General features: G+C 71.6%; 85 protein-coding genes and 7 pseudogenes (1 of these 92 running past the window's edge). 35 read left to right on the top strand and 57 right to left on the bottom strand.

Annotated features, from left to right (window positions below; genetic code table 11):
* Positions 1-1,083 (bottom strand): IS630 family transposase gene (locus ACZ79I_RS00530; RefSeq protein ID WP_471493049.1). Its coding sequence is split into 2 segments (ribosomal slippage), with 1,084 coding nucleotides annotated over them: positions 1-558 and positions 558-1,083; the frame shifts between segments, so codons are not numbered across the junction. This gene is flagged as partial in the annotation.
* Between the two features lie 872 nt (positions 1,084-1,955).
* Positions 1,956-3,331 (bottom strand): annotated as a pseudogene (locus ACZ79I_RS00535) (IS1380 family transposase).
* A gap of 392 nt (positions 3,332-3,723) precedes the next feature.
* On the opposite strand from ACZ79I_RS00535, the gene ACZ79I_RS00540 reads away from it, so the two are divergent.
* Positions 3,724-5,130 carry an IS1380 family transposase gene (locus tag ACZ79I_RS00540; RefSeq protein ID WP_471493051.1) on the top strand — a complete coding sequence of 469 codons (1,407 nt, stop codon included), beginning with the start codon at positions 3,724-3,726 and terminating at the stop codon, positions 5,128-5,130.
* 2,488 nt (positions 5,131-7,618) lie between these two features.
* Here ACZ79I_RS00540 and ACZ79I_RS00545 read toward each other — a convergent pair.
* The 3 pseudogenes from ACZ79I_RS00545 to ACZ79I_RS00555 form a co-directional block, all read right to left on the bottom strand.
* Positions 7,619-8,374 (bottom strand): annotated as a pseudogene (locus ACZ79I_RS00545) (IS701 family transposase); the annotation flags it as partial.
* A 106-nt stretch (positions 8,375-8,480) separates the two neighbouring features.
* Positions 8,481-9,587, bottom strand: a pseudogene (gene ltrA / locus ACZ79I_RS00550) (group II intron reverse transcriptase/maturase); the annotation flags it as partial.
* Positions 9,588-10,336: 749 nt separating this feature from the next.
* Positions 10,337-10,492: pseudogene (locus ACZ79I_RS00555) on the bottom strand (transposase); the annotation flags it as partial.
* Positions 10,493-10,591: 99 nt separating this feature from the next.
* Here ACZ79I_RS00555 and ACZ79I_RS00560 point away from each other — a divergent pair.
* The 5 genes and pseudogenes from ACZ79I_RS00560 to ACZ79I_RS00580 all read left to right on the top strand — a co-directional run bounded on the left by ACZ79I_RS00560 (position 10,592) and on the right by ACZ79I_RS00580 (position 14,571).
* Positions 10,592-10,885, top strand: coding sequence for a transposase family protein (locus ACZ79I_RS00560; protein WP_471493053.1), 294 nt, complete (start codon positions 10,592-10,594; stop codon positions 10,883-10,885).
* A gap of 2 nt (positions 10,886-10,887) precedes the next feature.
* Positions 10,888-11,478, top strand: a complete 591-nt coding sequence (locus ACZ79I_RS00565; RefSeq protein ID WP_471504667.1) for an ISL3 family transposase — start codon at positions 10,888-10,890, stop codon at positions 11,476-11,478.
* A 355-nt stretch (positions 11,479-11,833) separates the two neighbouring features.
* Entirely contained in the window at positions 11,834-13,618 is a 1,785-nt protein-coding gene (locus ACZ79I_RS00570; RefSeq protein ID WP_471493055.1) for a reverse transcriptase/maturase family protein, read from the top strand.
* A gap of 229 nt (positions 13,619-13,847) precedes the next feature.
* Positions 13,848-14,057, top strand: a pseudogene (locus ACZ79I_RS00575) (transposase); the annotation flags it as partial.
* A 97-nt stretch (positions 14,058-14,154) separates the two neighbouring features.
* Positions 14,155-14,571: a hypothetical protein gene (locus tag ACZ79I_RS00580; RefSeq protein WP_471493056.1), complete on the top strand. Its 417-nt coding sequence runs from the start codon at positions 14,155-14,157 to the stop codon at positions 14,569-14,571.
* A 440-nt stretch (positions 14,572-15,011) separates the two neighbouring features.
* On the opposite strand, the gene ACZ79I_RS00585 is transcribed toward ACZ79I_RS00580, so the two are convergent.
* Positions 15,012-16,031 carry a DUF4331 family protein gene (locus ACZ79I_RS00585; protein ID WP_471493058.1) on the bottom strand — a complete coding sequence of 340 codons (1,020 nt, stop codon included), beginning with the start codon at positions 16,029-16,031 and terminating at the stop codon, positions 15,012-15,014.
* Between the two features lie 434 nt (positions 16,032-16,465).
* Between ACZ79I_RS00585 and ACZ79I_RS00590 the strand changes: the two genes are divergently transcribed.
* Both ACZ79I_RS00590 and ACZ79I_RS00595 read left to right on the top strand, forming a co-directional pair.
* The gene (locus ACZ79I_RS00590; protein WP_471493060.1) at positions 16,466-17,047 is read left to right on the top strand and encodes a hypothetical protein; all 582 of its coding nucleotides are present in this window, start codon (positions 16,466-16,468) and stop codon (positions 17,045-17,047) included.
* Positions 17,048-17,404: 357 nt separating this feature from the next.
* The gene (locus ACZ79I_RS00595) at positions 17,405-18,805 is read left to right on the top strand and encodes an FAD-binding oxidoreductase (protein ID WP_471493062.1); all 1,401 of its coding nucleotides are present in this window, start codon (positions 17,405-17,407) and stop codon (positions 18,803-18,805) included.
* Positions 18,806-18,956: 151 nt separating this feature from the next.
* Here ACZ79I_RS00595 and ACZ79I_RS00600 read toward each other — a convergent pair whose 3' ends face one another.
* The gene (locus ACZ79I_RS00600; RefSeq protein WP_471493064.1) at positions 18,957-19,112 is read right to left on the bottom strand and encodes a hypothetical protein; all 156 of its coding nucleotides are present in this window, start codon (positions 19,110-19,112) and stop codon (positions 18,957-18,959) included.
* A 131-nt stretch (positions 19,113-19,243) separates the two neighbouring features.
* Positions 19,244-19,855: a TetR/AcrR family transcriptional regulator gene (locus tag ACZ79I_RS00605; RefSeq protein ID WP_471493066.1), complete on the bottom strand. Its 612-nt coding sequence runs from the start codon at positions 19,853-19,855 to the stop codon at positions 19,244-19,246.
* A gap of 181 nt (positions 19,856-20,036) precedes the next feature.
* On the opposite strand from ACZ79I_RS00605, the gene ACZ79I_RS00610 reads away from it, so the two are divergent.
* On the top strand, positions 20,037-21,692 hold the full coding sequence (locus ACZ79I_RS00610; RefSeq protein ID WP_471493068.1) for an amidohydrolase: 1,656 nt from the start codon (positions 20,037-20,039) through the stop codon (positions 21,690-21,692).
* A gap of 101 nt (positions 21,693-21,793) precedes the next feature.
* Positions 21,794-23,281, top strand: coding sequence for an APC family permease (locus ACZ79I_RS00615; RefSeq protein ID WP_471493070.1), 1,488 nt, complete (start codon positions 21,794-21,796; stop codon positions 23,279-23,281).
* A 454-nt stretch (positions 23,282-23,735) separates the two neighbouring features.
* Here ACZ79I_RS00615 and ACZ79I_RS00620 read toward each other — a convergent pair whose 3' ends face one another.
* The 3 genes from ACZ79I_RS00620 to ACZ79I_RS00630 all read right to left on the bottom strand — a co-directional run bounded on the left by ACZ79I_RS00620 (position 23,736) and on the right by ACZ79I_RS00630 (position 27,409).
* Positions 23,736-24,599 (bottom strand): LLM class flavin-dependent oxidoreductase, encoded by an 864-nt coding sequence (locus ACZ79I_RS00620; RefSeq protein ID WP_471493072.1) that lies wholly within the window; start codon positions 24,597-24,599, stop codon positions 23,736-23,738.
* Positions 24,600-24,662: 63 nt separating this feature from the next.
* A complete protein-coding gene (locus ACZ79I_RS00625; RefSeq protein WP_471504669.1) occupies positions 24,663-25,736 on the bottom strand; it encodes a protein kinase family protein in 1,074 nt (357 codons plus the stop codon).
* 338 nt (positions 25,737-26,074) lie between these two features.
* Complete coding sequence (locus tag ACZ79I_RS00630) at positions 26,075-27,409, bottom strand: D-arabinono-1,4-lactone oxidase (protein ID WP_471493074.1); 1,335 nt, start codon at positions 27,407-27,409, stop codon at positions 26,075-26,077.
* Positions 27,410-27,523: 114 nt separating this feature from the next.
* Between ACZ79I_RS00630 and ACZ79I_RS00635 the strand changes: the two genes are divergently transcribed.
* Entirely contained in the window at positions 27,524-28,465 is a 942-nt protein-coding gene (locus ACZ79I_RS00635) for a LysR family transcriptional regulator (protein WP_471493076.1), read from the top strand.
* A gap of 22 nt (positions 28,466-28,487) precedes the next feature.
* Here the strand turns inward: ACZ79I_RS00635 and ACZ79I_RS00640 are convergent, their stop codons facing one another.
* Genes ACZ79I_RS00640 through ACZ79I_RS00655 form a run of 4 tightly spaced genes read right to left on the bottom strand, consistent with a single transcriptional unit; the run spans position 28,488 to position 31,959 of the window.
* Positions 28,488-29,576: a class I SAM-dependent methyltransferase gene (locus tag ACZ79I_RS00640; RefSeq protein ID WP_471493078.1), complete on the bottom strand. Its 1,089-nt coding sequence runs from the start codon at positions 29,574-29,576 to the stop codon at positions 28,488-28,490.
* Complete coding sequence (locus ACZ79I_RS00645; protein WP_471493080.1) at positions 29,573-30,796, bottom strand: glycosyltransferase; 1,224 nt, start codon at positions 30,794-30,796, stop codon at positions 29,573-29,575. Before ACZ79I_RS00645 ends, ACZ79I_RS00640 begins: the two co-directional genes overlap by 4 nt.
* A complete protein-coding gene (locus tag ACZ79I_RS00650) occupies positions 30,793-31,632 on the bottom strand; it encodes an alpha/beta fold hydrolase (protein WP_471493081.1) in 840 nt (279 codons plus the stop codon). Before ACZ79I_RS00650 ends, ACZ79I_RS00645 begins: the two co-directional genes overlap by 4 nt.
* Positions 31,633-31,635: 3 nt before the next feature.
* A complete protein-coding gene (locus ACZ79I_RS00655) occupies positions 31,636-31,959 on the bottom strand; it encodes an acyl carrier protein (protein WP_471493083.1) in 324 nt (107 codons plus the stop codon).
* 182 nt (positions 31,960-32,141) lie between these two features.
* Here ACZ79I_RS00655 and ACZ79I_RS00660 point away from each other — a divergent pair, with 182 nt between their 5' ends.
* Positions 32,142-33,215: an RNA-guided endonuclease TnpB family protein gene (locus tag ACZ79I_RS00660; RefSeq protein ID WP_471493085.1), complete on the top strand. Its 1,074-nt coding sequence runs from the start codon at positions 32,142-32,144 to the stop codon at positions 33,213-33,215.
* A gap of 13 nt (positions 33,216-33,228) precedes the next feature.
* Here ACZ79I_RS00660 and ACZ79I_RS00665 read toward each other — a convergent pair whose 3' ends face one another.
* The 5 genes from ACZ79I_RS00665 to ACZ79I_RS00685 all read right to left on the bottom strand — a co-directional run bounded on the left by ACZ79I_RS00665 (position 33,229) and on the right by ACZ79I_RS00685 (position 47,846).
* On the bottom strand, positions 33,229-37,794 hold the full coding sequence (locus tag ACZ79I_RS00665) for a beta-ketoacyl synthase N-terminal-like domain-containing protein (protein ID WP_471493087.1): 4,566 nt from the start codon (positions 37,792-37,794) through the stop codon (positions 33,229-33,231).
* A gap of 13 nt (positions 37,795-37,807) precedes the next feature.
* The gene (locus tag ACZ79I_RS00670; RefSeq protein ID WP_471493089.1) at positions 37,808-45,082 is read right to left on the bottom strand and encodes an SDR family oxidoreductase; all 7,275 of its coding nucleotides are present in this window, start codon (positions 45,080-45,082) and stop codon (positions 37,808-37,810) included.
* Positions 45,083-45,598: 516 nt separating this feature from the next.
* Complete coding sequence (locus ACZ79I_RS00675; protein ID WP_471493091.1) at positions 45,599-46,300, bottom strand: SDR family NAD(P)-dependent oxidoreductase; 702 nt, start codon at positions 46,298-46,300, stop codon at positions 45,599-45,601.
* Positions 46,297-46,944: a flavoprotein gene (locus tag ACZ79I_RS00680; protein WP_471493093.1), complete on the bottom strand. Its 648-nt coding sequence runs from the start codon at positions 46,942-46,944 to the stop codon at positions 46,297-46,299. The genes ACZ79I_RS00675 and ACZ79I_RS00680 overlap by 4 nt, the downstream gene beginning before the upstream one ends.
* The gene (locus tag ACZ79I_RS00685; protein ID WP_471493095.1) at positions 46,941-47,846 is read right to left on the bottom strand and encodes a phosphotransferase; all 906 of its coding nucleotides are present in this window, start codon (positions 47,844-47,846) and stop codon (positions 46,941-46,943) included. Before ACZ79I_RS00685 ends, ACZ79I_RS00680 begins: the two co-directional genes overlap by 4 nt.
* A gap of 99 nt (positions 47,847-47,945) precedes the next feature.
* Here ACZ79I_RS00685 and ACZ79I_RS00690 point away from each other — a divergent pair, with 99 nt between their 5' ends.
* Both ACZ79I_RS00690 and ACZ79I_RS00695 read left to right on the top strand, forming a co-directional pair.
* Positions 47,946-49,028: an ArsR/SmtB family transcription factor gene (locus ACZ79I_RS00690; protein WP_471493097.1), complete on the top strand. Its 1,083-nt coding sequence runs from the start codon at positions 47,946-47,948 to the stop codon at positions 49,026-49,028.
* Positions 49,025-50,830 carry an MFS transporter gene (locus tag ACZ79I_RS00695; RefSeq protein ID WP_471493099.1) on the top strand — a complete coding sequence of 602 codons (1,806 nt, stop codon included), beginning with the start codon at positions 49,025-49,027 and terminating at the stop codon, positions 50,828-50,830. The genes ACZ79I_RS00690 and ACZ79I_RS00695 overlap by 4 nt, the downstream gene beginning before the upstream one ends.
* A gap of 470 nt (positions 50,831-51,300) precedes the next feature.
* On the opposite strand, the gene ACZ79I_RS00700 is transcribed toward ACZ79I_RS00695, so the two are convergent.
* From ACZ79I_RS00700 to ACZ79I_RS00765, 14 genes are all read right to left on the bottom strand, one after another.
* Positions 51,301-52,395: an ATP-grasp domain-containing protein gene (locus ACZ79I_RS00700; RefSeq protein ID WP_471493101.1), complete on the bottom strand. Its 1,095-nt coding sequence runs from the start codon at positions 52,393-52,395 to the stop codon at positions 51,301-51,303.
* A 95-nt stretch (positions 52,396-52,490) separates the two neighbouring features.
* A complete protein-coding gene (locus ACZ79I_RS00705; RefSeq protein ID WP_471493103.1) occupies positions 52,491-53,690 on the bottom strand; it encodes an FAD-dependent monooxygenase in 1,200 nt (399 codons plus the stop codon).
* The gene (locus ACZ79I_RS00710) at positions 53,687-54,373 is read right to left on the bottom strand and encodes a VOC family protein (RefSeq protein WP_471493105.1); all 687 of its coding nucleotides are present in this window, start codon (positions 54,371-54,373) and stop codon (positions 53,687-53,689) included. Before ACZ79I_RS00710 ends, ACZ79I_RS00705 begins: the two co-directional genes overlap by 4 nt.
* Positions 54,374-54,380: 7 nt before the next feature.
* Positions 54,381-55,493 carry an NAD(P)/FAD-dependent oxidoreductase gene (locus tag ACZ79I_RS00715; protein ID WP_471493106.1) on the bottom strand — a complete coding sequence of 371 codons (1,113 nt, stop codon included), beginning with the start codon at positions 55,491-55,493 and terminating at the stop codon, positions 54,381-54,383.
* Positions 55,471-56,568, bottom strand: a complete 1,098-nt coding sequence (locus ACZ79I_RS00720) for a hypothetical protein (RefSeq protein WP_471493107.1) — start codon at positions 56,566-56,568, stop codon at positions 55,471-55,473. The genes ACZ79I_RS00715 and ACZ79I_RS00720 overlap by 23 nt, the downstream gene beginning before the upstream one ends.
* On the bottom strand, positions 56,543-57,817 hold the full coding sequence (locus ACZ79I_RS00725) for a metallopeptidase TldD-related protein (RefSeq protein ID WP_471493109.1): 1,275 nt from the start codon (positions 57,815-57,817) through the stop codon (positions 56,543-56,545). Before ACZ79I_RS00725 ends, ACZ79I_RS00720 begins: the two co-directional genes overlap by 26 nt.
* Positions 57,814-59,994: a hypothetical protein gene (locus tag ACZ79I_RS00730; RefSeq protein ID WP_471493111.1), complete on the bottom strand. Its 2,181-nt coding sequence runs from the start codon at positions 59,992-59,994 to the stop codon at positions 57,814-57,816. Before ACZ79I_RS00730 ends, ACZ79I_RS00725 begins: the two co-directional genes overlap by 4 nt.
* Positions 59,991-62,267 carry a lantibiotic dehydratase gene (locus tag ACZ79I_RS00735; protein ID WP_471493113.1) on the bottom strand — a complete coding sequence of 759 codons (2,277 nt, stop codon included), beginning with the start codon at positions 62,265-62,267 and terminating at the stop codon, positions 59,991-59,993. Before ACZ79I_RS00735 ends, ACZ79I_RS00730 begins: the two co-directional genes overlap by 4 nt.
* Positions 62,264-63,646, bottom strand: a complete 1,383-nt coding sequence (locus ACZ79I_RS00740; protein WP_471493115.1) for a hypothetical protein — start codon at positions 63,644-63,646, stop codon at positions 62,264-62,266. Before ACZ79I_RS00740 ends, ACZ79I_RS00735 begins: the two co-directional genes overlap by 4 nt.
* Positions 63,643-65,904, bottom strand: coding sequence for a hypothetical protein (locus ACZ79I_RS00745; protein ID WP_471493116.1), 2,262 nt, complete (start codon positions 65,902-65,904; stop codon positions 63,643-63,645). Before ACZ79I_RS00745 ends, ACZ79I_RS00740 begins: the two co-directional genes overlap by 4 nt.
* A complete protein-coding gene (locus tag ACZ79I_RS00750) occupies positions 65,901-68,318 on the bottom strand; it encodes a hypothetical protein (RefSeq protein ID WP_471493118.1) in 2,418 nt (805 codons plus the stop codon). The genes ACZ79I_RS00745 and ACZ79I_RS00750 overlap by 4 nt, the downstream gene beginning before the upstream one ends.
* Positions 68,318-70,126: a hypothetical protein gene (locus tag ACZ79I_RS00755; protein ID WP_471493120.1), complete on the bottom strand. Its 1,809-nt coding sequence runs from the start codon at positions 70,124-70,126 to the stop codon at positions 68,318-68,320. Before ACZ79I_RS00755 ends, ACZ79I_RS00750 begins: the two co-directional genes overlap by 1 nt.
* 147 nt (positions 70,127-70,273) lie before the next feature.
* Entirely contained in the window at positions 70,274-70,447 is a 174-nt protein-coding gene (locus ACZ79I_RS00760; protein ID WP_471493122.1) for an ammosamide/lymphostin RiPP family protein, read from the bottom strand.
* Positions 70,448-71,139: 692 nt separating this feature from the next.
* Entirely contained in the window at positions 71,140-71,370 is a 231-nt protein-coding gene (locus ACZ79I_RS00765; RefSeq protein WP_471505509.1) for a hypothetical protein, read from the bottom strand.
* Position 71,371: 1 nt separating this feature from the next.
* Between ACZ79I_RS00765 and ACZ79I_RS00770 the strand changes: the two genes are divergently transcribed.
* The 12 genes from ACZ79I_RS00770 (at position 71,372) to ACZ79I_RS00825 (ending at position 82,119) form a co-directional block, all read left to right on the top strand.
* On the top strand, positions 71,372-71,623 hold the full coding sequence (locus ACZ79I_RS00770) for a helix-turn-helix domain-containing protein (protein ID WP_471504671.1): 252 nt from the start codon (positions 71,372-71,374) through the stop codon (positions 71,621-71,623).
* Positions 71,523-73,025, top strand: coding sequence for a helix-turn-helix domain-containing protein (locus ACZ79I_RS00775; RefSeq protein WP_471493124.1), 1,503 nt, complete (start codon positions 71,523-71,525; stop codon positions 73,023-73,025). The genes ACZ79I_RS00770 and ACZ79I_RS00775 overlap by 101 nt, the downstream gene beginning before the upstream one ends.
* 221 nt (positions 73,026-73,246) lie before the next feature.
* A complete protein-coding gene (locus tag ACZ79I_RS00780; protein WP_471493126.1) occupies positions 73,247-74,767 on the top strand; it encodes a purine-cytosine permease family protein in 1,521 nt (506 codons plus the stop codon).
* A 13-nt stretch (positions 74,768-74,780) separates the two neighbouring features.
* Positions 74,781-75,743 (top strand): carboxyltransferase domain-containing protein, encoded by a 963-nt coding sequence (locus ACZ79I_RS00785; RefSeq protein ID WP_471493128.1) that lies wholly within the window; start codon positions 74,781-74,783, stop codon positions 75,741-75,743.
* Positions 75,744-76,730: a 5-oxoprolinase/urea amidolyase family protein gene (locus ACZ79I_RS00790; RefSeq protein ID WP_471493130.1), complete on the top strand. Its 987-nt coding sequence runs from the start codon at positions 75,744-75,746 to the stop codon at positions 76,728-76,730. It begins immediately after the preceding gene.
* Complete coding sequence (locus ACZ79I_RS00795) at positions 76,730-77,497, top strand: LamB/YcsF family protein (RefSeq protein WP_471493132.1); 768 nt, start codon at positions 76,730-76,732, stop codon at positions 77,495-77,497. The genes ACZ79I_RS00790 and ACZ79I_RS00795 overlap by 1 nt, the downstream gene beginning before the upstream one ends.
* Positions 77,494-78,858, top strand: coding sequence for an acetyl-CoA carboxylase biotin carboxylase subunit (locus tag ACZ79I_RS00800; RefSeq protein ID WP_471493133.1), 1,365 nt, complete (start codon positions 77,494-77,496; stop codon positions 78,856-78,858). Before ACZ79I_RS00795 ends, ACZ79I_RS00800 begins: the two co-directional genes overlap by 4 nt.
* A gap of 9 nt (positions 78,859-78,867) precedes the next feature.
* Positions 78,868-79,083 (top strand): biotin/lipoyl-binding carrier protein, encoded by a 216-nt coding sequence (locus ACZ79I_RS00805; RefSeq protein ID WP_471493135.1) that lies wholly within the window; start codon positions 78,868-78,870, stop codon positions 79,081-79,083.
* Positions 79,084-79,123: 40 nt separating this feature from the next.
* A complete protein-coding gene (locus ACZ79I_RS00810) occupies positions 79,124-79,717 on the top strand; it encodes a biotin transporter BioY (protein WP_471493136.1) in 594 nt (197 codons plus the stop codon).
* 1,149 nt (positions 79,718-80,866) lie between these two features.
* A complete protein-coding gene (locus tag ACZ79I_RS00815; RefSeq protein WP_471493138.1) occupies positions 80,867-81,106 on the top strand; it encodes a winged helix-turn-helix domain-containing protein in 240 nt (79 codons plus the stop codon).
* Between the two features lie 147 nt (positions 81,107-81,253).
* A complete protein-coding gene (locus ACZ79I_RS00820; protein WP_471493140.1) occupies positions 81,254-81,628 on the top strand; it encodes a hypothetical protein in 375 nt (124 codons plus the stop codon).
* 101 nt (positions 81,629-81,729) lie between these two features.
* Positions 81,730-82,119, top strand: coding sequence for a peptidase inhibitor family I36 protein (locus ACZ79I_RS00825; RefSeq protein WP_471493141.1), 390 nt, complete (start codon positions 81,730-81,732; stop codon positions 82,117-82,119).
* 35 nt (positions 82,120-82,154) lie between these two features.
* Here the strand turns inward: ACZ79I_RS00825 and ACZ79I_RS00830 are convergent, their stop codons facing one another.
* The 4 genes from ACZ79I_RS00830 to ACZ79I_RS00845 form a co-directional block, all read right to left on the bottom strand.
* A complete protein-coding gene (locus ACZ79I_RS00830) occupies positions 82,155-82,793 on the bottom strand; it encodes a TetR/AcrR family transcriptional regulator (protein WP_471493143.1) in 639 nt (212 codons plus the stop codon).
* A complete protein-coding gene (locus tag ACZ79I_RS00835; protein WP_471493144.1) occupies positions 82,790-83,107 on the bottom strand; it encodes a hypothetical protein in 318 nt (105 codons plus the stop codon). The genes ACZ79I_RS00830 and ACZ79I_RS00835 overlap by 4 nt, the downstream gene beginning before the upstream one ends.
* A gap of 22 nt (positions 83,108-83,129) precedes the next feature.
* Positions 83,130-86,408 (bottom strand): carboxyl transferase domain-containing protein, encoded by a 3,279-nt coding sequence (locus ACZ79I_RS00840; RefSeq protein WP_471493146.1) that lies wholly within the window; start codon positions 86,406-86,408, stop codon positions 83,130-83,132.
* A 225-nt stretch (positions 86,409-86,633) separates the two neighbouring features.
* Positions 86,634-87,350, bottom strand: coding sequence for a TetR/AcrR family transcriptional regulator C-terminal domain-containing protein (locus ACZ79I_RS00845; RefSeq protein WP_471493147.1), 717 nt, complete (start codon positions 87,348-87,350; stop codon positions 86,634-86,636).
* Positions 87,351-87,446: 96 nt separating this feature from the next.
* On the opposite strand from ACZ79I_RS00845, the gene ACZ79I_RS00850 reads away from it, so the two are divergent.
* Entirely contained in the window at positions 87,447-89,153 is a 1,707-nt protein-coding gene (locus ACZ79I_RS00850; RefSeq protein WP_471493149.1) for a CocE/NonD family hydrolase, read from the top strand.
* A gap of 111 nt (positions 89,154-89,264) precedes the next feature.
* On the opposite strand, the gene ACZ79I_RS00855 is transcribed toward ACZ79I_RS00850, so the two are convergent.
* The 5 genes from ACZ79I_RS00855 to ACZ79I_RS00875 all read right to left on the bottom strand — a co-directional run bounded on the left by ACZ79I_RS00855 (position 89,265) and on the right by ACZ79I_RS00875 (position 93,635).
* Entirely contained in the window at positions 89,265-89,405 is a 141-nt protein-coding gene (locus ACZ79I_RS00855; RefSeq protein ID WP_471493151.1) for a hypothetical protein, read from the bottom strand.
* Positions 89,406-89,738: 333 nt separating this feature from the next.
* A complete protein-coding gene (locus ACZ79I_RS00860; protein ID WP_471493152.1) occupies positions 89,739-90,194 on the bottom strand; it encodes a MaoC family dehydratase in 456 nt (151 codons plus the stop codon).
* 56 nt (positions 90,195-90,250) lie between these two features.
* Positions 90,251-91,753, bottom strand: coding sequence for an acyl-CoA synthetase (locus ACZ79I_RS00865; RefSeq protein WP_471493154.1), 1,503 nt, complete (start codon positions 91,751-91,753; stop codon positions 90,251-90,253).
* 62 nt (positions 91,754-91,815) lie between these two features.
* Positions 91,816-92,703 (bottom strand): amidohydrolase family protein, encoded by an 888-nt coding sequence (locus tag ACZ79I_RS00870; RefSeq protein WP_471504673.1) that lies wholly within the window; start codon positions 92,701-92,703, stop codon positions 91,816-91,818.
* Between the two features lie 5 nt (positions 92,704-92,708).
* A complete protein-coding gene (locus ACZ79I_RS00875; RefSeq protein ID WP_471493156.1) occupies positions 92,709-93,635 on the bottom strand; it encodes an SDR family NAD(P)-dependent oxidoreductase in 927 nt (308 codons plus the stop codon).
* A 173-nt stretch (positions 93,636-93,808) separates the two neighbouring features.
* Here ACZ79I_RS00875 and ACZ79I_RS00880 point away from each other — a divergent pair, with 173 nt between their 5' ends.
* Positions 93,809-94,306, top strand: coding sequence for a MarR family winged helix-turn-helix transcriptional regulator (locus tag ACZ79I_RS00880; protein WP_471493158.1), 498 nt, complete (start codon positions 93,809-93,811; stop codon positions 94,304-94,306).
* Between the two features lie 27 nt (positions 94,307-94,333).
* Positions 94,334-95,116: an IclR family transcriptional regulator gene (locus tag ACZ79I_RS00885; protein ID WP_471504675.1), complete on the top strand. Its 783-nt coding sequence runs from the start codon at positions 94,334-94,336 to the stop codon at positions 95,114-95,116.
* A 25-nt stretch (positions 95,117-95,141) separates the two neighbouring features.
* On the opposite strand, the gene ACZ79I_RS00890 is transcribed toward ACZ79I_RS00885, so the two are convergent.
* A complete protein-coding gene (locus ACZ79I_RS00890; RefSeq protein WP_471493159.1) occupies positions 95,142-96,248 on the bottom strand; it encodes an NAD(P)-dependent alcohol dehydrogenase in 1,107 nt (368 codons plus the stop codon).
* Positions 96,249-96,482: 234 nt separating this feature from the next.
* Entirely contained in the window at positions 96,483-97,961 is a 1,479-nt protein-coding gene (locus ACZ79I_RS00895) for an aldehyde dehydrogenase family protein (protein WP_471493161.1), read from the bottom strand.
* Positions 97,962-98,234: 273 nt separating this feature from the next.
* Here ACZ79I_RS00895 and ACZ79I_RS00900 point away from each other — a divergent pair, with 273 nt between their 5' ends.
* Complete coding sequence (locus ACZ79I_RS00900; RefSeq protein ID WP_471504677.1) at positions 98,235-98,606, top strand: MarR family winged helix-turn-helix transcriptional regulator; 372 nt, start codon at positions 98,235-98,237, stop codon at positions 98,604-98,606.
* 258 nt (positions 98,607-98,864) lie between these two features.
* On the opposite strand, the gene ACZ79I_RS00905 is transcribed toward ACZ79I_RS00900, so the two are convergent.
* From ACZ79I_RS00905 to ACZ79I_RS00945, 9 genes are all read right to left on the bottom strand, one after another.
* Positions 98,865-99,758: an alpha/beta hydrolase gene (locus tag ACZ79I_RS00905; RefSeq protein ID WP_471493163.1), complete on the bottom strand. Its 894-nt coding sequence runs from the start codon at positions 99,756-99,758 to the stop codon at positions 98,865-98,867.
* Positions 99,759-100,402: 644 nt separating this feature from the next.
* Positions 100,403-101,431 carry an aldo/keto reductase gene (locus tag ACZ79I_RS00910; RefSeq protein ID WP_471493165.1) on the bottom strand — a complete coding sequence of 343 codons (1,029 nt, stop codon included), beginning with the start codon at positions 101,429-101,431 and terminating at the stop codon, positions 100,403-100,405.
* Entirely contained in the window at positions 101,428-102,402 is a 975-nt protein-coding gene (locus ACZ79I_RS00915; protein WP_471493166.1) for a Gfo/Idh/MocA family oxidoreductase, read from the bottom strand. Before ACZ79I_RS00915 ends, ACZ79I_RS00910 begins: the two co-directional genes overlap by 4 nt.
* Positions 102,395-103,711 (bottom strand): protocatechuate 4,5-dioxygenase subunit alpha, encoded by a 1,317-nt coding sequence (ligA, locus tag ACZ79I_RS00920; RefSeq protein ID WP_471493168.1) that lies wholly within the window; start codon positions 103,709-103,711, stop codon positions 102,395-102,397. The genes ACZ79I_RS00915 and ligA overlap by 8 nt, the downstream gene beginning before the upstream one ends.
* Before the next feature lie 25 nt (positions 103,712-103,736).
* Positions 103,737-104,657, bottom strand: a complete 921-nt coding sequence (locus ACZ79I_RS00925) for an amidohydrolase family protein (protein ID WP_471493170.1) — start codon at positions 104,655-104,657, stop codon at positions 103,737-103,739.
* 2 nt (positions 104,658-104,659) lie between these two features.
* Entirely contained in the window at positions 104,660-105,349 is a 690-nt protein-coding gene (gene ligK, locus ACZ79I_RS00930; RefSeq protein ID WP_471493171.1) for a 4-carboxy-4-hydroxy-2-oxoadipate aldolase/oxaloacetate decarboxylase, read from the bottom strand.
* 17 nt (positions 105,350-105,366) lie between these two features.
* Positions 105,367-106,392: an amidohydrolase family protein gene (locus ACZ79I_RS00935; RefSeq protein WP_471493173.1), complete on the bottom strand. Its 1,026-nt coding sequence runs from the start codon at positions 106,390-106,392 to the stop codon at positions 105,367-105,369.
* Between the two features lie 26 nt (positions 106,393-106,418).
* Entirely contained in the window at positions 106,419-107,630 is a 1,212-nt protein-coding gene (locus ACZ79I_RS00940; RefSeq protein ID WP_471493175.1) for a 4-hydroxybenzoate 3-monooxygenase, read from the bottom strand.
* Between the two features lie 98 nt (positions 107,631-107,728).
* Complete coding sequence (locus ACZ79I_RS00945; RefSeq protein WP_471493177.1) at positions 107,729-108,496, bottom strand: IclR family transcriptional regulator; 768 nt, start codon at positions 108,494-108,496, stop codon at positions 107,729-107,731.
* Positions 108,497-108,571: 75 nt separating this feature from the next.
* Between ACZ79I_RS00945 and ACZ79I_RS00950 the strand changes: the two genes are divergently transcribed.
* Positions 108,572-109,273, top strand: a complete 702-nt coding sequence (locus ACZ79I_RS00950; RefSeq protein WP_471493178.1) for a substrate-binding domain-containing protein — start codon at positions 108,572-108,574, stop codon at positions 109,271-109,273.
* Positions 109,274-109,897: 624 nt separating this feature from the next.
* Positions 109,898-110,011: pseudogene (locus ACZ79I_RS00955) on the top strand (transposase); the annotation flags it as partial.
* 21 nt (positions 110,012-110,032) lie between these two features.
* On the opposite strand, the gene ACZ79I_RS00960 reads toward ACZ79I_RS00955, so the two are convergent.
* Complete coding sequence (locus tag ACZ79I_RS00960; RefSeq protein WP_471493180.1) at positions 110,033-111,181, bottom strand: acyl-CoA dehydrogenase family protein; 1,149 nt, start codon at positions 111,179-111,181, stop codon at positions 110,033-110,035.
* Between the two features lie 165 nt (positions 111,182-111,346).
* On the opposite strand from ACZ79I_RS00960, the gene ACZ79I_RS00965 reads away from it, so the two are divergent.
* Complete coding sequence (locus ACZ79I_RS00965) at positions 111,347-112,195, top strand: PaaX family transcriptional regulator (protein WP_471493182.1); 849 nt, start codon at positions 111,347-111,349, stop codon at positions 112,193-112,195.
* 229 nt (positions 112,196-112,424) lie between these two features.
* On the opposite strand, the gene ACZ79I_RS00970 is transcribed toward ACZ79I_RS00965, so the two are convergent.
* Positions 112,425-113,246 carry a GntR family transcriptional regulator gene (locus tag ACZ79I_RS00970; protein WP_471493184.1) on the bottom strand — a complete coding sequence of 274 codons (822 nt, stop codon included), beginning with the start codon at positions 113,244-113,246 and terminating at the stop codon, positions 112,425-112,427.
* 62 nt (positions 113,247-113,308) lie between these two features.
* Positions 113,309-113,803, bottom strand: a pseudogene (locus tag ACZ79I_RS00975) (aldehyde dehydrogenase family protein); the annotation flags it as partial.
* 260 nt (positions 113,804-114,063) lie between these two features.
* Between ACZ79I_RS00975 and ACZ79I_RS00980 the strand changes: the two are divergent.
* Positions 114,064-114,495, top strand: coding sequence for a MarR family winged helix-turn-helix transcriptional regulator (locus ACZ79I_RS00980; protein ID WP_471504679.1), 432 nt, complete (start codon positions 114,064-114,066; stop codon positions 114,493-114,495).
* Between the two features lie 661 nt (positions 114,496-115,156).
* A protein-coding gene (locus ACZ79I_RS00985; protein WP_471493186.1) for a Rieske 2Fe-2S domain-containing protein crosses the window boundary here: on the top strand, positions 115,157-115,343 show its 5' end (the start). The gene runs 911 nt beyond the window's last position; the window shows 187 of its 1,098 coding nt (coding positions 1-187); the start codon lies at positions 115,157-115,159; its stop codon lies beyond the right edge, outside the window.

The following is a 115,343-nucleotide window of genomic DNA, read 5'->3' on the forward strand; positions in this document are numbered from 1 at the left end:
ACTGACATTGTTGCCGTGATGTCGTCAAGGTGAGGCCGGTTTCGGCGAGACATCCGTCGATGAGGTTGCTGCGGTACTGGATCTGGCGGAGACCGTGGCGAAGCGCGCTCATGAGGTGGTCCGGGTTGGTGAATGCGGTGTTGGCCTGGCTGCTGCGTCGCAGCAGTGACCAGATGCCCTCGACGGGGTTGAGGTCGGGTGCATAGGACGGCAGGAAGTAGCAGGTGATCCAATCGTGAGTGTCAATGAACTCCCGCAGCCGATGGTCTTTGTGGACGTTCAGGTTGTCCCACACCAGCACGATCGGTGCGCCAAGCTGCTGGTGGGCGGCGATGAGCAGGTCGCGGTAGTCGGTCCAGGTGAAACTGCGTCTGCCGCCCCGCTTGTGATCGACGTGGCGTTTGGGCCGGTAGACCAGGCGTGAGCGTTCACCCTGCTTGTAGCAGGCCAGGGCGGCGATGGAGAAGCGGCGCTGGGAACGTCCCCGCACCCGGATGACGGGTGTGTGGCCGCGCCGGGCCCAGGTGCGGGCGGTGGGCGGCGTCATCGAGAAGCCGGCCTCGTCTTCGAAGCACAGCCAGGCCCCGAGCGCCGCCACGGACCTTCCACCTGCGGCCAGGTTCCCTTCACCCAGCCGGTGACGGCGTCCTCGTCCCGCTCTACCGCGCGGCGGGCGGGGACCTGATGGCTGAAACCGTGGCGGTGCAGCATCTGCGCGATGGCCGACAGCGTCATGCTCTTGTGGAACCGGCGCCCGATCAGCGTCTTGATCCGCGCGAGCGTCCACGTCTGGTCCGGCCAGCCGTGCGCTACCGGCCCCCTGGCCAGCTCCTGCTCGAGCGCCGCAAACAGTGCCTCACTCAGCTTGGGCTGGGACGCCTGCCCCTTCGACTCCAGGGCCGGTGTTCCGCCGTGCTCCCATGCCTGGTGCCACCGCTGTATCGACCGCACGCTGACACGTAACTGCCTGGCGATAGCTGCATTGTCGTGTTCCAGGGCGAACAACTCGGCCGCCTGCATCCGGATGTGCTCGCGAAACGCCCGTCGCTCCGCGGTCAGCCCGCCCCCTTGCGGATACCTCATGTGACCGGCCTACTGCGACAAGCACAGCTTGTCGACCCCCACGACATCACGCCAGCAAGGTCAGTAACTCACACCACCCGAGTTACACCGTTGGCTGGACAGACCCCTCCCTGGGGCGCCTTTCGGGTCATTGACGGAGGCCAGCCGAGGGCGCGCCGCGACCGTCTCCATGTACTCACTGAAGGGGGCGGTCTACGGTGATCCAATGGATGTTGGGTCGGTGCTGATCGCGGTGACTGGTGTAGCGGGGACGCTCGGGGGCGCGTTGCTCACCCAGCGAGGTGCCGACCGGGCCAAGAGACGCGAGTTGGAGATGACCCAAGCTATCCAAGAGGCCCGCGAGAACCGTGAGCTGCGACGGAGCTGCTACTCGGAACTGCACCGGGATGCACGGCAGTTCGCCACGGCCCTCAGTCGTCACCTGTACGTCATGCGAGACCGTGCGCCCTCGGACGAGGACATTCGGGCGCTGGAAGAAACCAAGGACACCTACCGTAACCGCTGGTCCGAGGCCCTCATGATCGCCCCCGACGCCGTGATTGCTCCGGCTCACGAGGTGAACGAGACGCTGACTCGGGTTCACGGACAGGTCAAACGCCTGGAACAGGGGAATCCGCGGCCAGACGAAACCCTGCGATCAGCCGCTGAAGCGCAACATTCCCTCTGGCTCCTGATAGACGCTATGAGAGAGGCGATGCGTCGTGATCTAGCCTCGATCTTTCTTGATGGGCCGCCGACGGAGTCGGTGGCCCATCTTGTTGCCGATGGCGGCGGCCGGGCAGGCTCGGAGCCCGAGTGTCGTCTCGGGTGGACGCCGGGTTCCACTGCTCCGGGCTGGAGGGTTCTCTCGCGGGGACAGGTGAATCCGCTGGTCAGCCGGGGTGCGGCAGGAGTGCGAGCGGTCGAGGGCTGCGGTGATGTGACCTGCCCAGGGCCAGTGCCGGGCCAGGCGGAGGATCCGGCGACGGCCGGTGGTCACGAGCTGCCCGGCCGTGGTGAACAGGCGGAGCCGCAGACGGCGGGGTTCCCAGAGCCTGGCCTTGCCGGTCAGTGCGAGCATCGGCATCCAGGCCAGCAGGTCGAGAGCGATCTGTACGATCTCCAGCCAGATCCGGTTCTGGGCCGTGCGGTGCAGGGGCAGGTTCCGCAGCCCGGTGGCCCGGGCAGCGCGGATGCGGTCCTCGGCCCGGGCCCGCAACCGGTGACGGAGCTCGAGCTCGGCGATCGGCCGACCGTCGGTGTTGGTGGCGAAACAGGTCAGCCGCATGCCGTCCGCATCCGTCAGCCGCAGCTGGGCTCCGGGGTGGGGGCGTTCCTTCCTGACGATCAACCGCATGCCCTTGGGCCAGCCGGCCAGGACGTCGCCGGTGAGTTCGGCGACCCAGGCCCCGTCACGGATCTCGCCGTCCGCCTCGACGGCCGCCGTCCAGGCCGATGCCGGAACCTTCAGCACATGCTGGTGGATCGCCTCGGTGATCACCATGCCGACCGAGTAGGACAGCCACCGTCCCCGCCGGGCGAGCCAGGCGACGAAGTCGTGGGTGCCGCCCGCGGAGTCGGTGCGGATCAGGGTCCGGCGCCCGCGCCGGTACTCCTTCGGCAGCTGCGCCAGGGCCAGACGGGCGGCGGTGATGTGGTCGGCCGCCGTGTTCGATCCCGCGTTGCCCGGCCTGAGCAGGGCCGCGACGGGTTCCCCGGTGCCGCCCGGTCCGTGGTCGACGAACCCCATCAGCGGATGATGTCCGTAGGTCCGCTTCCACGTCGGGGCCGCGTCCTCCTTGTCCGAGTGCGCGATCACCAGCACCCCGTCCAGATCGACGGTCACCGACATGCCCGCATCAGGCGCGTCCCGGCCGGCCAACCGCCAGACCTGTCGGCGGACTTCGGCCCGCGCGGCACGGATCGCTGCCAGTGCCTTCTCCCCGGAGGCGGCGAGGGTGTCGATGAGGCGGGAGACCGTCGGGTCGGAGGCCACCGGTCCGAACACGGCCGGCTCGGACCGCAGCATGCCGACATCCGCGAGGCAGTCCCCGCCCAGCGCGACCGCCAGGGCCACGTCCAGCAGGATCTTGCCCGGATCGTGCACCGCCCGAGCCTTCCGCCACGGCATCAGCGCCGCCGATATCGCGGTGTCCAAGCCGACCCTGCGGACGGTCTCGACCAGCAGAACGCCCCCGGCCTGCGAGACCACCGCCCGGCCGCCGCCCTCGATGCGGACACGCGGATACGACCCGATACGCTTCTTCACCTGGAGAGTGCTTCTTCCCGTGCAGCCAACAGGACCCTAGACAAGTCCCATCGTTGCAGGTCAGGAGCACTCTCTGCTTATTTGATCAAGCCTCGGACACCCCACCTCGTGAAAGCGTGAGGCTAGGTGTCACTGCGGAGACTTCCGACTTGCCTCAGTTCACCTCCTCCAGCGACCCCACCGCCTTGATCCGGGACTTCAGGGGACGGAGCGATGGCCCCAGCTCATGAGGGGCGTCCCGCATCTTGATCACAACTCCGAACAGGCCCTAGCCTGGCCGTTTCGCTTGAGCGGCGTCCGAATCTTGGGCGGAAACACGAAAGTGCCTTCTGACCTGGGACGATAGGGCTTGTCTAAGGCTTCTGTCGTTCCAGCAGGAAGGCACTTTCTGCGTGCACACTACCGCCTCACGCCCCAAGCTCGTCGTCTCGGCCGACGGCCACGGGGTGATCAGCCACGCAGGATCTCGGCTGCTGGCCGATCTCGCCGACGCCACCGGCCTGACCGCCGCCTTCACCAACGCGCTGCGCCATCTGCGACCACGTGGCACCGGGCACGCCCCCGGACGGATCGCCGTGGACATGGCCGTGATGCTCGCCGACGGCGGCGAAGCAATCCGTGACCTCTCCGTCCTGCGCGACCAGCCTGCGGTGTTCGGCCCGGTCGCCTCCACACCGACCGCATGGCGGCTGCTGGCCGGCATCGATCCCACGACGCTGTCCGCACTGCGCGCAGCCAGAGCCACAGCCCGGGAAGTCGCATGGCTGCAAGCTGCCGAGACCCGGGCGGGGATACCGTCTGCCCGCGCCGCCGGCCGCGACCTCGCGGGTCTGGTCCTGGACATCGACGCCACCCTGGTCACCTGCCATTCCGAGAAGGAGCAGGCGGCAGCCACCTACAAGCACGGCTTCGGATTCCACCCGCTGCTGTGCTTCCTGGACAACACCGGCGAAGCCCTCGCCGGACTACTACGGCCCGGCAACGCCGGAGCCAACAGCGCAGCCGACCACATCACCATCCTGGACCAGGCCCTCGCCCAGATCCCCGATGCCCATCGCCACGGCACCGACATCCTCGTCCGCACCGACACCGCCGGAGGCGCCAAAGCCTTCCTGCACCACATCCGCTCCAAGCGCGCACGCGGCATCCGCACGTTCTTCTCGGTCGGACACCCCATCACCAAACCGGTCCGCCGCGCGATCCGGGCCCTGCCCGGCCAGGTCTGGCACCCCGCACTCGAGCAGGACGGGAGCTTGCGGACCGGAGCCGAAGTCGCCGAACTGACCGGCATGATCGACCTGGCCGGCTACCCGGACGGCACCCGGATCATCGTCCGCCGCGAGCGCCCGCACCCCGGCGCCCAACTGTCCCTGTTCGACCTCGACGAAGGCATGCGCCACCAGGTCTACCTCACCGACACCCCCCACTCCCGCGGCGGAACAGCCCAGTACCTGGAAGCCCGCCACCGCGCGCACGCCCGCGTCGAAGACCGCATCCGCAACGGCAAGAACACCGGCTTCGGCCGCTTCCCGTCCCGCCACTTCACCATCAACGCCACCTGGCTCGAACTCGCACTCGCCGCCACCGACCTGCTCGCCTGGACTCGCACCCTGCTACTGGAAGGTGAACTGGCCACCGCCGAGCCGAAGAAGCTCCGTTACCGGATCCTGCACGCAGCTGCCCGTATCACCCGCGGCGGACGGCGCCTGCGTCTGCGGATCGCCACCACCTGGCCCTGGCGACATGAGCTGACCCGCGCTTTCGACTGCTTGGCCGCCCTGCCCCGACCAGCCACCTGACCACCGTCACCGTCCCTGACCACCCACGACCCCAGGAACCCGGAGAACCCGGCCGAGCGCCGGGCCATCGCCATGTCCACCGCAGACCAGTAGCCAAAATTGCCGGTCACGCCGGGATCGACCCATCGCAGCCACCCAAAGCGAAACAGGGAGGCTAGGCACAAGCGGAACCGGGTCCCCACCAACCTGTTCCAGCACACACCCAAGAACATCGCCAATCCACTCCCCGACTACCAGCAGCAAAATCGCTCCAGCCAGCACCACACACACGGTGAGAACGAACACGACAGCCAGGCAGTGACACCCCCCACATCGATCACGCGGAGTCCAGCACCTCGACCACCCACTCCAGCAGGCCCGGGAACACCCCTCGCCCGACCCGCGGATCCTCACACAGCTAGTCAAAGGCAGACAGGACCAGAGATGACACGCCGGCAGACACAGTCCTCCACTTGGGTCACGGGGCGTAGAGAACTCCATGATCTTGGAAGCCGTGCCTGTCACGTTCCGAGAGCACTGCCGCTGAGCTGGCAGTGCGCCACGAACCGGGCGTCATGCGACTACGCCGAAGCCCTGCACGGTAGGCGCGATGCGTTCTCGTGTCGTGAGAAGGCGGTGGCGGATGGCTGATCAGGGATCCGCCCTGCAGCGTTTGCGAGCGGTAGGCGCCTGGATTACGGTACATGAGTCGATAGTCAAGCGCGGCCCTGAGGGCATAGTGAGCAGCCTGCGTGCACGCCAGCGGGACCTCTCGTTATCGATACCACTTCTCGGACCATGTCAGTTGCAACGCTTACCGCGCGACTATCTCGACTCCTTCACCGGAAGGCAGGAATGGTCTGTGCGGCCTCCACCGCAGCCCCGGAGTGGAGCGGGCACCCACCCAGTCGCATCTCGTTCGTGCAGACGTGGAAACCCCGTCGAGTTCCGACCTCTGCGGATGGCTGGTAAGCCAACCACGAGGAAAGCCCAACTCCTCGGCGAGAACGGCAAGAGCCGAGAAGTCAATGCCGGCGAGTCGCTTGCACGGTTCCAAGGGAGCAGGGGCGTAGTAACGCGTCCCCGCTACCCGACCGGAGGGTGCGTTCCCTACCGCCACACCCGACCGGGCGACCCGACTACCGCCGCTTCCGTCCTGACCCACGGGCTCAACGGTCCCCAGCCATGCGGGATCAGACCGGACGCCAGGAGCTCTCACGAGAGTTCCGGAGCCCGCTGTTCCAAGGAGGCAAGCATGCCCCGTTTCGCGGAAGGTACTACACCCATATTCCTGCCCTCAAAACACACCGGATTGCCCAGGGAAATCATGCGATCCGAATTGGACTCTGGATTCACTGGGGTCTACACCGAATTGCACGGCCTTCACTACACCATTCATCTGACCAAAGATGCGGTCAGCTGGATTTCAACCATGGAGGCTTTCTTCAAGCAAGTGCTCCAGTATTCCATGGAGGTAATCGAGGAGCTCGCGCCACTCTTCGAGGCGGTCTCCGCATATATTCAAGCGGAAGCGGAGTCGATTAAAGCGGTATCGCGCGACGTTTCAGACGGCCAGGTCAAGCTGGACGGGTACATTCCCGCGCCATCCGTGGTTCCATCACCTGACCCGGGCTTCTCACCCCCAGGGTCATGGAACCCTCCCGACCCTGTGAATGAACTGAGGTTCTGGAACGTAAACTCAATCATAGAATACCGGAATCACTGGAGCTTCACCGCCAACAACTCCAATCCCAACGTCAGTCCACCCGTTCAGTCGATATTCTTTTCCACGAAATACGAGGGAAACAGTTTCATCACAACTCCGGTTGACTTCAGGTCTCAAAATGGATTTCCCGCCCTCCAGAGCCTTACGCAGTTTAACGGCGGAGTGGACACGACTGCCTGGAACGCTGCCGTCGCCATGTGGTTCCTATTCAAAGGCCAAAATACTGTGGCAACGAACGAGGCCGGAACCAGTATTACGTGGGGGCCGACTACAATCGATTCCTTCCCGGGTCTCGCAAAAGTGCGCAGTGGGGCCTACAGTCAAGCGGACAAGGAAACCTGGGCCAATGGAATCGATTGCGCCACCATCGACCACGACGGTTATTACTACTTCACTGCAGGGAACCGGTTCGTGCAACTGGATCCATCTGGCAATATCTATCAAGGCCCCTGGGATCTCGACTATTGCTGGCCGGGACTCAGTGCAGAGGACCTTGCCAGTATCGGCCTTGAGGACACGAACCTGAAGGCATTCGCCTGGTCCAGGTGCGGCAATAGGCTTAAGCATTTCTTTCTCTATGAGAAGACCCTCCTCACCTGGTATCAAGACGATCCCAACCACCTGTGGTACGGGTACGTTGCGTGCCAATCCGACACCACGCACTGGGATTACAGCTGGAACGCCATGCACAACTACCTGAACGGCCCATGGCCCTGGCCTAGCTGCGACTGATCCAGAAGTTCCGGAATGGCATCGGCGAGCGCGTTGGTGACGGCTAGTACTCCACCAGCCGACGTAGCGGCGGACCTCGTACTCGTCGAGGCCGCACTCGTTCTTCGCAGCCTGGAAGCACTCCTCGATGGCCCGGCGTGAGCCGGCAACACGGGCCAATTCGTCGATCTCAACCCCGACCGGTGCGTAGGCCAGGTAGTAGGCGAGTTCGTTGGGATCGGACAGGCTGCGGCGGGCCATCACCCAGCGGTGATGGGTCGGCGGATCGGGGTCGAAGACGATGTTGGCGGGCAGCTTGGCCGCCGCCCGGTCGTAGACGCGCGGCCCCTTGGCGCCATCGCCGCAGGAGAGGGTCTGCCAGGCGTCACCGGGGGCGTCGTTGATGAGCTGGTCGATGCGCCAGAAGCCGGCCAGGGACTTGATCTGCTGGGACTTCGGCACGGCCACGACATAGCCGATGTCGTGCTGTTCGAGCAGGTAGCGGAAGGACCAGTCCTGCCCGTAAGCCTCGTCGGCGGTGACCCAGGAGGCCGGAAGAGCACCTGCCAGGCAGCGACGCACCAGTGCCTTGGCCGGCTCGCCTTTGGTGGCGAACGCCCGGTCGTCGGGGATCTTCGCCGCCCGGCACCGCTCGCGGTCCTTCGTCCAGCACTTGGGCAGGTAGAGCTCACGGTCGACCAGGGCTCGGCCGCGGGCGGTGGCGTAAGCGGCGAACACCCCGATCTGGCAGTTGTCGATCTTTCCCGAGGTGCCGGTGTACTGCCTGGACACCCCGGCCGAGGTGGTGCCCTTCTTGATGAGTTGGGTCGGGGACGGGACGCCGTGCACCGTTTCGGGTGTCGGTTTTCCCGTCCCCGCCCGCCGAACCGGACGTGCCGTTGGCCGAGCATCCGGCTCTCCACATGATCCAGAGGATCATCCTCCACCACGCGTAGTGGCCGAGATAGGAGAACGTCCTCTTCAATGCGCCGTAGCGGAAGTAGGCCGCCCAGCCCCGCAGGACCGGGTTGACCGTCCGCAGCACCGCCTCCAACGAGAGCAGGGTCGTGCCCCGCTCCGTCAGCTTCTTGATCTTGTGCATCACCGATGCCAACGCCTGCTTGGACGGGATGGTGAGCACGACATGGCGACCGTCGCCCCGGGTCTTCGCCTGGATGTGGAAGCCGAGGAAGACGAAGCCGTCGTCTATGTGGGTGATGTGGGTCTTCTCCTCCGAGAGGGTCATCTTCAGCCTGTCGGCCAGCAACATGCCGATCTCCGTCTTGATCGCTTCCGCGTCCTCCCTCGTGCCGTGCACGAGCACGACGAAGTCATCCGCGTAACGGACCAGCCGGAAGTTCGACAGTCCTCGTCGGCGTCGGTGTTGCCGACGCCAGGCCGGGGACATCTCCTCGTCCCAGGTCCGGGCGAAGTGCCGGTCCAGGACGGAGAGGTAGATGTTGGCCAGCAGCGGGGAGGCGACCCCGCCCTGCGGAGTCCCGGTGAGGGTCTCCGCGAGTCCACCGTGCAGTTCGACAACCCCGGCCCGCAGAAACGTGCTGACCAGCCGCAGGACCTTGCGGTCCTTGACGCGTTCGGCCACCAGGTCCATCAGGACGTGGTGATCGACGTTGTCGAAGCAGGCCTTGATGTCGCCCTCGACGACCCATTCGTAGTTCGACGGCCTGCTGGTGAGGTGGTGGATCTCGGCGATGGCATCCTGGGCCCGACGGCCGGGCCGATACCCGTAACTGGACGGGTAGAAGTCGGCCTCGAAGATCGGTTCCAGGACCAGCTTGAGCGCCATCTGCGCGACCCGGTCCCGCAGAGTCGGGATTCCCAGGTAACGGACCTTGCCGTTCTTCTTGGGGATCACCGCCTGCTTGACCGGCAGTGCTTGGAACGTCCCGTCCTTGAGTGAGGAGCGGAGCTCCTCCAGGAACGGGATCACCCCCAGGCGTTCCTCGACGTGGTAGCGGGTGACCGCGTCCACGCCCGCTGTCCTGGCACCCCGGTTGCCGGACACCCGCTCCCAGGCCACCAACAGCGTGGCCCGGTCGCAGATCAAGTTGAATACGTCAGCGAACCGGCGGTTCGGATCGCTCCTTGCCCATCGGTGCAGCTTGAGCTGATGATCGAGTACCCGCCGCTCGGCCGCGAAGATGCTCGGCCACGTCTGCGGCGGCGCGTCGTTGTTCAACAACGTCCCTCCCCGACAGCATCTCTGCTGCCATCATGCTGTCGCCCTTCCCCATGCGGACGGCTTTCCCGTCCTCGGAGTACTACGGCGACTCCGCCACGACCCGGCCCCATCGGCGAGCGTCGCGCCTGCCCGCCGCCCGGTCGGCTGCCGGGCGGGGAGGGCGATGCCAGGTCGCTTCCCACGTTCACTGAGGATCTCTGCGACGGCTTCGGTGCCCAGCTTTACCCCGACGGCATCGCCACGGACCGCACATCGCAGTCTTGGTCCGGGCCTCCCGCCGCCCACAGGCTCAAGGCGACGAGAGAGGAGAGGCCACCGGATAGAGCACTCTCCAGCGCCGCAGCGCGGCCCATCCACCAGGTTCGGCAGGCCGCTGACGACTCACGGGGCTTCAAACGCTGGTTCAGTTTCCTTACACCCATTCCGTCTTCGCTTGCGGGCACGGACCGTCTGGTGGTCTCGGTCCGCCCCTACGTTGTCGAGACTGCTTCCGGCCTCGCCCCCGACCTGGGGTCTAGCCTGTCTCCAGCTTCAACCGGTCACTGCGATGACCAGCGATGGGCTCCCCCTCCCACTCGACCCTCAGCGCCTCGTGGCACACAGCCGGTGTCATCCACGATCAGTACCCCGCCCGGGCCGAGCCGTTCAGCGACGTGATCGCGCACGTCGTCCCGCACTGCATCCGCGTCCCAGCGGGCACCGTTCAGCAGGTGCTGCAGACCCGCCGGATCCCGGTGGCCTGCATAGGGACTGTACGGTCACTGGGTCTTCCAAGATTTTCGTAGCCGTTGATCGGGTCAACTGGCCTGTGATGTCGGCTGGTTGGCGGCGTCATCCTGGTGGTGTGTGCGATACGGCTGGAAGACCTGTTACCGCAGCTGGCCGCGGCACGGGTCGATCGTGTGGAGGCCAGCGGTGATCTGCTGCGAATCGCGGCCCGGACCCGGGACGATGCCGCAGCTGTCTTTCCGGGGTGCGGGACGGAGTCGGACTGGGCGCACTCCCGGTACGTGCGGCATGTCGCGGACGAGGCGGTGGGTGGTCGGGCCGTCGTCATCGACCTGTCGGTGCGCCGCCTGTACTGCGAGAACTCCGATTGTCCCAAGACCACCTTCGCCGAGCAGGTACCGGGTTGACGGTGCGTTACCAGCGGCGCACCCCGGCCCTGCAGCACGTGGTGAACGCTGTGGCCGTGGCGCTGGCGGGATCGGCCGGGGCCCGACTGCTGGCCGTGCTGCACTGCGCGCTGTCCTGGGCAACCGTCCTGAACTGCCTGATGCGCATCCCCGTGCCGTCGGCGGCAGTCCCGCGCGTGCTGGGCATCGACGAGTTCGCCCTGCGCCGGGGACACCGTTACGCCTTGATCATCATCGACGCCGCCACGGGCGCACGTGTCGACGTGCTCGCGGACCGCGCGAAGCAGCCGGTCGCCACCTGGCTGCGCAAGCATTCGGGATTCGAGGTGGTGTGCCGGGACGGGGCGGGCAGCTTCGCCCAGGCCATCACCGACGCGGCACCCCATGTCGTACAGGTCGCGGACCGCTGGCAGTGCGCCATGCGGCGCCTTGTCGTATCCCCGGTTCAGCCGGGAGGAATTTGGAGGGAGGTTCTTGGGTCTGATGGCTTACCCAATCCGGAAACGGTGATGGGGACCAGAGCATGCCAGGAAATCGATGACCGGACTCAGGTATCGGAGACGGGGCATCGAGGGACCCGCGTGACACGGTGAAAGCTGAACTGCCTGAACCCAAATTCCCAGAAGACTGAAGGTCGAGTCCGTCGGAAAGATACCTGAAACCGACGCCGCGCCCTGCGATGGCTTTATGCCATGGCCGACGCAACCTCCGGAGTGTGGAGCGATGCCCAGCGAGGGCATTCAAGGGAATGAGTTGGGCACCTACATCACGCTAGGACGTACGACAAGGACGAACATGGGATCGCCTACGGGAGGAGATCTTCCTATGGTGACGGAGGCCCCGTAGTAGTCGCCGGAGTCACGACCGGCCAAGGAGGACGGGAAAGCCGTCCGCATCGGGCGAAGGGGGCCAGGTGATCGGACACTCTAGAGCTGAGAGGTATGCGAAATGCAGAGCGCCAAAACGGTGCTGGGTGTCCTCCGTGAACGCGGCAGGCGTGGCCTGCCGTGCAATGAACTGTATCGACAGCTCTTCAATCCGCAGTTGTATCTGCTGGCTTACGGGCGTTTATACTCCAACAAGGGAGCGATGACGCCCGGGGTCACCGGGGAGACCGCGGACGGCATGTCGCTGGGCAAGATCGGGCACGTCATCGACGTACTGCGCCACGAGCGGTACCGGTGGAGCCCAGCTCGCAGGGTCTACATCCCGAAGGCGCGGTCCAGCACGAAGTTGCGGCCGCTCGGCCTGCCGCCCTGGAGTGACAAGCTCGTCGGCGAGGTGATCCGTCTGCTCCTTGAGGCGTATTTCGAGCCGACGTTCTCCGGCTCCTCTCACGGTTTCCGTCCCCGCCGGGGCTGCCACACGGCCTTACGCGACGTGGCCAACACCTGGACGGGGACAGTCTGGTTCGTCGAGGGAGACATCGCCCAGTGTTTCGACCAGCTAGACCACTCGGTCATGCTCCGGATCCTGGGCGAGAAAATCCACGACAACCGATTTCTTCGGCTCGTGCGCAACATGCTCAAGGCCGGATACATGGAGGACTGGGTCTGGAACGCCACGCACAGCGGGAGCCCGCAAGGCGGCATTGTTTCACCGATCTTGTCCAATATCTACCTGCATAAGTTGGACGAGTACGTCGAGACAGTTCTGATCCCGAAATACACCCGGGGCAGGATCAGGAAGCCGAACCGCGCCTTCTTCAGGGTGTGGGCGGCGATGCAACGCGCCCGCAAGCGCGGCGACCGCACTCAGTTTCGGGAGCTGCGCAAGCAACTCCGCAGCATTCCCAGCATGGATACTCAGGATCCCGGCTACCGAAGGCTGCGGTATGTGCGCTATTGCGATGACACCCTGCTCGGGTTCGCCGGGCCGAAGGCAGAGGCCGAGGAAATCAAGAGGCGTCTGGCACGATTCCTACGTGACGAACTCAGGTTGGAACTATCGCCGGAGAAAACCCTCATCACACACGCCCGCACCGAGGCGGCGAGGTTTCTTGGCTACGACATCACCGTGCATCACAACGACCGCAAGATCACCGGCGGAAAACGTTCCGTCAATGGGGTCATCAGATTGCGTGTCCCTCGTTCGGTGGTAACTGCCAAGCAGGCCCAGTACATGCAGCGCGGCAAACCCGCGCGACGGCCCGAACTGCTGAACCAGGACGACCACGTCATCATCAGCACCTACGGGTCCGAGTACCGCGGCATCGTCCAGTACTACCTGCTGGCCGGCGACGTCTTCCGACTCGCCCGGCTGCAATGGGTCATGGAGACCTCGATGCTGATGACGCTCGCCAACAAGCACCGCTCGACGGTGTCGATGATGGCCCGCACCTACGCGGCCACCATCGAGACACCGCACGGGCAACGCAAGTGCTTCGAGGCCCGCGTCGAACGCACCGGCAGGAAGCCACTGGTCGGACGGTTCGGCGGGATCCCGCTGCGACGAGACAAGAAGACGGTCATCAACGACCGTCGGCTGGCCCCGGTCAACACCAAACGCAAGGAGCTGGTCACCCGACTCCTCGCCGGACGGTGTGAGGCATGCGGGCGGATCGACGAGATGGAAGTCCACCACGTTGCCAAGCTCGCCGACCTCGGACGACCAGGAAACCGGCCGCCGTGGGCAGACCTCATGGCCGCACGACACCGCAAAACCCTTGTGGTCTGCGAAAGCTGTCACGCGGACATCCACGGCAGCAAACCCGTCCCAGCACTCACGGAGTAGTCACTGGAGAGCGACGTGCGGTGACAAGTCGCATGCGTCGTTCGGGCTGGGGGCCGTGGGAAAAGGACCTACTCAGCAGGCACCTCGCCGACGGCCCACCAGTACCCTGTGGCACCTGCTCGGCGAGGCGGCACACAGGGAAGTCCTGGCGCACAGCGCCTGCTGGCCGCCCCTGGGACCACCGATCCGCGAGGGCAGACGCGCGCAGAGCACCCGCGAGCGCTGGCAGCAGGTCCTCTCCCCCGCACCAGGCGATCCCGGGAGGCTGAACGCCTGGATCGCCCGGACCCGCGCGGCCGACCTGCCTTTCCTGCACTCCTTCGCCATCGGCCTGGAACGCGACCGGGCCGCCGTCGACGCCGCCCTCACCCTGCCCTGGCACAACGGACGCACCGAGGGCGTCAACCACAAGATCAAACTGCTCAAGCGCCAGACCTAGTCAGGGGTCTCAGCCGCGCCGACCCCCACATGCGCTGCGCCACGGCTACACGGTAACTTCGTGCCATGGGGATACGCAGACGGGGGAAGGGGTCTCCTTGATCGACGGAACTGATGAGAGCGGCCGACGAGACCCCGAGCCGCGACCGGACCTGGTGCGGCGCGCGGCGCCGTTTCTGCCCGCTGGCAGCGAGATCCGGCAGGTGTTCATCTGCCAGAGTGCGCCACACTTCTTGCACTTCGTCGTCACCTATCTCACCGGACTGACGATGTTCGTGAACAAGTACCGTTGCGTGGCGGTCACCCAAGACGCCATCTACGTGCTGGACAGCAGCAAGCTGTCAGGCGGCGCCAGCCCACGGCGCCTCGCGGGCACGATGCCACGGCAGACCCGGCTCGGTCCGGTCTCCGGCCGGTGGGCGCAGGTGAGCATCCTTGGCGAGCGTCACTGGGTCCATAAGCGCTTCCACGACCAGATCGCTGCTGCGGACCGGGAGACCGGCCTTGCTCAATGACCGTCAGGGCCACGGCGAAGAGCTGCGGGTACGGGACGCCACCGGCCGCGGTCCACGGGATCGGCGTCAAGGGCTACTTCATCCTCGGCTACCCGGGCGAGGAGCGCGAAGACCTCGACGCCACGGTGCAGCACATCCGGAACCTGTGGGAGATCGCCGACCGCAGCGCCGCCGGCTCGTGGCCCCGGCCATCCAGTCGTCGATGTACTCCTGGGCGAGGTCGGCAAGGCCAGTCCGCGTTGTCCGTCCATGCCAGGAAGTCCGGGGCGACGTTGACGCGGACGCCGCAGGTCGCGGTCAGCGGAGGCGGAGTGGCGGCGCTGGGCGGCCCGTTGACGGGCTCGTCGCAGTCGCAACCAGTGCAGGGAAGGGGGCGGGCGAAGGTGGCATGCGCGGCCCGCTTGTCCGCGAGTTCGTGCTCCAGCCGGCCGGGGGGCCTGTCAGGAGGCGGTTGCCGGGTGCGGGTCGCCGAGGTACGGGAACCGGTCCAGGATGTCGGTGTGCGGGGTCAGGTTGGTGGGAGGCGCCTCGTTCTTGGTGAGGAACGCGACGCGGATGTCGATGACGTCCTCCGTGAACATCCGGCCGTTGGGATAGACGGCCGGCTTGGAGGGGTCGAAATGGAGCACGTCCGGCAGGATGCCGTGCTCGTCGAGTGCGGTGAGCGCCTCCTCGCGCGTGTAGCCGCCGGTGTGGCCCAGTAGGTGGACGAACTGGTCTGTCCACCTGGCCCGGTCATTGACCGGCTCACCGGCGTTGTACTCCTCCTTGGTGTCGTCGGTGTTGAAGAAACTGCTGACCGAGGGGTGCCCGGCCCGGTCTGCGTGGACGAGTTCGCCGTCGCGTAGGACGCTGCACCGGCCCCAGATGTGCAGCTCGGGATTGGGGGCCAGCTCCGCGGTGGGCAGTTCGATGGCCATGGAGAAGACGTTTGCTGTGGTGTTGGAGTCGACGCCGGTCCACGGTGACCGGCCGCCCAGATGCGGCGCGGTGAAATTTCGCTTGCCGCTGGTGTCGAACAGATTCTTGATGCCGTCGAAGTCGAAGAAGAAGGCGTCACTGCGGCTGCCGGCGGCCACCTTGTAGTCGCCGCTGCCGACCACGTTGGACTGGGGGCCGAAGGAGACGGCGGCGTCCGACACGATCTTGGTACCGACCGCTTCGGGCTTGCGGGACTCCGTACCGGTCGCCATGAAGACGCTGTAGGTCTGCGAGCCGTCGGCTGCCGCCGGGCTGAAGACCCAGCTGAAGGCGATGTCGGTCAGGTAGTCGCGGTCGTTGTCGATGTTCAGCCGGTATACGGCGTCGGGGTGGAGCGCGTCAGCGTTGGGATTGGCGTTGAGGATGAGAACGGTCCTGCTCGAATCGCCGGGTGCTTGGAAGGCGTACAGGTCACACAGATCGAGCCGCTGGTCGCCGAGTGGTGGCCCGAGGCTGAGGCCGGTGAAGTGGTTGGACATGTCAGGCCCTTCCTCTCTCACACCATGAAACCGCCAGAGCACACGAACGGCCGTTCCGCAACTCGTGAAGTCCTTGCGCCCTGGCAGTGCCGCCACGCTAGCCCGCCGCACCGGCTCGGCCCTGGATAGAGAAAGCGCCGCTGCCCAACATCCCCCCGATGGATCAGCGGCACGAGCAACGAGGTTGCGCCCTTGGAAATTCCGCGCGGGGCACAGGGCCGCCGCCATCCCCTTGCCTTCGTCCTCGCGCTGGCGGCCTGCGCGGTCCTGGCCGGCGCGAGACGTCTGGCCGCGATCTCGCGGCCCCACTGCCCCGGCGCCCTAGGGGACGTGGCCAGTCCGGGACCGGCGATCGGGGCCTTGCCTCCCCACACCAGTACAAGGCGCCGGCTCTGTGACGGTCCCCAGGGGCCGTGCTGAGACCCTCATGGCCGATGACCGCGGTCACGCCGTCACGCCGTCACGCCGTCACGCCGTCACGCGGGGCATTCCCGCCGAACACCAAGACCAGGCGTGCCCATCTCACCGACGACAACTCCCGCAGCTCGCCGAGCTCGTGCTGCCCCCATGGATACATTCGCCCTGAAGACGGCTACTCTTCCGGTGTGGTCGATGGGGAGGACAGCGAAAGCGGCCTGATCCGGCGCCGGCCGTGGGAGCTGGTGGCGTCCACCATCAGGTCGGAGCTCTTCGGGCTCGCCGTCTGCGGGGTCGTCGCCCTGGTGTCCTGGCCGTTCGGATGGCTGCCCGACTCCACTCTTTTCCCCACCATCTCGGCCATGTTCGCGGCAGGGCCCGTGAGCGAGCTGTACCGCACAAGGCCGCCTCGGCGGCTCGCCGGTGTGGCCGCCCTCGCTGCGACGATGACGGTGACCATGCTCTTCGGCGCAGCAGCGGACTCGGCCTTTCCGGCGCTGGCCGACCACGACATCGGTCTCCTTGCGGGCCTCCTCGTCGGTGCACCTGCCGGCGCGGGTGCGGTTGCCTGGCTCTCCAACAGGGCGCACGTTGCCTGATGTGGGCATTCCTCCACGGGAACTTCGCGACCTGCAAGTCCGCGTCCGCGCCGAGCAGCAGACGTCCGACTGGCAGGCCCGGTAGGCGGTCCGCTCCAAAGTGGAGGGTGGGTGCTGATCGCGTTGGCGAGGGCGAAGGGCGGGCCGGTTTGCTGACGGCGAGCAGCGACAGCAGACTGAAATAGACGGGGCCGCATACCGCCAGCGGAGTTGACGGATGCGCACGGCATCGGCCCCGCCACACAAGTGGTTGCCGTGCGGTTCCAGCCGTGCGGTTCCGAGCGTGCCCGGTCTGCGCACCGCACCCCGCGTGTCCGGCGTCACGCACTGCTGCCCCTCCGTGTGGGGTGTTGTGCCATGAGCAAACTCCAGGAGACGGCTCTGCCGCGTCTGCGCGAGGCGCTGCGCGGGACGGTTGTGCGACCCGGGGATCCCGGTTACGACGAGTGCCGCACCGTCTACAACGCGATGATCGACCGGCGTCCCGCCGCGATCGCGCGGTGTGTCGATGTCGCGGACGTGCGCACGACGATCTACTTCGCCAAGGACGCGGGCTTGGAACTGTCGGTGCGCGGCGGCGGCCACAGCGGGCCGGGCCTGTGTCTGGTGGAGGACGCCGTCATGCTCGACCTCTCACCGATGCGCTGGGTGGATGTGGATCCTGCGGCGAGGACCGCCCGGGTGGGAGGAGGCAGCCTGCTCGGTGACCTGGACCACGCGGCGCACACATTCGGCCTCGCCGTGCCCGCGGGGATCGTGTCCACCACGGGAGTGAGTGGTCTGACGCTGGGCGGCGGGCACGGCCACCTGACCCGCAAGTACGGGCTCACGGTCGACAGCCTGCTCGCCGCGGACGTGGTCCTGGCCGACGGCAGCTTCGTCACCGCCTCCGAGGACGACCACCCGGACCTGTTCTGGGCGCTGCGGGGCGGAGGCGGGAACTTCGGCGTGGTCACCTCCTTCACCTTCGCCCTGCACCCGGTGCATACGGTCGGCGTCGCTCTGACGATGTGGCCGGTCGACCGCACCCCTGAGGTACTCCGCTGGTACCGGGAATTCCTGCCGGCGGCACCGGACGACCTCAGCGGCTTCTTCGCCGTACTGGTCGTGCCGCCGGGACCGCCCTTCCCCGAGCCGATACACGGCCGGAAGATGTGCGCGGTGGTGTGGACCTATACCGGTGACCTGGAGGCAAACGGCCTCGAGAACAGTGTGGCCGCGGTGAACGATCCCGCGCCGCCCGCGTTCCACTTGACCACGCCCATGCCCTACCCGGCGCTGCAGTCCATGTTCGACGCGCTGCTCCCCAAGGGGTTGCAGTGGTACTGGCGCGGAGACTTCTTCGATGAGATTCCCGACGCCGCTGTCGACGTGCATCACAGGTACGGGGAGGGCATTCCCACCGACTTGTCCCAGATGCATCTCTACCCGGTCGATGGGGCCGCCCACCGGGTCGGAGCCGACGATACGGCCTGGGCCTACCGGGAGGCGGTCTGGTCCGGCGTGATCGCCGGGATCGATCCCGAGCCTGCCAACGCCGACCTGGTCAGGCAGTGGTGCGTCGACTACTGGACCGATCTGCACCCGCATTCCATGGGCGGTTCCTACATCAACTTCTTGGGCGAGCACGAGACCGCGGAACGCGTCCGCACCACCTACCGCGGGCACTACGGCCGACTGGCGACCGTCAAGCGGACATACGACCCGGAGAACTTCTTCCACGCCAACCAGAACATCCCGCCGTCCCCGGGCACCTGACCACGGTCGCACAGCACACCAGGGCCCGATGGATCCGGTCTGCGCTCGCCGGGCACTCGCTGGCCTCCCGGTCCCCCCGGATGTCGTCGCGGTGGACGGCCATGTGGTCGTGGAAGCGGGCTTCGGGGAAGAGAGCGGAAGAGGGCGGCGTTCAGGGCGGGTCCGGGTGGTGATGGCCGAAGACCACCTCGGTCACCTTCTGCGGCTCGATGCCGGGTTCGGCGAGCGGCCCCAGGATGAGCCGGCGGTCGGCGGCCATGCCGGGGCGGACGACGGCAACCGTGTCGCCCTCGGTGAGCAGGGCCACGGTGCCGGCGACGCGGTCGCCTGCGTAGCCGGTGGTCAGGGCGCGAAACCGCAGCCGGCATGAGCGGCTCCCGGGGGCCGGGCCGTCCGGAGGGAGGCGGGCGCGCGGCCGAGCCGGTGTTCTGGCCGCACTCAGTGGTCGAGCAGGTCGCGGAAGCCGGTGAGCAGGGCTCGCAGGCCGATGTCGAAGGCGCGGGCGGCCCGGCTCTGGTCGCCGGGTGTGTGGTCGAGCGCGGTGCTGAGATACGGCGCGCTGTCGCGGACGACGTCGGAGAGCATCACGGAAGGCGCCACCAGGTCGAGGGCGGAACCGAGGACGAAACTCTCCACTGCGGTGATCACAGGCATGACCTGGTCCGCGGCGAAACCGCCCCTGATGAGGAGTTCGGCGACCTTCTCGTATATCGCATGCATGAAGGGTTCCGCGAGTGGTGCCGTGGCCAGCAGGGGGACCGCTCCGGGATGGGCGGCGAAGGCGGAGAGGTAGGTGCGCGCCCACTCCTCCAGCCCGCTCTCCCAGGGCTGTGACCAGTCCTTGTCGCCGCCGGTGGTCAGCACGAGTTCCTCGCGCATGAGGGAGATGATCTCGTCCCGCCCGGACACGTGGTGGTACAGCGCGGAGGGTGCGACGCCGAGGGCCTTGGCGAGGGCGGGGATCGTCAGGGTGCCCTTCTCGTCGGCCAGTCGCAGTGCCGCGGCACCGATACGCCGGCGGTCGAGCAGGGGGGTGCGGGGCCGTCCCACGGTCGCTCCTCGTTGTGTGGCGGGTCCGAGCCTGTCGGAGCACGCAGAGCTCGCCGTGACCCAGACTTTACCGAATGACTTTCAATAAAACTCTTCCCGATGTCGCGGGCGGCGCCTACATTACCCGAAACCGAACACCTTTCAGTTAGGTGGTCGGCGAGAGAAGGGCACCGTCATCCCCATGCATGCCGACATCGTCTTCACCGGTGGAACCGTCCGGACCGGAGCTGTGGGCGCTCCCCTCCACGAGGCCCTCGCCGTCGCCGGCGGCCGGATCAGCGCCCTGGGCGCGGCGGCGCTGGCCGCCCGCGGTCCTCGCACCACCGTCGTCGACCTGGCCGGCGGCGTACTGCTCCCGGCGTTCGGTGACAGCCATGTGCATCCGGTGATGGGCGGGCTGGGGCTGCACGGCGCTCCGGTCCGCGACTGCGAGAGCGCCGAGGGCATCGTCCAGGCCGTGCGGCACTGGGCCGACGAGCACCCCGACGCCCCGTGGATCACCGGCGACGGCTTCGACCCGTGGCTGGCGCCCGACGGCCGGTTCGACGCCCGGTGGCTGGATGCGGCCGTGCCCGACCGCCCGGTGGTGCTGCGCACCATGGACCACCACACGGCCTGGGTCAACAGCGAGGCGCTGCGCCGCGCCGGGTACACGGCGGCCACCCCCGATCCCGCCGGCGGCCGGATCCTGCGCCGGGAGGGATCCACGGAACCGCTGGGGACCCTCCGTGAGTTCGGCGCCCTGAGCCCCGTACTCGCCCTGATCCCTCCGGCGTCCCATGGGGCTCAGGTGGCCGCGCTGCGGGAAGCGGCCGCCCGGTTCGCCGCCGCGGGGGTGACCTGGGTGCAGGACGCCTGGGTCGAGCCGCACCAGGCCGACGTCTGGATCACGGCCGCGACCACAGAGCCCGCGCTGCCCGTGCGCGCCGACCTCGCGTTCATCCTGGAACCGGACGGCTGGCGGGAGCGGATCGCCCGGTTCGTCGCCGACCGGGACCGCGTGGAGAGCGCGGCACCCGGGCTGCTCACCGCCCGGACCGTGAAACTCTTCGCCGACGGCGTCATCGAGTCGGGCACCGCCGCCCTGCTGGAGCCGTACACCGACTGCCCGCACACGCACGGCATCGCCAACTGGTCCGCCGTCGAACTCGCCGAGGCCGTCACCGCGGCGGACGCGCTCGGGTTCCGGCCGCACATCCACGCCATCGGCGACGGCGGCGTACGGACCGCCCTCGACGCCATCGAGGCCGCGTCCCGGGCCAACGGCCCCCGCGACCGCCGCCCCGTCATCGCCCACGCCCAGCTGATCCACCCCGCGGACCTGCCACGCTTCGCCGAACTCGGGGTGACCGCCTGCCTCCAGCCCCTGTGGGCGCAGCCGGACCCTGTGATGACCGAGCTCACGCTGCCCAGGATCGGCCCCGAGCGCGGAGGACGGCAGTACCAGACCGCCACCCTGCTGGCCTCCGGCGCACGGATCGCCTTCGGCAGTGACTGGCCGGTCACCGCCTACGAACCACTGCGCGGCATCGCCACCGCAGTCACCCGCCAGACGCCCCACGGGACCCCTGAGGGCGGCTGGCTCCCCCAGGAGCGGATCGCCGTCGAAGCCGCCCTGACCGCCTACTCCGCGGGCTGCGCCCACCAGGCGTTCGAGGAGAAGGAATGGGGCCTCCTGCGCCCCGGCATGCGCGCCGACCTGGTGCACCTGGCCGCCGACCCGGTCGGGACCACACCCGCCGCGCTCGCGGACCTGCCCGTCCTCGGTACCTGGCTCGCCGGCCGGCGCACCCACGAAGCCCCCGCATCCGGACACGCTCCCGCCGGGAGACGATAGACGTCGGTCGAGACGACGGACGTCCGTCGCCGTCACGACCGGCCCGCGTGTCCGGGACACCACCCTCACCCCCTCGACCCACGCATCACGCGGAGACCTCCATGACCGAGCCCCACCTCCCCACCGCAGTCCGGCAGCCCTCGCCCCGCCGGCAGGAAGGCCCCGGGACAAGCCCTCATCTCCAGCGCGGCACCCTCGGCGTCGCCGACATCGTCTTCTTCGTCGCCGCCGCGGCCGCCCCGCTCACCGTGATGGCCGGCGTCGCCCCCCTCGCCATCCTCTTCGGAGGCATCGGCGCCCCGGCCGCCTACGTGGGCGTGGGCGTCCTGCTGTGCCTGTTCGCGGTCGGCTTCACCGCGATGACGCCGTACATCCGCAACGCGGGAGCGTTCTACTCCTACATCGCCCGCGGCCTCGGGCGTCCGGCCGGGCTCGGCGCGGCGCTGCTCGCGCTGTTCTCCTACAACGCCCTGCAGATCGGCGTGTACGGCGCCTTCGGCTTCTTCTCCGCCGCCACCGTGAACGACCTCCTGGGCATCGACCTGCCCTGGCCCGTGTACGCCTTCGCGGGGATCGCCGTCGTCTGGTTCCTCGGCTTCCGCTCCATCACCTTCGGCGCCAAGGTACTGGCCGTCCTCCTCGTGGCCGAGACCGCGATCCTGCTGCTGCTCGCCGGCGCGATCCTGGTCAAGGGCGGGGCGAACGGGCTGGCCCTGGACTCCTTCGCTCCCTCCCACGTCTTCGTCTCGAGGATGAGCGGTCCGCTGGGCCTCGCCGTCGCGGCCTTCATCGGCTTCGAGGCCACCGCCATCTACCGGGAGGAGGCCCGCGACCCCGACCGCACGGTCCCTCGCGCCACCTACCTGGCCGTCGGTTTCCTCGGGCTCTTCTACGCCTTCATCGTCTGGGTCATCGTCCAGGCCTTCGGCAGCGGCCAGGCGGTCGGGGCAGCCGCGCAGAACCCGGCCGAGATGTTCTTCACCGCCATGACCCGCTACGTCGGCGGCTGGGCCACCGGCCTCCAGCGCATCCTGATCGTCACCAGCCTGCTGGCGGCGCTGCTCTCCTTCCACAACGCCATCACGCGCTACGCCTACGCGCTGTCCGCCGAGAAGGTCGCTCCCGCCGCCCTGGGCCGGGTCCACCCGCGCCACGGTTCGCCCTGGGTCGCCGGCATCCTCCAGAGCGCCCTGGCCCTCGTGGTCGTCGCGGTCTTCGCCGCGATCGGCGTCCACCCCTACAACGAGTTCTTCCTGTGGGTGAACACCCCCGGTGTGGTCGGCATCCTGGTGCTGCAGGCCCTGGCCGCCTTCGCCGTGGTGGTCTTCTTCCGCCGCACCCCCGCCACCCGGGGCGAGGGACCTCTGCGCACCCTGGTCGCACCGGCCGCCGCCGGTGTCCTGCTCACCCTGACCACGGGGCTGGTCTGCAAACGCCTCGACCTGTTCACCGGCGCCGGACCCGCCGTCAACTGGGCGCTCGTCGCCCTCACCCCGGGCCTCTTCCTCACCGGCGTGTTCTTCGCCCTGCGCGTCCGCCGGACCAGGCCCGACGTCTACGCCGAGCTGGCCACCACCGACATCGGCTGATCGGCACCACCCACCCCGATCCGCACGGGCGTCGGCCCAGGGGCCCCTGGGCCGACGCCCGTCTGTGCCTGCTGCGGCAGCAGCACCCACCCCGCACCAAGATCTTCTCCGTGTGGCGGGCAGCTGTCGCGCACGAGCCATGTACGTACGGCTCCTTGCAACCCCGCCAAGACGGCTCCCACGCCCAGTACATGGAACTCGCGGGCCGGATACCGACCGCGGCCCCGCGACGGTCCCGGCAGTCGGCCTCCCGCGTTCCGAACCGGGCCCGGGGCGGAGTGGATCTCGGGAGGGCTGAGGCATGAGGCACGCCGCGGCCCTCGCCGAACTCAGCTTCCCGGCGTACGCCTCACCGCCCAGTTCCCCAGCGTTCCCCAACCCCGTCGCCGCCGAGTCGCTGCTGGACCGACTGATCGACGCCGGCCACCAGGTCATCACACCCTCGAACGGCTCATCAGAGCACCGGCGGCCCTGCCTCGACGCGGTGCAGTACCGGAGGCAGGCGGTCCAGGTCGGGACCGGCCTGGACCTGTCGCTCGTCCCACCAGGTGGCGCCGGCGTCGTGCAGCGGACCGATCACGTCCTTGGCCTTGGCCGCGTCCGGGGGCGTGGCACCGCCGAGCACGAACTCGAAGGGGCGCTCTGCCCCAGCCGCACGGTGTTCACGGACATAGCCGACCAGATCCCGCACCTCCGCCACATCCGGCACATGACCATGCCGGGCCGTCTCGAAGAGCGGCACCGCGCCGTCCCACCGCGCCGCCCGCCGCATGGGCGGGCGACGCGGCCAGAACCCGCCGATCCACACCGGCGGACGGGGCCGCTGCACGGCGGCGGGCAGCAGTGTCACGTCCCGGACCTCATAGTGTCGGCCGTGGTGGTTCACCGGCTCGCCGGACCAGAAGCGCCTCAACAGCTCCAGTCCCTCGTCCAGCCGCTCGGCGAGGAGACGTGGCTCGGCGGCGTCGCCGAAGCTGCGGTATTCGTCCTCGATCGGACCGCCCAGACCTGCTCCAAAGATCACCCGGCCACCGCTGAGGTGGTCCAGGGTGGCCACCTGGCGGGCGAGTTGCTGCGGACGGTAACGGGGGACCGGCGTCAGCAGGGTGCCCAGCCGGATCCGGGAGGTCGCCAGGGCGGCAGCGGTCAGCAGCATCCAGGGGTCTCCGAAGGGGCGTCCCCGGTGTTGTCGATGCAGTACGTGGTCCCAGACGAAGAGCCCGTCCCAGCCCGCCTGTTCGGCCGCAGCCGCCACGGTCGCCACGTTACGAGGGTCCGCGAAGTCACCGAAGTTGGGGATGTTGATGGAGAAGCGCATCCCAGCAGGATGCCCAGCCGGCGACGAAGGAGCAATCCACGTCAGTGGTGACCGCAACTACCCCTACGCCGTAGCACCGGCGAGGGCCTGCCGGACCTCGACTGCCGGGAAGGGGGTGCGCTTGCTCTGTGTGAGGAACCGGTGGTGGAAGTCGTCCAGGACGATGGCGTGCTGGGCGTGCCGGTCGATGATCGCGCCGATTTCAGGCGGAACGCCGTCGGGTCGCCGACCGTCCACCCATTCCCGCAGGAAGGTCCCGTGTTCGGCGCCACCGCGCACGCCGTCGGGCAGGTGATGGCGCAGCAGGTGGCTCGGCGCATAGCTGCGGTCGTACACGAGATGGTCGGCAAGGAAGGCATCCTCCTCCGCTGAGAGGTCGAAATCGCGGCTCAGTGCGAGCCCGAAGTCTGCGAAGTACACCCGCCGGCCCTCGGTGAGCAGGTTGGCGAAGTGCGCGTCGAAGTGGACCAGTCCGCGGGCGCTCATGAATTCCGTGCCGCGCATCAGTGCTTCCTCGACCCACCGATAGGACGATTCGCCCTTCGGCTGCAGCGGGGCCGTATCACGCCTGTCACCGAGCCACGCGGCGAGTGTCTGAGGCACGTGCTCCAGGAAGAGCACCAAGCTGAAGGAGGATCTGCCGACAGCTTCCAGCCGACGGCGTACAGCCGGTGCCCCATCCCAGTGCGCGACGGCCCCCTCAACGCCCCCGAAGGCGTCAGCGAAGCCAGGCGGGGGGCTGTCAGGCAGGACCCGCCAGTGATACAGCAGTGGGAAACCCGCGTACTCGTTCTTCAGCGCCCAGCCTGTGGTCAAGTGGTGTGCGGCCAGTTCACGCCAGGCACCGAACCCCGCCGACCCCGCACCGTACTGGTAGAAGAGGGGAAGTTCGAACAGGTTGGCGGTCGACCGCAGGTGCTCCGGCTGCAACTCGATGTCCGTCAGCGGGACCCGCTTGACGAAGACGCGTATCCCCTCGACCTCCATCTCCGCCGATCTGCCCCCGATACCGGAACCCAGACTCGGCGCGGCGGCCACGGCATCCCGGAGTCGCCGATCACTGAACAGGGACAGCCGCGCTCCCACAGTCGCATGAGCGGACACTCGCGCCGCATGCGCTGACGCGGTCTCATCCATTGGCGGCTCCAGCTGGGCGTCAAGGCTCACGCTGCGGATCATGCCAGGCGACCGACCGCGACTCCCGACGAACTGACACGCCGGCGCAAGGGAGTACCGAGTGGGAGAACATCAGGGAGTCGACTGGACCATGCTGCTGCTCCTCTGCCGGTGCTCGCGGTCGTCGTCCTGGCCCGCAGCCGCGGTTTCCCCGCGAGGTGTGCCGCCGCTCAGGGCGCCGTACGGCCTTCGAACGCCCGCCGTCACCGGCGCAGTTGGAAGGCCGGTAGTTGGAGGGCCGTAGTTCGAGGCCGTCCCCGTGACGGCCCGCCGGCCCTCCTGGAACGAGCCCCGCGTGCTCAGCCCCTCCCGTCCGCGGCGGGCGGGGCGCCCAGGACGGTGTCCAGGTAGTCGTTGGTGAACCGTCCGGCCGGGTCGAGCCGGTCGCGCAGTGCCGTGAAGTCGTCGAAGCGCGGGTAACGGGCGCGCAGCCGGGGCGCGTCGAGCGTGTGCATCTTGCCCCAGTGCGGGCGGCCGCCGACCGTGCCGAGGATCGCCTCCATCGCGTCGAAGTACCGTCGGTGGGGCATGCGGTGGTACTGGTGGAAGGCGACGTAGGCGCTGGCGCGCCGGTACGCGGGGGACAGCGGGATGTCGTCGGCGGCGGTGAAGCGGACCTCCAGCGGGAACGAGATGCGCTCGTCGTGGGTGCCGACCCAGCGCGCGATCTCCCGGATCACCTCGGCGGCCTCCTGGCGCGCGAAGGCGTACTCGCCTTCCCTGAAGCGGACGTCTCGCCGGGAGGCGAAGACGCGATAGGACACGTCGGTGTACTCCCGCGCGGACAGCGCGCCGGTGACCAGCCGGGTGATCGCCGGAACGGTGCGGGGCAAGGCGGTGCCGACCCGCAGCAGGCCCTCGAAGGCGGTGTTGGTGACGAACTCGTCGTCGAACCAGTGCCGCAGCCGGCCGACGGGTCGCAGCGCGCTGCCGCCGGGCAGCCGGCGCTTGCGCAGCGTGAGGGCGGTACGGGTGTGGGGGAACCAGAAGAACTCGAAGTGGTCGTTGCCCTCGACCAGGTCGTCCAGTTCGTCGAGCACCCGGTCGAGCGGCATCGGTTCCTCCACCGCGTGCAGGGCATAGGCCGGCACGCACTGCAGGGTCACGCTGGTGATGATGCCGAGGGCGCCCAGGCCCACCCGGGCGGCGGCGAACACCTCGGGGTGCTCGTCGGCGGAGCAGCGCACGACCGAGCCGTCCGCCAGAACCAGTTCCATCGCCCTGACCTGGGTGGGCAGGCCGCCGAAGGCCGCACCGGTGCCGTGCGTCCCGGTGGAGACCGCCCCGGTGATGGTCTGCCGGTCGATGTCGCCCAGGTTCTCCATGGCCAGGCCGTGCTCGGCGAGGGCCGGGTTCAGCCGGTGCAGCGGTATCCCGCCCTGCACGGTGACCAGGCCGGTCTCGCGGTCCGCCGACAGCACCCGGTCGAGTCGGTCCATCCGGACCAGGACGCCGTCGGCCGCGGCGATCCCGCTGAACGAGTGGCCGGCGCCGACGGCCTTCACCCGCAGGCCGTCGCGTGCCGCGGCCTGTACGGCCGCGGCCACCTCGGCGCCGTCCGCGGGCACGACCACCCGCTCGGGCCGGGACCGTACCGTGCCGGCCCAGTTGCGCCAGGTGGTGGTGGTGCTCATGCGCCGCCCCCTCTCGCGTCCACTCGGTCTCGGAGAACCGTAGGGCGGGCCGATCGGCGAAGGGAAACAGCCTGATCGCGTCGATTGACAACGAACGGTTTACCATCGGCGTCCGTGGATGTGTCCAGCAGACGGCTGCGGTACTTCGTCGCGGTGGCGGAAGAACTGCACTTCGGCCGCGCCGCCGCCCGGCTGTTCGTGACCCAGCAGGCGCTCAGCAAGCAGATCCGGGAGCTGGAGCGCGAGATCGGCACACAACTGCTGCGCCGCACGACCCGCAGGGTGGAGTTGACCCCGGCGGGCGAGGCGCTGCTCGGCCCCGCCCGCGAGGCACTCACGGCGATCGGCACCGGTGTCGAGGCGGCCCGGCGCGCCGGGCGCGGGGAGGCCGGCGCGCTGCGACTGGGCTTCGTGATCGCGGGCGCGCTGGAGCTCACCACCCCGATCCTGGCCGAGTTCACCCGGCGGAACCCCGGAGTCCTCCTGCAGATACGCGAGTTCGGTTTCCCGGACCCGTCGGCCGGCCTGGCCGCCGGGGATTCGGACGTCGCCCTGGTGCGCCTGCCCCTCGCCGCACCGGATCTTGAGTCGTACCCCCTGTTCCACGAGCCGCTGGTCGCCGCCGTGCCGCGAACGCACCGGCTGGCCGGCCGCCCGTCCGTGACCGTGCGTGATCTCCTCGACGAGCCGCTCGCGGTGGGACGGACCGCGGATACGGAATGGCGGAGGTTCTGGGCGCTGGACGCCTACCGGCCCTCCGGTGCCGAACGGAAGATCATCGAAACCAGTACGCAGAGCGAGGAGGCCGAGATGGTGGCGGCAGGGCTGGCCTGCGCCGTCACCGCCGCCGGAGCCGAGCGCTACGCGCCGCACCGCGGCATCCGGTACATCCCGATCGGGGGCGTGGGCGCCTCCACTCTCGCCGCGGCCTGGCGCAAGGGGCACCGCACCGCGCTGGTGGACCGCTTCCTTGCCGCGGCCCGGGCCGTACTGGACCACGAGGCGGACCTCCTCGCCGCCATCGAGCACCCTTGGTCACCCCACGCGCCCCGTTGAGCCCGCCTGATCGCCACGAGGCTCAGTCCCGGCGGGCCACCAGCCGGTAGGCGTTGGACAGGCCCAGCGGGTGGGCCAGGGGTTTGACGAGGAAGCGGTCCAGCAGGGTGCCCAGGAGGAGCGCCGGGATGCCGGCGATCAGTGTCGTGGCGCGCAGCGTGCGGCGCAGCGCGGTCGGCCGGGCCGGCAGCCAGGGCAGGTCGTCGCGCGGGGCGGCCGCGTCCAGGGCCAGCCAGGTGGCGGCCAGGAGATCGACGGGGTCGTGGGGTTCGGCATGCTGCTCCGCCACCACCGTGAACCCGAGGTCGCCCAGTGTGCGGCGCAGGTTCTCGACGGGGATGAAGTGCAGGTGCTGCGGCTGCAGCCACGGCAGCCACCAGCGGCCGAGGAGGCGGGCACAGCGGCTGTCGGGGTCCGGGACCTCGATCAGCAGATGGCCGCCGGGGCGGACGGCTCGGTGCGACGCCTGGAGTTCGCGCAACGGGTCGGTGCTGTGTTCCAGGTAGTGGAACATGCTGACGACGTCGTAGCGGCCGTCGAGCCCCTCCGCCAGGTCGGGGAAGCTGCCGCGGTAGCCGCGCCGCACGCGGCCGGCGCGCTCGGCGAGTTCGGCGCCGTCGGTGAAGTCGAGGCCGTCGAAACGTGTGCCGGGGTGGACGGTGCGGGCCGCCTCGCAGAAGTGACCGTGTCCGGTGCCGACGTCCAGCCAGTTCTCGGGCGCGGGGGCGAAGGGGAGCAGGGACTCGGCGCGCCGTACGTACATCGTCGTCCGGCCCGCGAAGGTGTTGCCCAACTGCTTCTCGCCGAGTCCGTCGTAGAAGTCGCGGTAGTAGAACTCCAGGCCGGCCGCGCTGAGTCGCGGGTTCTGGAAGGTGTGCCGGCACTCCTCGCACCGGTCGAGGATGAAGCGGCCGGGCTTGTGCTGGAGCAGGTCCGTGGTGCGCAGGCGTGTCGCCAGCCGGGCCGAGCCGCACCAGGGGCAGGTGGTGCGCCTCGGTTCGAAGAAGCGGTCGACGCCGTCGGCGAGTTCGGCCCGGTAGACGGGGCGCAGCGCGGCGACCCGCTCGACGCGGCTCGGTGACTCGTGCTCGTGGTCGTGGTTGTCGTTCACAGGCCCTCCTCGGGGCGTATGCCGTCGGCCAGTCGCTCCAGGTGGGTTGCGGCCGCCCCGCTGCCGCCGGCCGCGCGCAGCGCCGTACGGATCCGGTCGGCCGCCGCGCGATGGGCGGGATCGTGCAGGACGGCGTCCAGCGCTGCGCCCAGCCGCCCGGCGGTGACCCGGCCGAACCGGACCCTGACGCCCGCCCCCGCATCGGTCACCTGGGCGGCCACGACCGGCTGGTCGTCGCGGATCGGTGCCACGACGAGGGGGACGCCGTACCAGAGGGCCTCGCACACGGTGTTGTGGCCGGCGTGGCAGATGACCGCGTTGGCCCTTTCCAGGAGCGGCAGTTGGGGCACCGAAGGCAGGATGAGCACGTCCTTGTCGCGGGGGCCGGGGGTGTCGGGGCCGGGGGTGCCGGGGGTGCCGATGTGGCGGCCCGGGTCGACGATCACCGCCTGCAGCCGGTCGGTCCGTTCCCGGATCGCGGCCAGGCACACGCCGAGGAAGCGGGCCCCGGCATCGGTGTTCGCGGTGCCGAGCGTCACGAGGACCAGAGGACGGGAGGCGTCGAGCCGGTCCCACGGGAAGGCGGACGCCGTGGGGCGTCGGGTGAGGGAGGGGCCCACCCAGCGGATCCGGTCGCCCGCCAGGGCCCCGCGGCCGACCAGTTCCGGGGTGCTGAACGCGAGCGTCAGATGCGGGGAGAACCGCGGATCGGCGGTGCCCGAAGGATCACCGATGCGGCCCCGCAGATCCCGCAGGAGCGCGACCATCCAGGCCGTGATCCCCGGCAGTCCGTCCAGTGCGCCGGTCAGCTCGGCCGAGGTGGTGGCGGAGGTGGCCCAGGTCACGCGCAGCCGCTCGGCGACCAGCCCGCCGGCGAAAGCCTGCTGGTCGGCGACGACCACATCGGGGCCGAAGTCCTCGACGGCCGCCGCCACGCCGGGGGCCATCGCCTCGGCGAGCGGCACCAGGAACCCTTCCCACAGGAACTTCAGCGCCTCCGGGCCACGGAGGTCGGCCGGCCGCTCCGCGCCGCCCGCCCCCAGCGTCGGCCCGGCGCACCGGAACACGACGGCCCCGTCTCCCGCGAGCCGCCGGACGAGCCCGGGATCGGCGGCCGCCCAGGCCACCCGGTGTCCCCGCGTGGTCAGCTCCGCCGCGACGCCCGCCGCGGGGTTGATGTGTCCGACCAGGGGCGGCACGACGAACAGGAATCTGCTCACCGGGACCCCGACCCCGCAGCCGTCGTCGTGCCCTGCGCCCCGGCTTCGGCCGACTCCTGGATGAGGGAGAGCACGTGGCCGCCGACCGTCCTCGACGCCTCGACCAGCACGGAGTGCTCGTGCCCCGGCACCACGACGGTCCGGCAGCCGGGCAGCAGCGACTCCAGCCACGGTGCCTGCGCCGCGAGGGCCGACTCGCCGCCGTAGAGCGCGAGCACCGGGCAGCGCACGGACCGGATCTGGTCCTCGCTCAGCACCCGGCTGGCGGGAATGTCGCGGGCCAGGCTGGTGGACCGCACGAGGCGGGCCGCGCTCTTCGCCAGGCGCGCGGTGTTGCGGCTGCGGTTGACGGCGATCCAGGCCAGCGCGGCGGCCTCGTTGCCCGCCAGGTCGGCCACCACCTGCCGCAGGATTCCGCCCATCGTCGCCGCCCATGCCCTGGTCGCCGGCTGGGACTCGATGAGGGAGACGGAGGCCGCCCGCTCCGGGTGGCGGACGGCGTAGCCGAAGGCGACGGTGCCGCCGTAGGAGTTGCCGACGAGGTGGACCGGACCGGTCACCTCCAGCCGGTCGAGCAGCGTCTGAAGGTCGTCGATGCCGTCGTCGAGGGTGTAGCCGCTCGCCGGTCGTGCGCTGCGGCCGTGGCCCCGAAGGTCGTACATGACGACGTCGAGGCCGGCCGCGGCGAACGGCGGGGCCACGGTGAAGTAGTAGCTGGCCAGGCTGTCGGTGAGCAGCCCGTGGACGAGGACGACCGTGCCGGTGGCCGGGCGGCCGTCCCGGGGCCCCATCCGCTGCGTGTGCAACCGGAGTTCACCGGCGTCGACCATCGCCATGGCTCAGCCCGCCTCCGCGGCCTTCAGGCTCTGCACGACGTACTCGACGAGCCGCCCGACGGTGAGTTCGATGATCTCGTCGAACTCCATCCCGGCCAGGAACTCGGCGAAGTTGACCTGCTTGCCGTACCGCTGCTCCAGCAGGCCGGCCAGGGTCACCAGGTCGATGCTCTCCAGTTCGAGGTCGCGGTTGAAGGTGGTCGCCATGCCGATCTCGACGTCGTCCAGGCCGTACTCGTCCTCCAGGAGTGCGGTGAGCATGTGCGTGATGTCGGCGAGCACCGACGTCTCGTCCGCGTGGGCGAGTGGGGGCCGGCTGGTGGTCATCGGGACTCCTTCGTGGATACCCCGGCCTTCAGGCCGGGGTGGGGGTACCTCCCGCTTGCGGGGGAGAAACGAAGCTCCTGCGGAGCAGGACAGGGAACGGCGAATCACCTCCAAGGCGATCCGGCGTCTGCGACCACCGGCCGACACCCGCTGCTCACACGGGAATCGATACGGTGTGAGGCATGACGCGGCAGGTCAAGCGGGCTTTCAAGTACCGCTTCTGCCCCACGGCCGAGCAGGCGGCTGAGCTGTCCCGCACGTTCGGCTGTGTCCGCCTCGTGTACAACAAGGCGCTGCAGGAGCGCACGCGGGCCTGGTACGGCCAGCAGCGCCGCGTCTCCTACGTGCAGTCCTCCGCCGCGCCCACGCAGTGGAAGAAGACCAAGGAGCTGGCCTTCCTGACGGAGGTGTCCTCGGTTCCGCTCCAGCAGGCGCTGCGCCATCTCCAGACGGCGTTCGGGAACTTCTTCGCCAAGCGCGCCAAGTACCCCCGGTACAAGAGCCGGAAGAAGTCCCGCGCGTCGGCCGAGAACACCCGCAGCACCTTCTCCCTGCTGTGCGAGGACACCATCGCCCCGGCCCCCGACACCGACGCGGCCGTCGGCCTGGATGCCGGGATCACCTCTTTCGTGACCCTGTCCACCGGAGAGAAGATCACCAACCCGAAGCACGAGCGGCGTGACCGTGCCAGCCTGGCCCGTGCGCAGCGGGAGCTGTCGCGGAAGGCGAAGGGCTCGGCGAACCGGGAGAAGGCCCGGCGTCGTGTCGCCCGCGTGCATGCGCGGGTCGCCGACCGGCGCCGCGACTTCCTGCACAAGCTGTCGACTCGGCTCGTCCGTGAGAACCAAACGGTCGTGATCGAGGACCTCACCGTCCGCAACCTGCTGAAGAACGGCAAGCTCGCACGCGCCATCTCGGATGTGGCATGGACGGAACTCCGCTCGATGCTGGAGTACAAGTGCGCCTGGTACGGGCGCGAACTCGTCGTGATCGACCGCTGGTTCCCCGGCTCCAAGCTGTGCGGGGCCTGCGGCACGGTCGTGGCGAAGATGCCGCTGAACGTCCGGGAGTGGACGTGTGAGTGCGGCACGGTGCACGACCGCGACGTGAACGCGGCACGCAACATCCTGGCCGCCGGGCCGGCGGCGTCTGCTTGTGGAGACGGTGTAAGACCTCAACGGGAGTCCTCCCGGACGGGGCGGTCGTCGGTGAAGCAGGAACCCCAGCGGGCGACCGCTGGACTCCCCCGCCGCTAGGCGGGGGAGGAAGTCAACGGTCGTACTCCTCCTCGTGGGTCGGCCCTGTCGTCCAGGCCACGACGTAGTCCCGCTGCGGCAGCCGTGCGGGGTTGCTCGTCCGCTCGCAGTGGACGGTGTACGCGGGTTCCAGGCGCCCGGAGACCACCAGCCGGTCGGCGGCGGCTTCGCGGACCGTGAAGTCCCGTGGACGCCCGCCGAATCCGGTGCCCTCCGCCTTGGCGACCGCCTCCTTGGCGGCCCAGAACCGGGTGAACCACAGCGCCAGAGGCTCTGCGGTGGCGGCGGACACCTCGTGCAGCAGCCGGAGTTCGTCGTCCCCGAGCGCGGTCGCGTGGGTGACCGGGTCGCGTTCGGCGATCTCCTCGATGTCGATGCCGGGCCCGGGGCCGGGCCGGTGCGGCCGGACGATCGCGACCCCGGCCTCGGCCCGGTGGGCCAGCGACACGTCCAGCGGGGGCAGGGTGCGGCCGTGCAGGCCGGTGACGTGCGGGCGGCCCGAGGCGTCGCTGTGCACCCGGATCTCCGCCGGGAAGACGGGCCCCTCGCCGTGGTCCCACAGCCACTGCCGTACCGCGTCCTTGACCGCGATCCGGCCGAGCAGCCACTGCCGGCGGCCGCGTGGGCCGTGCGCGGCGTACTCCGAACGTTCCGCGCCGCTCAGTGAGTTGCGCATGATCAGTTCGCGTGAGGCGAGGTCGGGCCACCGCTCGTGCAGCAGCGACCAGCCGCCCGGGCGGGCCTCGGAGTAGGTGTTGCGCTCCGGGAAGCGCTCGACGGGCCGGGTCTGCGGATCGTTGTCGAAGCGGCGGTCCTGCCAGCCGGTGAGCTCCGCCCACAGCTCGCCGTCGACGGTCAGCCGCACGTCGGCTTCCAGAGCGGTGTCGGTGAGGGAGGCGATGCGGACTGCGCACTCCAGCGTCGTGCCGGGGCATGGATGGGGACCGTAGAACCGCATCGTGCGGATCTGCACCGGGAAGACCACGGTGCGCTCGGTGCGGGTCGCCATGATCCAGTAGCCGAGGATCTGGCCGACGTTGTCCAGGAGGGCACCGGGGGCGGGGGGTGTGGTGATCACGCCCCGTACGTGGGTGTCGCCGATCGCGGTGAGCGCGGTGACGCCCTGGAAGGCCGGGCCGTGGAACATCCAGCGCTCGGCGTAGAGCTGGGCGGCGGTGTGGTCGGGAGCGCGTTCGGCGGCGGGGTCCCCCTGCCGGGGGGCGGGGGGTGCGGCGGGGTGGCGGTCGGCGACGTCGACCACGGCACGGGCCCAGGTGCCGAAGGAGACCGCGAGGCGGTCCGGGCCCTCGGCGGTGACCGTGACGGGGACGTCGACCGGCGGGGTGGCCGTCAGCCACTGGTCGAACCGGGCCCCGTGGACGGCGACGGCCCGCTTGCCGGGGGCCGCCTGCTCCGCCGCCGCCATCATGTGGTGGACGATCGTCGTCGCCGGCACGACCGGCCAGCGGTCGGCGACGTCCGGCCAGCCGGGACGCTGCGGGAAGAAGCAGTGGTCGAGGAGGTACGGCATGGTGCGGGGGGACACGTGGACGGTGGTGCGGCGCCGCGCGGGGGAAGCCGGCGGAGCGGAGGGCGCGGGGCGCGCGGGGGAAGCGGGGACGGGGGTGCGGATCGGGGGCCGGGGCCGGGCGGAGACGTCGGCGCGGGACGGAGCGGGGGCGGCCGGGCGTGGGCCCCAGGCGGGCGGGCGTGGGCCCCGCGCGGCGATCAGTGCCGCGGCCGTGTCCGCGGTCTCCCGCAGCAGGGCCGACAGCTCCGCGGCGGCCGGGGAGCGGTCGGCGAGCGCGTCCAGCGGTGAGGGGACCGGGCTGCTCGCCGGGACGCGGCCGAGAGGCAGTGCGCGGCGCAAGTCCGCGAGCGCCGGACCGGGCAGGGACACCAGCGCCCCACCCAGATCGAGCCGGACCGGCGACCGGTCCCGCCGTGCAGAGCGTGTCTCGCGCGGCAGAGCGGGAACGACCGCGGCGCCGACGGTCCACAGGGCGGTCGCCACCCGGCGGAGCTGGGCGAGGCCGTCGCGGTGGGGGGAGTTGGCGGCCACGACCAGGTGGTCGCGGCCGCGGAGGGTGTCGCCGATGAGCGAACCGAGCTGCCCGGTGCCTACCTGGACGAAGACGCGGTGCCCGGCCTCGTACAGCGCCTCGACGAGCGGCCGGAAGCGGACCGGTTCCAGCAGGTGCCGGACGAACAGTTCCCGTACGCCCGCCTCGTCCCGGGGGTAGGGCGACGCTGTCGTCCCCGACCAGAGGGGGACCGTCGGCGGGTGCAGGCGAAAGCGGCGTGCCGCGTCCTCGATGGGGCCGAGGTAGGGCTTCAGCATCGGGGTGTGGAAGCCGGACCGGAACGGCAGCACCTGGCCGATCACGCCCTGCGCCCGGAAGGACCGGACGAACCCTTGCACGCCGTCGTCGGGACCGCACACCATCGACTGGTTCGGGGCGTTGTCGTGGGAGAGCAGGACTCCGGCCGCCGCCCACCCCTCCTCCTCCAGGGCGGTGAGCACGCGCGCGGCGGACGCTCCGACCGCGCCGAACGCCAGGCCCGGGACCGCCACGCTGTCCGGGTCGAACGACGCCATGAAGTCGCTGATCTCGTCCGCCGCGTACACCCCCGCCGCGGCCATCGCCGTCCACTCGCCGACGCTGTGCCCGGCGACCGCGTCCGGCACGACGCCCATGCGGCGCAGCGCGGTGTCGAGGAGCCGGCCGACCGCGACGACCTGGAAGCCGTGCCGGCCCACGTCTCCCACCCGCGCGTCGGAGCGGATGCCGGGAAGGCCGAAGTGGGCGGCGACGTCGTCCACTTGGGGATCGAACTCGGCCTCGAGGCCGGGGAAGACGAACGCCAGCCGCCCGCCCGGACGGCTCGGCGCGAACCACACGTCGCTCCGGCCCTGCCAGGCGCGCCCCTGGGCGACCGCCCTGCGCGCCAGCGCCAGCTTCCTGGCGGTCGGGCCGACGACGCCGAGCCGTGAGCCGCCCGCGGACGCATGCCTGCGGCCGCTGTCGAGACCGGCGGCCAGGACGGCGGAGTCGTCGCCGTCCAGCAGCCCGGCCAGGGACCCGGGGCTGTCGGCGGCGAGCAGAAGCACCCGCTCGGGCTCGGACACGACCGTCTGCGCGCGCCGGGGTGTCCGCGCGCCCGGCGGCTCCTCCAGCACCACGTGCGCGTTGATGCCGCCGAACCCGAACGCGTTGACCCCCGCCCGCCGCACCGGCCGCTCGGGCGTGGTCTCCCACGGCGCCGCCTTGTCCAGTGGACGGAACCGGGTGGCGGCGAGCGCGGGGTGCGGGTCGTCGCAGTGCAGCGTCGGCAGGAGCACGCCGTGGTACACGGCGAGGGCGGCCTTGATCAGTCCCGCCGCTCCGGCGGCCGGCATCGTGTGCCCGATCATCGACTTCACGGAGCCGATCACGGCCCGGTCCTGGGCCGTCTCCGGTCCGAACACCTCGGCGAGCGTGGCCAGTTCGGCCGTGTCCCCGGCCGGGGTCCCGGTGCCGTGCGCCTCCAGGAGGCCGATCGACCCGGGCCGGGCCGGGTCGAGGCCCGCCGCGCGCCATGCCTGCCGTACGGCGTGCGTCTGGCCGGCCGGGTCCGGGTTGACCAGGCTCGCCGCGCGTCCGTCGCTGGCCACGCCGGTGCCGCGGATGACGGCGTAGATCCGGTCGCCGTCGCGTTCGGCGTCGGCCAGCCGTTTCAGGACCACCACTCCCGTGCCCTCGCCGATGAGGATGCCGTCGGCCTCCCGGTGGAAGGGGCGGATGCGCTGGCTCGGGGAGAGTGCGCGCAGCTGGGAGAAGACGCTCCACAAGGTGATGTCGTGGCAGTGGTGCACTCCCCCGGCGAGCATCAGGTCGCAGCGGCCGGCGGCCAGTTCGGCCGCCGCCTGGTCGACGGCGACCAGCGAGGACGCGCAGGCGGCGTCCACGGTGTAGGCGGGGCCGCGCAGGTCGAGGCGGTTGGCGACCCGGGAGGCCGCGAGGTTGGGCACCAGGCCGATGGCCGACTCGGGGTTCTCGGGCCCCAGCCGCTCGGTGAACGCCTCCCGCAGCCGGGCGAGTTGTCCGGGCGTCAGCTCGGGCAGCAGTTCGCCCAGGGTGCGGACGAGCTGTCCCGCCGTACGGACGCGCTGGTCGAGCCGGGCCAGTCCCGGGGTGAGGTAGCCGCCCCGGCCGAGCACCACCCCGACACGGTGCCGGTCGGGCAGGCGGTCCTCGCCACCTGCGTCGGCGACGGCCTCGGCGGCCACGCGCAGGGCGATGAGCTGGTCCGGTTCGGTGCCGGCCACCGAGTTCGGCATGATCCCGAACCGGGTGACCTCCACCTCGGCCAGAGCGTCGACGAATCCGCCGCGCCGGCAGTACACCCGGTCGGCGGCGGCCTGCCCGGTCCCGGCCCCTTCCCGGTAGTAGGCGTCGGTGTCCCAGCGCCCCTCCGGTACGTCCGTGACGGCGTCCCGGCCGTGCAGCAGGTTCTGCCAGTACGCGTCCAGACCGGCGGCGCCCGGCAGCAGCACCGACATCCCCACGATGGCCACCGGTGCCTGATGGCCCGTCATCCGCTGGGGCATCTCACCAGCCCGAGGCGGTGTAGACGACGGCTGAGGCCGACTCGTCGCCCCAGGCGAGCTCGCGCAGCAGCGCGGCGGTGCCCTCCTCCGGGTCGATCAGCTTGATGCCGCGCCGGGCGTACTCGCGCCCGAGCTGCGGGGTCACCATGCCCGCGTGGCCTCCGGTGGGCGCCCATGGACCCCAGTGCACGGTCAGCGCCCGGCGGCCGGTGCGGGCTGTCCACGCGGTGCCGAGGCGTTCGAGGGCGTCGTTGGCGGCCGCGTAGTCGGCCTGGCCGCGGTTGCCGAGGACGGCGGAGATGCTGCCGAACAGGACGGCGAACGCGGGCCCGTTCGGCAGTTCCTCCAGCGCCGTCAGCAGGGTCTCGGCGCCGCTCGCCTTCGTGCCGTACACCCGCTGGAAGGACTCCGGGGTCTTCTCTGCGATCAGCCGGTCCTCGATCACCCCGGCCGCGTAGACGACGCCGTCGAGGCGGCCGTGCTCCGCGTGTATCTCCTTCACCGCCTGGAGGGCGGCGTCCGGTTGCCGGACGTCCACGCTGTGGTAGCGGGCCGGACTGCCGAGGGCCGCCAGCTCCTCCAGGGTGGCCGTGATCTCGCGCCGGGCCAGGACGAGTCCGGTGGCCCGGTTGATCTCGGCGGGGCTCAGGTCTCCCCGGGCGGCGAGCGCGGCGCGCAGCTCGGCCGGGGTGCGGGCGGCGGCGGTCTCCGGCTCCTCGGGGCCGACCGGCGCGGGCGTACGGCCGAGCAGTTCGATGCGGCACCGGGAGGCCGAGGCGAGCGCGGCGGCGAACGTCGCGGTGATGCCGCGTGCCCCGCCCACCAGCAGTACCACGGAGTCCCGGTCCAGTCCCAGCGCGGCGGCTTCCGCGGCTCCGGCGCCCGCCGGTCCGGCCCCGTTGACGGCCGGCGCGCCGAGCGGGCTCTCGACCAGCTCCAGCCCCTGCCGGCCGGCCGCCGCGCGCAGGACGACGGGAGCATCGGCCCCGGGTATCAGCAACTCGGCGAGCAGGGCGTCCGCGACGGCCGCCGGCGAGGTGTCGTCGAGGTCGACGATCCGCGCGAGGGTCTCCGGGTACTCGCGCGCGATGGTACGGAACAGGCCGTGCAGCCCCGCCGAGCGCAGGTCGTCGATCGGTCGTACGGCGAGGAGCCGGCGCGGCGCACGGCGGAGCGCCGCCTGGAACACGGGGAAGGCGGCGGGCAGGACGGGAGGACCGGCGGCGGTGAGGGAGTCGAGGTGGAGGACGCCGTCCACCGGACCGTCGTCCTGTGTGAGCAGGTCGTCCTGTGCGAGCAGGTCGTCCGGGGTGAGGTGCGCCGCGTGGGCACCGTGCGCGGTGAGCCGGGCCAGGACCTCGCGGTACGCCTCACGGCTGTGGCTGCCGCCGACGAGGACGAACCGCCGGCCGGCCAGGGCGGAGGACGGGTCCTCGGGACCGCTTGCGTCCTGCTGCTCCAAGAGCACCGGCCGGAGCAGGAAGCGCTTCGGCGCCTCGCCGGTCACCGCCGGGGACGTCTGCGGCTCCTGCCGCTGGGACCGCGTCGCCCGCGCCCCGCCCTCGCCGGGCTCCGCCAGCCGGGCCGCGAGCCACCCGGTCACCGCGGCCGCCGTACGGGCCTTCGTCAGGTCCTCCAGTTCCGCGTCGTCCAGGCCGGTGACCTCGGCACCGCCGCCGACGCCCAGGCGCTTGGCCAGTTCACCGGCGATCTCGGCCCGTTTGATCGAGTCGATGCTGAGGTCCGCCTCCAGGTCGAGGTCGGGTTCGATCATGTCGACGGGGTAGCCGGTGCGTTCGCCGATGATCTCCAGCACGGTCCGGAGCACGTCCGCCTCCGTGACGGTCCCGGGCGCGGGCGCCGGCTCCGCTGCGGGCACCGGCTGCCGGGGCGGCGGAGGCTCGGCGGCCGGTGCGGCCTGCTCCCGGGGGAGGGCGGGTAAGGCGGCGCCGGCCGCCGCGGGGGCGGGCACGGGCGCCGCCGGAGCCGGCCGCTCCCCCGGCGCGGCACCGAGATAGGTCAGCATCACGTCGCGCTGCGCGGCCACCATCTCCCGGCTGGTGCGCAGGAAGTCGGCGATCAGCGCGTCCGGGCCGGCCGCGGCGTGGGCACCTTCCGGGTGGTTCGTCGTCACAGTCGTCTCCGCAACGCGTCGGGCCGGTGCGAGGGCACCGGGGAGGAGTTCTCCGGCGGCGGTACGGACGAGCTGTCCGTCGACCGTCCAGCCGGGCGGCCTGGGCGTGGGGGTGCGGATCGCGTCGATGGCGTCGCGTCCCCGGAAGAGCCGCCCGGTGCGCACCGGCAGCCCGGCGACGGCCAGTTGGGCCAGAGCGTCCAGCCAGGCGCGCAGACCGCCGCCGGGGCGTGGTTCGCATGCCACGGTGCGGTGCGGGCGGTCGCCGAGGATCTGGCCCACCAGCCGGGTCAGAACGCTGCCGGGGCCCGCCTCGACGAAGATCCTCGCCCCCGCCGCGTACATGGCCTCGATCTGGGCGATGAAGCGGACCGGCGCGCCGATCTGGGCGGCGAGTTCGGCGCGGACCTCGTCCGCGGTGCCGCCGTAGGGGGCGCCGGTGCGGTTGGACCACACCGGGAACTCGGGAGGACGTACGGTGCGCGCCGCGAGCGCCTCGGCGAACCGCTCCCCGGCGCCGGCCACCAGGGGGCTGTGGAAGGCACAGGCCACGGGGATGCGCTGGGCACCGAGACCGGCTTCGCGCAGCAGCCGTACCGCGGCGGCGACGGCCTCGGTCGGGCCGGAGACGACGGTCTGCCGGGGCGAGTTGTGGTTGGCGACGACGACCGAGGCGGGGGCGCCGCCCTCGCGCAGGGCGCGCTCGACGTCGTCGGCTTCGGCCGCGACGGCGGCCATGGTCCCCGGGTCGTCGGATCCGGTGGCCGAGAGGATCGCCGCCGCGCGCTCGGCGCTCAGTTCCAGCAGGGTCTCCGGCTCGATCGCGCCGGCCGCGCACAGGGCGACCAGCTCGCCGTAGCTGTGCCCGGCCGCCATGTCCGGCCGCACACCGACGGAGGTGAGCAGGGCGTGAGCAGCGAGCCCGGTGATGCCCAGCGCGGGCTGGGCGACCCGGGTGTCGGTGAGGGCGGCCCGGCGGCGGTCCCGGGCGGCGTCGCCGAAGGCGGTGGGCGGGTACAGCGCGTCGGCGTGGTCGCGTCCGAGGTGGAGGTAGTGCTGCAGTTCGGGGAAGGCGATGAACGCCTCCGCGAGCATCCCGGGCCGCTGACTGCCCTGCCCGGGAAAGAGGAAGGCGACCTTGCCGCCGGCCTGCGGCCCGATGGCGCCGCGGGGAACCGCGTCGGCTGGTTCCTCGGGTGTCGCTCCGGGCGCGGCCGGCCTCCCCCGTACCGAAGGGCGTGTTCCGGCTCTCCCCGGTTCCGGACGGGACAGCGCGGGCTCCGGCCGTGCCGGACCATGCACGGTTCCCCGGTCGTCCGACGGGGGGCGGGTGGCCACGGCCGCCGCCGGGCGGTCCCCCTGTGCCGGTCCGGATGGCTCGGGGTCCTGGCCGGGATCCTCGCCTCCCGGGCCGCCGTTGCGCCGGCCGTCCGCGAGACCGATGTCCGCGAGGCCGCTGTCCGCGAGATGGATGCCCGCCGCCGGATCGTGCTCGCCCGCCAGCGCCCTGCGTAACCGGGCGATCAGGCCGTCCGGGCCCGTCACCGCCGTCGCCACCACCGCCACCCGCACCGGCGCCCGACCGGCGTCGGAACGCCGGGACGCGCTCAGCGCGAGGTCGCGCAGGCGCCAGGGCCGGCCGTCTGCCTCGGCGGCCTTCAGGATCTCCTCGACGGCGCGGTGCGCGGTCGCCGTGTCCCTCCCGCGGAAGGTGAACAGCTCGGCCGGCCAGGCGTCCAGGCCGTGGGCCGGCGGCAGGGCGTCACCGTGAGCGGCCAGCACCACGTGGAAGTTGGTTCCGCCGAAGCCGAACGCGCTCACCCCGGCGAGCCGCTCCTTCGCCGGGACCCCCCAGGGCCGTGCCTGGGTGTGGAGGACGAACGGGCTGTCCTCCTCCCGCCACGCCGGGTTGGGCCGCTCCACGTGCAGCGTCGGCGGCCTGACCCCGGTGTGGAGGGCCAGCACGGTCTTGATCAGGCCCGCGAGGCCGGCGGCGCACTTGGTGTGCCCGATCTGCGACTTCACCGAGCCGAGCGCGCATCCCTGCATGCGCGCCCCCGCCTCGGTGAACACCTCGCTGAGCACGGTGAGTTCGGTGCGGTCACCGACCACGGTCCCCGTGCCGTGCGCCTCGACGAGGCCGACCTCGGCCGGTGAGACGCCCGCGTTGCGGTACGCCCTTCGCAGTGCGGTCCGCTGGCCTTCGGGGCGGGGTGCGGTCAGGCCGCGCGAGCGGCCGTCACTGGAGCTTCCGACTCCCTTGATCACTCCGTAGATCCGGTCGCCGTCGCGTTCGGCGTCCGCCAGCCGCTTCAGGACGACGCACGCGACGCCCTCACCGAGCGCGATGCCGTCCGCCGAGCTGTCGAAGGCGCGGCATCGGCCGGTCGGGGAAAGGGCGTGCACGGAGGAGAAGAGGACGTAGTCGTTGACGCCGTTGTGCAGGTCGGCGCCCCCGCACAGGACGACGTCGCTGGTGCCGCCGACGAGTTCCTTGCAGGCGACGTCGACCGCGGCCAGCGAGGAGGCGCAGGCGGCGTCCACCGTGTAGTTGGCACCGCCGAGGTCCAGCCGGTTGGCGATCCGGCCCGAGATGACGTTGGAGAGCATGCCGGGGAAGGAGTCCTCGGTGAGCCGGGGCAGTTGCTCGTCCAGTCCGTCGGGCACCCTCCCGTAGTACGACGGCAGTACGGCCCGCAGGGTGGTCGCGTTGGACAGGTCGCCGCCGGCCTCGGCGCCGAACACGACGGAGGTGCGCGCGCGGTCGAACTCCCGTCCGCCCTCGCCGTATCCGGCGTCCTCCAGCGCACGCCGGGCCGCCTCCAGGGACAGCAGCTGCACGGGGTCGATGCTGCCGAGGGAGGTGGGCGGGATGCCGTAGCGGAGGGGGTCGAAGGGGATGCGGGGCAGAAAGCCGCCCCACTTCGACGCGGTGGCGCCGTCCGTGCCCGGGGCGTGGTGCACGGCGGGATCCCAGCGCTCCGGCGGCACCTCGCCGACCGCGTCGTGACCGGCGAGGACGTTCGCCCAGAAGGCGGCGAGGTCGGGGGCCTCCGGGAACATGCAGGCCATGCCGACGACGGCGATGTCGAGCGGTGCGGGCGGGCCCGGCCTCACGGAGCCGTCCCGGCCCAGGCGTTCACGCACCGCGCCCGCCCGGGCGACGAGGAAGTCCGCGGCCCCGTCGGTCACCGAGCGGTGCAGCGCACCGACGGTCGTCGTCGCCGAGCGGAGCACCGCCGCCTCTCCGGCCATGAACAGGCCCTCGTTGAGCTGGCGTTGCGCATCGACGGCGGTCAGTGCTCCGGCGGTGTCCCGCTCGACTCCCTTGCTGGCGATGCGCAGCCGGCCGACGTTGAGCCGCTCGAGCTCCTCCCAGATCCGGCGGTCGGGCACGCCCCGGGCCCGTAACCCGGCCTCGAACCCGCGGTAGCGGTCGCTGAACGGGCTGGGCACGCAGCGGGTGGCGTGGCCGGGCGCGGTCTGCAGCAGCGTGGTCCGGCGCGCCCGTACGACCTGTTCCTGGAAGAGCGGCTGCACGGCACCGCAGGTCACCGCCTCCTCGGTGAACAGGTAGGCGGTGCCCATCAGGACGCCGACGCGGGCGCCGCGCGCGGTCAGCGGGGCGGCGAGTGCCGCGACCATCGCGGCCGACCGCTCGTCATGGACGCCACCCGCGAAGAACATCTCGACGCGCCGGGCCGTTTCCTCGTCCGCGTCGTCCAGGAAGTCTGTCAGTACGGCGAGTTGGGCCTCCCAGAGCGGGAAGCTGCCGCGCGGGCCGACGTGGCCGCCGCACTCCGCGCCCTCGAACACGAAGCGGCGCGCTCCCGCGTCCAGGAACTGCCGCAGCAGCCCCGGCGAGGGCACGTGCAGGAAGGTGCTGACGCCGGCCCGCTCCAGTGCCTCCGCCTGGGCGGGCCGACCACCCGCGATGATCGCGTGCGTGGGCCGCAGCTCCCGTACGGCCTCCAGCTGGGCGGCGCGCACGTCTTCCGGCACGAAGCCGAGGACACCGACGCCCCAGGGCCGGCCGGCCAGGGCGGCGCGGGTCTCGGCCAGCACCGTGCGTGCCTGTTCACCGCTCGCGAGCGCGAGCGCGATGAAGGGCAGGGCTCCGTCATCGGCGACGGCCGCGGCGAACCGGGCCTGATCGCTGACCCGGGTCATCGGCCCCTGCGCGACGGGCAGTCGGGTGCCGAGGGCCTTGCTCATCGCGGATCCGGAGCGCAGTGCCGCCTCCGGTCCCTCGTCCCGTACGGCCTCCCGTACGGCCTCCCGTACGGCGGACGTCAGCGCGCGGACCGTCCGGCCGGTGTCGCCCCAGCGCTCGGCGAAGCGGGCGGCGAGGAAGCCGTCCTGGCCCACGGGCAGCAACTGGGTGTGCGGATCCCGCGCGCCGAGGGTCGCGGACACCTGCGCCGGGCCGTCGGAGGCGGCCTTCGGGGCGTCCGGACCGCGGCGGTGCAGCACCCGGTGACCGGCCACGACCGTGGTCTCGGAACCGTCCATGGACCGCAGGGCCGCGGCTGCCGCCTCCGGCAGCCCGCACTCGGCCAGCAGCGCCAGTTGACTGTCCAGGACGACCCCTGCCGCACCGCCGGTCACCGCGGCCGCCGCCGTGCGGGGGCCGATGCCGCCGCACGCCCAGACGGGGAGGTCCACGCCGGGCGCGGCGAGCAGGTGCTGGAGCAGGACGAAGGTGCTCAGTTCGCCGATCCGGCCGCCGCTCTCACTGCCGCGGGCGATCAGCCCGTGCGCCCCGGCGCGGACCGCCGCGAGCGCCTGCTCCAGGTCCGTGACCTCGACGAGCACGCGGTGCGCGGCGGAGACGTCGCCGACGCGCCACGGGGAGCCGGCACCGAGGACGACGGTGTGCGGGCCTGCGGTGGTACGGGAGCCGCCGCCTCCCGCGAGTTCCGCGGGATCCGTCCGGCAGTGCGCGGCGACCCGCACTCCGAACCGGCCGGGCCTCCACCGCCTCAGCCGCGCCAGCGCCTCCCGGGACGTCCGGTCGCCGTCTCCCAGGTCGAGCACCCCGAGTCCGCCGGCCCGGCTGACGGCCGCGGCGAGCCTGGCGTCCGGTTCACGGAACGGGGTGATTCCAATGATCAGGTCTTCGGCGCGCACAGCAGAGGTCATGATTCTCCGAATGAACGGTGAAAACTGCGTGGTGGGGGGTACGGCCTGCCGATGACGAACTCGCACGCGAAAGCGCGTCTTTTCGGTCTCTCCATGACGCGCCGCGAGAATCTTGCGAGAAAAACCGATGGAAAGCTAGACCCAAGGCTACCCGCGAGTCAACATCTCCAAGATCTCCGACGTGGAGCCGGTTCTGAGCCGGTTCGATCCGACCAACACCGGCCCATCGCCTCAAACGGCCGGAAATCCCGCTAATTTCCGGGTGGGTGCGCCAAGCGGATCAACGGCGACGCAAGCCTTGAGAAGTCATTCGTTTTACGAACCTGATCGCCTGATTCTTCCACGATCCACCGGGTCGGCCGCGACCGGCCGGGAATGCCGCGCACTTCTGGGAGGCCCTGCCGGGATGGGCGACGCCGGCCCGAGTGGCGAGCGGTGTCACGGACTTCGCCCCGGAGATGGGTGGAGGGCAAGGCCCCGTCGCGGCCCCTTGCCCGAGGCGAGTCCCGCAGGGACCTACCAGGGCAGGGGCTCGCGGTCACGGAAGAGCCCGCCGGTCGTCTTGTCCCCGTCGGGCAGCGTCGCCAGCCACACGGGGGTGTCGGCCCCCTCCTCGACACCGCGGGGCGCCCCGGGTCCGCCCAATCCGGTGCGGACCCATCCGGGGGAGGCGGCATTGACCAGCACACCGGTTCCGTCGAGGTCCGCCGCCAGTATCCGGGTGAGGGCGCTCAGCGCCGTCTTGGACACCCGGTACGCCGGTTGCTCGCCCCGGGTCATCAGGGACAGCGATCCCAGGTTGCTGGCCATGTTCACGATCCGGCCGTATCCCGCGGCGACCATGTGCGGGGCAACGGCGTCCGCCATGCGCCACGCGCCGATGAGGTTGGTCTCCAGTGTCTCGCGCACGATCCGGTAGTCGACGCCGACCGCACGCTGTCCGCCGTCGATGCCGATTCCGGCATTGTTGACCAGGACGTCGATGCGTCCTGTCGTCTCGACCGCCCGGAGCACGGCCGCGTCGACACTGGCCGCCGACGTCACGTCCAGCGTCAGGGGCAGCGCATTGCGGCCGAGGCGGTCGGCGGCCCGCTCCGCGTCCTGGGCGCTCCGCGCCGCGACGAGGACCCGCAGCCCGCTCTGTGCGAGCCGGCGGGAGATCTCGGCGCCGAGGCCGCGGGCACCGCCCGTGACGAGGGCCACGCGGGGACCGGTCACAGGCGGGCTCCGCCCCGGACCCCGGCGGAGCCGGCCGCTTGGCCGCGCGTTCCGGCCGGCGGAGCGGGCAGCGCGGCGAGCCCCAGATGCCAGGGGAAGGCCGGCCGCTCGCCCCCGGCGGGCGGCGGCGCCTCGTCGGGCAGGAGCAGCGTCACCCCCGCTCCGCGCAGCGTGGACACGGTGGGGGCGAACGCCGGATGGGCCCGGTCACGGCCCAGGCAGGGCAGCGCGACCAGCGGCAGTCGCTTGCAGAGTGCCTCGTTGAGCAGGCCGAGCGCGAGGTTGTCGCTGATTCCGGCCGCCCACTTGTTCATCGTGTTGGCGGTGATCGGGGCGACCAGCACGGCGTCGGCGCGCGGCAGTACGCGGGACTCACCGGGCATCGAGTAGCGGCTGCGCACCGGGTGGCCGGTGCGGCGGGCGAGGGCGGGGATGTCCCTCTCCATCCAGAGGGCAGCCGTGGGGCTCAGGATCAGGCAGGTGTCCCAGCCTTGTTCGCGGGCAGCGTCGAGGACCGTGCCGACCTCCAGTACAGGTGGCGCCGCGCAGCCGATCACGTACAGTGCCGGCCGGTCGTCGCCGGCGGCCGGGCTGCCGTGCCAACGCGTTCCGCGTTCCCCGCGGACGCTGTTGCGCCCGGTCACCGCAGCGCCTCCAGCAGTGCGGACCGGGATTCGCTCAGCCAGGACTGACGTCGCCGTATCGCGTCGCCGGCCCCGCGTTCCCACATGCGTGCCCAGCCTCCGCCGAGCTGCTCGGCGGAGGCGCGCATGCGCAGCCAGCTGAGATCGGCCCTGGCGATGCCGAGGTCCGGGAGCGCGGCCCGCTGCGCTGCCGACAGTCCGTAGGCGTCGGCGAAGATCCGCAACCGGGCCGGCTGGTCGACGTGGCGCCAGGCGGGCCACAGGTCCTGCGGCGGGCAGAGCGGGACCCAGTGCACCGCGGCGTTGTACACGTTGAGCAGCCGGGTGGTCGGACCGGCCAAGTCGAAGTCGATGAAGCCGGCGGCCCGTCCGTTCCGCACGACGGTGTTGCGGGGAGTGATGTCCAGGTGCGAGACCAGCTCGGGTTGCGGGTCCGCGACGGGCAGGTCGACCGTGACCAGGTCACGACGCCACACCGTGCCCGGGGCGGCCGCGAACCGCCGGTCGGCGGCGTACCCCTGCGATGCCTCGTGCAAGCGGCGCAGCAGCTGCGCCACGCTTGCCAGCAGGGCGTCCGCGGCGGCCCAGCGTTCCGGCGGTTCGCCCGGGACATCGCCCTCGAGGTAGGTCAGTACGTCACGGCCTTGGTCGTCCCGTCCCAGGTAGCGCGGGGCGGCGTCGAAGCCGGCGCGCTGGAGATGGTCGAGGTAGTCGGCGACCGCGGTGCTCTGGGGCTGGTGGGGTCGCCGCACGGTGTCCGCCACCCGCTTCACTCCCTCGCTGAGATTCCCCTGCGCCAGGGCTCGCCCGGGCGGTTCGGCCGGTCCGCCGCCGGCTTCTTCGTAACGCCGCACGGCCGGGGGGTCGTTGAGCAGGTGATCGGAGGTGCTCTCGCTTCGCATGCGGCAGACGCTGCCGGTCGCGGTGGACGGCGGGCAAGGGACGGCTGCGAATATTCGCGTTCCTGACCGCGCGGCACCATCGTTCGCTATCTTGCGAACATGCCATCCACCGAATCGAGAACGGTACGGGTGTTCCGCCTGGAGCCGCAGCTCGCCGGACCCCGGATCGGTGTGTCGTGCGGCACCGGGTACGAGGCGCTGCTCGGGCTCATCATGTTCGCCGGTCATCAGCCTCCCGGGGACTACGACATCGGGCAGGCATGGTTCGACCGGGTCCGCTCCCAGGCGTCGCGGCAGCTCCATGAGGACGTGGCCAGGCTGTGCGCCGGTGTGCCCACGGTCTTCGGTCATCTGCTGGGCCTGGTACGGCTCGCCCGCGAACCGCACGACCTTGCCGCGCTCACCGACCTGGTCTCGGACCTGGCCCCGTCCCGCCTGCGCCTGGAACTGCTCGGCCGGTCGGCCTCCGCCGTGCGGGCGGGTGTTGCGCCGACGGTTCTCGAACGGGCCGCGGAGGGGGATGCCGCCGCGACGGAGGAACTGCTCGCCGTGGCGGCCGACGACGAGCGCTGGGCGAAGAACGTCCGCGCCGTGCTCGCGCTGACACCGGAGGAGACGAGCAGGCTGACCGTGCGTGTGCTGCGCCGGTGGGCCGACGAGGTCTTCACCGAGCAGGAGGCGTCGCTCGCACGGCGGCTGACGGATCAGGCGGACCGCTGGCGCGCCGCGGCCGCCCGGTCCGGCTGGCGGGACATCGTGGAGAACGCCACCGGCGGCATCGTCCTCGGAGAGGATCTTCCGGCCGACAGTGTCCTGCTCGTTCCGACCGTCCTCGGCGCACCATGGGTCTACTCCACCGATGTGAACGGCACCAGGATCTTCTGCTGCCCGGTCCGCGAACAGACCGAACCGGCCGCCGACACTCTGGTGCCGGTCCTGCGCGCCCTGGGCGACGCGACACGGCTGGCGGTGCTGCGCCATCTGGCGACCGGCGGACCCACCACCCTCTCGGAACTGACCACGAAACTGGGCATCTCCAAGTCGGCCGTCCACAAACACATCATGCTGCTGCGGTCGGCCGGCCTGATCCGGCTCGAACTCGGCCGTGAACGCCGCTACGCACTGCGGGCGCTGCCGGACCTGACCGCCCTCGTCGCCCGCGTGATCCACGCCGGCCCATGACCTCGCCCGCAAAACCCCGGCGGTCGGCCCCCTCCCTCCCGCCGACCCGGCGCTACCGGGTCAGGCCGGCGGATCTCAGGCGCCTGTGGACCGGTCAGACCGTGAGCATGTTCGGTGACGAGATCACGGCGGTCGCGCTGCCGACGATCGCCCTGCTGATCCTGCACGCCTCACCGTTCCAGTACGGACTGCTGAGCGCGAGCACCTATCTGCCCTACCCGGTCCTGGGGCTGCTCGCCGGAGCCTGGGTCGATCGGGTACGCCGCAGGACGGTGCTGCTGCTCGCGGACATCGCCCGCGGGACCGCCATCGCGTCGGTCCCTGTGGCGGTGATCAGCGGCACGCTGACCGTGGCACAGCTGGTCCTGGTCGGCCTGGTCGTCGGGACCGCCTCCGTCTTCTTCAACTCGGCCTACCAGGCATTCCTGCCGCATGTCGTCGCGACCGAGACCCTCACCAAGGCCAACGCCCGGCTGTCGACCAGCGAGACCGCGTCCCAGGTCGCCGGTCCCTCCGTGGCGGGACTGCTGATCAGCCTCATCGGCGTCGGGGGTGCGATGATCCTGGATGCGGCCTCCTTCCTGGTGTCGGTGCTCAGCCTGCTGATGATCCGTCGGCCGGAGGTCGCGCCCCAACGCCGCCGCAGCAGCCTCATCCCGGAGGTCCGGCAGGGACTGCGGCTCGTGCTGCGGGACCGGCTGCTGCTCGGCCTGACCCTGACCTCGGCGGTGTCCAACCTCGGCCGGGGCATGGCGCTCCAACTCGTCCTGCTGTTCGCCTACAGCGGCCTGGGCCTCTCGCCCGCCGTCGCGGGCGTGATGCTGGCCGCGGGAAACGCCGGCCCCTTCCTCGGATCCCTGTGCAGCCGGCGTTTCACCGAGCGCTTCGGGCTCGGCCCCGCCCTGCTGATCGGCAGCGTCATGAAGGGACTCCCCTGGGTGTTCGTCCCCGTGGCACTGCTCGGCGGTGCCATGCCGGTCATCGTCGCCATCATGGTCGTGTCGGGATTCTTCATCCCGGTCAGCAACGTCACCACCCTCACCATCCGGCAGACGCTGGTCGCGGCGGACATGCAGGGCCGGGTCGCCGCAACCGTCCGCACCGTCACCCGGACCGCCGTCCCGCTCGCCACGCTCCTCGGCGGCGGGCTCGGCGAGCTCGGCACCAGCCTGCTGGGCCCTCGCGCCGGTCTGTCCGCGGTCCTCGCCCTGGGCGGGCTGATCTGGATGGGCGCCGGTGTGCTCCTGCCGCGGCCCTTGCTGCGCACGGTGCGTTCGGTCGACGACCTGCAGGAGGTGGACCCCGCCATCGCCGACCGGGACCCTCACCGGGGCAGGCACCGCGCCGCCGCCAAGGACCGCGAGGCCGGCACCGTGCCCGGTGCCGGCCGGGCAGAGGTGTCCGGCCGGCCGACGGTCTCCGCCGGCGTCCAGGGGCCGGCCCCCGCGGACGGCCTCCCGCGGTCCGCGGACGGGCGGCGCAGCGCCGCAGGACCGGCAGCCGGCGGACAACCTTCCGGTCGGCGACCCGACCGGAAGCGTCCGGCGTCACCGCCGCGCGAGGGGGACGGCGTGTCCGCACGGATCCCGTCGTCCTGGACGGGCCGCAGGACGCGCCCGGCAGCCACCCGTGCCGCACTGCGCTTCTGGAGGGCCTCGAAGGGGCTGACCACCGAATACTGGGAGGGGACCTCCGCATACTGGCAGAGCCCGCTCCGGCTGGCCGGATACGCCTCGCTCCCGGAGGATGGGGCGGAGGCCGTCGAGCAGGCGGGCCGACGGCGGGCGACGGGGCCCCGATAGGCCCTTCCGACATCGCGACACCGCTCCGGGAACGTGCGGGTGACCGCGGTGGCGCCGTCCCGGCTCGCCCAAGAAGCCTGCCCGCTTCCGCCACCGCGCGCATCACGGGCGCGCCCGGCGTCCCCGTGCGCGAGTCACGGCGGGCCCGAGCGGTGGCGCCACACGGGGTGGTGCCACGCGTGGTGGCGCCACACGCGGTGGTGCCACACGCGGTGGTGCCACGCGCGGTGGCGCGGCATCGGCGAAGACGCGACGACCCAGCGTCGGAAGTGAGGAGTGGCGCGCGAGAGCCCGCCCGGCGACGGCCGCCCCGGGCACCGGCCGCGCCCCGTGCGGCGGACCCCTCACCGGGGCAGGTCCGGCCGCACGGAGCACGCTCTCTGCGCACATGACCCCCGCACATACGGGGGCCGCGCTCCGCGAAGAGCACGCCCGGTGCAAGGGGCACCGCCGAGGCACCGGACGGAGCGTCACCCGACCGTCGGCGCCGCCGGAGCACACGCGGGCGGGGCAGCCGTCCGGTCACCGGAGCCGGTGGTGACGGCCCGCCACCGGTCGAAGTCCGCACGGTAGGCGCGGAACCTGGCCCGTTGAATCTCCGCCATGCCGGGAAGGCGGGCAGTCACCGGGCCGACGTAGGCATCGATCTCGACCTCCGACAGGTGGTAGGCGCGACCGTCGAAGAGGAAGTCAACGGCGAGCCACGGCGTGTCCAGGTGTGCGGCGACCGCGGCGGCCCGCTCCCGCAACCCCTCGGGAACCGGGACGAGCCGGGCCGCGCCGCCGATGGTCACATTGGCCGCCGGGCCGCCGTCCACCGCCGTCCGCAGCAGCGCGCCCACCGGTACACGGTCCACGCAGTAGACACGGACGTCGGAGGGCTCGCCGTCGGCGCCGCCCACGAACGGCTGTATCACCATGGTGAGTTCGGCCGCCGCGGCCAGCCGCAGCACCGTCAGCAGCTCTGCTTCGCCGCCGACGCGAACCACGCCCCTGCCGGAGCCCCAGCTGGCCGGTTTCACCACGACCGGGTAGCCGATCCCGGCGTCCTCCAGCCGGACCCGCATGCCCGTGAAGTCGCGCGTGTGCACACTGACGGTGGGAAGCCAGCCGGGGTCGACGCCCCGCAGGTGCAGCAGTGTGGCCGCCTTGTCGTTGCTGACGAGGTTCAGCTCCGGCCGGATCAGCGTGCGGTATCCCGCGCCCGCGACCGCCTCGAAGGTCGCCAGCGAGCGCCAGACGTCGGCCTGGAACATCGGCCAGGTGTAGAGCTTGGTGTGGAAGACCGTCGTGGCCGGGTCGGCGGGTTCGCCACGGACATGGACCCGGGGGCCGCCGGGAACGGCCACGACGTCGACGTCGTCGACCGCGACGATGTCCAGGCGCAGGCCCGCGGCCTCGGCCGCCCGCCGATAGCCGTCCCAGCCGGGCTCGTCCTCCCGCACGGTCCGCGGCCGGGCGCGCTCGGGCCAGAACCAGCACAGCCGCGGCACGGTACCGTCCCCCGTCCCCGTACCCGTACCCGTCGCCTCCGCCGTACCCGTCCCTGTCGCGTTCCCCGACATGTCGCTCCCCCTGCTCCTCTGTGTTCCTTGTTCGCCGTCCCGTCCCGTCTCCCCGCCCCTCCCCGCGGCTCCGGCGGGGTGCGACCGCCCGGCCGTCACCGGCTCCGCCCGCTCGTGGACCGGGACCGCCGGCCGAGCCCCATCCGCGCCCGCAGGTCCGCCTCCACCGCCGCCGGGTCCCCTGCCAGCAGACGGGCCCGCTCGAGCGCTTCGGGGGTCGGCCCGTAGCTGCCGATGATCCGCTCCGTCAGGTCCCATGCGGCGCCCAGCAGCGCATCGCGGCGCTCGGTGAGTCCCCGGTAGGCGTCCGGTGCCCCGGTGACCGTGCCGACCTCCGCGACCCTGTCCCGCAGCAGGCGGACCGTGGTGAGCACGGCGCGGGCGCCGAGCGCGGACATCGGGTCCAGATGGAAGCCGGCGTCCCCCACCAGAGCCCACCCCGGCCCCGCCAGCGGCCGGCGCAGCATGCGCAGTCTGCCTGCGCCACCGACGGGGGTGGTCCGGGTGCCCGCCTCCAGGGCGGGCCCGACGACCGGATCGGCCCGCGCGACACGGGCGTACAACCGCACGGGATGCTCACCGCGCTCGGCGATCAGGCCGCCGTGCAGCGCGACGGCCACGCACCACAGGGACGGCCCGCACGGGGTGACGACGAGCATGCTGCCGGGCTGCCTGGAGTAGTGGATCCGGTCCGCGGGCAGCGCCAGGTCGCGGTAGTACGCGAGCAGCCCGGTCCACGGGGACGGCACCGTTCGGTAGGGGGTGGCACCGGCCCGGTCGGCATTGCGGGAGAGCCTGCCGTCGGCGAAGACCACCAGTTCGCAGCGGACTTCGTGCTCCGCCCCTCGATAGCGGAAGCGGACACCGGTGATCCGGTCGCCGTCGCGCACCACTCCGGTGGCCTTCGCCGGGTGCAGGAACGTCACATTGGGGTGGCGGGCGGCGCGGGCGGCGAGCGCCGGGTCGAGCACATGACGGGGCACGCTCATCCGGTAGCAGTGCTCGTCGTCGTCCGGATACCGGTACCCGACGCTGACGTCCAGGGCGCGGCGGGTGTGCCCGAGCAGCTTCGGCGCCCCGCAGGCCAGTACGGTGCCGGTCAGTCCCAGGTCCTCCCAGATCAGGTTGTCCGGCCGGTCCCACGACAGTTGCTGCGGCCAGTGCGTGGCGGGATCGCGGCGGTCGAGCAGCAACACCCGTCCGGCGTGGGGGGCCAGCGCATGCACGGTCAGCGCGCCGGCCATGCGCGCGCCCACGACCACCAGGTTCCAGCGGTCCGCAATCCGGCCGCTCACGGCAGCGCCACCTCGACGTCGCCGTCGGCCGTGCGGATCCGCACGGACCGTATGCCCTCCCGGCCGTGCACCGCGGCATCGGCGCCGGCCGTCTCCACGACCACGGGCAGTTCGGCGTGCCCCCACCAGGACGGGAGGTCGGGACGGTCCGTGCGTACCGTGACGGAGGCGAACTCCAGGGGCGTACGGCGGTGCCCGGCCCGCTCGAGATCGCCGGCCACCCGGGCGGTGCGGGCGGGCCGGTTCCCGTACTCGAGGAAGAAGGGCCGCGAGGGGCACCGCCACGACGCGTCGAAGGCCGTTTCCGCCCAGGGGAAGCGCCTCCCGTCGGCGCGTACCGACTCTCCGCGCAGCAGCCCGGGGTCGGTGCCGGTGAGCGACCGCACACGGTCCGCGTCCTGGTCGATGTCATCGGACAGCAGCGCCCAGTTGAGGAAGACGGGCCCCGCGGCGGTGCGTTCCAGGAACAGCCGGCCGAACGCGCTCTTGGCCAGCCTGTCCGTGTCGGCCGGGATGAGGAGTTCCAGGTACTGCACCTGCGGTGTGCCGAACGGCACCAGCCAGCCCTGGGTGCCGTCGTCATGGGCCGAGCCCTCGATGGCACCGAACCCGTAGCGGTCGCGGAGCAGTTCACGCAGCGGGCCGATGTGCCGTGCGCCGATGATCACGTGGTCGATGCGCATCGCACCGTCACCTCCCCGCGGCCGCGACGGGCGTGCCGGTGGGCAGACCGGAGGCCGGGCAGAACGCTTCCGGCAGCTTCTCCCAGTCGGAGCGCAGCAGACCCGCGGCCAGACCGCGGGCGGTGAGCCGGGAGGAGATCAGCCCGTGACCGGCGTGGCCGGCGGCCACGTACAGCCGCCGGTGACCGGGCACCCGGCCCACCAGTGGCCGGCCGGTCCCGGACACCGGGCGCAGACCGGCGCGCAGTTCGCCCACGACGGCCTCGGACAGGTCCGGGAGGGTGCGCACGGCGTGGGCGAGCAGCCCGGCGGCCGTGCCCGCGGTGCAGTGGTCGGCGAAGCCGGCCTGCTCTTCGGTCGCGCCGACCACGATGCCGCCGTCCGGGAGCGGAGCCATGTACAGCCTCCCGGACAGGATGCAGCCCAGCTCCGCGTCCGAGTCCAGGACCGCGAGCTGACCGCGCTGCGGGCCGACCGGCAGCGGTGAGAGCCGCCCCGTCCAGGCGCCCGCGGTCAGCACCACCCGGTCGGCGCGCACCGCGAAGCCGTCGGCGGCCCGTACGCACAACCGCGATTCCTCGTCCTCGACGGTGCTGACGGTGGTCTCCTGACGCCACTCGGCGCCGGCGGCGAGGGCCGCCGCACGCACCGCACGCAGGTAGGACCTGCCGTTCACAAGCAGCCCGTCCTCGGCCATGAACGGTTGCCGGCCGGCGGGAACGCGCGCTCCCGGGGCGAGTGCGGCCAGTTCCGCGGAGGTCAGCGCCCTGCCGAGCGCCGTGCTCCCCGGTCCTGCGGGGAGGGCTCGCACATCGTCCTCGGTCAGCAGCCGCACGAGGGGGCGGGCCAGGCTGAACGGGCCGCGTCCGGGTTCGAGGCGGCGGATGTCGTCGCGCAGCGCACCCTGGGCGTCGACCAGCCAGCGGTGGAACTCCTCGTCGCCGAGGTACCGCAAGGAGGGTACGGCGACGCCCGCGGCCCGGTTGGTGGCGTGACCGGGCTCGGCACCCGCGTCGAGCACCAGGACCGTGGCGCCGCCGCCGGCCAGTTCCTCGGCCAGACAGGCGCCGACCAGGCCGCCGCCGACGAGAACGAAGTCATAAGGAGCAGAGGAGGGCATGACACTTCCTTGCGAGGTCGTCGGCGCTGGGGAGCACCAGGGACGGGGTTTCGATCTCGTGTTCCACGTAGGTGGCCACGGGGTCGTCGGTGAGACAGATGACCGCCCGCAGCAGGGACAGCGGCCGGGCCCGCACGGTGACCAGGAACGCTCCGGGCGCGGCCGGGAAACGGGCCAGGCAGAGCATCCGCAGATGACCGTCCGGGTAGTACCTGCGCAATCCCTCGACACATGCCGTCAGTTCGACGGCTTCGCCGTACGCCTCCGGCGCCGGCCGTGCGGGAGCACCGGTCAGCGTGAGCGCGTGGACGGGCGCGGCGGCCGGCCGCTGCTCCTCGTGCCGCCACAGCGCGCGGCCCGGGGGAAGGCCGGTGTCCGGCGCCACGGGGAGCGGGGTGACACGGCCGTCGCACACAACCGTGTGCGCCACCGCGGGATGCCCGGCGTCGTCGGGGCCTCCGTCAGGATGCTCCGCCGGCCGGTCGACCAGTGTGATCGGCGGAAGCACCCTGCGGCCCGCGAGCCGGCGGGCCGCCACGCCGGCCAGCACCAGGCGCACCCCCGTCAGCAGGACGGCGGCCACCGGGGGACGCAGCACGAGCGGACGGCCCCGCCAGCCCGGCGGCGGGTCGACCGGGGGCCTGGCGGCAGCACCCAGCCCGGCGACCGCGGCGAGCAGATCCGCCGCCGCGCCGGGACCGCTGCCGCCCGCGAGAAGGGGGCCGGCGGCGCTCTCGAGCCGGGCCAGCACGCGCAGCCTCGGTCCGGCCGTGACCAGCACGCTCTGCGGGCGCAGCGCCTCGCAGGCGGCCAGCCCCGCGACGACGGTCTCCAGCGCCTGGGCCGCCTGCTGCTGACGCCGCCCGGCCACGTCACCGCCGCGGTGCCCCGGCAGCCGGACCGAGCCGGTCACCCGTGCGGCGTCCCTGGTGAGCCGGAGCAGGTCGGTGGAGCGGCGGGCGTGTGCCGCCCCCACCACCGGGGAGGCCACGGCGGTGACCACGGCCCGCAGCCCGTCGCCCGGGCCGGCGCCGGTCGGCACCGGCCGCTCACACCGCGGGGTCGCTGCGCACATCGACGGCCTCCGCGGGAACCCACATGCCGCTGTTGGCGAAGGTGGTGACGAGCGGGTACTGGCCGAGCTTGCCGCAGCCCCTGGTGGCCCGTCCGTAGCTGCGGCTGACGGACGGACCAGGGCGCAGCGCGGCCAGCACGGTCAGCGCGTTGCCGCTCACCGCGCAGGGGCCGACGCGGCGCGGCGGCCCCTCTCCGGTGTCCAGCAGGGCGCCGTCCACCGCGAACTCGAAGTCACCGGTGAGCAGGTTCATCCAGCGCAGCCGGATGCCGCTCGGGGCGAGGCGGGCGGGGCCGGGCTGCTCGGGCTCGGCGCCCACGGCCCGCGCGGCGGTGTGCCACATCCGGGGGACCACCGGGTGCCGGTAGTCCAGCCGCCGGCCGTGCCCGTTGCCGACCCCTCCGAACAGCGCGGCGGTCGCACCGTCCGAGAGCACACCGGCCACCCGGCCGTCCGCTATCAGTTCGGCCGTGCCGACCGGCGTGCCCTCGTCGTCGACCGCGGCTCCGAGGCCGTCGCCCCCCGGCGCCTTCCCGTCGGTGACCGACAGCCAGTCGGGTGCGATCCGCTCGCCCATCAGGCCGGCAAGACAGCTGGCACCCCCCGCCACGATGTCGGCCTCCAGCGGGTGTCCCACGAGTTCGTGGAAGAACGGACCGGCGCGGCCGGGGCCGAGTACCAGGTCGCAGCGCGCGGAGGGGAGTTTTGCCTGCGGCAGCGCCGCCAGGGCGCGGACCCGGTCGACGGCGGCTTCCACCTGCCGCAGGCTGCCCGCGGTGTCCGTCTCGTCCCATCGCACCACCTCCGAACAGGACGGCTGGTGCGCGGACGTGATCTCCACCGTGCACATCCGGCGTTCGTCGGCCACCATCCGCTGCGGGTCGCCCACGGCCACGCGCTGGCGCAGACGTGCCCAGGTCAGCTCCACGGCGCAGCGGTCGGCCAGCGCGCCGAGCGCACGGTCCGGGCCGGACGGGATCACGGACGCCGGCCCGGGCTCCGCGGCGGTTCCCGCGAGCACCGACCGTGCGAGGCCGATCACCGCAGCACACGGCCGGGCCGGGCCGGGCGGCCAGTCGTGCAGCAGCGCGGCGCCGTCGGCGAACACGTGCTCCGACGACCCGGGAGTGCGCCGTTCCAGGCACATACCGCGCCAGGTGCGCGTCTCGCCGGCCGGAGGGTGGCCGGGCCGGTAGCGGCGGACGGTGTGGGCGCCGTTGTCGGCGAACAGCGTGTCGTGCCGTCTCACTCCGCCGTCCTCTCCCAGCGCAGGAAGACCGGGACCCGCAGCTCGGCGGGCTGGGGCCCGCCGGCCCGCCACCAGGTGTCGGTCAGTTCCGGCAGCACCTCCGTGCAGGTCACGCGGGCCACGGGCAGCCGGGTCAGGTCGTCCACCGCGAACGGGTCGGTGAAGTCGACCAGCAGCGGTTTGGGCTCGCGCGGATGGCGCAGATAGACCCGCTCCGGCAGGCCGTGCCGGGCCTTCCAGGCGGTGACCGCCCGGAAGCCCGCCTGCCCGCGCGGGAACGAGCCCGTGTCCCCGCTCAGCGGGAGGGACCAGCGCCGCCGCTGAACGACGACGTCGCCGAGGACGATCCTGGGTGTGCGGCGCCGGCCGGTCGCGAACGGAACCGGCACCAGGCACGGCAGGGACAGGGCGGTGAACAGGGGTCCGGGCACGTCTCCCGGATACAGCTGGTGGGCCCGGCCGGCGTACACCACGCGGTTCCCGTCCGCGCCGACCTCCACCTCCGCGGCGGGCGCCACCTGCCCACCGGGTTTGCCGGAGACCCCGGACAGTTCGATGGACAGGCCGGGCAGCTCCGGTGTGACGTGCCGGCTGCGGCGGCCGCCGACGACGGTGGCCATGCGGGCGGTGTCGAGCCAGCCAGAGAGCGCGGCACGGAAGTCGTCGAAGTCCGCACCCCCGCCCGGCTGGACCCGGCTGGTGATGCCCCCGATGGCGCTGCTGCTGTCGTCGTGGCACTCGGACAGCACCCACCGGCCCCGGCCGGGCGGGCCGTCGGCGACCATGAGGTCGAACCCGGGCAGGGCGACGAGTTGGTCGCCGGGGGCCGGCTCGGCCTCCTCCCACAGCGGGCGCAGCCGCTCGGCGAGCAGGCCGGGGTCCAGACGCACCTCGTCCAGCCGAGGGTCCTCGGGGACCAGTTCGGCGAGCAGCCGGTGCAGACGCCCGGCGCGCGTGGCCACCGGCTCGACATGGCTGGCGGCCAGCTCCACGAGGCCGGTCGCGGTCCCGCCGGTGTGCCGCACCACCGCTTCCCTCGCGTCCGCCTGCCGCAGCATCGCGTCCAGCCACATCAGCGGGGCCACGTCGCCGAGCATCCGGTGGGCCGCCGACAGCGCGGGGCGGCCGAGCCGCACCCGCCCGCTCCACGGGCTGGACCGGTCCTCGTTGACCACGTCCCGGTCGGCGTAGTGCCGGCCGGCCGCTCGCGCGGTGGTGAGCCCGGCGGCCGCGATCTCGGCGCGGATGCCCGCGCGTACGGCGTGCGGGCCGGGCCAGGGGACCGCGGTCTCCCCCAGCAGTTTCGCGACCCGTGGCACCACGTCGCCGCCGATGCTCTGCCGGGCCAGCCAGCCCAGCCCGTCGATGAGCACGGAGGGCGGCGCGGGCCAGGGACGCAGCGCCGGGGCGAGCAGAATCAGCGCATCGCGCAGCGGTGCCGCGTCCAGCGGGGTGCTGTGGAGCAGTTCGGCCGGAGTGGCCGGGGTGCGCAGCGCCTGCCAGACCGTTCCGGCCGGCCCGGTCAGCGTGATCCGGCGGCCGTTCAGTGCGCAGCACAGGTCGTCTGCCTCCCGCCGCCACAGCGGGTCGCGCGCCCAGCCCCGGTGGTCGGCCGGCAACGACCTTCGGTGACGGGCGACGAGGTCTCGTACGACCCAGTGGCTCAGGCCGGTCACGCACCGTTCCGGCGTCGGCTCGCCGGCCTCGACCGGGGCGTCGAGATCCGGGTCCCAGGCCGTGACGAGCGTCGGGCCGAAGAAGGCGTTGGTCTCGGTCTTGCCGAGGAGCCGGCGCAGGTACCGGTGCGCGGTGCGCACCTGGCGCCGGCCGTGCTTGCCCAGCCGCGCGTAGGCCGTGTCCGTGACGAGGGCCCGGCCGGAGGCGAACGCGATGTCGTAGTAGCCCGGGTTCGTCTGCGCCACCGCCTCGCGCAGCCGGGGATCGTGGAAGGCGGAACGGACCACCGCCAGGTTCCGTTCCATGACCTGCGCATGCTCCCCCGGGTCTGCGCAGCCGCCCAGCTGCAACAGCGGCCGCACTGCGAACCCGGTGCCCCGCAGCAGGGCGCGCGGGTACAGGGCGTGGCGCAGCCTGCCGATGGGAAGGGCGGTCACGGCCTCCAAGGCGGCCGGTGCGTGCGCCGGGGCGGGGCTGGTCATGGGCTCGCGGGCGCTCACCGGGTCCGCTCCCGTCCGGTCAGCTGCATGCGCAGTTCGCAGGTGTAGCGCTGGCCGCGCCCGTCGCGCAGCCACAGCTCCTGCGGAGCGGGCCGCATCTGTTCGGCCGTCACCAGCGTGCTCCCCTTGGCGATGTGCGCGGCGAGGTCCGCGGCGAGTACCGACTCCAGATCGATCAGGTAGGGCTTGCGCTCCCGGTCGGTGCGGCAGAAGACGAACCGGCCCGGTATGCGGGTACGGGCCAGGCGGCGCAGTTGGAGGAACCGGGTGTACGGCGTGCCGGCCGCCAGGGTGGCCGGGTCCAGCGTCCAGCGCGGCCGCTGGTAGACGACGTCTCCCACGGTCACCTCCGCGATGTCGGCGGGTCCCCCGAACACGGCGTGCAGCACCTGCGGGGGTGAGATGGCCGCGAAGGGCGGGTACTTCACGTAGTCGCTGAGCGGCAGGTACGCCGACACGGGGCGGCCGGTCTCGTCGCGGCAGCGCGGTCCGGTCGCGGTGTTCTCCACCGTGATCCGCTGCGGCCACACCGTGTCCGGGTCGTCCGCGTCCGCGGCCGAGGGCGGGCGCAGGATCACCCGCCGGCCGGGGAAGAGGTAGTAGCCCTTGTTGCGTCGGCCGACGTCGAGGCCGACGAGACCGGGCCGGCCGGCCACCCAGTGCCGGGCGTCCGCACCGAATCCGTCCCCGCCGGGGAACATCGTGCCCAGCCAGCCGTCGGTGAGCAGATGGTGGTGGCAGCGGCTGAGCACCAGGTCCGCGCCCGGCAGCTGCCGGGCGTCGGAGGCCGCCGGGCACAGGTCGATCAGCGCGTAGCGGTCCCCGGGCAGCCGTGCGGCGGCGGCGAGCAGTTCCCCGGTCACCTGCCGCTGCCGGTCGGCGGGATGGACGGTCGCATGGTCCGGGACGAAGCGGCTGCCCCCGGGGTCGAAGACGGCACGCAACCGTTCGCCGTACTCCAGCAGGTCCATCGGCGGGCACGCGCCGAGGGCGTCCCGCACCTTCCCCGCGGCGGCCCGCTGGACCGCCGCGCCGTGTGCGGCGGACAGTTCCAGGGCCGGGCCGATCCGGTGCGCCCAGGAGCGCATCGTCTCCTCGCCCACTTCGAGGGCGAACGGGGAGGCGCACTCCTCGTAGAAGACCGCGCGGTCCGCGTACACCGCTCCGGCCCCGCGCCGTGCCGGCACGCCGGCGATCTCGCCGAACGCCTGCTCCAGCCGCTCCACGGCGGCCATCCGGCCGGGGAACGGCACCCCCTCCACATCCGCCAGCAGGGCGCGCAGCCGGCCGAGCCGCCCGGTCCACTCGCGGACGGCCTCGTCGTCGGGGAGCGCCGCCAGCCGGTCGAGCATCCTGCCCAGCGGATCGAGTTCGTAGGGCGCCGCGGCAATGCCGAACGCCAGCCGGCCGTCCGCGACGAGCGGCCGCAGCCGGGTCGCGGTGTCCCGCAGGCCCGCCTGCACGGCCTCGGCGATACGGGGCAGTGCGGCCCCGTCCGTACCGAACGAAGCCACCGCCGCGAGGAGTTGGTCCGCCTCGCCCGGCACCCCCGGCTCAGGGCCGGCCTCCGCGCCGGCGGGCGGCGGCGCACCGGTGCGCCGGAACGGCAGCACGGTACGGAGCCTGGGGTCGCGGGCCACCGCGGCGGCCACTTCCCGTCCTGCCCAGTGGGCGAAGAACACCCGGCGGCGGCGCGGCACATCGGTGCGTACCGTCACTCCGTGGCCGGGCCTGGTCGTGCCGTACGCCATCGGCCCGAAGAAGCTGACCGTCTCGTTCTTCGCGCAGAACCGCTGCAGGTACGTGTAGAGCTGGCGGCGGGCCCGCCGCCAGCGGGCGTTGTCACGGCGCGGGCCGTCCAGGAACGGCAGCATCATGTTGCGGTACACCTCGGGGTTGGACAGGAAGACCGCCTCCTGCACGTCGGGCCGCGCCATCACCCTGCGCAGCGCCTCGGTCGCCTCCCGCTCGGCCACGTCGAACGCCTTGCGGTAGGCGTGCACGGCATCGCCCCAGCGCGCCGCGGCAGCACGCCAGGCCGCGTCGCCACGTCGGGGCAGCAGCGCGGGATCGGCCGCGGTGACCGCCGCGCGCGTACTCTCCGCGGCGGCTCTCGTGCCGTCGGCGGCCTCGACCAGGGCCTGCTCCTCGTCGAGAAGAACCTGCGCGGCGGACAGCAGTTCACCCGGCGCCGCCAGCGCCTCCAGCAGGTCGAAGGGCATGCCCGCGTGCCGGAGCACGAGGACACCGCCCGCCGTCCAGTCACGGCTCATGGTGTGGACACCCCCATCCCCGCGGTGCGCACGGCACCAGCGGCCCGAAGTACGTTCAGCAGACGGGTCCGGCGGACCACCGGCAGCGCGCCGATGGCCTCCGTGGCCAGTGGCCCGCCGCTGCGGACCCGGTCCAGCAGCCCGGCCAGCGCAGGCTGGATCCGCGTGAACGCTCCGCTGCGCAGGTTCACCAGGAACTGCCCCGGCGCACTGCCGGGCGGAGCCGCGTGCTCGCTGCCCACCAACCGAACGGCCGGATCCCACTGGTGCTCACCGTCGATGGCCGGCAGCGGACCGCCGGCGAACAGCGCCCCGGCGGTCCGGCCCGGGAACAGGTCGTGGCGGGCGGCGCCGTGCGCGAGCAGACGGCGGACCTCGGCCGTGACCGCCTCGCCGGGCAGAGCCGCCCAGCGTGCGAGATCGTGCCCGGCGGGGGCCGGGGCGCCGGGCAGCAGCGGTGGTCGGAAGGGGCGGAAGCCCGCCACCCGCACCGGTGATCCGGGCCGGGCCCACCAGGCGCGGGACGAGGTGTCCCCGCCGGGCGCGCCCACCAGGATCTCCACGGCGGCCGGGAAGCGGGTCGCCAGCGCGGCCAGGGGTCCGGCCAACTCCGCCGAGCCACCGGTGGTCACCACCAGACCGGCGCAGCGGTCCAGTTCGGCCGCCCGCAGCGCCGTCACGGTCCCGGCGTCGAGCCAGCCCGCCCAGCGGCCCGTGGACGGGGGCCGGTCGCCCTCGCCGCACCAGTGCAACGGCCTCTCACCGGGCGCCCACCGGGGGAGCACGAACCGGGGTCTGATGCGCTGCTCCAGCCGTACTCCGGTGAGGTCGGGCAGACGCCGCAGTGCGGCCCGGTGACGGGCCACGAACCGGCCGCTGAGAGTGAGGGGCACGGTTCCGAGCCTGCGCAGCAGCCGCAGTGCGGCCGGCAGTTGCTGATCGCTGTCGACGACGACCTCCACCGGCGCCGTCGTGGGCACCGCGGACAGCTCGGGGTCGAACAGTGTGCAGCGGGCGGCCGCCCGCCTCGCGTCGGCGCCGCTGCTCGTGCTGCCCGACCTCAGCCGGATGTCGTCGATGGAGGCGGTGAGGCCCGGGTCGTGAGTGCTGATCACCCTGATCGCCGCGCCCAGCGCGCGCAGCCGGGTGGCCGGGTCGGACGATCCGGCGAGGGCGTCGGCGGCGGCCCGGGCCAGCAGGCACAGGCCCGCCGTGTCCGGGTGTCCCGGCGTGTCGAGCGCCGCGGCTTCGGCGTACAGCACGGACGGTTCGGCAGCCCTCCGGGCGAACAGCCGGTTGAGGTCGAGCAGTTGCTCGCCGGGGCTCACCGTCACGGTGGTGGTCGGGTCACCCAGCGGGGGCACCACGATGATTCTCATCGGGCCGCCCCCGCTGTGCCGGGGCGGAGGTAGACGCAGCGCAGTTCGGCCGCGAAGCGCAGTTCGCCCTCGCGCAGCCACAGCCCGTCCCGGTCGGGCAGCACCTCGCTCGCATGCAGTGTGTCCGCTCCCGCCGCGAGCCGCAGGAGGCCGTCCACCAGGAGTGGACTGTCGAGGTCCACATAGACTGGTTTGCGCTCGTGCGACGCCTTGGCGAAGAACCTCGACGGCACTCCGGCGGAGCGCAGGCGGTGGCGCAGGGAGAGCGAGTCTCGGGCGTCGGCGAGCCGCTCGGGCAGTTCCGTCAGCGGTCCGGGCCGCAGCCTCCAGCGGCGGCGGGCCAGCACCACGTTGCCGTGCCGCAGACGGGGCAGGCAGTCGGCGTCCGGCAGTCTCGCAGGACGGATCCGTGGCAGTGCGAACGCCGTGTGCACCGCTGTGTCCAGTTCACCGTTGTGCAGGTAGAGCTCCTCCTCCGGCCGGCCGCTCGCCCGCAGGCACGCCCGTTCGCCGTCGCTGGACACGTACAACCGGTCCAGTTCGAACCGCTCGGCGGGGCCGTCGACCGGGCCCAGTTCCACGACCGGGCCCGGAAAGCGCAACGGCGGCAGGCCGGTGCTGCGGCGGGCCACCACGCTCAGCACCCGGCGGCCGTCGAGGACCCGCAGGATCTGCCGGTCCCGTTCGGCCAGTGCGGCCGCGCCCTGCGGGTGGAACTGCAGCGCCCAGGGGGTGAGCAGGGGCGCGTCGTGGACATCGCCGATGACCAGCGGGGTGTGCCCACCGCGGTAGTCGGGCAGGGCCTCGGCGGCGACCATGACGTCCACCGAGCACAGCACCGGCAGCTCGGGCGGTGGCGCGGTCACCAGCCTGGCGAGGTCGATGACGGCCGTCCCGGGCGGGGCCGAGGCGACGGCACGCCCGATCACATCCGTCAGCCACGGGTCGTGGGCCACCTCCAGACCGGCGCAGTCGCGCAGCACCCGCGTGAGCGGGAAGCGTCCGGACCCGAGTGCCCGTGCGAGCGCGCGGTTGGTGCGCCGGCGGGTGCTCACGGCGGTGTGCGCGAGCAGGTCCAGGACGGCGGGCACGGCCTCCTGAAGGTCCCGGGCCAGCTCACCGCCGATCGACAGGGCGAGGGTGCCGACCGCGGCCTCGGTGACCGGCAGCCGGTCGTTGTAGAACTTCGCGTCGACGTGCCGCGGCGTACCCGCGTGCAGCGGCGTCGCGGCGGGCTCCGGGATGCAGGCGCGCGCCAGTTCTGTCTGCAGCGCCAGTTTGGCGGCCGCGTCGGCGGCGGGATAGCGGTCGAGCGACCGGACGACGTCGTGCAGCCGGCCGCCGGCCGCCGGCAACCGCCCGGCCAGCCAGCGCGTCGGGTCGATCTCGGTCGCCGCGGGGTCGAGGTCGTGGGTGAGCAGTCCATGCCGCACCGCGCCGTGGAGCGCCCGCGCGGCCTCCGCCGCGCCGAGGCCCATGTCGGTGGAGATCTCCCCGAGGGTGCTGCGTGCATCGGCACGGCGGACCAGCGCGCCTGGTGCCGTTCCGGGAGCCGGGGTGCGGGCGAAGGTCTTGCGGCGCGGCACGAGAGCGGCCGTTGTCTCGGGATCGGCAAGCACGGTGGCCTGGATCTGGTGGAACGCCCACGCCGAGAGATAGGCCCGCCGCTTCGGGCACGAACGGTGGCCCTCCCAGGACAGCTGGGCGGCCGGTCCCGGACCGGAGTGCACGGTGGCGTAGTTGATCGGGCCGAAGAAGCTCATCGTCTCGCACTTGGCCGCCAGCCGCTGCGCATACGACGCCACCTGACGGCGCAGCCGTGCGGCCCTCAGGCGGCCCTTGGTGATGTCGCGGAACACCCCGGGGCCGGAGCTGACGACGGCCTCCAGGAAGCGGGGGTCCGCCGCCATCGCGCCGAGTGCCTCCGAGACATCCTGTTCGTCCAGCGCCAGGGCGTTCGCCAACTGCTCGTGCTGCGTGGCCAGTTCTTCGGTCACCTCGGTCCAGCGTCTCAACCAGTCGGCAGGCAGGGGGGTGTCCGGCGGCAGCGGGCGGTTGCGCCTCAGCCGGGCCTGCCGACCTCGGCTGAGGCGCGGCCCGGGGCCCAGTTCACCGCGGAGCGTCTCGGCGGCCCGGGTGAGCGCGAGCAGCCGGTCGGCCATCGGCGGGGTGCGCCGGTGTGCCAGCCGCTCGACCATCTCCCACGGGAAGCCTGCGGACCGGACGACCAGTGTCGGCAACAGGGTCCAGCAGTTCATGACTCTCTCCTGATCAACGCCAGCCGCAGTTCGGAGGTGACCGCCCGGCCGCCTCTGCGCAGCCACAGCGCGCCGGGCTCGGGCAGCATCTCCCGCACCGTGACCGGCTCCCCTGGTGTCCCGCCCGAGACGACCGAGACGAGGGCCTCGACGGCGAGCGGGGAGTCGAGATCGACGCACAGTGGTTTCGGCTCACCCGGCACGTGCGCATAGACCCAGCGCGGCAGGCCGTGCCGTACCCGCGCCCGCTGCGCCGCGCCGAAGGACCCCGCGCCCTCGGCGGACGGGGCGCCGCCGGTGAGTTCCTCCGGTTCCAGCCACCACGCGGCCCGCTGGGCGACGACCTCACCGATGGTGATGCGAGGTGCGAAGCCGCCGAACCGGACCAGGGGGAAGCGAGCCGTCCCCGGCGGGGCGAACGGCATCAGATGGGGGTGGTCGTCCTCGCCGGCGTACAGCACCAGCTCACCGTGGGCGTCCCTCAGGCTGACCCGGTCCTGCCCCGCCTCGACGACCAGGTCGGTGATCGCCACGCCGCGTTCCCCCGACCGCGTGGCGACGGCGGTCACCTCGACGAAGCGTCCGGGGAACGCCTCGGTGACCAGTCCTTTGTGCCGGCGGCGACGTATCACGGCGGCGAGGGAGGCCTCGCCGCCCCAGGGGGACAGGTCGGCGCGGAAATCCGCCTGCAGTTCCTCGGGGTCGTCGCAGAACAGCCCCTGCGATCCCCAGGCGAACACATACGGGTGCACCTCGCCCAGGACGTACCGGGGCCCCTCCTCGCCCTGGCGGATGAGCAGGTCGGGGCTGGCGAAGAAGGGCCGGGCGCCGCAGGCACCGAGCCTCCGCAGATCGGCGGGGTCCAGCACACACGCCTGGCCGCGCATCCGGTCCGCGACCAGCGTGCTGAGCGCCGCGGTCAGTTCCTCCGCCGGTGCCAGGCGCTCGCGCAGAGCGCCGTCGTCGACCGCCTGCCGGACTCGGCGGACGAACTCGTCGTAGGGCATGCGCCGGGTGCCGGCGGCCCGCAGCACCGACGCCGCCAGGTCCTGGTGCGCCCGGTGCAGCAGCTCACCGAGACGGGCGCCGACGTCGAGCACCGGGGCCAGTGCGGTCTCGACGGCGGCCGCCGTGTCGGTTCCCATGCGTACGGGGCCCTGGTCGCCGCGCGACTCGAGGTAGACGATCAACCGGTCCGCGTACATGCGGCCTCCGGCGCGGCGGGCCGGGGCACCGGTCAGTTCGCTGAACAGCCCTTCGACCGCCTCCAGTTCGGTCCGGCGCTGCTCGTGGTCGAGTGCTTCACCAAAGCGTCGGACCCCGTCCCACAGCGTGGCCAGCCGCAGGGGCCAGTCGGTGTGGGAGGCGAACCGTTGCGCGTCGGCCAGCAGATGCACGAAGGGCTGGATCGCGGTGGACGCCGGTTCCGGCCAGGTGCGTACGACGCCGAGTCGTTCCAGTCGCGTCAGGGTCTTCTCGACGCCCGGCGGGGACTGCCGGGTGCACTCGGCGATTTCACGGGGCGAGCGGCGTCCGTCGACGGCGGCCAGCAGTTCCGCCTCCTCCGCGCCGAGCCGTACCCGCCGCCCGTCCGCCAGGGTGAGCACGTCCGCCTCCCACCGGGCGACCGGCACCCGGGTCACCGGGACGCCGGGCCGTACCAGCGGGTCTGCCGCCATCCGCCGGGCCAGCTCGCAGACCGCCCAGAAGGCGAGGAACGGCCGGGTCTCGGCCACTCCGCTTGTGGTCTCCTCCCCGAAGCGCATTCCGCGCACCCCGGGATCGACACGGCCGTGGACCAGCGGGCCGAAGAAGCTCGTGGTCTCGTTCTTGGCGGCCAGCCTCTGCACGTACAGGTAGAGGCGGCGCCCCAGGGCACGGTCGCGCCGTGAGCCGTCGGCGTCGGCGTCTGCGGCGAGCCGGCGCAGCACCCCGTCGTAGAAGGAGGGTGCGAGCTGGAGCAGCGCGTCGAGCACCGGCGCGTCGAGGACTTTGCGCAGCCTCAGGGACCGGTCGGCGGCGTCGCGGTCCACGGCCCGCGCCAGTTCCGCCTCCGCGGCTCGGACCTGCGCGTACGCCGCCGCATAGGCCCCGGCCTGTGCCTGTTCCGGGCAGCAGGCCATCAGCCCGGGCGGTATCGGCCGACGGCGCCCGATCGCCCCCCGGGTCCGTGACAGGGCTCGCAGTGCCGCCCGGTCCGAGCGCTCCCGGCAGGCGGTCACGGCCGCCGGGATGGCCTCGCGCAGCAGATCGGCCCGGATGTCCTCCAGTGCCCGCACAGCACACCGGTACGCGGCCGCCGGCGCGGCGACCGCGGGGCCGGTGAGCGATTCGAGCAGGTCGAATCCGAATCCGGCACGGCGCAGCAGCAGTCGTGGTACGAGACGCCAGCCGGCCTCGTTCCCCGCCGTCATCAGAGGGTGACCAGGTCGAACGGTCGGTTCAGCTTGGTTCGCGGCCGGGGAAGCAGCGTCAGGGGATCGGCGCCGCCCCGGCACCCGTGCATCAGCGTCCGGGCCTTGTCGGGCTGCGTCAGGCTGGCGGCCGCCGGCAGGGCGGTCTCCGCGGTGGGCGGGCTGCCGGTCGCGGCGCGGCGTCCTACGGCGGCCAGCGCCATCCGGTACGGGTCGCCGAGCCGGGCGGCCGCGGCGGCTCCCTGGTCGTAGCGGTCGGCGGCGGTGTCCCGATCACCGCCGACGAGCATGAGGGTGCCCAGTTCGACCGCGATCTCGCACGTGTGGAAGTCGTCGGCCAGTCGATCGCTGTGCCGCAGCGACGCCTCCAGGTCCGCCAGGCCGGCCGCCGTGTCACCGACCGCGATCCGCAGGCCGCCTGCCCGGTAGGCGTGGTGCTTGGCGAACTTGACGTCGCCTTGGAAGGCCGAGTCGTTGAAGCGCTCCCATGTCAGCAGCGCCTGACGCGGTTTGCCCGCGCTCTCCTGCAGCACGCTGATGTTCGAGACCAGGTTGACCCGCAGATGCAGCGAACTCGCGTCGGTCAGCCCGTCGATGCAGTCGAGTGCCGCCTTCTCGTGGTCGAGGGCGGCCACCAGGTCCCGCGCCGTGTACAGGGTCAGCCCCCGCAGGTTGTGCAGCCAGCCGCGCTCGCGCCGCCTCGTCACCGGCTCGCCGGGCTCCTCGGGCACGGCCGCGAAGCCCGCCTCCAGTTCGGCGACGGCCTCGGCCACCCTGTGCTGGCGCTTCGTCAGGGTGAGCGCCGAGTACAGGTGCGACTGTGCGAGGGTCTCGGCCGAGACCGCTCCGTCGGTGTCCCGCATACCGCGGAAGAAGCGGACCGCATCGGCCTGCCGGTCGCGGAAGGTGGCCTGGATGCCGAGCATCTTGAGCAGGAAGGCCCGTACGTCGTCCGGATACCGCAGCAGCGCCGGCTCGCATTCGATGGCCTGGTTGTCCTCCCCGGATCCGGCGGACGTCTCGTCGGCCAGCCGGGCGACGTCGTCCGCGGTGAGCCTGACGGCCACCGGCAGGCAGCCCGCGGCCACGACTCCGATGCCCTCCCAGTTGCCGGTGTAGAAGGACAGCCGGCAGTAGTCGAGCGCCGCGGCGATCCGGTCCCGTACAGAGCCCTGAGGGTCCAAGGCGGCGGCGAACAGTTCCGCGTCCCTTCCCTGGTCGGTCACCGCCACGGGTGCTCCGGTACGCAGACGTCCCGGACTGGCGTCCAGCCCCAGCAGCCGCAGGGCACGGGCACGTTCCTCCCGGCAGTCGACGGCGGTCGCCCTCAGCGGCTCGGTGACCAGTGCGTCGTCCGGATCCACAGACAGCCGGCCCTGGCCCGTGGCCGCGCTGTATTCGGCCGCACGGACCAGTCCTTGGAGGGTGGCCATGTCGGTCCGGCCGGCTCCGCGCAGCAGCAGTGCCCTGTCCAGGTGCTCCGATGCGCGGCACACTGCTGCGGCCGCCAGTGCCAGCACCCGGAAGCTCTGCTCTGACTCGCGGTGCAGCCTGCGCTCGGACGCCGACAGGGCGATCCCGGCCAGCCCTGCCATCCCGTCGGGCTCACCCGACAGCACTGCCCACTCGGCCGGGTAACGGCCGGGCAGTGTACCGAAGTCCGCTCCCGCGTCCCGCAGCGTGCGAAGAGCGCGGCGCAGACCGGCGAAGCCGGCCGACGGCCCGGTGGCGAGGTCGATCTGCAGTGCCTGTCCGCCGGACCGCCCGACGGACGCCGCGATCAGACCGGTGTTGTTCCCTGAACCCATCTCTCGTTCCACCCCCACGTGGGCATGAGTTGCACAAGATTGCGAAATCCCCGTGAAAAGGACGCGGTCACGGCTGCGGACTCCCCGGCACCGGCGGAGAGGCCACGCCTCTCCGCCGTCGGACCGCGTCGCGTCAGCCCGCTCGCCTCATCGGTGGGCCAGGGCCAAGGGCGCGATCCTGCTCTCCACCTCGTCCAGCGTGAAGTCGACGTCGTCGAGGAACTCCATCTCGTCCAGCTCCTCGAACGAGCCCTCGGCGCCGGACTCTTCGGCCAGGCCGCCCAACCCGGCGACAGCGGTTCCGGTCTCGTGCTCCGCCATGACGTCTCGTCCTTCCATGGTGTGGGGACCGGGGTGGTGTCCCTGCGTCCCGATGCGTTGCGGCCGACGGCACCCGGTGAGGGCCTCATCCCTTCTCGTCGATACGGCCGGCCCGGCCGTTGCCTCCCGTTCCCGGGTGCCTTGCCGGTGAATACGCGCCGGAACACCGGACCACTCAAGAGAATTCAGAGAATTTTCGGAGTGCGCCCGAGAGCCCCTTCGCATATCACCCGGACAGCAGCCGGATCCCCTGATGAATCCGCAAGAGCACCGCATTGAACTGCAGGAATGTGACTCTTGACCGGGTTCGGGAGTCCACAGAAGGAGAGAGGCATCGCCCGCTTTCGGGATCCATTAGCCGTCCCAGTCACAGGAAAGAGCAAGGGCAACGGAAGGGGAAGGGAAGGATTGCAAAGGGACCGTACGGAAAATGAAAGGGATGCAATAAGACAGCGTAAGGAGAATGAAAGGGTGGCCGCTGCCCGTGGCCACCTCCGCCGCCGAGAGTGGGTCGGTCGACTCCCCTGCGGGCGCGAGGGGGCGGCCGGTGCACACGATCGACCGCAGACGGTGAGCCCCCGCGGCCACGCGGAAGCCGCCGTCCCTGCGCCCCTGCGCACGCATCCGTCGGTTCAAACCGACGCCTCGGAGGCGATCCGGCGGTCGAAGGCCGCCTGGTGCACTTCCCTGTGTCACGGCTCCGGCAGACGGAGGCGGGACAGCAGATCCTCCCTCCTGCCGTTGCCGCCGGTGTGCTCGCTGGGCGCCCTGGCCCTGCCGGCCGAGGCGGTCGGCCCCGACAACCCGCCGATCCTCGATCCGCTCGCGGTGGAGCGCGCCGTCGCCGAGGCCCCGTGGGCCGCCGCCACCCTGCACGCCGTGGTGTCCGCCACCAGCCTGCGATCCGCCGCCGCCGAGCTCACGGTGCACCACTCCACGCTGCAGGAACGTCTGGGGCAGACGGAGCATCTGCTCGGCTGGGAGGTGCACGCCCCGCGCGGCCGCCTGCGCCTGCACCTCGCCCTTGCCGTACGGAGACTGCGACGCACCGAGAACGATGTCTTAGCCTGGCCGGGTGTCCCTCACTCTGGCGGGTCTGCTCGCTCATCAGGGCCTCGGCCTGGAGCTGCGCACCGGGCGTGGCGAAGTCGTCGTGCGGTGGGCGCACGTCAGTGACCTGGTCGACCCGACACCGTATCTGGACCGGGACAGCCTGCTGCTGACGACCGGGCTGAGCCTGGGGCGGACGAGTCGGCGCTGGCCGGAGTACGTCGAGCGGCTGGTGCGGGCGGGGGTACCCGCTCTCGGGTTCGGGGTGGGGCTACGGCACGCCGAGGTGCCGCAGGCGCTGCTGAGGGAGGCGGCGAGGCGGGGCCTGAGCGTTGTCGAGGTGCCGAAACCGACGCCCTTCAGCGCTGTGGTGCGCCAGGTGGCCGACGGGCTGGCGGCCGAGGAGCGTGCCGAGCAGACCGCGGCCGTGGAGCACTACCGCGGGCTGGTCCGGGCGGCGATGACGCCCCCGCCCCACCGGTCCGTGGTCACCCGGCTGGCCGGGCAGCTCGACGCGTGGGTGCTGCTGCTGTCCCGCGAGGGGCATCTGCTGGCCGGCGCGCCGGAGTACGCCCGCCGGCACGCCGAGCGGGTGCGGCTGGAGGTGGCGCGTACCCGGTCGTGGCACGCGGCGGCGTTCGATCATGCCGGTGCCCGGGTGACCCTGCTGCCGGTGGGGCAGGGCACCCGCCCGGCGGGAGTACTGGCCGTCGGCCGTTCCGCGCCGCTGCGCGGGTACGAGCGCGGCGTGGTCGACCTGGCGGTCGATCTGCTGTCGCTCGGTGTGGCCCAGGCCGCGGAACTGCTGGACAGCGAGCGGCGGGAGCGGGCCACCGTGCTGTCCATGCTCCTGTCGGGCCGTGTCGACGCGGCCGAGGAGGCGGCGGAGGCGCTGGGCATCCCGCTGCCGGAGCCACCGGTGCGCATCGCCGCGCTCGCCGTTGCTCCCGCTCGGCGGGACGACCTGCTGGAGGCGCTGGAGAACCAGCGCAGTCTGCAGATCGTGTCCGCGTTGGTGGCGGGGGACAACGGGGGACGGGTGGTGGTGATCCTGCCCGTCGTCGAGGGGGACGCGGGTGTCGTACAGAGCGTGATCAGTGCCGTGAGCGGAAGCGTGGGTGTCATCGGCGAGCCCGTCGACATGGGCGGGCTGGCCCGTGTCTGGCCCCGGATCGCCTCGCTCGCCGACACGCTGCCCGCGTCGGCGGTCGGGCGGCTGCTGAGTACCAGGGAACTCGCGGACGTGGGGCTGCTGTCGTACGTGGGCCGGGCGGAGGCGGAGGGGTGGGCGTTCGCGCTGCTCGCCCCGCTGGAGTCCGAGTCCGCCCAGCGCATCGAGCTGTTGAAGACCGTCCGGACGTTCCTGGCGCACAACGGCAACACCGAGGCGGCGGCGGCGTCGCTGGGCATCCACCGCCGGACGCTCTCCTATCGCCTGGGCCGCGCCGAGACGCTGCTGGGCAGGCGGTTCTCCGACCCGGGGCTGCGCGCGGAGCTGTGGCTGGCGTTGACGGTGCGGGGCCGCTGAGGCGGTCGTAGGGCCGGAAAGTCCCACGCCGGGAGAGTGGTGCGCCCGCGGAAGCCGCCGTCGTCCGCCCTCCTGGCCAAAACCGCACCCCTCGCCAGACCGCAGATGGCGCAAACTTAACGAGCTTTTGCGCACATCGCGCATTGGTCGACATGGACACCGCACCGCACCTTTGTCTCCACCCCCCGCTTCCGTCCTCCCTCCCCGTCCAGGAGACGCCCATGCCCACGACTTCCGAGCGCCCCGCGCTGGAGGTCTCCTTCACCGACGACCCGAGAGTCGTCAAGGAGGCCGCCACCGAGGACTACTCCACCCATGTCGTCCCGCTGTCGTGGCGGTCCGGCCGCTGGTCGCTGACGATGGCCTGGTGGGCGCTGTTCTCGGCCATGTTCTGGCTGTACGTCGCGGTGGCCTCGGCAGACGCCGTCGGCACCCCGGCGACCATCGCGGGCATGGCCCTGTCGGTGGCCACCTACGGCGTGGTCAACCTGGTGCTGTCGCGGTACGCCGCCCGCACCGGCCTGACCGTCGCCCTGCTCTCACGCCGGCTGTTCGGTGTGCTCGGGTCGGCGCTCGCACCCCTCATCTTCGCCGCCACCGCCCTGTACTACGGCGTCTTCGAGGGCTCGATCGTCGCGGTCGCCTTCCAGAAGTACTTCGGCGGCGACCTCAGGATCTGGTACCTCGTCGTGGTGGTGTACGCACTGCCGCTGGTGATCGGTGGGGTACGGACCTGGCTGGACAAGCTCAACGGGGTGCTGCTGCCGCTGTACGTCGCCGGGCTGATCGCCGTCGTCGTGACCGCCACCGTCAAGCAGGGCTACCCCCACGACTGGCTGCACTCGGCGACCGCCGCCGGACCGCTGCCGGGCTGGCTCACCTCGTACCTGATCTACATGGGCGTGTGGATCATGATGATGTACACGATCGACTACGCCCGCTTCGGCAAGGCCGAGGACCAGAGGTTCCACGGCACCGTCACCTTCGGCTGGGTGTTCTACTTCTTCACCTTCGTCGTCAACGGTCTCATAGGCATCTACCTACTGCGTGCCTGGCACATCGCCGGCTCTGAGACCGGCGTGGTGGACGCCTTCATCGACACCCTCGGGTTCGCCGGGGTGCTGGTGATCGTCGTGTCCCAGACCCGTATCAACACCGCCAACTACTACCTGGCCTCCACCAACCTGGAAGCCTTCGCCGCCCGCGTCCTGCGCCTGAAGCTGCCGCGGGCCGCCTGGGTCGTGGTCGCCGGGGCCATCGCCTACCTGCTGATGCTCACCGACGTGCTCGGCTACCTGCTGCGCGCGCTGGCCTGGCAGGGTGTCTTCGTCACCGCCTGGGTGGCCATCGCTCTGGTCCACCTGGCCGTCCGGGGCACCGACCGCGACGGCCTGCCCGAGTTCCGGCCGCTGCGGCTCGCCCCTGTCACGGCCGGGGCCGGGGCGTGGGTGGCGGCCTCCGCGACCGGGATCGCCCTCACCGAGCAGCAGGGCAGCGCCGTACTCGCCCAACTGGCCCCGCTGATCACCGTGGCCCTGGCCGCCGGGCTGTACTGGCTGGCCCTGACGTTCGGGCCGGACGCCGTGCGCCGTACCGGCGACGATCCGCGCGACGAGGTCGAGGACGTCTGGGCGGCCCGGGTGCGCTGCCACGCCTGCGACCGGTCCTACGTCGCCGTCGAGATGGACCGGACCCCCAAGGCCACGGTCGTCTGCTCCGCCTGCGCGGCGGACGGCCGCTGAGAGAAAGAGGATCATGTCCGCGATCATTCACAGCCGGGCCGCCGACCAGGACCGGCCCGCCATCGCCTACCGCGCGGCGGGCGACCGGTACGTACTCGTCGAGTACGGCGAGATGGCACTCGACCTGGAGCTGAACTTCTTCGTCACCGCCGTCTCCGCCCGCCTCGCGGCACACCCGGTGCCCGGCCTGGTGGAAGCCGCGCCCGGCTTCCGCTCCCTGCTCCTGCAGTACGAGCCCTCGGCCATCGACCGCAAGGATCTGATCGCCGCCCTGGAGGACGTGCACGAGGCGCAGGAGTCCGTCCGCTCCCTGACCATCCCGAGCCGGCTCATCACGCTGCCGATCGCCTTCGACGACGCGGAGAGCCGGGAGGCGGTACGGCGGTATGCCACCACCATCCGCCAGGACGCCCCCAATGTCCGGGACAACTCCAACATCGACTACATCGTGGAGTACAACGGGCTCGACGGGCCCGAGTCGCTGTACGAGACGATCACCGGCACCGAGTGGTGGAACGCCTACACCGGCTTCTTCCCGGGCCTGCCGTTCATGTTCCCGCTCGACCCGCGCAACGCCATCACCGTGCCGAAGTACAACCCGACCCGCACCTGGACCGCCGAGGGCGCGGTCGGCATCGGCGGGCCCTGTGTGGCCATCTACCCCGTCGAGTCGCCGGGCGGCTACCAGCTCTTCGGCCGGACCGTGCCGGTGTACGACATCCTCGCCCGGCACGACGTCTTCCGCGACGACCCGCTGCTGATCCGCCCCGGCGACCGTGTGCGGTTCCTGCGGGTGAGCGAGGACCAGCTGCTCGCCGCACGCCGCGACGTCCTGGGGAACCGCTACGAATACATGATCGAGGACGATCCGTTCTCGGTCGCCGACTACCTGGAGCGCGCCGACGGGGTGCGCGCCGAGGCCGACACGCTGCGCACCGCCCGCGAGGCGGCGGCCGCCCGTACGGAGGTGCCGTAAATGTCGACTGCCGTCTTCGACGTGGTCTCGCCCGGGCTGCAGACCCTGGTGCAGGACTACCCGGGCCGCCGGGGCCTGCAGTCCAGGGGCTTCTTCCCGGCCGGGCCGATGGACCACCTGTCGTTCCGCGTCGCCAACTCCCTCGTCGGCAACGACGTCGGCGCCGCCGCCCTGGAGATCCCCATGGGCCGGCTCACGCTCACGGTGCTCGCCGAGACGTCGGTGGCCGTCACCGGCGCGGAGGGCTCGGGCATCACCCTCAACTCAGAGCCGATGCCGCTGTGGGAGACGGTCCGGGTCGTCCCGGGCGACGAGATCAAGTGCGGGATCGTCAAGGGGCCCGGGTTCCGGCTCTACCTGGCGGTGGCCGGCGGCATCGACGTGCCGCTCGTGCTCGGCTCCCGGGCCACCTACACCATGGGCGGCATCGGCGGGGTCGAGGGCCGCGCCCTGGCCAAGGGCGATGTCCTGCACGCCCTGCCCGCGCCGCAGCCCGCCCGGCTGCGTGTCCCCGCCGCCCTGCGCCCGGTGCCGGCCAACGACTGGGAGGTGGAGGTGATGCGCGGCCCGCACGCCGACCCCGACTTCCTCACCGAGCAGGACTGGAAGGATCTCCTCGGCCGCGAATGGAAGGTCGACCTCAACGCCAACCGGGTCGGCACCCGCCTCCAGCCGCACCGCTTCCAGTGGGCCCGCCCCTCCGGCGGCGTCGCCGGCGGCCACCCCTCCAACGTCCTCGACGGCAGCTACCCGGTCGGCGGCATCAACACCAACGGCGACGTCCCCGTCATTCTCGGCCCCGACGGGCCGACCGCCGGCGGCTTCACCGTGATCGGCACCGTCGTCCAGGCGGGCCTGTGGAAGACGGGCCAGCTGCGGCCGGGCCGCGACACCATCCGCTTCCGCGAGGTCTCCCTGGACGAGGCCCTCTCGCTCTGCGCCCGCGTCGACTACACCACCGACCCCCAGCACTACGAGGAACTCTGATGGCCAGGATCGACATCAACTGCGACATGGGAGAGAGCTTCGGCCGCTGGAGCCTCGGCGACGACCTGGGCATGATGCCCCACCTGACCTCGGTCAACGTCGCCACCGGCTACCACGCCGGCGACCCGCCCACCATCCGCCGCACCGTCGCCGCCGCCGTCGAGCACGGCCTGGCCATCGGCGCCCACCTGGCCTTCCCCGATCTGATGGGCTTCGGCCGGCGCCGGATGACGGTCCCGCCCGAGGACCTGGAGGACTACTGCCTCTACCAACTCGGTGCGCTGGACGCCTTCGTACGGTCGGCGGGCGGCCGGCTGGCCCACGTCAAACCGCACGGCGCCCTGTACGTCATGGCCTCCGAGGACCCGCAGCTGGCCGCCGCCGTCGCCCGTGCCGTGGCCAAGACGGACCCCGGACTGCCGCTGATGCTGCTCAACCGCGACACGACGGAAGCGGTCGCCGCCGAGGGCATCACCCTCGTCCCGGAAGCCTTCCCCGACCTGCACTACGACGCCTCGGGGCGCCTTGTCATCGAGCCGGTCAAGCTCGCCTGGGACCCCGGCCTCGTCGCCCGCCGCGCGGTGCGCATGGTGCTGGAGCGGAGGGTCGAGGCCAACGACGGCACGGAGCTCGACGTCGACCCGGTTTCCCTGTGTCTGCACGGGGACGCGCCCAACGCCGTCGAGACGGCGACCGCCGTGCACGCGGCCCTTGCCGAGCACGGCATCGAGATGGTGCCGCTGGCCGACCTGGTGGTGCCATCGTGATCGAGTCCCTGCTGGTCGCCAACCGGGGCGAGATAGCCCGCCGCGTCATCCGCACCGCCCGCCGGCTCGGCATCCGTACGATCGCCGTGCACAGCGACGCCGACGCCGGACTGCCGTTCACGGCCGAGGCCGACGAGGCGGTGGCGATCGGTCCGGCCGCGCCCGCCGAGTCCTACCGCAACGCCGACCGCGTCCTGGAAGCCGCCGCACGCACCGGTGCCGCGGCCATCCACCCGGGCTACGGCTTCCTCTCCGAGAACGCCGAATTCGCCCGCCGCGCAAGGGAATCGGGCCTGGTCTGGGTCGGTCCCGACCCAGAGGTCATCGAGCTGATGGGCGACAAGATCAACGCCCGTAACGCGGTCGCCGCCACCGGCATGCCCGTCGCGCCCGGAACCGTCGACCCGGTGACCGACGAGGCCGCCGCCGTCGGGGCCGCGGCGGCCATCGGCTACCCGCTGATGGTCAAGGCGTCGGCGGGCGGCGGCGGCATGGGCATGGGCATCGCCCACGACGAGGCGGAGCTGCGCAAGCAGTACACGGCCGTGTCCGGTTTCGCGGCCCGTCTGTTCGGCGACCCGGGCATCCTCCTGGAGCGCTACTACCCCGACGCCCGCCACATCGAGGTGCAGATCCTCGGCCTCGCCGACGGCACCGTCATCGCCCTCGGCGAACGCAACTGCTCCGTCCAGCGCCGCAACCAGAAGCTGGTCGAGGAGAGCCCCTCCCCGAACCTCGACCCCGACCTGCGCGAGCGCATGCTCACCGCCGCGACCGAGGCCGGCAAGGCGGTCGGCTACCGCAACGCCGGCACCGTCGAGTGCCTGGTGTACGGCGCTGCGGGCGCCCAGGACTTCGTGTTCCTGGAGATGAACACCCGGCTGCAGGTAGAGCATCCCGTGACTGAGGCCGTGTACGGCGTCGACCTGGTCGAGGAGCAGCTGCGGGTCGCCTCCGGCCTGCCGCCGTCGACGGACCTCACCGCGCTCCGGCCGCACGGTCATGCCGTCGAGTTCCGCGTCAACGCCGAGGACCCCGTCCGCTTCCTGCCCGGACCCGGCGCCGTCACCGCCTGGGCCGAGCCCACCGGCGAAGGCGTGCGCGTCGACTCCGGGTACGCCGAGGGCGACAAGGTCACTCCGGCGTACGACTCGCTCATGGCCAAGCTGATCGTCCACGCCGAGACCCGTGAGGCGGCGCTTGCCCGGGCCCGCGGCGCGCTGGCGTCGTTCACCGTCACCGGCCCGAAGAACAACCTGCCGTTCTTCACCGAGTTGCTCGACCAGCCGGCGTTCGCCGACGGCACGTACACCACCGGCATCGTCACGCGCATGCGCGCACCCCGACCGCCCCAGTCCTAGGAGCCCCGTATGCCCCAGCAGATCACCGCCGACCTGGCCGCCAACGTATGGAAGGTCCTGGTCACCGAGGGCAGCACCGTCGCTGCCGGAGACACCTTGGCGATCCTCGAGTCCATGAAGATGGAGATCCCCGTCGAGACGGAGACGGCGGGAACGGTCACCAGGCTCCCCATCAGCGAGGGCGATGTCCTGGAAGAGGGCGCCCTGATCGCCGAGATCTCCTGACCCCGCCCGCATCTTCTGCCCCGAAACGGAGCCCATCACCATGACCACAGCCATCCTCCAGCCGTCGGCCCGGCCGGGAGTCCTCGCCGACCGGATACCGGGCTCGGCCCTGCTGCGCGACGCGCTGCTCGTCGCCGGCGGCGCGGGACTGACCGGTCTCGCCGCCCAGGTGTCGCTCCAGACGCCTCTCAGCCCGGTGCCCTTCACCCTGCAGACCCTCGCCGTACTGCTGACCGGCGCCGCGCTCGGCACCGTCCGCGGGGCCGCCTCCATGGCGCTCTACCTGGCCGCCGGCGCCGCCGGAGTCCCCTGGTTCGCGGGCCACGCCCACGGCGCGGGCGGCCCGGCCTTCGGCTATGTCGTCGGCTTCGTCCTCGCAGCCGCGCTCGTCGGCGAACTCGCCCGCCGCGGAAACGACCGCAGCGTCGTCGGCACCATCGGCCTCATGGCACTCGGCAACGCGGTCGTCTACCTGGTCGGAGCGACCTGGCTGGCCATGGCCACCGGCCTCGGCCCGACGCAGGCCGTCGCCCAGGGCGTCACCCCGTTCCTCGTCACCGACACTCTGAAGATCGCCGTGGCGGCGGGACTGCTGCCGCTGGCCTGGAAGGGCGTGACGCGGACGGGCCGCTGAGGGCGGACGGCGGCCCGGCCACCGGTGAGCGGTGCGGTTCAGTGGCATTCCCGCGCGAGCGGTGCGCGAGCGCATGCCGCCGCCCGGGCCGCCGCAGAGCGGACCGCGCGCCACTCGGTACCTGCTCCGGCCGGGTGGTCCCGGGCGCCGGAGCAGCGCCCGGGACCGCCCGCCCAAGCGGCCCTGCGGCGTTGCTCCGGCGGTGCGCACCCCTAAACGCCCTCTCCGTTTCCCCCACAGAATCCCCCCACCATCACTGAAATTCCCTTTGCATATTACTGATAGCTTTATTTCCCATAAAGCATGATTGACTTCGCAGCGCACGAACGGCTTGTTCATCGGGGGACCCACACATGCTGCGGATCCACTTCACCGGCGAGGACCTCGGCCGCGTCCGCATCGCCACCGGACCGGCGCCGGCCTGGGAGATGTTGTTGAGCCTCCATGCTCTCTCCGGGCAGGCCGACCACCATGTGTTCGGGCGGTGGCGCACCACGACGCTCCGCTCACTGGACCCATCCGCACGCACGCTCCTGCGCCTGGCCCCTCCACGCGGCTACTCCCCGGACTTCCTCACCCCGGCCGCCGGATCCGATATCGAGTCGGTGGTGGATGCCGTGCAGAGCACGACTCGCGACAGGCTGCGCGCGGACCTCGAACTCCTGGCCAGGCGGCACGGCACGGGGACGTGGATGCGCCCCTTGGCCGAGGGCGACGCGGGGGCCCTGCGGCAGGTGGGCACAGCGATGCGCCGGTACCACCAGCGCGCCCTGGCCCCGGTCTGGGAGCGCGTCCAATCGGTGGTTGCGGCCGAGCGGGCAGCCCGTGCCGCGGATCTTCTCGACGCGGGTGTGGAGCGCATGCTGACCAACCTGCATCCGCTGGTCCGCTGGGAGGCGCCGGTACTCTCCGTCGCCTATCCCGTCCGGCGGGAACTCCACCTGGGCGGCCGGGGGCTTGTGCTCGTACCGTCCTTCTTCTGCTGGTCCCGTCCCATCTCACTGTTCGACACGCGGCTGGAGCCGGTGCTGGTGTATCCGGCCAACCGTGGCCTGCAGCGCCTGCTGGAGCCCGCGAACACGTTCGCCGGCGACGGCCTGGTCCGCCTCCTGGGGGGCCACCCGTGCCGCCGTCCTGTGGGAGATCGCCATGGCAGAGGGCGCCACCGGCACGGACATCACCCGGCGCCTGCGCATCTCGCCCGCGTCGGTCAGCGAACACGCCACCGTCCTGCGTCGGGCCGGTCTCATCGTCAGCCACCGCACCGCCAACGCGGTCTGGCACCGGCCGACTCCGCTCGGCCGGGCGCTGCTCGACCGCGGAGGCCGCGGCCGTCTCTCTCCGTCTGCACGCCCGGCCGGGGCGACCGCCGCCGGCCCCGTCCTCTGATCCGAGTGCTCCCGGGCGACAAGGCCCGTCGTCCAGCCTTTCGCCTGCGACAGGCGGGTCTTTCGGCTCAGGCCGAAGCACCATCCGGTTGCCCGGGCCCCTGCGGCAGGCTGCTCCACGACCGATCGACCATCACAAAGGAGTGCCATGCGCATTCGGGGGATACTCGCCGCCCTGCTGATCGCCTCCGCGACCGCCGGCGCGGGAGCGATGGGCACGGGAACGGCCGCCGCGGCAGACAACTGCACCGGCCCGGACGGCAGCGGCTACTACTGGTGCTACAACGTCCGTGGAGCGCCGGTGTACGGCCAGCGGGAGACGGACGGCTACCCCGTCCCGAGTCAGGTGGTCGGCTACATGAACACCACCCACAGCTGGTTCATCTGCCGCCGCGACGACGGGCCCTACGTGGGTGGACCGCACCCGTACCGGTGGCTGTACACCGAAGCGGACAACGGGGAGTACGGCTACATGAAGGACACCTCGATCTCCAGCGAGACAAACCCGGTACGCACCTGCTGAACCGTGTCCGCTCACCGTCCGCGATCCGCGATCTGCGACCGGGCTCTTACGAGTCGATCTTCTCTGTCCCGTCGATCTCTTCGATATCTTCGTGGGGGAACATGAAGGCCAATCGCACCGCCCTCGGCATCGGGGCCGTCGTCCTGGCGTTGTTCGGCGCCACCTCGGGCGTCGCCCATGCCGAACCGGGCACCAACGCCGACGGCACGGTCGCCGGGGTCAGCGGCGTCGCCGACGACGAGCCGTGCCGCCAGGGCTACTTCTGCATCTGGACGGGAGGCAACTGGACCGGTACGCAGTACCAGTTGTACCGCTGCCAGGAATACAACCTCTACAACTGGAACGGGCTCGGTTCCTGGGCCAACAACAACACCGGCGGCGCGCACGCCCTGATCCAGGACAGCAACTACCGCACGCTCGTCGACACGGCCCCGGGCCAGCGCGACGGGTTTCTCGATTTCTCTCCCGTCTGGCACATCAAGGCGTGTTGAGGGTCACGGGCACGTTGCCGGAAATGCGGGTGGGGTCAGACCCGGCGGGCGTCGATTCCAAGTAGGCGCAGGTACATGGCGTTCAGCGTGTCCACGGTGGTCTCGAAGCGCACCGGATCTTTGATCCGGTGCCGCGCAAACTGCGCGAACATACCGAGGACGGCGTCGGCGACCGCCTCGGCGTCCGCCGCCGGATCGGCCTGCCCGGCAGCGGTGAGCCGCTCGACGTAGCGGATCACCCGCCGCCGCGGCCTCTCCTGGATCTCCGTCCAGATCGCTGCGATCGCGGGGTCGGCGAGGGCCTGGTGCTCGATGACCGTGAGCAGATCGAGGTGCTGGGCATAGGCCGCCAGGAAGGCGGCGCTGGACGCCCGGCCGAGGGCCACCGGGTCGTTCTCGTCGACGCCGGGCACCTCGTGCGCGGCGAGGAACTCGTCGCGCACCGCCGAGGCCACGGCATGGAAGATGTCCGCCTTGGAGGTGAAGTACAAGTAGAACGATGCGCGTGAGACATGCGCCGCCTGGGTGATGTCGGCGATGGTGGCCGGTGTGTACCCGTTCGCGGCGAAGACATCTTCCGCGCAGCTCAGGAGCCGGGTCCGGGTTTCGTGGTCCTTTCCCTCCCGTGCGGTGCGTGCCCGTGCCCAGGCTGCTTCGCCGGGTTCCCCGGTCATGAGGGGCTGTGCCCGCGCTCGTCGAGGATCTGCTTGCGCAGCTCGTACTTCTCGATCTTGTCGGTCGGGGTGCGGGGCAGGTCCTTCACGATGCGTACGATACGTGGCCGCATGTCCTCGGGCATCGCCGTGCGCGCGTGGTCGTGCACGTCCTGGGCGGTGAGCCGGCCGAACTCGGCGTAGGCATGGGTGATCCGGTCCTCGCCGTAGTGGAGGAACACCCGGTCTGCGCGCGTGCGGGCCCCGTGGTCGAGGCGCTCGGTGATGATGTCGCCGTCGGCCCGCAGGAGGGCGAGCAGGGCGTCGTTGTCCACCGTGGTTCCTCTCGTCGGGATGTCAGGGGCGGGTGCCGAACGCGGGCCGGCCGAGAAGCGTGGGGATCAGCCGGTATGCGTCGCGCACCCAGTCGCACAGCAGCGGCCGGCTGTCCCGGGGGTCGATGACGTCCTGGACGCCGAACTGCTCCGCGGTACGGAACGGTGATCCCAGGTTGGCGAGTTCGTTGCGCAGGCGGTCGGCTTCGGCGGCCGGGTCGGCGGCGGCTTCGATCTGTGCGCGGAACGCGGCCTCGACACCGCCCTGCACGGGCAGCGACCCCCAGTCGCCGGACGGCCAGGCCCAGCTGCGCACGGCACGGTGGCGGTTGACGATGCCGGCGCCGCCGACGCCGTAGACGCGGCGCACGATGATTTCGGCCTGCGGTACCCGGGCCTGGTAGACGGCGCTGATGGCGCGTGCGCCGTGCCGGATGGTGCCCCGCCGTTCGGCGGCCAGTCCGATGGTCATGCCCGCCTGGTCGGTGAGGCTCACGACCGGCAGGTGGAAGGTCTCGCACAGGTCGACCAGGCGCGTGATCGCGAGCGCGCCCTCGACCGACATGGTCGCGCCCTGGAAGGGGTCGGCGGCTATCACGCCGACCGGATGGCCGTCGAGGCGGGCGAGTGCGGTGACGGTGCCGCCGCCGTATTCGGCGTACGTGAACACCGAGCCGGCATCGAAGATCGCGTCGAGGACCGGTCCGATGGCGTAGGGGCGGCGCTTGTTGTGCGGAATCGCCGACAGCAGGAGGTCCTCGCGGCGATCGGCCGGATCGGTCCCCGGCACCACGGGAGGGCCCTCGTACACGCTCGTGGGGAGATACGACAGGAAGGCCCTGATCACCTCGAACGCGGCGTCCTCGGACTCGACGATCCGCTCGACGGCGCCGCTGGAGCGGTGCACCTCGGATCCACCGAGTTCGTCCTTGGTGAGGATTTCACCGGTGGCGCTGCGCACCACGGGCGGCCCGGCCGTGAAGAGCTGACCGACGCCGTCGACCATGACCGCCAGATGGGACATGACCAGCCGTGCCGCGCCCAGGCCGACCGTCGGCCCGAGGCAGGCGGCCGCGACCGGGACCACCGACAGATTGTCGACCACCGCGTCCCAGGCGGGGTTGACCGGGACATAGGTGTAGCCGGCGTCGAGGGCCATCTTCACGCTGCCGCCCCCGCTCTGACCGTCCAGCAGCCGGACCATCGGCAGCCGCATCTGATGGGCGTACTGCTCGAGGTAGATCTGCTTGGCGTGGATCGCCGCGTCGCCGGCACCGCCGCGCACCGTGAAGTCGTCGACACCGAGCACGACCTTGCGCCCGTCGAGGCGCGCGGTGCCCGCGATGAAGTTGGTCGGGGACACCGACACGGCCGCGCCGCGCGCGTCGCGGGCCGCGAACCCGGCCAGCGCGCCGATCTCGGCGAAGGTCCCGGGGTCGGCCAGCGCGGCGATCCGCTCCCGGGCGGTCATGCGGCCGGTGCCGTGCTGGCGGGCGATCTTCTCCGGGCCGCCCAGGGCGCGGGCGAACGCCTCGCGCCGTGCGACCTCCTCGACCTCGGCCGACCAGTCCTCGTCCATGTCCTGTTCGGCGGTCCGGGATCGGCCCGGAGCGGGGCGTGCAGGGGGTGCCGTCCCGTCGTCGGCGGCCCGGACGAGCACGAGCGGTGTGCCCGTCTCCACGACGTCGCCGGGAGCGGCCAGGAGCCGCAGCACGTGCAGGCGCCTGTCCGCACGGAGCACGTGCTCCATCTTCATCGCTTCGAGCACGAGCAGCGGGGCCGCGGCGGGCACGGCCGTACCGGCGTCCGCGGAGACGGAGACGACCACGCCGGGCATCGGCGCACACACCGCCTCGGCTCCCTCGGGTATGACCGGCGACGGGTTGTGCGTGGCCGGTCCGGCCGGTGCCGCACCGGTCCGGTCCGCAACGAACGGGGCGGAGGGCAGGGAATGGGAGGCGAGGTCGGTGAGACGGGCCGGAAGGGAGGAGGTGTCCCACTCGCCGGCCAGGAAGCCGGGGTCGGTGAGGATCGCATGCAGCAGCGTCCGGTTCGTCGCGACGCCGTCGATGCCGAACTCGGTGACCGCCATGGCGGCACGGTGTGCGGCGTCGTGGAAGTCGTCCCCGACGGTGACGATCTTGGCGAGGAGAGGGTCGTACCGCGGGCCGACCGTCCACCCGGCATGACCGGCGGTGTCGACGCGCACCCCTGGGCCGGAGGGGAGGGTGAAGCCGGTGATCGTGCCCGTCGCGGGGTGGGGCTCACCGGAGTGGTCCAGCCTCTCCGCATTGAGGCGGGCCTGTACGGCGAAACCGCGGGCGGCCGGGGGTTCGGCCAGTCCGCAGTCGGACAGACGGGCCCCCTGGGCGAGCCGGATCTGGGTGCTCACCAGGTCGACCCCGGTGATCGCTTCGGTGATCGTGTGCTCGACCTGCAGGCGCGGGTTGGCCTCCATGAACCAGAACGCGTCACCGTCGACGAGGAACTCGAAAGTGCCGATGCCGTGGTAGCCCGCGGCGGCCGCCAGACGCGTCGCGGCGGAGATGATCCGTTGCCGTGTGTGCGGGGCGAGCGAGGGGCTCGGCGCGACCTCGATCAGTTTCTGGTGGCGGCGCTGGATGCTGCAGTCGCGTTCCCACAGGTGGGTGACGGCACCGTGGATGTCAGCGGCTACCTGTACCTCGATGTGCCGGGCGCCGGGCAGCAGTTGTTCCACGTAGAGCGCGCCGTCGCCGAAGGCGGTGCGGGCCTCCGAGGCACAGCGGTCGAACACGTCCTCGAGGTGTGCGGCGTCATGCACCTCGCGCATGCCCCGGCCGCCGCCGCCCGACACCGCCTTGACCATCATCGGACCGTGTGCCTCGAAGAAGGCACGCGCCTCCTCGGCCGTGACGGGGCCCGACGATCCCGGCGGCACCGGAATCCCAGCCCGTTCGGCGGCGCGACGGGCCGTCACCTTGTTGCCGAACTCCGCGAGCACTTCGGACCGGGGCCCGATGAACGTGATCCCCGCCTGCTCACACGCCCGCGCGAAATCGGCGTTCTCGCTCAGGAAGCCGTATCCGGGATGGACCAGACCGGCATCGCACGATGCCGCCGCCGCGACCACGGCCTCGATGTCCAGGTAAGCGCCGGGCCCCGTCCCGGCCAGCGGCAGGGCGAGGTCGGCGCGCATGACGTGCAGGGCATGGGCGTCGTCCTGGGCGTGGATCGCGACCGCCGTGTGGCCCAGGCGACGGATCGTCCGGGTGATCCGGACCGCGATCTCTCCCCGGTTCGCCACCAGGATCCTGGCCATGCCGCCCCCTTGCCCCTTCGCTGACACTGACGTCATCGTCAGCGCCTGTATAGCACGCCGCCGTGGAGCGCGTCACCGCCGCGGCCCGACGGGTCCGCCGACGCTGTCGGCGATCTCGCGGCCGGGCATGGCGGCGCGGGCAACGCGGCACGGACAAGGCGGCACGGACAAGGCGGCACGGACAAGGCGGCACGGACAAGGCGGCACGATCAAGGCCGCGCGGGATCAGTCGGTGTCGAGGCCGTCGATCAGGCGGTTGAGGAATCGGGTGAAGGTGGCCTCGGGGGTGAGGGGGCGTCCGGGGGCGGAGAGGGCTTCGGCGAGCTCCGGGTGGTGGCCGTCCGCGGCGACGGCGGCGAGGTAGCGGGCTTCGGCCGCGGCCCGGTCGGGCGACTGCGCCGCCCCGGCCTGGGCGATCTCGTGGGCGACGTGTCCGGCTACGAACGCCGTGAGCTGGGCGAAGATCTCCAGCTTCGCCGCACCGTCCAGTCCGGTGGGCCGCAGGGCGGCGAGCGCGCGTTCCAGGAAGGCCAGGGTGTTGGGTCCGGGGACGCGGCGGGTGGACAGGGCGGCGGGAAGCCAGGGGTGCCGCAGCATGAGGGCGCGCTGGAGGCCGGCGACGGCCTTCAGATCGGCGCGCCAGTCACCGGTGAGCGCGTTCGTGGTCGGCAGTTCGCCGCTGACGTGGTCGACCATCAGGTTCAGCAACGTCTCCTTGTCGGGAGCGTAGCTGTAGAGCGACATGACGCCGGCTCCGACCTGCGCGGCGACCTTCCGCATGGTGACCGCTTCGAGTCCCGCCGCGTCCGCCAGGTCGACGGCCGCGGCGGTGATCCTCTCCCGGCTGTAGGCAGGCTTGCGGCCTCTTCGGGGCCGGACAGAGCTCGGCCAGAGCTGCTGAGGGCCGACGCCGGGGGCGTCGGCCCTTCCGTCACGGGGCATGACCCGCGCTCCTCTCCTTGATCACGGCGGTTCCGTGCCGGCCTCAGTCAAGCATCCTCTATTCTCGTACATCGTACGGAAACTAGGAGGGGAACGATGACATCACGCACGCACGGTCCTGTGCCGAGGCCGACCTGGGCATCGGCGTCCGGGAAACCGCCGCTGGCCTCACGGTTGTTGAGGGCGACGTGGCGCCGTCTCCCGGCCGGACTGCACGATGCCGGATGGGAGCCGGGGCTGGTGGTACCGGCCGCCGATGGCAGCCCGCTGATCACGGACCACTACTTCCCGCGCGCTGAGGGCGACTTCCCCACCCTCCTGGTGCGCTCGCCGTACGGCAGGGGTCTGCCGTGGTCCCCCATGTACGGCCTGCTCTTCGCCGAACAGGGCTTTCACGTGGTCCTCCAGAGCTGCCGCGGCACCGGTGGTTCGGGGGGTACGTTCGACTTGTGGCGCAACGAGGCCGCCGACGGCCGGGCCACGGTGTCCTGGCTGCGCGGGCAATCCTGGTTCAACGGAACGCTGGGGACCGTCGGCCCCAGTTACCTGGGCTATGTGCAATGGGCCCTCGCCCTGGACCCGCCGCCCGAACTGAAGGCAATGGTGGTGCAGGTGGGTCTGCACGATCCCCACGCGCTGTTCCACGCGGACGGTGCACTGCGCCTGGAGAACGCCCTTGCCGTGGGCGTGGGCATGACCTACCAGCACCAGGGCCTGGCACCGTTCCTGAGGGCGACACTGCGCCTGCAGCGCCGCCTGCGTGAGGTCACCACCGCACAGCCACTGCGCGGCGCACACGTGCCCGTCCTCGGCGACGTGCCCTGGCTGGACGACGTGATGACACACCCGGACGCCGCGGACCCGTACTGGCGCGGCGCGTCGTTGGCAAAGTCGGCGGAACGGCTCAGCGTGCCCACGAGTCTGATCACCGGGTGGCACGACGCCCTGCTCGACCAGACCGTCGAGCAGTATGACCGCCTGCGCCGGGCCGGATGCGAGACCGCTCTGCTCGTCGGCCCCTGGACCCACACCTCGGCCCTGCAACGGGGGTGGCCCGAGGTGTTCACCGAGAGCCTCGCCTGGCTGCGCGCCCACCTGCGCGCCGATCCCTCTGCGCTCCGTCCCACACGGGTGCGCGTGCACATCGGCGGCGAAGATGCCTGGCGGGACCTCGACGACTGGCCGCCGGCCACAACCGTCGGCCGGTGGTTCCCCACCGCGCAGGGGCATCTCACCCGGCAGGCTCCCACGGACTCCGCACCCCTGACGTCGCTCTGCTACGACCCGGCGGACCCCACCCCCTCCCTTGGCGGCCCGCTGCTCTCCCGTACCGCCGGACCTCGTGACAACAGCAGCCTGGAGGCTCGGGACGACGTACTGACGTTCACCAGCTCCCCGTTGACGGAGCCCGTGGACATCCTCGGAGCGGTCTCCGCGCGGCTGACCGTCTCCACGGACACCGGTCATGCCGATGTCTTCACCCGCCTGTGCGACGTGGATGCACAAGGCCGCTCCGTCAACATCTGCGACGGGCTGGGCCGGCTGCGGACAGACGGGCAGGAGCCGTCACGGATCACCGTGCCGATGAGCTCCACCGCCCACCGCTTCGCCGTCGGTCACCGCATACGCTGGCAGATCAGCGGAGGCGCCCATCCGCGCTACGCCCGCAGTCCCGGCAACGGGAAGTCTCCGGTGGACGCCACCGCCTTCACACCGGTGCGCATCACGCTCCATGCGGACTCGGCGCTGGCGCTTGCGACGCATGCCCGCAGTTCCGGGCTCGGTCCTGAGGAAAACGGCTGACGAGCCGGACCCGCAGCGGACGATCCACGGCACGGCGGCGTCGAGGACCAGGCCGAGTACGCGGGCTGGTCCTCCCGATCCGCCGTTGCCGTGCGCGGCGGCACATGGACGTCAGGCCAGGGCGGCCTGAAACGCCTTCATGCAGGAGAAGCAGTGCCTGTCCGTCGGTTCGCGTCCGCTGGGCTCCTCCTGCTCCTCCTTGTCCACCCCGCACAGCGTCGAGGTCTTGTCCGCCGTCAGGACATGCCACACCGGCTCCCCTGAGGGGTCTGTGCCACACCACATTTCATGCATCTTCCACTCCCTCCAGGTTGGTGGAGGCCCCTCCCATACGAGCACGGCTCACACGACGGCGACCCCTGGAGGCGGCCGAGCGGGTGATGTTCGGGCAGGCGGTCCTGCGATCCGGACGGTCGGGCTCGTCGTTCAGGGTCGCCGCGTGCACCACACCGCAGGAGAGCCGGGTGAACACCTCTTGGTCCAGCGCGTTCCAGCGTGTCGTGGCCGAGCCTGAGCACCGGGACGGGACCCGGGTGCGGCGCGTGCCGGCGCGCCGCACCGCGAGGCCCGACCGCCGGCCGGCGGTCAGGCGTAGAAGCGGGAGACGCTCTGCAGGACGCAGGCCGGCTTCGGCGCCCCCTCGATCTCGATGGTGCCGTCGACGGTGATCTGGACACCGCCGGGGACGTCCTCGGCGGCGGTGAGCCGCGCGTCCAGGCGGATGCGGGAGCCCACCGTGACCGGGGAGGGGAAGCGCACCTTGTTGAGGCCGTAGTTGACCTTGGTGGTGACGCCGTGCACGTCCAGCAGCTCGGTGAACATCGGGATGAACAGCGACAGCGTCAGATAGCCGTGAGCGATCGGCGCGCCGAACGGGCCCTGTGCGGCCCTCTCGGCGTCGACGTGGATCCACTGGTGGTCGCCGGTCGCGTCGGCGAAGGTGTGGACGCGTTCCTGGGTCACCTCGATCCAGTCGCTGGTCCCGAGGTCGGTTCCGGCCAGCTTCTTCAGCTCGTCCAGGCCGGTGACGGTGAGGGTCATGCGGGAATCTCCACTCGCTGGGTAGGGAACTCGGCGGGATTTGGGCGGCAGGGCGGTCAGCCGGTGCCGTACAGGTCGCGCACGCGGGACTTCAGGCACTTTCCTGACGCGGTGCGGGGCAGGGACTCCGCGACGACGACCGACTTGGGGATCTTGTACTTGGCGAGTCGTCCGGGCAGGGACGCCAGGAGCGCGTCGGGGTCGAGCCGTGCGCCCTCCCGGGCGACGACGACGGCCCTGGGCACCTCGCCCCATTTCTCGTCGGGGACGCCGATGACGGCGCACTCGACGACATCGGGGTGGGTGAGCAACACGTCCTCGACTTCGGCGGGGTAGATGTTCTCCCCGCCGGAGATGATCAGGTCCTTGAACCGGTCGACGATGGTGATGTACCCGTCCTCGTCCACGCGCGCCGCGTCGCCGGAGCGGAACCAGCCCTCGGCGAAGGCGGCGGCGGTCTCCTCGGGCAGGCCCCAGTAGCCCTGCATGACGTGCGGCCCGCGCACGACCACCTCTCCGGTCTCCCCCACGCCGACCGGCGTGAGGTCCGGGCGTATGACCCGTACGTCGCTGAAGAAGTGCGGGACGCCCGCCGAGCCGGCCTTGGTGACGGAGTGTGCGGCATCGAGGAACAGCACGCCGGGCGACGCCTCGGTCATGCCGTAGCCCTGCATGAAGGACAGGCCCCGCTGCTGGTAGGCGGCGATGAGCGAGGTCGGCACGGGCGAGCCGCCGCAGGTGAGCATGCGCAGGGAGGACAGGTCGGCATGCGGCCAGCGCGGGTGCCGGGCGATCTGGTCGAACATGGCCGGCACCCCGAACATGAAGGTGATCCGGTGCTGTTCGATCAGGTCGAGGGTGGCCCCGGGGTCGAAGTGCTCGGCGAGCACGCAGGTACCGCCCTTGAGCAGCACCGGCAGGGTGAGCATGTTCAGGCCCGCGGTGTGGAACAACGGGGCGGAGACCAGGGCCACTTCCTCGGCGACGAGGTCCTGGTCGACCAGCACGTTCACGGCGTTCCAGGTGAGGTTGGCGTGGGTGAGCATCGCCCCCTTGGGGCGCCCGGTGGTTCCGGAGGTGTACATGATGATGCCCACCTCGTCGTGGCCGACCGGTTCGTCGACCGGGTCCGCCGGCGCCTGACGGAGCAGGTGTTCGTAGTCGGGGCCGACGGCGATGCGGGTGCGTACGTTTGTCAGGCCTCGCGTGTCCTCGACGATCCCGCCGTGGGAGGGGGCGTGGACGAGGACGTGGGCCCCGCAGTCCTTGAGCTGGTAGGCGATCTCCGGTGCCGCCAGCCGGGTGTTGAGCGGGACGAAGACCGCGCCGAGCGTGCCCGAGGCGAACAGGGTCTCCAGGAAGCTCGGATGGTTGGCGCCCAAGTAGGCGACCCGGTCCCCGCGCCGGACGCCGGCCGCGCGCAGGGTGTGGGCCAGGCGGGTGGTGCGCTCGTACAGCTCGGCGTAGCTGATGACCCGGTCGCGGTGGACCAGGGCGGTGCGGTGCGGGGTCTTGCGGGCCCGCCGTGCGGGCCAGGATCCCAGTCCCTCGTTGCGCATCGTGGCGCCCCTTCACGAGTTCTGCGGGCAGGCGGGGTGCGGCAGCGCCGCGGGTGCCGGTGCTAGGAGCCGGTGAGCCCGAGCAGCCGCGCGGCGTTCTCCTTGAGGATCTTCGGCTTCACCTCGTCCTTGATCGGCAGCTGGCCGAAGTCGGCGAGCCACCGGTCGGGGGTGAGGACGGGGTAGTCGGAGCCGAAGAGCATCTTGTCCTTGAGCAGGCTGTTGGCGTACCGCACCAGCTGCGGCGGGAAGTACTTGGGCGACCAGCCCGACAGGTCGATGTGCACGCCCGGCTTGTGGGTGGCCACCGCCAGCGCCTCGTCCTGCCAGGGGAACGACGGGTGCGCCAGGATGATCTTCAGATGGGGGAAGTCGGCGGCCACGTCGTCGACGTGCAGCGGGTTGCTGTACTTCAGCCGGATGCCGCCGCCGCCCGGCACTCCCGCGCCGATGCCGGTCTGTCCGGTGTGGAACAGGGCGATGGTGCCGGTCTCCTCGATCACCTCGTACAGGCCGTAGGCGATCCGGTCGTCGGGGAAGAACCCCTGGATGCTGGGGTGGAACTTGAAGCCCCGCACCCCGTACTCCGTCACCAGCCGGCGGGCCTGCCGTATGCCCGCCCGGCCGCGGAAGGGGTCGATGCTGGCGAAGGGGATCAGCACGTCGGGATGGGCGGCGGCGGCCTCGGCCACCTCCTCGTTGGGCACCGGCGCGGTGCCCGTGGCGTGCTCGGCGTCCACGGTGAAGACGACGGCGGCCATCCTCCGCTCGCGGTAGTGAGCGGCGATCTCCTCCAGGGTGGGGGTGCGCTTGCCCTCGACCTTGAAGTAGGCGCTGGAGGCCGCGTGCAGGTCGTCGGAGAGCGAGGCGGCTCCCTTGGAGGAGATCTCCGCGTGGGTGTGGACGTCGATCGCGGTGACCGCGTCGAGGTCGATGGCCGGCCGGTACATCGCGCTCACGCCTCCGGGATCCGGGGGGCGGGGATGCCGACGCTCTGCGGGCTGCTGCCGACGCCGGTGTGCCAGGTGGCCGCGATGGTCTCGGGCGTCCAGCCGCCGTCGGCGTACGCGACCGCGGCCTCCTGCGGGTGGGACCACAGCGAGAGCTTGTCGCCGCCGATGCCGATGCACTGGCCGGTGACGTCGCGGGCCGCCTCGGAGGCGAGGAAGGGGATCAGGGCGGCGCAGTCCTCGGGGGTGCCGAAGCCCTCTCCCTTGCGCAGGACGTCGGGCAGCGGATCGCCCTCGCGCAGCGCCTCGATGTACGGGGCGAACGCGGGGATCGTCTCGGTCATGGCGGTCGCGGCGACCGGCACGACGGCGTTCACGGTGATGCCGGACCTCTGCAGTTCCATCGACCAGGTGCGGGTCATGGCGGCGATGCCCGCCTTGGCGGCGGCGTAGTTGGTCTGCCCGAAGTTCCCCCGCTGGCCGGCGGGCGAGGCCACCAGCACCAGAGTGCCGCCCTCGCCCTGCTCGCGCATCCGTACCGCGGCCGCCCGCGCGCAGGTGAAGGTGCCCCTCAGGTGGACGCCGACGACCGTGTCGAAGTCCTCGTCGGACATCTTCCACAGGACCCGGTCCCGCAGGATGCCGGCGTTGGTCACCATGATGTCGAGCCGGCCGAAGGTCTCCACGGCTCGGCCGACCAGCCGGTCGGCGGCCTCGGCGGTGCCGACGGCGACCGCTTCGGCGACGGCCTTGCCGCCTCCGGCGCCGGTGATGGACGCGGCGGCCTGCTCGGCGGCGGTCTCGTCGACGTCGTTGACGACCACACAGGCGCCCGCGGCGGCCAGGGCCCTGGCATAGGCCAGGCCGAGGCCGCGGCCACTGCCGGTGACGACGGCGACCTTGCCCGTCAGATCGGTGCGGGTGTTCGACACGGCTGGGTGTCCCTTCTTCGGTGCCGGGAGTGCGGATGGGGCCGGGGAGCGACTGCTCGACCCGGACCGGCCCGCCGAAATTGAAGCTAAGACCAATCATTGTTGTCGTCAATAGTTGTCGCCATCCTGAAATTGCGTCATCCTGGAAGCCATACGCTGATGACGCACCACTGATGCGTCAGGCCCTGACCCTGGAGCACGACATCGCTGAGACAGCAGGCACCTCGAACGCGGACGCGCCCTGGATGCGCGCTCTGCACGCGGACGCGGGTTACCTCCTCTACCGCCTCGGCTTGCGCTCGGGACGGCTGTTCAACGCGACGCTGGAGGAATCCGGACTGCGGCTGCGGCACTACGCGCTGCTGCGCTACCTGGCGACCGTGGACGGCGCCCTCCAGCGGGAGTTGAGCGACCGGCTCGGGTACGACCCGAGTGCGATCGTGAGCCTCGTCGACGATCTGCAGCGGCTCCGCCTCGCCGAGCGGCGCCCCTCCCCCGGCGACCGGCGCAGCCGGGTCGTCGTCCTGACCGAGCAGGGCCGGCAGGCGCTGCGCGACACCGACAAGGCCGCCCGCCGGGTCACCGACGAACTGCTGGCACCGCTGGACGACGAGGAGCAGGCCGTGCTGCACGGCCTGCTGCTGCGCATGACCGCGCCGGAACGGGGCTGACCGGTGTCCGCCGGGCCCGTCTCGGAGCTGGCCCCCCGGTCCGCGGCGGACCGGCTGCTCGACGTGCTGGCCGCGTTCGACCAGCGCAACCCCGCCTTGTCGCTCACCGACATCAGCCGCCGCGCCGAGCTGCCGCTGGCCACCGCGCACCGTCTGGTGGGCACGCTGACCCGCTGGGGCGCACTGGAGCGCGACGACTCCGGCGCCTACCACATCGGGCTGCGCCTGTGGGAGCTGGCCGCACTCGCGCCACGCGGCGTGGGGCTGCGGGAGGCCGCCCTGCCGTTCCTGGAGGACCTGTACGAACTGACCCACGAGAACGTCCACCTCGCGGTCCGCGACGGCGCCGAGGTCGTCTACATCGAGCGGATCTGCGGACGGGCGGCGGTGCGGGTCCGCAGCCAGGTGGGGGCCCGCTGGCCGCTGCACGCCACCGGGGTGGGTCTGGTGCTGCTGGCCCACGCCGGCCGGCGGTGGCAGGAGAAGGTCTGCGGCTGGCCGCTGCGTGCCTTCACCGAGTACAGCGTGACCGACCCGGCGCAGCTGCGCCGGATGCTGGCGCAGGTCCGGCGGGACGGCTTCGCCGTCAGCGACCGGCAGATCACCACCGACGCGCTGTCCGTGGCCGCCCCGGTGCGCGGCCCCCGCGGGGGCGTGGTCGCGGCGGTGTCCGTGGTGGTGCACGCCGAGGGCTGCAACGTGCCGACGTTGGTCCCGGTGGTGCGGGTGGCGGCGCGCGGGATCTCCCTGGCGCTCGGCTGGAAGCCGGGCATGGCCGGCGCCACTCCCCCGCCCACCGTGCCCGGCTGACCGGCTGCCCTGGGCGGACGCGGCGTCAGAACGTGAGGACCGGCTTGATCGTGTCGCCGGAGACGACGTCCGACACCGCCTGCCCGAGCTCCTCGAACTTGTAGCGCCGGATCAGCCTGTCGACCGGCATCCGGCCGGCGGTGACCAGGTCCACCAGGACCGGGATCAGCGTCTCGGTCTCGCTGTCGCCGAGGGTGAGCCCGACGACACGGCGGCCGGGCAGCATGAAGTTGACGTCCACCGGGACGGTCGCGCCGAAGGCCGGGGCACCCACCAGCACCGCGGTGCCCCGCGCGGCCAGCGCCCCGATCGCCGCGCCCGCCACCCCGGTGTTGCCGGTCGTCTCCACGACACCGTCCGCACCGGCGCCGCCGGTGATGTCGGCGATCGCCTCCCGCAGATCCGCGGTGGTCGTGTCGACGGTGTGGGTGGCGCCCAGTTCCCGAGCCAGCTCCAGCCGGGCGGGGACGCGGTCCACGGCGATGACGCGGGTGGCCGGGGTCAGGGCCGCCGCCATCACCGCCGAGAGGCCGACGGCTCCCGCCCCGGTGACGACGACGGTGGCGCCGGGGGCGGGCCTGAGGACGTTCCACAGAGCGCCCGCGCCGGTCTGCACGCCGCAGCCCAGCGGGGCCAGGACGTCCAGCGGCGCGTCGGCGGACACCTTGACCACGCTGCGTTCGTCCACCAGGGCGTGCCGGGCGAAGGACGACTGGCCGAAGAAGTGGCCGCCGATGCTCTCGCCCCCGCGGCTGAGGGTGGGCGTGCCGTCGGCGCGCGCACCGCCGAGCAGGTTCAGTGGCAGCCAGGCGTCGCAGTAGGCGGGGTGGCCGCTGCGGCAACCGCCGCACCTGCCGCAGGAGGTGAAGGACAGCAGCACCTGGTCGCCGGGCCGGACCCGGGTCACCGCGGCGCCGACGGCCTCCACCACGCCGGCGCCCTCATGGCCGAGGACTCCGGGCAGCGGGAACGGCAGGGCGCCGGCGGCGACGCCGAGGTCGGTGTGGCACACACCGGCGGCCACCATGCGGACGAGCACCTCGTCGGGCCGGGGCTCAGCGAGGGCGACCTCGGTCAGGGAGAAGCCGGCGCCCGCGGACTCGACGACGGCGGCAGTGGTGGTGAGGGTCATGGCGGGGGAACACCCTTCGGGGACGGGGCTCGGGGACGGGCCTCGGAGACCGGGGCCCGGAGACCGGCCTAGGAGACCGGGGCCCGGAGACCGGCCTCGGAGACCGGCCTCGGAAACCGGGGCCCGGAGACCGGCCTCGGAAACCGGGGCTCAGAGACCGGCCTCGGAGACCGGCCTCGGAGACTTGGCAGACGCGGACTTCGCGGACGGGTCGGCAGCCGGGGCGGGGCAGGCTCAGGCCAGGGAGATCAGAACGGACTTCACCTTGGTGTAGGGCTCCAGGCCCTCGGGGCCGTACTCCCGGCCGTAGCCGGACTGCTTCACCCCGCCGAAGGGCATCGCCGGGTCGAGCATGGCCCAGTCGTTGACCCAGACGATGCCGGCCTGCAGCCGGCCGGCCACCCGGTGGGCGCGGGCCAGGTCCCGCGTGCACAGGCCCGAGGCCAGCCCGTACGGGGTGCTGTTGGCCAGCGCCACCGCCTCGTCCTCCGTGTCGAACGGCTGCACCGTCAGCACCGGGCCGAAGACCTCCTCCTGCACGGTGCGGGAGTCATTGCCGAGGTCGGCGATGACGGTCGGCCGGTAGTAGTAGCCGCCGTCGAGGTCGAGGCGCTCGCCACCGGTGACGATCCGGCCGCCGTCCTCGCGGGCGAGGGCCACGTACTTCTCGACGTTCTCCAGGTGGCGTTCGGCCGCCATCGGGCCGACGACCGTCGCCGGGTCGAACGGGTCCCCGACCGGGATGCCCGCGACCGCCCCGGCGAGGATGCCGAGGACGGTGTCGTACCGCGAGCGGTGGACGAGCAGGCGCGGGCCGCCCATGCAGAACTGGCCGGTGTTGAAGACGAAGCCCTTGATGACGGAGCCGACGGCCTTCTCCAGGTCGGCGTCCTCGAAGACGATCTGGGCGGCGTTCCCGCCCAGCTCCATCGTCACGGGCTTGAGGGTCTCGCTCGCCGCCGCGGCCGCGATCCTGCCGACGCGGGTCGAGCCGGTGAAGGCGATCTTGTCGACACCGGGGTGGCGCAGCAGCGCCTCACCGACCGCGCCGCCGCCGGTGACGACGTTGACGACGCCGTCCGGCACCCCGGCCTCGGCGAGGATCTGCGCCATGAGCAGCGCGCTGAGCGGGGTGTCCTCCGCCGGCTTGTGGACCAGCGTGTTCCCGGCGGCGAGCGCCGGGGCGATCTTCGAACTGCTCAGGATGAGCGGGAAGTTGAACGGGGTGATCGCGCCGACCACACCCATCGGTTCGCGGCGGGTGTAGGCGTGGGCGGAGAGCGGCGTCTGGCGGGCCGCGCCGTCGACGGTCTGGGCGAGCGCCGCGTAGTACTCGTACACTTCGGCGGTCGTGGCGACGTCGACGGCGCGCGACAGCGTCACCGGCTTGCCGACGTCGACGCTCTCGACGGCGACCAGGTCGTCCGCACGCCGCCGGACGAGTCCGGCGACCCGGTTCAGGACGCGCGACCGCTCCCGGCCGGAGGTCCCGGCCCACCCGTCGCACGCGGCGCGCGCCGCGGCCACCGCGGCATCGAGGTCGGCGGTGTCCGCCTCGGCCACGCTGGTGACCACCTGGCCGGTGGACGGGTCGATGACGTCCCGGCGCCCCTTGGCCTCGGCGTCCCGCCAGGCGCCGCCGATGAACAGCCGCCCCGGCTCCAGGTGCGGCCGGTTGACGGTGGAGACCCTGCGCTCCGCGGATTCGGACATGCCTGCTCGCCTTCCCGGTGCGGTCACACTCCGCACTGCGCTGAACCATGGATCGCACCGCGCGATCAACAGGTTTCCTGATGATTGCGCCACCTTCGCCAGGAAGGCAAGAGGCTGGGCATAATCAGGAAGCCTTATCGTCCAGGAGCGGAGAACCACGTGACGCGCACAGCAGGCACCGGCGGCGGGGAGGGTCCCGCCGTACGGGCGGAGGTGCAGCGGCCCTCCTTGCTGTACGCCATCAAGCAGGTGGAGCTGGCGGCCCGCGCGCTCATGGACGAACTGGTCAAACCCGCCGGCATCACCGCACTGCAGTACACCGCGCTGACGGTACTGCGCCGCCGCGACGGACTGAGCTCCGCGCAGCTGGCCCGCAACTCCTTCGTCACCGCACAGTCGATGGCGGACATGGTCACCGCACTGGAGCGACGCGGCCTGATCACCCGCCGCCGCGATCCGGCCAACCGGCGTGTGCTGCTGATCAGCCTCACCGACGCCGGACGGGAGCTGCTGGCCACCTACGACGAGGCCGTGAACCGCCTGGAGGAACGCATGCTGGCCGGCCTGGCCCCCCGGGAGCGGCGGGCACTGGAGGACTACCTCGACCGCTGCCGAACCGCCCTGTCCGACCGGCCGGCCCACTGACGGAGCGACAGTTCGGTCACCGCCGCCGGACGGACGTCGTGGCACCGTCGGCCGACGCCCCGCGGAAGGGATTCGCCGCACGCCCGACATTGCGGAACGGCACCCGGGCGACCGGAGCGAGCCGGCCACGGGGACGCCGGGCGGAAGACTGCGGGACCGAGCCCACACAGATCAATCCCGTGCGGTCTGCCCTGGAACTGATGGATTCGGGTCGGGGGCCGTGCAGTCCCTCCGCCGACGCCACATGATTCGAGGGCGTCAGCCGCTGAGGGCGGTGCGCAGAGTGGTGGCCATCAGATGGATGGCCTCTCTCCCCGCTGACACCGGGCCGGCGTGCGTGAAGTAGTGGTCGACACCCTCGAAGACGCGGTGGGTGACCGGAACGCCGGCGGCCTCCAGAGCCTTGGCGTAGGCGTCGCCCTCGTCGCGCAGGCGGTCGTTCTCCGCGGTGATGACCAGGGCGGGAGGGAGTCCGACGAGGTCGTCGGCCAGACCGGGCGAGACGAGAGGATGCGCGCGGTCGGCGGGGTCCGGCACGTAGGCGGCGGTGAAGATCCGCATGAGCTGAGGGCTGAGCAACGGCTTGGCGATGAGGGACCGCTTGGTGGCGGGGTCAGCGAGCTGGTCGAGCGGCGCTGAGTCGATGATCTGGAGTCGGGGTGAGAAGGTGCCGCGGTCCCGGGCCAGGCGGCAGACCGCGGCGGTCAGGTTGGCCCCGGCGCTGTGTCCGCCCACGGCAACGCGCGAACCGTCCCAGCCGTTGGCGGGGCCGTTCTCGGCAACCCATGCCGCGACGTCGTAGGCCTGGAGGACAGGGGTGGGGAACGGCTGCTGCGGAGCGACGGCGTAGTCCACGTTGATCACGACGCAGCCGGCCGTGGCGGCTGCGTAGCGGCAGATGTGATCGTCCTGCTCCGGGCGAGCGACCACAAAACCACCACCGTGGAAGTTGACGTACACGGGAGCCAGGGCCCCGGTCGTGGCCGGCGGGCGGTAGACGGTGCAGGCCACCGATCCGGCACCGGTCTCCACCCGGATGACCTCGGTGCGCTTCGGGATGTCGGTGAAGCGCAGGTCCTTGTGCACGCGGGCCATCACCCGACCGAGCAGCAGCTGGACCCCTCTGGCCTGGATTCTTGGACTGAGTGGCATGCCCGCCCCATCACTGGAAGGTTTAAGTATCAGGATCCCTGATAATGACCACTCGCCCCTGATCGCGCAACAGTGGTGCCACATGTCGACGCCACAGGCGGGACGGTCCGCTCCAGAGCGCACCGGCTCACGCGCGCCGGTGCGGTGGTCGGCAGCCCATCGTGGCCACCCTGCCCGCCGCCGTCGAGCCGAGGGTCGTCGCGGTGCGCCCCCATCTGCGAGAACGGCGGGAGCGACGTCCTGGCGCACCTCGGGTACACGGCCGACGCCGACGCCGCGGCGGCGTTCGCCGCAAGCAAGGTCTGAGCCGTAGGCCACGGCACACACGTGGGCCCGGGAGAATTCTCCTCCCGGGCCCCTGCCACTGTCCGGGGGCCGGTCCCGCCGGTCCGGTCGAGGACGCGGCTGGCGGGTGGTTGGAGACGTCTCTGGACGAGTGGGCCTACGCCCGCCCCCACCGCTCGGAGCAGGAACGACGCGCCGCCTGTGGTGACGTAGTCCTCCAACGTCTCCTGGGTGCAGGACAGCATCACCGGGTCGGACCGGTGGGCGACCTGAGCGAGATCGCCTACTGCTCCGAGGCCCTGCGGATCACGATGGGCGGAGAATTTCCACGCAACCCGTTCGGAACGACAGGCTGAACTTCAGCCCGCTGTTCCACAGCGCTCCGTGTCGATCTCCGCCAGGGTGGTCTCGTTGTAGCGGGCCCCGTGCACGGTCGCGGCGTTCAGCACCTGTCCTGCCGCGTCGAGGGCCTCGCCGGGTATGTCGAGATCGAGGACCGACATGTTCTCCCGTAGGTGATCGACCGACCGGGTGCCCGGGATGACAACGAGGTGCCCGCCACGCGACAGCACCCATGCGAGCGCCAGTTGGGTCAGCGTGCAGCCGGCGTCGCGGGCGATCCCGTCGAGCCGGGTGCGCAGGCCCAGGTTCGCGGGATAGTTCGCCCCGCCGAAGCGCGGCATGTTCCGCCGGATGTCCTTCTCCGCCAGCGACGCGGGGTCGGGCGGCTCGGTCGTGAGAAAGCCGCGGGCCAGCGGGCTGAAAGCCACCAGCGCGACGCCGAGTTCGGCCGCCGCAGCGAGCGTCCCCTGCTCGGGGTTGCGTGACCAGAGGCTGTATTCGTTCTGCAGCGCGGCGATCGGGTGCACGGCGTGGGCCCGGCGCAGCGTCTCGGCGGACGCCTCGGAGAGCCCGAGCGTGCGCACCTTCCCGGTCTCGACGAGCTCGGCCATCGCTCCGATGCTCTCCTCGACCGGGACCTGCCGGTCGACCCGGTGCAGGTAGTAGAGGTCGATGACGTCGGTGCGGAGCCGGGCCAGTGCCTCGTCGGCGGTACGCCGGATGGTCTCGGGCCGGCCGTCGATGACGCGCCGGCCGCCCACGCCGGTCATCCCGCACTTGCTGGCCAGCACGATCCGGTCCCGGTGGCCGGCGAGCACGCGGCCGAGCAGGTCCTCATTGGCGCCGAAGCCGTAGAGGGCGGCGGTGTCGAAGAGCGTGACGCCCTCTTCCAGAGCCGTGAGCAGCAGGTGCTCGGCGTCTTCCGGCGTGGGTGGGACGCCGTAGGCGTGGCTGAGGTTCATGCACCCCAGCCCGACCGCCGGGACCTCGAACGGACCGATCCGGCGCGGCGCGCGGCCCGGGCCCACCATCGGTGCCGTGGTCACGACTTCGAGGCAGCGGCGAGCTGCTCCTCAAGGGCCGCCAGCGTCCGGTAGCAGGGCATCACCTGGGCGATGGAGGCGTTCGGCTCGCGGCCCTCGCGGATGGCGGCGACGAACTCGCGGTCCTGCAGCTCGATGCCGTCCATCGAGACGTCGACATCGCTCACGTCGATCGGCTCGTCCTTGCCGGTGACGAGGTCGTCGTACCGCGCGATGTAGGTGCCGGTGTCGCCGATGTAGCGGAAGAACGTGCCAAGCGGCCCGTCGTTGTTGAACGACAGTGACAGGGTGCAGATGGCGCCGTTCTCCGCGCGCAGCTGGATCGACATGTCCATCGCGATGCCGAGCTCGGGGTGGATCGGTCCCTGGACCGCGTTGGCCTGCACGATCGGTGACCCGGTCTGGTAGGCGAACAGGTCGACGGTGTGCGCGGCGTGGTGCCACAGCAGGTGGTCGGTCCAGGACCGCGGCTGGCCGAGGGCGTTGAGGTTCTTACGGCGGAAGAAGTACGTCTGCACGTCCATCTGCTGGATGCGGTACTCCCCGGCCTGGATCCGCTGCCGTACCCACTGGTGGCTGGGGTTGAAGCGCCGCGTGTGCCCGACCATCGCGACGAGCCCGGTGCGCTCCTGTGCCGCCAGGCACGCCTCGGCGGCGGCCAGGGAGTCGGCCAGCGGGATCTCGACCTGGACGTGCTTGCCCGCCTCCAGGCAGGCCATCGTCTGCGCGGCGTGCATCGGCGTGGGCGTGGCGAGGATGACGGCGTCGACGTCGTCCATCGCCAGCACTTCGTCGAGGCCGGAGACGCCGCGGCCCACACCCTGCTCTTCCGCGAACTTCTGGGCGCTCTCGAGGGTGCTGCTCACGACGGCGGTCACTTCCACGCCGTCGATCCGCTTGAGCGCGGCCGCGTGCTTGGCACCGAACGCGCCGCCCCCGACGAGGGCGATCCGGACGGTCTGTTCGTCAGTCATGGCACTCCTTCGCGGCGGACGCCTCGGCCCGCGGGTGGTTCTCCAGGATGAGGTGGCCGACGGCGGTGTTGGACGCCGGCACATGGTAGAAGCGGTGCTTGACCTCGATCTCACCGGACCCGTCGATGTCGCTCATCGCCCCGCGGGCGATCAGCCACATGACCAGCTCGATGCCCTCCGAGCCCGCCTCCTCGACGTACTCCAGGTGCGGCACCTGCGACAGGCCGGCCGGGTCCTCGATCAGCTTGTCGAGGAAGGCGGCGTCCCACTCGCGGTTGATGAGGCCGGCGCGGGGGCCCTGCAGCTGGTGGCTCATGCCACCGGTACCCCACACCTGGACCTTCAACGGCTTGTCGTAGGACTCGATCGCCTTGCGGAGGGACTGGCCGAGCCTGAAGCACCTGGCGCCCGAGGGCACGGGGTACTGCACCACGTTGACGTGGAACGGGATCACCTTGCACGGCCACTTCTCGACGTCCCCGAACATCAGGGAGAGCGGGACGGTCAGGCCGTGGTCGACGCTCATCTCGTTGACGAGGGTGAGGTCGAAGTCGTCCCTGATGAGCGAGTGCGCGATGTGCGCGGCCAGGTCGGGGTCACCCTCGATGCCCGGGACCGGCCTGGGTCCGTAGCCCTCGTCGGCTGTGGGGTAGGCCGCGCCGGTGCCCAGCACGAAGGACGGGATCAGCGACAGGTCGAACGCCGTCGCGTGGTCGTTGTAGACCAGGAAGATCACGTCCGGGAGGTTCTCCTTCTCCCACTGCTTGGAGAGCTCGTAGCCCTCGAAAACCGGTCTCCAGTAGGGCTCGTCGGTGTTGTGGTGGTCCATTGCCGCGCCGATCGCCGGCACGTGCGAGGTGAAGACCGCGCCGGTGATCGTGGCGTGCTCGGTCGGCGGCGTCGGGTCGTCGTACGCCGCCTCGAGGACGGCGTGGTCGATCCGGTTGCCCGCTATGGAGCGGCCACCGTTGATCATCATGGCGCGGTACTCCTGCTCGGTCATGCCGGTCATCGAGCCCGCCATCTGCTGGAACGACAGCCCCAGCGTCGCGCCCCACTTGGAGAGGAAGTAGATGTTGCCGCCCTCGCGCATCGCGGCGTTGAGGTCGCGGTCGAGCAGCGCCTGCTTCTGCTCCTCCCGCAGTGGCCACTCGTCCATGTAGGCGCGCTCGTCGGCGAGGTAGCGTTCGCGGTTGCCCGCCTTCATCAGCGACATGCAGAACTGGTTGAGGTGGTACCCCTTGGCCGACTGCTCGGCGTCGAAGATGGTCGTTCCCGGGACCAGCTTGTAGGTCTTGTCCAGCGACATGGTGAGCCTCCAATCGTGCGGTGGGTCAGTCGGCGTCCGGCCAGTAGAGGCGCATCGGGTTGTTGACGAGGAGCTTGTGCTGCAGCTCCGGCGTCGGCGCGATGTGCGGGACGAAGTCGACGAGCAGGCCGTCGTCGGGCATGTGGTCGGTCAGGTTCGGGTGCGGCCAGTCGGTGCCCCACAGCACCCGGTCGGGGAACTCCTCGACCACGCGCCGGGCGAACGGAACGACGTCGCGGTAGGCCTGCCGCTCCCCGTCGAGGGCGGGCGGGCCGCTCACCGACAGACGCTCCGGGCAGGTCACCTTGCACCAGATGTCGGGCCTTGCCCGCATGAAGTCGAGGAACGTCTCGAACTCCGGGCCGTGCGGGTCCTTGGTCACATCGGGGCGGCCCATGTGGTCGATGACCAGCGGCACCGGGATGGAGAGGAAGAAGTCGCGCAGATCGGCGAGGTCGGCCGCCTCGAAGTAGATGACGACGTGCCAGCCGTACGGCGTGATCCGCTCGACGACGTCCCACAGGTCCTGCTGCGGCACCGTGTCGACGAGCCGCTTGACGAAGTTGAAGCGCACGCCGCGGACGCCGGCCTCGTGCAGCTCGGCCAGCTCGGCATCCGAGACGCCGGGCCGCACCGTGGCGACGCCCCGGGCCAGGCCCCCCGAGGCCCGCAGGGCGTCGACCATGGCTCTGTTGTCGGCGCCGTGGCAGGTCGCCTGGACCACGACGTTGCGGGCGAAGCCCAGATGGTCGCGCAGCTCGAAGAGCCGGCCCTTCGACGCGTCGCAGGGGGTGTACTTCCGCTCGGGGGCGAACGGGAACTCCGCCCCCGGGCCGAAGACGTGGCAGTGCGCGTCGACGGCGCCCTCAGGCGGCCGGAACTGCGGCCGGCTCGGACCGGCGTACCAGTCCAGCCAGCCGGGGGTCTTCTCGAAGATCGCTGTCATCCTCAGTCCTCGTAACGCAGCCCGAGCTCGGCCAGCGGGCCGCGCATGCCGTACATGTCCAGGCCGAGCTCGCCCGCGCGGAACCGCGCACGCTTGCCCTCCTCGCTGGCCTCGCGCCTGGCCGACACCTCGGCGACCTCTGCGGCCCGCTCGCGCGGCACCACGACGACACCGTCGAAGTCCGCCACGACCACGTCGCCGGGCCGGACCAGGGCGTTGCCGCAGACCACCGGCACGTTGACCGAGCCGAGCGTGGCCTTGACCGTGCCCTTGGCGTTGATCGCCCGTGAGAAGACCGGGAAGTCCATCCCCTCCAGGTCGGCCACGTCGCGCACGCCACCGTCGATGACCAGGCCCTTGCATCCCCGGGCGCGGAACGAGGTGGCGAGCAGCTCGCCGAAGAAGCCGTCCTCGCTCTCGGTCGTGCACGCCGCGACCACGACGTCGCCTTCCCGGATCTGCTCGGCGACGACGTGGAGCATCCAGTTGTCGCCGGGCTGCAGCAGAACGGTCACGGCCGTACCGCACAGGCGGGCCTTCGGGTAGACCGGGCGCAGGTACGGGCGCATCAGCCCCACCCGGCCCATGGCCTCGTGGATCGTCGCCACGCCGAACGCCGACAGCGCCGCGACCGCGTCGGCGTCGGCGCGGGTGATCGACGTGTGTACGACGCCGACCTCGGTGTGCTCCATGCCTTCTTCTCCTGGGGTCAGCGGCCGGCCGCGGCGAGGCGGGCGGCGAGTCGGGGGTAGACGCGCAGGGCGTTGCCGCTGTAGACAGCGGCCCGCTCCTCACCGGAGAGGTTCGGGGTGGCCTCGACGTACCGCTTCGTGTCGTCGAAGTGGTGACCGGTGCGCGGGTCGATGTCACGGACCGCGCCAATCATCTCGCTGGCGAAGAGGACGGCCCGGCTGGGGATCACCTGGGTGAGCAGGTCGATCCCGGGCTGGTGGTAGACGCAGGTGTCGAAGAAGACGTTGTCCAGCAGCGTCTCGGGGTCCGGCTTGCCCAGCGCCATCGCGAGTCCGCGGAACCGGCCCCAGTGGTAGGGCACCGCACCGCCGCCGTGCGGGATCACGAAGCGCAGTGTCGGGAAGTCGGCGAACAGGTCGCCCTGGATCAGCTGCATGAACGCCGTGCTGTCGGCGTTGAGGTAGTGGGCGCCGGTGGTGTGGAACGCCGGGTTGCACGACGTACTGACGTGGATCATGGCGGGGATGTCGTAACCGACCATCGCCTCGTAGATCGGATACCAGCTGCGGTCGGTCAGCGGCGGAGCGGTCCACTTGCCGCCCGACGGGTCGGGGTTGATGTTGATCGTCACCGCGCCGAGCTCCTCGACCGCGCGGCGCAGCTCGGGGAGGCAGGTCGCGGGATCGACGCCCGGCGACTGCGGCAGCATCGCGCCCATCGCGAACCGGTCGGGGTAGAGCCTGTTCACGCGGTGGACCAGGTCGTTGCAGATCCGCGCCCAGACCGAGGAGACTTGGAAGTCGCCGATGTGGTGGGCCATGAAGCTGGCCCGCGGCGAGAAGATCGTCAGGTCGCTGCCGCGCTCGTCCATGAGCCGCAGCTGGTTGCTCTCGATCGCCCGGCGCAGGTCGTCGTCGGTGATGACCAGATCGTCGGGGTCGGGCGCGCTGCCGGGGTTGCCGACCGCCGCCACCTGCCGGTCCCGCCACTCCGCCAGCTGTGGCGGCGCGGTGGTGAAGTGACCGTGACAGTCGATGATCATGCGTTCTCTCCTGCTGGTCGGTGGGGTCAGTCCTGGGTGCTGGTGGGCCAGCCGGTGTACTGCTCGGCGAGGTAGGTGCGGCCGGCGCGCGTGCCCACCACGTTGTCGAGCTCGCCGAGCTGGCGCCGGAGGTCGAACGGGGTGCTGCCCGGCGCGGTGTGCAGCAGCTGGGTCATCCAGTAGGAGAAGTTCTGTGCCCGCCAGACCCGCTGCAGGGCGCGCGGCTGGTAGTCGTCCAACGCGGCCTCACCCTCGCTGCCCAGCGCCCGCAGCAGGACATCGGCGAGCACCTTCACGTCGTGGAACGCGAGGTTGAGCCCGCGGGCGCCGGTCGGTGGCACGGTGTGCGCGGCGTCGCCCGCGAGTGCCATCGAGCCCCAGCGCATCGGCTCCTGCACGAACGACCGGAACCGCAGCACCGTCTTCTCGGAGATCGGCCCCTCCTTGAGCCGGAAGCCGTCCTCGCCGGCCACCCGGGCCTGGAGCGTCTCCCAGATGCGGTCGTCCGGCCAGGCGTCGACGGCCTCGTCGGGGTCGCACTGGAAGTACATCCGCTGCACGGTCTCGGTGCGCTGGCTGATCAGCGCGAACCCGTGCTCGGAGTGGGCGTAGACCAGCTCGGGCGCGCTCATCGGCGCCTCGGTCATGATGCCGAACCAGGCGAAGGGATACTCCTTGAAGTAGCGCACCCGCCGGTCCTCGGGCACCAGATCGCGGCACATGCTGCGCGACCCGTCCGCACCGGCCACGTAGCGCGCCCGGATCTCGTGGCGCGTCCCGTCGGGCGCGGTGTAGCGGACCCGGGGGTTGTCGGTCGTGATGTCCAGGACCTCGGTGTCCTTGATGCCGAAGTACACCGTGCCGCCGTCGCGTTCCCGGGCGTCGGCCAGGTCGATGAACACGTCGGTCTGCGGGTAGAGCCACACCGACTCGCCCACCAGCTCCTTGAAGTGGATGCGGTGGGGCCGCCCGCCGAATCGGAGCTCGACGCCCTCGTGCTCATAGCCGTCGCGCAGGATCCGGTCGGAGACTCCGGTCTCGATCAGGTCCCGGGCCGCGTCGGCCTCGAGGATGCCGGCCCGCTGCGTGGTCTCGATCTCGTACCGGGTGCGGGTGTCGATCGCGATCGTCTCGACCCCGGCGCGGCCGAGAAGGTGCGCCAGCATCAGACCGGCCGGGCCGGCCCCGACGATGACTACTGGAACGGATGTGACGGTGTCGACGGCGGCATCGGCCATGGCATCTCCCGAGTGGCTGCGAGGTTCTCGAACACGCCGAACGCTCGCACCCGGGACCGCGGCCAATCAGCAGCGTTTTCACCAGGCGGAAAGCCTGCTCAGACAAACGGGCGGGCACGCCTGCCGAGCTCATCGGAGATCCCGTGAGCAGCCCTCAGAAGTGGCTCGCGCAGCCCGAGCGCACGGCTCGCGCTGCGCGCCGCGATGACGATCCCCAAAGCAGCGCTGACGGGCCCGGTCCGGCCGATCCGTACAGGTGCGGCCACCGCGACCGTGCTTTCTGAGAGCTGCCTGTCACTGACGAAGACCTGCTCGCGGCGAATACGATCCAACTGTGCGCGCAACGTCTTCGGGTCGGTGACGGTGTGCGAGGTCCAGGCTCGCAGCGGCGATTCAAGGACCGCCTCCTGGATGTCCCGGGGTGCATGCGCCAACAGCACTCGGCCCATCCCGGTGGAGCCGATGGGGAACCGGGACCCGACCATCGTCACCAGTTCCACCGAGCGGTGCCCGGCGATCCGTTCGACGAAGACAAGCTCGGTACCCTCGCGCACCGCGAGCTGAATGTTCTCGTGGGTCGCCTCGTAGAGATCCTGCATGAACGGCAGAGCCACATCGCGCAGGATCTGGGTGCGGGGGCATCCTGAGGCAATCTCCCACAGCCGCAGCCCGACATGCCACGCCCCGTCCTCCCCGCGCTCAAGCGCTCCCCACCCTGCCAGTTCCCTGACCACCCGGTACGTGGTGCTCACGGCCAAGCCTGTGCGCTGAGCGATCTCCGACAGTGTTTGCGTCTGGTGCTCGCGATCGAATGTCGAGAGGACCTTCAGGACTTTTCCAGCCGCCGTGCTCCGGGTTGTGCTCACGTGCTCAGTCTCGCAGACCGGCATTGGGGCTGCCCGGCCGCGCACCGTACCATCGGCCGGGTACAAGGAGGCAACGTGGACCGACAGATCTGTGGGCTGTCCTCGATGGCGACGCGGCTGATTCTGGCCGAACTTTCCGACCACATCCGACTCGCTCACGGGATTCCGGTGCGCTTCGAGTCAGCCGGTGGGGTCGAGATCGCGCGGCGGGTGCGCGAGGGTGCTGAGGCCGATTTGCTCGTGCTTGCCGACGGCGCACTGGCCGAGCTGGAGAGCGAAGGACACCTTCTCAGCAGCACGGTGCGCCCGCTATGGGTCTCCCAGGTCGTTGCCGCCGTGCCGACAGGATCACCGGTTCCGGCCCTCGACTCGGAGTCCGGCCTCCGAGCCGCTCTACTGGCTGCGAAGAGGATCGCCTACTCCACCGGACCCAGCGGTACGGCCCTCGTCGATCTGATCACCCGGCTGCATCTCGCCGACACGCTCCGAAGCCGGCTTGTCCAAGCTCGACCGGGGGTGCCTGTCGGCAGCCTGCTCGCGTCCGGTGAGGCCGACCTGGCTTTTCAACAGCACAGCGAACTGATGGACCTACCCGGCGTTGTCATCGTCGGCCCGCTGCCGGGCACCACCGCGATCAGCTCGACGTTCAGCGGAGGCGTACTGGCTTCTTCGACCCAGCCACGCCGTGCCTCCGAAGTTCTCAGTGTTCTCGGCTCCGACACAGCGTCGAAGACCGCCCGCGCCATGGGCATGCGGCCTCCTGGGGCTCAGGACTGACTCCGCATCGACGTCGGCCTGGTCGGCCTCACGACCTGGTCCGGCACGGGTGTCGGCGAGGTCCTCCACGCCACGCCCTCTCCGGGGCGTGGGGCATCGGCCCGGGTCGACCAGCGGTCTGGCGGGGCCGGCGATCCACACCCCGCGCTGAGGCTGGTGGCCTGCGCCGGCGGTGATCGTCCTGCTCGGGCGCAGCGCCCGGAGCCGGCCGGCACGCCGTGCATGCATCGGAGGTACTCCTGCACGGGCGACGCAACGCTCTTGGCCCGCGCGGAGATACGCGGTCGGCCTCTGCTTGTCGTCCAGTTCCCGGGCGCGCAGGGCGCGAAGCGCGCCAGGACCGGCCGATACGGCGTAGCGCCAGCCGGCCCGGAGTCCCATCTCATGGAGACGGCCGCCCACCTGTCCCGTCTCGGTCCGCCCGAGGGTGTTCACCGAGCACCTGGGCCGGTTCCCGTCGACCGCCGCTGACCGGACCCGAACCATGCCGTCCGGCCGCACGCGGACCGGGGCCTCCTCCGACAGCGTCCCGGCTGGTGGCCGAGCCGGGCGCGCGGCAAGGCCGAGGTACGGCGGGGAAGCCGGCGAGGAGCCCAGCGCGGCTCGGAGTACTCACCGATCACAAGGAACCGCGGCGTCGAGGACGTCCTCGTGCTCGTGCGCGACGGGCTGAAGGGCCTCCCCGACGCGGTCGAGGCCATCCGGCCCCGCGTTGTCGTGCGGACCTGGATCGTCCACTGGTGCGCTTCGGGATGTGCGTCAACGCAGCAGCGACTTGCCGATGATCTCCTTCATGATCTCGGTGGTGCCGGCGAACAAGGTGCTGGCGCGGCTGTCCACGAAGTCCCTGGCGATCGGGTACTCCGTCATGTAGCCGTATCCGCCGTGCAGTTGCAGACACCGGGAGACGAGCTGCTGCTGGCGCTCGGTGACCCACCACTTGGCCATCGCCGCGTCGGTGACCGTCAGGCGGCCGGCGACCAGTTCGCCCACGCAGCGGTCCGTGAAGGTCTGGGCGATCTCCGTCTCGGTCGCCAGCTCGGCCAGGGTGAACCGGGTCGCCTGAAGCTCGGACAGCGGGCGTCCGAAGACGATCCGGTTCCGGGTGTAGGCGATCGTGTCGTCCAGGACCCGCCGCATGGTGGCGGCCGCGGTCACGGTGACGCTGACGCGCTCCCGCGGCAGGTTCCGCTTCAGATACTCCATGCCCCGCCCCTCCTCTCCGAGCAGGTTCGCGGCGGGTACGGGCACATCGGTGAAGGACAGTTCGGCGGTGTCCTGAGCGGCCAGGCCGAGTTTGTGGAGCTTGCGGCCACGCTCGAAGCCGGGCATGCCCCGCTCCACCACGAAGAGGCTGAGCCCCTCCTGTCCGTCGTCGGCATCCGTACGGGCGACCACGATCACCAGGTCGGCGAGCATGCCGTTGCTGATGAAGGTCTTCGCGCCGTTCAGCAGGTAACCGTCCGCACGTCGTTCGGCCCGTGTGCGTATCCCGCGCAGATCACTGCCGGCGGCGGGCTCAGTCATGGCGATGGCCGCGACCAGGCTGCCGTCGGCGAGCCCCGGCATCCAGCGCGCCTTCTGCTCGGGGGTGGCGAGTTCCCGGAAGTAGGGGGCGATCAGGTCGGTGAAGCCGTTGATGTTCATGGAGACCGAGGTGGCACCCGCGCGGCACAGCTCCTCGATGAGAACCGCGTTGTAGCGGAAGTCGTCCACGCCGCTGCCGCCGTACTCCTCCTCCACACCCAGCCCGAGCAGTCCGGCGACGCCCGCGACCCGGTACAGCGACCGGTCGACTTCGCCCGCAGCCTCCCAGGAGGCAAGGTGCGGAGTGACCTCCTTGGCGACGAAAGCCCGGGCCATGGCCCGGAAGTCCTCGTGGTCGGTGTCGTAAAGCTCGCGCTTCATAGCGAACGTCTCCTCGATCTTGCGTCAGGCACTGCGCCCGAGGGCGCCCAGAATATGTCGGATCACGAGCGAGCGGAATCCATCCGACATAACATGGGGGGTGTGGGGTCCGCGAGAATGGGGACGCGAAGTCCGGAGGACGAGAGGCGAGGGATGAGACCGCGTGTGGACCTGCCGCAAGACGAGGCGAAGAACAGCACACAACTGCTGATCCTGGCCGTCTACGGGCACTACTCACGGCTGCTGCGGGGCTGGTCCCCCGTGGCCGACCTGATCACTCTCATGGAGCGGCTGGGCGTACCGGCCCAGGCGACGCGCTCGGCCGTGACCCGGATGACCCGCCGCGACCTGCTCGTACCGCAGCGACGCGGCACGGTCCGCGGCTATGCCGCGACCGCCAAGGCCCAGCTCGTCTTCGAGGAGGGCGACGAGGTCGTCTACGCCCCTCTGAAACCGGCCCGGCTGGAGGACGGCTGGGTGATCGTCTCCTTCTCGGTCCCGGAAGCCGAGCGGGAGAAGCGGTACACCTTGCGCAAACGACTCGTCTGGCTCGGCATGGGCCAGCTAGACAACGGACTGTGGATCGCTCCCGCCCGTATCCTCCCCACTGTTCTGAAGTGGGTGCGCAGGCTCGGCCTGGAACAGTACGTCGACGCCTTCACCGCACAGCACGAAGGTCTAGGCGACACCACCACGCTGGTCCGCCGCGCGTGGAACCTCGAAGAACTCGCCGCCTCGTACGACAAGTACCTGCGCTCGTGGTCCCCGGTGCTGACCGCCGTCAGAGAGTCGGACGGTGTCTCCGAACCCGGCGACGCCTTCGCCGTCTACACCCTGGCCCTCGAGCAGTGGATGCGCTTCCCCTACCTGGACCCGGGCCTGCCGACCCAACTACTGCCGGCGGGCTGGCACGGCGAGGCCGCCCAGGAACTCGCCCATGAGCTCAGAGAGCTCCTCGAGACCACGGCCTTCGAGTACGTCGCCTCCATAGTCGGAGACCCTGCCGAGCGCTGACGCGCCGGTGCGGCGTGAAGGGGCTCGGCGAGATCGTGCATGTCGGCGGTGTTTCCGCCATCACCCACGCGGTGCTCAGCGCCACCGGCCGCCGGGTCCGCAAACTGCCCACCACGGCGTCGACGGGCACAGTCTCCGCCAGCCGGACGGGCGACGTCCGTCGGTGGTGGGGTGAGGCCGGGAGTGGGCCGGCCGTGCTCCGTCGCGCCCGGTCGTCGTCGTGAGGGGATCAGGTCTGGCACAGGCCATCCACGACGCTCTGGAGGTGTGCACGTGCGGTTTCGGCGGCGAGGTCGGGGTCACGGGCGCAGACGGCGTCGATGATGGCCAGGTGTTCGGACAGGGACCCCTGTGGCCGGCCCGGGCTCATGGCAAGCCGAAACCAGTGCCGCACGCCCTGACCGCGCAGTCGCTCAAGTAGCTGAACGGCTGTGTGCTGCCCGCCGATCTCGCCCACCCGGCGGTGCAGGTGCTGGTCGAGGTCCCAGTAACCAGCCACGTTCCAGCCTGCCACGGCCTCGCACATGGCTTCTGCGACCTCACGTAGTTCCGCCGTCTCGCTGCGGGTGACCCGCTGGGCGGCCCTGCCGGCGCACAGCGCTTCGAGCGTCATCCGGACCTCGGTGATCTCGATCGCCTCGTGCAGCGACACCATCCGCACCCGCGCCCCGCGGTTCTGAACCCTTTCCACCAGGCCCTCGTTGGCGAGTCCGATCAGGGCGGCACGGACGGAACCCCGGCTGGCGGCGAATCGGGCGCACAGATCCGCTTCGACCAGCCGCTGGTTCGGTGCGAACTCGCCCAGGACGATCCCGTCGCGGATGGCGGTCACGACCGGCCGCCCTGTCACGGCGTTCTCCTCACGACACGCTCCAGTACTGGTCATGGTGTACCCGATGGTGACGACCTGGTCCGGCCGCACCTGGAGGGAGGAATCGGCGCCGAACAGGATGTCCGGGTCGACCGTGGCGAGGGACAGGGTCTCGCGCTCGTTGGCGCTGTAGCCGGTGAACAGCGAAAGCCCGACCGGGTTGTCGTCGGCACCGAGCACAGTGTCGTACCTCGTCGGGCCGGGGTTCGGCGAGGGCGACCTCGGTCAGGGAGAAGCCGGCGCCCGAAGGGCATCGCCGGGTCGAGCATGGCCCAGTCGTTGACCCAGACGATGCCGGCCTGCAGCCGGCCGGCCACCCGGTGGGCGCGGGCCAGGTCCCGCGTGCACAGGCCCGAGGCCAGCCCGTACGGGGTGCTGTTGGCCAGCGCCACCGCCTCGTCCTCCGTGTCGAACGGCTGCACCGTCAGCACCGGGCCGAAGACCTCCTCCTGCACGGTGCGGGAGTCATTGCCGAGGTCGGCGATGGCGGTCGGCCGGTAGTAGTAGCCGCCGTCGAGGTCGAGGCGCTCGCCACCGGTGACGATCCGGCCGCCGTCCTCGCGTGCGAGGGCCACGTACTTCTCGACGTTCTCCAGGTGGCGTTCGGCCGCCATCGGGCCGACGACCGTCGCCGGGTCGAAAGGATCCCCGACCGGGATGCCCGCGACCGCCCCGGCGAGAATGCCGAGGACGGGGTCGTACCGCGAGCGGTGGACGAGCAGGCGCGGCCCGCCCATTGCGACCGGTCGGCGGTGGAGACCCTGCGCTCCGCGGATTCGGACATGCCTGCTCGCCTTCCCGGTGCGGTCACACTCCGCACTGCGCTGAACCATGGATCGCACCGCGCGATCAACAGGTTTCCTGATGATTGCGCCACCTTCGCCAGGAAGGCAAGAGGCTGGGCATAATCAGGAAGCCTTATCGTCCAGGAGCGGAGAACCACGTGACGCGCACAGCAGGCACCGGCGGCGGGGAGGGTCCCGCCGTACGGGCGGAGGTGCAGCGACCCTCCCTGCTGTACGCCATCAAGCAGGTGGAACTGGCGGCCCGCGCGCTCATCGACGAACTGGTCAAACCCGCCGGCATCACCGCACTGCAGTACACCGCGCTGACGGTACTGCGCCGCCGCGACGGACTGAGCTCCGCGCAGCTGGCCCGCAACTCCTTCGTCACCGCACAGTCGATGGCGGACATGGTCACCGCACTGGAGCGACGCGGCCTGATCACCCGCCGCCGCGATCCGGCCAACCGGCGTGTGCTGCTGATCAGCCTCACCGACACCGGACGGGAACTGCTGGCCACCTACGACGAGGCCGTGAACCGCCTGGAGGAACGCATGCTGGCCGGCCTGGCCCCCCGGGAGCGGCGGGCACTGGAGGACTACCTCGACCGCTGCCGAACCGCCCTGTCCGACCGGCCGGCCCACTGACGGAGCGACAGTTCGGTCACCGCCGCCGGACGGACGTCGTGGCACCGTCGACCGACACTCCACGGAACGGGTTCGCCGCACGCCCGACACTACGGAACGGCACCCGGGCGACCAGAGCAGCCCCGCCCAGCGACGCCAGGCGGAAGACTGCGCGACCGCGCCCACACAGATCAATCCCGTGCACGGAGGCAACCCCGCCCGATCAGGGACTGGAGCCCGGCGGCGCCGACCAGGACATGCAGACCGGAGCCGCGGCAAGCCCGGAATCCGGTCGTGCCCCGCCGAGCGGCGCAAACGCGGGCAGCGCACACCGTCAGCCGGCGCAGCAGGCGCGGTCGCTGACTCACCACCGCCTCATCGCAGTGGTCTCCCGGCCGACCTCGACACGTTCAAGGACGCCACACAAACACGACAGCTCCGCGAGACGGGTGCGTTCGTCACAGCCGTCTGCGGCCGGCTCGGGTGTAACCCGTGCCGTAGCGCCACTCCGCCGTCCGTGCGCTGAGCACCGACAGGCAGACCGGCTCTCCGACCAGCCCCTTCACCCGAGCCCTTCCGCCTGGCGGAAGCAGCCTTGCCGAGCGACCGAGAACGTCAGGACCCTGATTCCCACCACGGCACGCGGGGCGACGACGCCCCGCTCTCAGGGACGGGAACCCCCATGCCTCACATCACCGCCTTCGCCAGGAACCAGTGGTATGTCGCCGCCTACGGACGCGAGGTCGGACGCGAGTTGCTCGGCCGCACGATCCTCGGCGAGCCCATCGCCTTCTACCGCACCGAGGAGTCCGGGGAGGTGGTGGCGCTCGCCGACCGCTGCGTGCATCGCCGGTACCCGCTGTCCGCCA

It is taken from the genome of Streptomyces sp. PSU-S4-23, assembly GCF_055632315.1.

Bases quoted from the DNA above. Each gene is read 5' to 3' on its own strand.
- ACZ79I_RS00825 (WP_471493141.1), top strand. From the start codon at position 81,730: ATGAAGGCCAATCGCACCGCCCTCGGCATCGGGGCCGTCGTCCTGGCG.
- ACZ79I_RS00815 (WP_471493138.1), top strand. From the start codon at position 80,867: ATGGCAGAGGGCGCCACCGGCACGGACATCACCCGGCGCCTGCGCATC.
- ACZ79I_RS00695 (WP_471493099.1), top strand. From the start codon at position 49,025: ATGACCTCGCCCGCAAAACCCCGGCGGTCGGCCCCCTCCCTCCCGCCG.
- ACZ79I_RS00830 (WP_471493143.1), bottom strand. From the start codon at position 82,793: ATGACCGGGGAACCCGGCGAAGCAGCCTGGGCACGGGCACGCACCGCA.
- ACZ79I_RS00570 (WP_471493055.1), top strand. From the start codon at position 11,834: ATGCAGAGCGCCAAAACGGTGCTGGGTGTCCTCCGTGAACGCGGCAGG.
- ACZ79I_RS00650 (WP_471493081.1), bottom strand. From the start codon at position 31,632: ATGGCGATGGTCGACGCCGGTGAACTCCGGTTGCACACGCAGCGGATG.
- ACZ79I_RS00700 (WP_471493101.1), bottom strand. From the start codon at position 52,395: ATGTCGGGGAACGCGACAGGGACGGGTACGGCGGAGGCGACGGGTACG.
- ACZ79I_RS00850 (WP_471493149.1), top strand. From the start codon at position 87,447: ATGACATCACGCACGCACGGTCCTGTGCCGAGGCCGACCTGGGCATCG.
- ACZ79I_RS00745 (WP_471493116.1), bottom strand. From the start codon at position 65,904: ATGAACTGCTGGACCCTGTTGCCGACACTGGTCGTCCGGTCCGCAGGC.
- ACZ79I_RS00805 (WP_471493135.1), top strand. From the start codon at position 78,868: ATGCCCCAGCAGATCACCGCCGACCTGGCCGCCAACGTATGGAAGGTC.
- ACZ79I_RS00655 (WP_471493083.1), bottom strand. From the start codon at position 31,959: ATGACCACCAGCCGGCCCCCACTCGCCCACGCGGACGAGACGTCGGTG.
- ACZ79I_RS00630 (WP_471493074.1), bottom strand. From the start codon at position 27,409: ATGAGCACCACCACCACCTGGCGCAACTGGGCCGGCACGGTACGGTCC.
- ligA (WP_471493168.1), bottom strand. From the start codon at position 103,711: ATGTCGCTGGACAAGACCTACAAGCTGGTCCCGGGAACGACCATCTTC.
- ACZ79I_RS00915 (WP_471493166.1), bottom strand. From the start codon at position 102,402: ATGACTGACGAACAGACCGTCCGGATCGCCCTCGTCGGGGGCGGCGCG.
- ACZ79I_RS00925 (WP_471493170.1), bottom strand. From the start codon at position 104,657: ATGACAGCGATCTTCGAGAAGACCCCCGGCTGGCTGGACTGGTACGCC.
- ACZ79I_RS00845 (WP_471493147.1), bottom strand. From the start codon at position 87,350: ATGCCCCGTGACGGAAGGGCCGACGCCCCCGGCGTCGGCCCTCAGCAG.
- ACZ79I_RS00740 (WP_471493115.1), bottom strand. From the start codon at position 63,646: ATGAGAATCATCGTGGTGCCCCCGCTGGGTGACCCGACCACCACCGTG.
- ACZ79I_RS00960 (WP_471493180.1), bottom strand. From the start codon at position 111,181: ATGAAGCGCGAGCTTTACGACACCGACCACGAGGACTTCCGGGCCATG.
- ACZ79I_RS00780 (WP_471493126.1), top strand. From the start codon at position 73,247: ATGCCCACGACTTCCGAGCGCCCCGCGCTGGAGGTCTCCTTCACCGAC.
- ACZ79I_RS00785 (WP_471493128.1), top strand. From the start codon at position 74,781: ATGTCCGCGATCATTCACAGCCGGGCCGCCGACCAGGACCGGCCCGCC.
- ACZ79I_RS00790 (WP_471493130.1), top strand. From the start codon at position 75,744: ATGTCGACTGCCGTCTTCGACGTGGTCTCGCCCGGGCTGCAGACCCTG.
- ACZ79I_RS00840 (WP_471493146.1), bottom strand. From the start codon at position 86,408: ATGGCCAGGATCCTGGTGGCGAACCGGGGAGAGATCGCGGTCCGGATC.
- ACZ79I_RS00820 (WP_471493140.1), top strand. From the start codon at position 81,254: ATGCGCATTCGGGGGATACTCGCCGCCCTGCTGATCGCCTCCGCGACC.
- ACZ79I_RS00620 (WP_471493072.1), bottom strand. From the start codon at position 24,599: ATGCGCTTCTCCATCAACATCCCCAACTTCGGTGACTTCGCGGACCCT.
- ACZ79I_RS00870 (WP_471504673.1), bottom strand. From the start codon at position 92,703: ATGTACCGGCCGGCCATCGACCTCGACGCGGTCACCGCGATCGACGTC.
- ACZ79I_RS00880 (WP_471493158.1), top strand. From the start codon at position 93,809: ATGCGTCAGGCCCTGACCCTGGAGCACGACATCGCTGAGACAGCAGGC.
- ACZ79I_RS00720 (WP_471493107.1), bottom strand. From the start codon at position 56,568: ATGTGCGCAGCGACCCCGCGGTGTGAGCGGCCGGTGCCGACCGGCGCC.
- ACZ79I_RS00625 (WP_471504669.1), bottom strand. From the start codon at position 25,736: ATGGATGAGACCGCGTCAGCGCATGCGGCGCGAGTGTCCGCTCATGCG.
- ligK (WP_471493171.1), bottom strand. From the start codon at position 105,349: ATGGAGCACACCGAGGTCGGCGTCGTACACACGTCGATCACCCGCGCC.
- ACZ79I_RS00860 (WP_471493152.1), bottom strand. From the start codon at position 90,194: ATGACCCTCACCGTCACCGGCCTGGACGAGCTGAAGAAGCTGGCCGGA.
- ACZ79I_RS00615 (WP_471493070.1), top strand. From the start codon at position 21,794: ATGACCGAGCCCCACCTCCCCACCGCAGTCCGGCAGCCCTCGCCCCGC.
- ACZ79I_RS00665 (WP_471493087.1), bottom strand. From the start codon at position 37,794: ATGACGGGCCATCAGGCACCGGTGGCCATCGTGGGGATGTCGGTGCTG.
- ACZ79I_RS00690 (WP_471493097.1), top strand. From the start codon at position 47,946: ATGCCATCCACCGAATCGAGAACGGTACGGGTGTTCCGCCTGGAGCCG.
- ACZ79I_RS00610 (WP_471493068.1), top strand. From the start codon at position 20,037: ATGCATGCCGACATCGTCTTCACCGGTGGAACCGTCCGGACCGGAGCT.
- ACZ79I_RS00810 (WP_471493136.1), top strand. From the start codon at position 79,124: ATGACCACAGCCATCCTCCAGCCGTCGGCCCGGCCGGGAGTCCTCGCC.
- ACZ79I_RS00865 (WP_471493154.1), bottom strand. From the start codon at position 91,753: ATGCGCAACGAGGGACTGGGATCCTGGCCCGCACGGCGGGCCCGCAAG.
- ACZ79I_RS00590 (WP_471493060.1), top strand. From the start codon at position 16,466: ATGACCGCGGTCACGCCGTCACGCCGTCACGCCGTCACGCCGTCACGC.
- ACZ79I_RS00890 (WP_471493159.1), bottom strand. From the start codon at position 96,248: ATGACCCTCACCACCACTGCCGCCGTCGTCGAGTCCGCGGGCGCCGGC.
- ACZ79I_RS00735 (WP_471493113.1), bottom strand. From the start codon at position 62,267: ATGAGCCGTGACTGGACGGCGGGCGGTGTCCTCGTGCTCCGGCACGCG.
- ACZ79I_RS00905 (WP_471493163.1), bottom strand. From the start codon at position 99,758: ATGCCACTCAGTCCAAGAATCCAGGCCAGAGGGGTCCAGCTGCTGCTC.
- ACZ79I_RS00760 (WP_471493122.1), bottom strand. From the start codon at position 70,447: ATGGCGGAGCACGAGACCGGAACCGCTGTCGCCGGGTTGGGCGGCCTG.
- ACZ79I_RS00710 (WP_471493105.1), bottom strand. From the start codon at position 54,373: ATGCGCATCGACCACGTGATCATCGGCGCACGGCACATCGGCCCGCTG.
- ACZ79I_RS00660 (WP_471493085.1), top strand. From the start codon at position 32,142: ATGACGCGGCAGGTCAAGCGGGCTTTCAAGTACCGCTTCTGCCCCACG.
- ACZ79I_RS00935 (WP_471493173.1), bottom strand. From the start codon at position 106,392: ATGATCATCGACTGTCACGGTCACTTCACCACCGCGCCGCCACAGCTG.
- ACZ79I_RS00900 (WP_471504677.1), top strand. From the start codon at position 98,235: ATGGACGAACTGGTCAAACCCGCCGGCATCACCGCACTGCAGTACACC.
- ACZ79I_RS00685 (WP_471493095.1), bottom strand. From the start codon at position 47,846: ATGCGAAGCGAGAGCACCTCCGATCACCTGCTCAACGACCCCCCGGCC.
- ACZ79I_RS00795 (WP_471493132.1), top strand. From the start codon at position 76,730: ATGGCCAGGATCGACATCAACTGCGACATGGGAGAGAGCTTCGGCCGC.
- ACZ79I_RS00755 (WP_471493120.1), bottom strand. From the start codon at position 70,126: ATGGGTTCAGGGAACAACACCGGTCTGATCGCGGCGTCCGTCGGGCGG.
- ACZ79I_RS00895 (WP_471493161.1), bottom strand. From the start codon at position 97,961: ATGTCCGAATCCGCGGAGCGCAGGGTCTCCACCGTCAACCGGCCGCAC.
- ACZ79I_RS00750 (WP_471493118.1), bottom strand. From the start codon at position 68,318: ATGACGGCGGGGAACGAGGCCGGCTGGCGTCTCGTACCACGACTGCTG.
- ACZ79I_RS00940 (WP_471493175.1), bottom strand. From the start codon at position 107,630: ATGGCCGATGCCGCCGTCGACACCGTCACATCCGTTCCAGTAGTCATC.
- ACZ79I_RS00585 (WP_471493058.1), bottom strand. From the start codon at position 16,031: ATGTCCAACCACTTCACCGGCCTCAGCCTCGGGCCACCACTCGGCGAC.
- ACZ79I_RS00595 (WP_471493062.1), top strand. From the start codon at position 17,405: ATGAGCAAACTCCAGGAGACGGCTCTGCCGCGTCTGCGCGAGGCGCTG.
- ACZ79I_RS00715 (WP_471493106.1), bottom strand. From the start codon at position 55,493: ATGCCCTCCTCTGCTCCTTATGACTTCGTTCTCGTCGGCGGCGGCCTG.
- ACZ79I_RS00670 (WP_471493089.1), bottom strand. From the start codon at position 45,082: ATGACCTCTGCTGTGCGCGCCGAAGACCTGATCATTGGAATCACCCCG.